The sequence below is a fragment of the Methylobacter sp. sgz302048 genome, from assembly GCF_052162025.1.
GTDB lineage: Bacteria > Pseudomonadota > Gammaproteobacteria > Methylococcales > Methylomonadaceae > Methylobacter.
Genome location: NZ_CP197401.1, coordinates 1,942,182 through 2,057,524, shown reverse-complemented (window position 1 = coordinate 2,057,524; position 115,343 = coordinate 1,942,182). Strand labels below are relative to the sequence as shown.

Genomic DNA, 115,343 nt, shown 5'->3' with positions numbered 1-115,343 from the left:
AGACCAGCAACAGCGGGTGGGCAATGGACGGATCGTAATTGAGCGGCGTGCGGACGTTGTATTTGATCCCATCCTGGGTCGATTCGCCATGGCTGGCGCCGGCTTCGCCGGCCAGCAGATCCGGTTGGCAGCGGCCCTGGACCGATTCGGGCCGGTAAGAGGCCGTGCCCATTTGGGCAAAGTCGCCGCTATTGTCCATAAGCAACAACACGAAAGCCAGCAAAACCGGCAACAGAAATAACATCGCCAGCCATTTGTTACGCGAAGTCAGATAAGGCTTTAAGCGGGAAAAATTGATCATCATGGGTCTCCGGGAAGTTGCATCGTCTATCGGATTCAGGACGGCGCTTTGGCTGTCATGCTCTCGACTTTTCCTTCATCAGGACGAATCCGATCAGCAAACAGATAACCAACAACAGGCCCAGGGTGGTCGCCAGCAGCGGACTGAAGCTTTTCTGGTCGGCGTCTTCGATACCCACCGAGAATGGAATATGGGTGTCGAGGCGTTTGTCCTTATCGACGATGGCGATATGCGCCAGATAATTGCCCGCTCCGTATTGGCGGAAATCGACCACGCCATTTGTGGTGCCGGTTTTTATTTTTTGCGGTTCCTGATAAAAAATCCGAGTGCCTTCCGGTTCCTTGGTAATCTCGAATTCGACGCTGAAATTGCGCAATTGCTTGCCCTCGTAATCGAAAACCAGATGAGTCTCACCGAGTTGCGGAATCGCCTTGCAATACTCCTTGTTGCCTGACAGTGCCGGCGTGTAGGCGGTGAAATGCACGCGTTCGAGGCCCACGCGGATATTGCAGGCATCGATTTCATCGGCGGCGCCGCGATGGGCCTGCGCTGCGAAGGGGACGCCGGCCAGCAGAAAAAAAAGCAACATCAGCCGTATATTATAATTGCGGCGGCAGTGCCGCCGATTGCCTGGGGTATGGTGTTGGTTCATAGAAACTCCTGCCGTGCCTTACTGGAAATCGAAGGTTTCGACTTCGGAAATCAGAAATAAAGGCGCGCCGCCGCTGGAAATTTCCATGGCATGGCTGGCCGTTTCCTGGCCGCCTTCGGAATGCAGGCAGGCCTCAAGCTCGGCCATCGACGGAAAATACACTTCGGCGATACGATGAAAAGGAGCCGGCGCATTACCCGCGGTTGAAGTAATCAGTGAGGCGACAAAACGGGTTTTGCCGGCCAGTTTTTCGACAGCCATCGGCACATGCTCTTCCGTATAGCGCCGTTCGAACAAGGCCCGGTCGGCAGGCACCGGGTACATCACAATCAATTTTGCAGCTTTCATAGCTTTCTCATATAGTTGTTGACAGGTTGGGCTATGTAAAACCTATTGATAGGGTTTGTAAAATACAGGCTTTCTATGGAACAATAGGTTTTTCCTATCTATGAGATGGTCTAATCATGGAAATGCATCAGATTCGCTACTTCCTGGCGGTGTGCGCCCAAGGCACTTTCACTCGCGCCGCGCAATCCGCCTATATTTCCCAGCCCTCCTTGACGCAGGCGATCAAAAAACTGGAAGAGGAACTGGGCGGTGAGTTGTTCAGCCGGGATAGAGCCGGTTGCCGGCTGACTGACCTGGGGCGTTTGGTTGAGCCCAATCTCCGGCAGATTTTTCGTGAAGCCCAGGCGATCAAAGCCGAGGCCATACGCTTTACCCGCTTGAACACTGTTCCTTTGCGGGTTGGCATGATGGCCACCATCAGCTCGCATCGCTTGAGTGCCGTTTTTGCCGACTACCAGCAGGCTTATCCCCGCATCGAGCTGGAATTGATCGTCGACAGCGAAAGCAGCTTGCTGACCCAATTGGATGCCGGCTATCTGGATCTGGTGATTAGCGCGCCGACAGACTTACAGGAAGGCGCCTATCAATTTCTGCCGCTTTACGAGGAACGCTATGTCGTTGCCTTCAGCGCTAGGCATCGCTTCAATCAATCGCAGCGTATCGATTTAAAAGCCATTCAATCAGAACCCTATCTGGACCGGCTCAACTGCGAACTGCGCGACAAGCTCAAAAGCGTTTGTCAGGACAGGCACATCGATCTTTACCCCACCTACCGCAGCAATAGCGAGGAATGGATACTGAACATGGTAAAGGCCGGGATCGGCGTCGCGCTGATGCCGGAATTCACCGTGCCGAAGGATGTGGAGCATGTGAAATTCCGCTACCTGACCGATCCGGAAATCAGCCGCACTATCCAGGCGATTTATCAAACGCAGGTTTCGCCTAAATCCGAGCTTCAGGACTTGCTGGCCAAATTGAAAATGGGGTTGTAGTGGAGAAACCAAGCTATCAGCGACGGTACGGATGGAACTCAAGAAAGTGGAATCCGGATATGAAGGCGCCCTGGACTTTCGCGGCTTTTTAGGCATATCGGAGGAGGTTCCCGTCGGTTGTAAGAATATCCGGGTGTACTTCAAAATCGAGGCCGATGTTTCCGAGGATCAGAAGGAGGAACTCATCAGGATAGCTCAGAAATATTCCCCGGTTTTCAATAGCCTTGCAAAGCCTATACCGGTTTCCGTTCAACTCGATAGCCAATAAATGCACTTAATGACCGAAGTTTGCGCGGGCGGCTTTTATCCCGCTCGCCGCGCCGGGCCACTGCATGCCAATGCGATAACCAGCGGACCGGCGCAGGATATTCACGATTTTTTGCCCTTTGGAATCCAGCCCAGTAATTGCCGGACTTTGCGTTCGGTAATAAACGCCAGCGAAAACAGTTGTATAAAGTTTTCAGCTTCAATCAGATCCAGACCGATATGTTCAGGCACCAGTTCTTTTCGCGTACCAAAAACACGGTCCCATATCGATAGAACAATGCCATAGTTGCTGTCGTGTTCTTTGCGTAATGTCGAATGATGCGCCCGGTGCAGCGATGGCGTAATAATGAATTGCGAGATCAGATTTTCCTTGGGCACGCAGATATTGGCATGATGGAAGAATATAAAGAACAGCTCGATAATCTCGATTGACAGCACCAGATACGCATTGACGCCAATGACGACAACAAATATCGACTTATAGACGATTTCCATCAATAAATCGAACACATGAAAGCGAAAGCCGGTGGACACATTAAAGCTTTTGTCGCTGTGATGCACTTTATGAAACCGCCACAGCCACTCATATTTATGGCTTGCCACATGCCAAAGGTAAATGGCCAGATCGAAAAAAGCGAAAGCCAGCACCCATTTGAGCGGTCCATTTTCCATACCGCCCAATAATCCATAGGACGCAAACTGCTGCGCGATAAGAAACAGCGAGGATGCTCTTAATACCGTCAGAACAATATTGTTAAACAGAAACGCCGTGGTATTGGTGACGATCGATTCCTTATAGGTCTTGGCGGAAAAGTGCCGGTACGGCTTAATTTTCTCGACGATCAATAATAAAACAAAGGCAAGGATGGCAAGACCAAACAAGGCTTCATTAAAAAGCAGATCGCCACCGCCCCCGGTATTTACTGCAGCATTCATAAACTTACCTTCTGAAAAAACTTCATGACTTGTTCGGCATGGCCTTTAATAAACCCGTCAACTCTTTGATTTCCTTGTCTGCGTTCACTTGGTCGGTTATATCGTACTGAACGCCCAGATAATAAATAACCCTTTGTTTTTTATCGAATAACGGGATTATTTTGAGGCGATTATGAAACAGTGAGCCGTCTTTTTTATAATTTCGTATAGTCACTTCAACGGCCTGATGGTTTTTGATTGCGTCGGCAATCTGGTAGCGTGCGGCCTGATTCCTGTCGCCGCCTTGCAGAAAGCGGCAATTGCGACCGACGATTTCTGCCTGGCTGTAACCGGTCAACCGCTCAAACGCTTTATTGGCATAAACGATCGGCGCATCATCCAGATCCGGATCTGCCAGGGTTATGCCGTTAACACACTCGTCCAAAATAGCGGACAGCACCTGCGGAATCAGACCGCTATCTTTTTCAACAATAAAAGCCATGATTAAACTCCAATATGTCTGATAATTGCGAATCGAGTTAGTTGCATTCAACGGCGATCAAATTTTTAATGTTTTCAACCGTGTTTTCCGCGCCATCTTCAATGGCGGCCCGTATCAGTTTTTCAAAAGGACGCATGAAAACTTCCAGTTCCAGCAACTCAAAGCGAAAGGTCAGGTGCGTAGGTTGCGCCTGTTCGCCACTGGCCAGTAAATAACTGTGCCTGTAAGGTGCGGTCAAGCCTTGAAAAGTCAGCTTGATGACTGGTTGATAATCGGTAATTTCAAAAATTGACTCAACCTCCGCTCCGTTGTCCCTGCGTACTTGTTTAGCTTTGGCGCCTACAAACACCTGTTTGCCGTCCAACGGCTCAAATTCGACGACTTCCTGCGCCCATTTCGGATAGTTGTCAAAAAAATGCTCCCCGATAAACGCGAAAACCTCGCGGATCGGCTTGTCGATATCAATGCTGGCCTCGCCGGCAACCGGCCTGGACGAATCAAACGGAAACTTGATCTGCATGGAATCTCCCTTCACAGCTGAGCGAATCGCTCAACTTATGCATTATTTTTTATCTGAAAATGACAGCAGCGCCATCAGACCGACTATCAGTCTTGCCAATCATTACCTGAATATCGAGTGGTACAGCGCATGATCAGTTCCAGAGATCCAACATGAACTGTCATTTTTCCGGCTATCGCTTAAAAACGAACGGACTTAAAGTGATGTAAGTCCTGAGTGATAAACATTGAAACAAAAAAAGGGCGAAGCGCCTGACGCGCTTCGCCCTTTCTCTGAACCGGAATATAAAGCTTTACTCGCCGAATGGCCGCCACCAGCGCTGTTGAGCGCCGGGTACATCGCCTCTGGCTTTATCTTCGGTTCGTTGACGGATATTTTCCATTTGCTGCTGCCGCTGCTCCATTCCCGGCGGTTCAGTTCTTTCCCTGATTTGTTGTTCGTTGCGCTCACGGATCTGCTGGCCGCTGCCCTGATCCTGATGGATTCTTTCCCGGATTTGCTGCTCCCGTCTTTCCTGGAATTGCCCCGGCGGGTTGCCGCCCTGCCCGCCCCGCCGCCGGGACCGGCATGGCCGGATGCTGCGAACGCTAAGGTAGAGGCGATTATTAATACTTTAACCATTTGCTTGCTGGACATAACTTCCTTCACAAACCGGGTTGATCGACCCGACATAAGCGCAATAAAGATCGGTTGAACCGAACCGACGGCAGACCGATGCCGGCACCGATCCGCCGCCACTTGGCAAAGTTTCAGTTATTCTCCGAATGCTTTACCAAAACCACCTTCGTTCAGGGATTTCCCGGCGTTCCGGCACTTTGACCAAACACCCACCAGCGGAATGTAGTCGTCGATCCATCAGATTCTGCGGCCATGGCGTCGGATTCGGCAGCTGCATCGTCGCCGGGCGGAATTTACGCCTGATCACTCTGTCAAAAAACATGCCTCGTCCGATCAGTTTGAGCGCTTCTAAAAAACTTCGGTTTGCCGTTCCTGATGCAGCGGATTCTTTTCCACTTGATGGCTGGGGCAAGCGCCCTCCTGTCGTGCCGGCACGAAGGCCGGCCCAAGCTGAAAATCAAGACTTATGAAATTGCAGTTGCTGAAAATCCGTGATGCCCTGACTGACTCATTCTGGTTTCTGCCGGCGCTGATGGCCCTGCTCGCGACTGGTGCCGCGCTCGGGAGTGTCGCCATTGACCACGCCGTCGGCAGCGCCTGGGTGCATGGCATGGATTGGGTCTGGTCAGGCGGCGCCGAAGGCGCTCGCGGCGTATTGTCGGTCGTCGCCGGCTCCATCATGACCGTGATTTCGATTGTGTTCTCGCTGACCGTAACGGCGCTGGCACAGACTTCATCGCATTTCGGGCCGCGCGTGCTGAGAAACTTCACTTCCGACCGCGGCGTTCAATTTACGCTCGGCACGTTCATCGCCACCTTTGTCTACTGTCTGCTTGTCTTGCGGACGGTGCGGTCGGAACACTCTGTCGAGGCATCCAGCTTCGTACCGTATCTGTCGGTGAACATCGGCATGCTGCTGGGGCTTGCGTCGCTTGCGGTCCTGATCTATTTCATTCATCATGTTTCGCAAAGCATTCAGGCCGAAAATCTCATCGCGGATGTGGGCGCGGAATTTCAAAAATCGCTGCCTGTTCTATTTCCCGAACGCATCGGGCTGCCGCAAGGCAACGATATGAAACCATGCCGTTTACCCGATGAAAGCCAATGGCAGGCAGCGCATGTCGTGACATCGGCCGCCAACGGCTATCTTCAGGGCATGGACAATGAACGATTGATGCGGCTGGCGATCCGGCACGATCTGATGCTGAAACTGGAAAAACGCCCCGGCGCTTTTGTGACGCACGCCGAGCCTTTGCTGCGCGTGCTGCCGCGTTCGAACGTCAATCATGATTTAGAGCTCGATTTGCGCGCCTGCTTCAGCCAAGGCCCGCACCGCACGCCCCACCAGGACGCGCTGTACATAGTGCAGCAACTGGTCGAAATCGCGGTCCATGCACTTTCGCCGGGCATCAACGAACCCTTCACCGCTCTGACCTGCATCGACTGGCTGGGCGCATCGCTGCGCGGCGTGGCAAGACGTGAACTGCCGACAACGTTGCGTCAGGACGAAGACGGACAGTTACGCGTAATTGCCTGCACGCTCGATTTCGAGGAACTGGCGCACGCCGCCTTCGACCAGATCCGTCATTACAGCGCCGACAATGCTGATGTGATGCGGCATCTTCTCGAAATCATCGCCAAAATTGCGCCTGATCTGCATCGCGATCAGGATCGCGCCGTGCTGGTACGGCATGCCCGGCTCATCGGCGAAGACGCCGCGCAAATCGCCAACGAAACCGACCGGCGGCGCGTGACCGACTGCCTGCAGAAAACGTTGCGCGCTCTGAGCCGGAACGATACCTGAAGTTGTGATTTTCCTTATAAGTATGCCACGTAATCTATGATTATCTGCGGATGAAAGAGCCGCTTTAAGACTAGACGGTCTATAGGCCTATAAACTATTAGCTAAGTCAGACAGTAATAGCACGAATAGCAATCCGATCCGAAATATGAACAATAGTGCCTTGGCAGCTGAAATCTGGCCTGGCTCATCAAGATCAATAACCGGCCCCTTTACCAGGACAGCACGCTACATCCATTTGCTATATAGGATGTGTCTGGCCCCATGTGATTTCGCTAGTTGGTGAACTCCATAAAATGGAGAATAAGCGCCAACTGAGCACAGAAGAAAAGGCCATGCATGGGGCGGTATTTATTTCCCTCGAAGAAGAGGCTCAGCGCAAGCCAGGCGCGCCCTATCATGACGCTCAACTTGGTTTGGCAAGAACAAACACCATTTATTAAAAATGGAGGTCAATGCAATGATGAGGCCTATGGTAATACTGAGAGGGATTCTCGGATACAATCTTTGGATCAAGAAGCTATCTTTCCTGGCAGTAATGGCATTAATTGTATCGGCCAATGTTGCTGACGCTCGTCCTTTCCGAGGGCAGATCGGGCTGAGTGCTATACTCTGCACATTCAGCGATAGTCCACAACCTCCGTATGACGTTAATTTTTATCGCCGTATGATTCTAGGGCGAGGTAATGGTTCATTTGCGGATTACTGGCGCGCTGTTTCATATAACGGGGTTGATTTCGCCAATGCCGTTGTCACCGGCTGGCATCAGGAATCTCTCACTCTTGCACAGGCGCAGGCAAAAGCAGGCGGCCCTAATCCGAAACGAGGAGAACTGGTCACTGATTGTGTGGCAGCGGCACGTAACGATCCTGTATCACCGTATACCGTCCCGCAAGGTCATCTTATTGCCGCCATTACCTCCCCGGGTGTGGACTTGTATGGCGGTGTCGGACGTGCATTTTTCCCGGATAATGTGGATATTGGTGGATTAGGGCATGAAAATGGACATGGACTCGGCCTTCACCACTCGTTCTCCGATGCCGCGACAAATGCCGAGTATGACGATCCTTGGGATGTTATGAGCTACGCTAACGTGTTTGCGCGCCCCAATCCTGAATTCGGTAACGGCGGCCCTGGCCTCAATGGCTATCACGTTGATCGCATGGGGTGGTTTCCGAGGCATCGAATCCGGACATTCAGTGCTGACGGCATTTCGCGCGCCACATTAACCCTTGCCGCACTGAACCATCCTGAAGTCCCCGGTGACCTGCATGTTCGGGTGCCGTTCGATCCTGCCGATCCATTCCACTATTTCACTATTGAGTTTCGAAAACGTGATGGCTGGGATTCGGGAATTCCTGCCGACATCGTATTGATCCATGAAGTGAAGCGTCATTCAGATGGCCGGTATCTTTCTTTCTTGCTGAGGGAACGCAGCGGCAACCGGGCGCCTGTGCAAAGTTTAAACCGCGATGGGGTCGTCATCCAGGTCAATCCGAGATCAGCTGCAATTGGACCCAATCAGGCGCAGGTGACTGTTCAAAGCGAATATGCATCCCGTTGTCTCATAGGCTATGTTTGGCGTGAAGCCTTCTCTGGCGACAAGGTATGCGTTGCTGTCGCAACACGGGCTCAGGCTCGTACGGACAACGCAGCAGCCGCCTCCCGCCGTAATCCGGGCGGCGGACCGTATGGTCCGGACACATGCCGGCAAGGCTACGTCTGGCGTGAAGTAATCCCCAGCGATCATGTTTGCGTGACGCCCGCTGTTCGGACACAAGCCCAGCAAGACAATTCCCAAGCCACCAATCGGCGCAATCCGGCTCGTTTCGTCTATGGGCCTAATACCTGCAAACAGGGCTATGTCTGGAGGGAAGCCGATGCGAGCGATTGGGTTTGCGTGACCAGCCAGATTCGTACACAAACCCGGCAGGACAATGCAGCCGCCGCCTCCCGCCGCAATCCGGGCGGCGGACCGTATGGTCCGGACACATGCCGGCAAGGCTATGTCTGGCGCGAAGCATTCCCAGGCGATCATGTTTGCGTAACTGTAGCGGCGCGTACCCAAGCCGCGACTGATAACCGTGAGGCCCCCAATCGGTTAATGATTCCATAGTTTTTCCATGTCAGGGTTATGAACCCGCTATCTCACAAGGATAGGAAAAGAGAGGAGAACCGGTGATGAAACACTCACTAAAAAGGCAACTTATCCTTATCTTGATGTTGATCTCGATACCCATAGTCAATACTCATGCCGATGAATATGAATCGCCAGTACCGGAATCGGAATCCGGAGTAGGCGTCATGTCGGAAGAAGTAGCCCGCGTACGTGTATCTTCTGCCGGCTACGGCGAAATTCAGAGTATCGAACGAATAGACCGGTACTATGTGGTCAGGACTGTCCGCGATGGCCATCCCGTCGTTGTCAAGATTGACATTATGACAGGAGAAATGATCGAAGTCCGTTAATTGGTTTTATAGATTGGCCGCATACTGGAAAGACTAAATGATCACAGTTATTTGGGACACTTGGCTGAAACCCGGTGCGGAAGAAGAAGGGCTACGCCTCACGCGTCAGGTGTGGTCGGATATGAAAAGTTTCGACGGCTATATTTCGCATCAGATCTTCATTGATCAGGATGCGCCAGGGCATATCATCGCTCTGGCTAAATGGCAGAGTCGTGCGAATGCGGACGCTGTCAGGGAAAAATACCAGAACGCCGAAACGATCCGCCAACTCACTCCGCTTCTCGCCCGCCCGAGGGATCGCTGGATGACCTATGAAGATCAGGTTTCTTAAATCCGATCGACCCGCACCTTGCCGGTCAGTCGTCGTCAGATGGTTGCAGATTTCAAGCCCTCAGTCCGGGCATTTCATGAAATCGCAGAAATCAAGAAGAAAATTCTTAACGGAGACCGCAGCGCCTGCCATAAGGCATAATTTGATCCTGCAGCGCATTGGCGAATATGGCATTTGACTGCTTAACTTCAGTTTCCGATGCTTTGGTTGATTGATTCTATGTGAGCTCCGATAACGCGGATTTCACATAGCCGAAGCTGATAGTTTCCTGCTCAAGGCGCAGATTCTTGCGTATCCGGTTGTCGCGCAAATCATCATAGAGCGCCGCTTCTTCGGGATTCAACCTGGGCAGGTCGCGCAACGTCTGTTTACCTTCCTCTCCCCATAACGGTTCAAATGTCTGCAAAGTGTCGCGGTCCATCAAGAACGATTCCACGTGCCCGAATTGGCCGCGCAGCTGATCGAGGATGGCAAAGCCGTGGGTATCGATATCCCCCCAGTAATGAATACGGCAACGCGAAAGCCATTCGGCCCTGGCCAACATTTCGAAACCGTATCCCGCGCCGAAAATGACCAGGCTGTTCTTAACTAGAGGGAAAGCCAGGAAGTTGATCTCATTCTCGGTAATGAAAACACGGGCGGCAGGCGGATCGAATCGGGCAAAGCTCTCGGCATCAAGGGTAATATCCTGCGCAAGGCCGAAAAGACTATGCTCAGGATCGAGAACACGGAAGCGGATGCGAACCGGTTTATCGCGAAATCCGTAACGCTTGGCAAATTGGCTCACGCCACACGCTGCCCGATCAATGGCCTCGGAGGGCAGCACGCGGTCCAGCAACTCCATGAGCACCCCACGATGGGCTTCGATAAACTTACTGTGCACGCCCGGGATGTCCACCTGTCTGAGGTACATGCCAGGGCGCGCAGTGGCGGCCTGGCCAGCCAGTCCAGCAACTTTGGCTCGCGTTTGCGCGTCACGTCAACCAACGCTGTGAAACGGGCCGCGTCCTTCCGTTTGCCGATCAGCCCCGCGGCATCTTCGAGGGTATCGATCCACGCCTCACAGGGTACTGCGTTAGCGCCGAAAATGCGATGCCTGAATTCCCGCATCTCCACCCTGCAGTAAGGCATCGCCCGAAGCTCGACAATCCAGGCGCGAACATCGTCAAAGCGGTCAGTCATTTCGGCCGATGTCGGGCTCTTTAATACCAAGCGTTTCGGGAACAGCGATCCGCCAGTGACGAGATCGCCCAGCAGTTCGCCCCGATCCCAGAGCTTGCGCACCTGAGTGCGCAAATCAGCCGGCCTGGTCCAGGTCATCCCGACATCCTTGCTTTCTCTGTGCGATACTCTTCAATCGAGAGATTGCGCAGCTTGGAAGCTTTGCCTTCCTCGTTGTGAACAAACCCCACGCTGGAAACAAAAGGCTCGATGATGTGGATTTTCTGCAACGGCGTCACGATCAGAAGCTGCAGATTGAGCTGGGAGAACAGCCGCAGACCGTATTGCGCGGATTCGTCCGAGCCGCGCCCGAAGGCCTCGTCGATCACCACGAAACGGAAAGATCGGGAACGGGCATTGTTAATTTGGTATGGTTTGAGCTAAGCTAATCCATTTTTACCGAGTCAGTGATCATGGTTAGATGCCCCAAATGTAGCTCAGAAGGCTGTACTAAAGATGGGATGGCGAAAGGCAGGCAGCGTTACCGCTGTAAGGTTTGCGGTTATAGACATACAGTCAGTTACCGAGGCCTCCATCCAGCCATTAAGCGGCAAGCGCTCCAGCTTTACCTTGAAGGCTTGGGTTTTCGTTCCATTGGTCGAATCCTGAACTGCAGTCATGTGGCGGTCTATAACTGGATCAAGGCCTACGGCAAGTCCATTGAATCCATTCGCTCTACCGCCGGCGTTGAGGTCGTCGAACTCGATGAGATGCAGACCTATATTGGCTCCAAAAAAACTATGGCTGGATCTGGATGGCTGTTGATCGAAATAGCAAACGATTCCTCCACTGCGAAGTGGGTTCCCGCGGCACAGAAACAGGCCGAAAGCTATGGGCGGCCATTGAAGATCAGCCAATAACCCAGGTCATGACTGATTATTGGCGTCCTTATGAACAATTGGTCCCGAAGGAACTGCATACGCAATCAAAAGCTGAAACCTATACCGTGGAAGGTTATAACAGTTTATTCAGGCATTTTCTTGCCCGGCTGCGCCGAAAATCAAAATGCTATAGCAAAAGCAAGGATATGCTGAAATATTCCGTCATGCTTTTGATGCTTAAATGGAACGGTGAATTAGATACTATACTTAATTAACAATACCGGATAAAAAAATGCAGAGCTATAAGTCCAGGTTAAAGTAATGTTTACAGTAACTTGTGAACTCACGCCCTGCGATCTTTAATCCTCTTACCTATACGGTTTTATCTAGGATAACCGTATTGCTGAGGATAGGTGTTTTGCTGCGGGTAGCCTTGTTGTTGAGGATAGCCGTAGCTGCCGCCTTGCGGGTAATTTTGCTGCGGATAATTTTGTTGTTGTGGGTAACCACCCTGCTGAGGGTAATTCTGCTGCTGATAGCCGCCTTGGGGATAACCTTGCTGCTGGTAACCGCCTTGAGGATAGCCGCCTTGCTGCTGAGGGTAGCCCTGTTGCTGTTGAGGATAACCTTGTTGCTGCTGATACCCGCCTTGCGGCTGTTGAGCGCCTGGCTGGCTGCCGGCAGTCGGATTGGCGACGATCGCCAATTCCACGCGACGGTTTTCAGCACGGTTGGCATCACTGGTATTAGGCAATTTCGGCATGCGCTCGCCCATGCCCTGTTGAGTGATGCGCGAATAATTCACACCATGCTGAGTCAGATAACTGGAAACACTGGTAGCGCGCTGCTCGGATAATTTCTGATTATAATTATCAGCCCCGACATCATCGGTATGGCCGGTGATACTGATCTTGGAATCCTGATACTGGTTTAACACATTAGCCACCGAATCCAGAGCGGATTGGGCCTGCGGCGTCAAGTTGGAGGAATCGAATCCAAATGTAACGTTGTTCGGCATGGTCAGGGTCAGCGTATTCTCGGCTGTCCTCTGAACCTCGATACCGGTTCCTTGCAGCGATTCATTCATCTGCTGTTCCTGACTGTCCATATAGGCGCCCACCGCCGCCCCTAGCGCACCACCGGCCAAAGCGCCCCAACCGGCATTCTTAAGATCGTTGCCGCCAAACAACGTACCGGCACCAGCGCCTACCGCAGCGCCCAAGCCTCCTCCTTTGGCCATATTGCTTAAACCTGATTGACCGGTATAAGGGTCAGTCACGCAAGCTGTCAATAAAGCGGAACTGATACCGATAACTAATAAACTTTTTTTCATAATTGCACAGCCTTTGGCTAATTTTTACAAAAATACTAATGGTTCTATCTGAGATCTTTCAGTTAGAAACGAAGTGATAATTATAGAACAACACAATCCTCGGTCCACAAGGTAATCGTTCTTTCCATTTTAAGCATTTGAACTAATGATTGATGAAGTTTTATGAATTCCGGCTGAACGTTACTATAAATTCCTTTATAGCTCGCGTAGGCTGGGTTGGAGCTTTAGCGGAAACCCGGCATGGGCGGCCGAAATGCTGGGTTTAGCAACCCAGCCTACCGCGATTAAAAGCTCTGATGTCCGACGCGGCAAACGGGATAAAACGTCTATGCATAACATCAGTTCCTTTATAGAAACTTAGTTCAACGCGTGTAAATTATCTCAACATCGGGAAGATTATGATAAACATCAAGATAGCTGTGATTTTCCGTTAAGGCTTTGATGACTGCCGGCAGCGGCTCGGGCCAGATTTCCGGAAAGTCCCGCTCCCGTTTTTCTGTGGTTGCAAATGCCAGTTGTTCCTGCGGAGGGTGAAACTCGGCATTGATGCCGTCTTTATTGCCTCTGGCATCAATGCGATACCAGCCGTAGTCCTGCAGATAAACTGCATTAAGCCCATGCAGGCAGTAAGGCGCGCCGTTTCCTTCCAGGCTTAAACGCTGATAGCACAATCCGGCCGGTATGCTATTGGCACGCAATAAGGCAGCCAACAAGTGACTTTTTGCGTAGCAGTAGCCTGTTTTATGCTGAAGCACTTCGGATGCCCTGCAGGTTACCGCGTTTAACCTATAGTCCCAGCTATGACGGATATTATCCCTTACCCACTCAAAGCATTTTTTGGCCGTGTCATGGTCGGCATCTGTGTTATCCGCCAGTTGTGCAGCCAAGTTGACGATGGCCGGATGTTTCCAGTCAATGTATTCGGTCGATTGTAGATATTTTTCCATAGCGAAGCTGTGCTAAACCTCTCTTCACGCCAATTCGTCATCGCGTTGGAAGTTCAAGCGCGCGGCAATGGCGTCCAGCATCGCCGGTTCTATCCCAATGCCGAACTCGTCAACAATGATCCTGCCCAATTCTGCCGGCGTCTCGATGATGCGCGTCTCTGATAGGCCGGATTGCATTTCGGTGAAATTCGTATCGAAAATGCTGATGCGTCCACCTGGCGTACACCGGTTCATCATCAGATGAAACGGGAACGGCGATTGGCTCCAGCTTGAACAAACCACATTGCCTGCTTCCAGATCGCAAAATCGAACGGAAGCCCGGTCAAAGCCGTACAATGCGAACCAACCATCCGCAGTGTGTTTTTCAACCACCCGTTCATCGAACAAGCTATCCTGCCTGATGCGGAAAATCTCTCCGTCCACCGTTTGCTCCAGTCCGATCTCCAACTGCAGGGGCACCGAAAAGCCGGGGCCGCCGAAACCGGCATCGGCCAGCCAAACGCCGGTTTCGGTCTCGACCAGAAAACACAGATGCGTGCGGGGTCCTCCTTCCGGCTGCCCCATGCGGACACGCGCCAGAACAGGCGTATAGTGAAAACCCAAAGCGCCCAGAGCCTGCCCGAATAGACCGTTCAACTCGAAGCAATAACCGCCTCGCCGTCCAAAAATCAGTTTGCGGACAACCGAAGCCTTATCCAGGCTCGGAGTGACTCCCAACAGCGGATCGATATTTTCAAACGCGATAGCCCGAAGCTGCGCCGACTGCAAACAGGCGAGCCCTTCTGTCGAGGCCTCGGGCTGGCTGATGCCTATGCGGCTCAGGTATTGTTCTTTGTCAAATGGCATCGTCAGTCCTCATAGGCAGGGATCACTTCCAGCTCCTGCATGCCGGCTTCAACCCATTCCTTGAGCGCCGGATGCTCAAGCACTGCATTGACATAACCGCGCGCTTCCGCGTTGGTATCCAATTGATATAAATGAAAGCGCAAAGCCACCGGCGCAAACATGGCATCGGCAATCGTGAACTGGCCAAACAGCCAGGGACCTCTGTCCCAATACTGTTTCCGGCATTGCTGCCAGATTTGTCCGATGCGCTCGATATCATTGCGCACTTCCTCGAGCAGCTTCTTGGCGGCCGGCGGACGCCGGCAATTCATGCCGCAATGCGTGCGCAGGGCTGGAAAACCGGCATGCATCTCCGCCGAAATCGAACGCGCGAATGCCCTTTCCGCTTGTTCTTGAGGCCAAGCCTGAGTTTCCGGGAACCGTTCGGCCAAATATTCCATAATAGCCAGCGAATCCCAGACCTTGAGTCCGCCATCGATCAGAACCGGCACCTTGCCAGACGGGGAAAAGCCAAGTATCCGGCTTTTGGAATCCGCCTGAGCCAATGATATTTTGACTTCATCAAAGATGATGCCGTGGTGTTTCAGAAACAGCCACGGACGCAAGGACCAGGAAGAATAATTTTTGTTGCCGATAACTAAAGTCATGCTCATGATGCTTTAACTCCTTTTTGAGGCTATGAATTAGGCTTTATTATCTTATAAACGATCAATTTATCGCCGTATTAAACATACATGATAAGTCGACGGCTACCAAGCGTCGATGAAAATCATGTTTTTTCACCAACAGGATGCTTCGCGATCATACGCTGCGACCGCGCGCGCAAATTGCCGAAACCGTGTCTTCATCCTTATGTAAACGCAACAGAGCCTGTCAATTAATGCCCATGTTTAGATTTGCGCTGTTTACAATCTTTCTGTAAAAAGCGCGTCGCCTCCTGTGGCATTTTTTGATTGGTCGCGAGCAGATATGCCTGTATCCGGAAAATCCGTGAACAGACCATCGACGCCCAAATCAAAATAGTAAGTCATTTCTTCTTCGGGATCGGTAAAGCCGTAGCCACCGGCGTCATTGCGGAAAGTCCAGGTATGAACCTGCAGGCCTTTTTCATGAGCCATTTCCAGCACGCCTGTGCTGCCTTCAACGCGCCGGTCATTGATGGTTAGCTTGCCGTCGCCATCGCGGTCAATACCGTCATCCACAGTCTTTACCAAGTATGGTTTCCATGGACCGATACCATCGGCGTAAGTTCTGACGAAATCCAGCCCCTCTTCAGTCAATAAATCGGCAAATGTGCGCAGATCGCCCAAGACAACGAAGTCATAAGGTTGCCGGTAAGGTGCTGCCAGCGATATTGAACCATCGGCATTCACATCATCCGCGTCGATCAACTGCACCAGTTTGATATTTGTTTTAAAGTTCAAGTATATAAGATTGCTCACTTCGAAAGACTGGATGAAAATCGGCGCGCATGCGCTGTTGCCGTAGGCGGCATGGAGTTTATTCAGCAGCCTCTTTTCGAAAAAATGCGGACCGAACAGTTTGCGATTGTGCTCATCCTTTAGCTCCGCGTGATAAGTCGAGTGCTTGATTTCAGGGTAAATACCGATGGTGCGCCCTGTCTCACTACTTTTTTGTTTGGTCAGGGCAATCACTTCATCGAGAGTTGGAATCGGGTAAAGGCCATTGTATTGCTGATCCCTACCGGCACGGGACTGAATGGCGCGCAGGGTTTTGATCTCGGCCAGAGTAAAATCGCTGGCAAACCAGTCATTGTATTCAACGCCATCGACCATGCGCCTGGTCTTGCGGCTGGCGAATTCCGGATGAGAGGCCACATCGGTAGTAGCGCCTATCATCGGTTCGTGACGCGCGATCATCTGGCCGTCTTTGGTCAGGACCAGATCGGGTTCGATGTAATCGGCGCCCATCTCAATCGCCAGGGCGTAACCTTCCAGCGTGTGTTCGGGGAGATAGCCGGATGCGCCCCGGTGACCGATGACAATGGGCGCTTTATTCTCAAGAGGCGTAGCTTCAGCAGTGTTTTGCAAGCTCATGACGGCAAGTACTGTAAGCGTTAGTAGGATTAGGCTGTGAAATTGATTTAGCATGAATCAAATCCTTTTTTATCAAAAGAGATAAGGTGGTTGAGATTACTGATACAGATTGATAAAAAACTGCCGATGCCTAACATGACCTCGGCAGCCAAGGATCAATCCTTATCCGATGCTGCAGCGATCAGCGTTTTACTGAATACGGTCGTGCCCTCGATATCTTTCAGATCGACGGTCAAAGCTCGGCTCTTTCGGCCAATGTTGACCTCACCGAAGAATTGCAGTCCGGCAAAGGGCGACAGATTGACTTGGCCGGCCGACGGTGCTTTAGTGAATACCACTTGCGGGCCGAAGGTGGCGTCTGTGCTTTTGGGGCCAAAGGAGCCGGCATTAAGCGGTCCGGCCACAAACTCCCAGAACGGTGCAAAATCCTTGGTTTGAGCTTTGCCGGGATCATAGAAGTGGGCAGCCGCGTAATGAACGTCGGCGGTCAGCCAGATGATATTGTTGATGTGTTCATGTTTGACGAAGCTCAGCAGGCTGGCAATTTCCAGTTCGCGGCCAGCCGCCGGCCCGTTGTCGCCATTGGCAACAGCTTCCCAGAGCGCATTGCCCTGAGTATCGACGCCGTCACCGATGTTGAGGCCGATGGGCATATCGGCGGAGATAACTTTCCATACTGCGCGGGAATTCTTCAGTTCTTCCTTCAGCCAGGCAAGTTGCGTTTCGCCCAGGAAAGCCGTTTCGGCGCTTTCCTGCGTTTGCAGGTTAGTGGAGTTAGGACCGCGATAAGTGCGCATATCCAGCACAAAAACATCCAGCAGCTTGCCGTAGGAAATTTTTCTATAGATACGGCTGGCTTCTTCGGCATCGTGAGGACGCAGGGGCGCATATTCATGAAAAGCCTTGGTGGCGCGGGCAAGCAGCAAAGGCACATCCTTGACGTTATAGCTGCCGTCATTGTTCAGATCTTTTGAGTCGGACCAGTTGTTGACGACTTCGTGATCATCCCACTGCCAGACTTGCGGAACTTCGGCATTGAAGCGCCGCAGATTTTCATCCAGCAGATTGTACTTATAGCGGCCGCGGAACTCATCCAGCGTTTCGGCGACTTTGCTGACTTCAGGGGTAACAAGATTGGTCCAGATTTTGCCGTCTTCGGCGGGTCTGCTTGGCGGAATGGGTCCATCGGAATAAATATTGTCGCCGCTTTGAATGAAGAACTGAGGCTCGACCTGACGCATGGCTTCATAGATTTTCATGCCGCCGAAGGATTCATTAATACCCCAACCTTGACCTGATGTATCTCCTCCCCAAACAAAACGGATATTGTCGCGTTCGCCGATCATATGGAAATGGCCTGCAACCGGCTCGCTTTTGGCATGGGCATTGGTCAGATCCTCGAACCAGACCTTGACGAAAACATCGCTGCCTTGAGGAAGGCCAACCAAATCCTGACGGGCGGTAAAATCGGTACTTTCGAATGCATAAGGTCCTCGGATAATCCGGGAATCGTCGAATTGCTCATTGAGCGCGTACTCCACCATCATTCGGGCCGGGCGATCGGTCCGGCTCCATACAATGGCTCGTCCCGGCGCCAGATCACCGAACTGGATGCCCTGCTCCATCAATGGAACACCGTCATCCGCTGCCGCCATGTTTGAAGCAGCCAATGCCAGAAATAGCGGCAAAGCAGTCATGCTTAATCTTTCCTGATTCTTAAAGGAATTTTTGTCGACCCTCTTCATAGAAATTGCTCCATTATTACTATTGATGAGGCTCGGATTATAGGTAGCGCTAATGACAGAATGATTAAAAGGGCACAGCTGATTGCATAACGCTAACCCAATATAAGGACTCAGGCATTCCATGTCCTTCACCCATCAAGAGAAAATAGAAGAGGAAATCCAAGAGGAAAAAGCTGTTTTTAAATCCTATAGGGGCGGCTGCAGTCGCCTCTACAAGTTTGAGTTGCCCTTATGTAAAAATCATTTTGGTTGCTTGATTATTAAAGGCGGCCACTTTGGTAAGCAAAACGCGCAATTTTACCGCCGAGGCAATAAATCATGCCCAGGCGGTTGAGGAATAACGGCAGGGAGCCGCTTGGGCGCTGTAATGCGCAGTTGCTTATTGACGTTATAGACACCGAACACGACCACGATAGCACTGATATTGACTTGGAACTCCTCAGCCAGAAACTGTACCAGATGCGCCGTAGCCCTGCCTCGCACCGGCATTTCGGCAACATGAATTTCCAATTGCTTGCCAATGACCTTGCCGATTGCCGTACGTTTGGCGCGCGGCCGGCCCAGGATATTCAGTACCAATGTATCGTCCTCCCAATGGCAAAATGATGACATTTATGCTCCTGATAAATTTATAAAAATGCGGCCAATTGCAGCTCCAGCAAGAGGTTAAAACACTATTCTCCGGCGGATATTGAACAATTAGCGCATATTAGAATCATATGGATTAATTATTGATCAAATTTTTTATTTTGAAAAATTGATCAGTTCGAGCCTGACTCGCAGGTTTTTTACTGATTAATGCTACATACGGACAGTTTTTTACCCTCGTTTGCTGCCCCGAGCAGCCTGTTCCACAAGTAAAGTACTGGGCTAAAAATCATCCGTTTTATGGAGGTAATTCCAAAAAAACTTGAAACATGAGGCCCTTGTCCTCAGACTAACTAATGTTATGCAGACCCGGCCTTCACCGTTTGCAACACCAACCCGTTTTTAAATGCAGTGTCTTTAAAAACTGCTGCCTAAAGAAAGCCGACCTGTCTATTCATTGCTGGACCCAAACAATTTTTATTATATATCAAGAGGTTATACAGATGAAAATTGCCCAAGTCGCACCCTTGCATGAAAGCGTTCCACCGAAAACCTATGGGGGAACGGAACGAGTAGTTCACTATCTGACCGAAGCCCTGGTACAACAGGGTCATGAAGTCACGCTCTTCGCCAGCGCCGACTCCTGCACCAGCGCCAAGTTACATGCTATTGTCCCCAAAGCCTTGCGTCTTGCGCCTGAAAAACGCGATCCCGTGGCCTGGCATATGTTGCAGTTAGCTCAAGTAAGCAGTGTTGCCGAAAGCTTCGACTTTATTCACTTTCATACCGACTATTTCCATTTTCCTTTGTGGCGGAAGATGCGAACGCCGCAAGTGACAACCCTGCATGGCCGTCTCGATTTACCCGACCTTAAATCATTATTCAATGAATTCCTGGATATGCCGGTAATTTCGATAGCTAATCATCAGCGCGACCCTTTACCCATGGCACGTTGGACCGACACGGTGTACAACGGTATTCCGGTCGAATTATACGACTTCCAGGCCAATGCCGGCGATTATCTGGCCTTCCTTGGCCGCATGTCGCCTGAAAAAGGCGCTGAAGAGGCTATCGAAATTGCCCTGAATGCAGGTATGCCGCTAAAAATGGCTGCAAAAATCGATGACGTGGATCGCGAGTATTTTGAAACCCGCATTCGCCCTCGCCTTGATCATCCATTGATTGAATTTATCGGTGAAGTGGACGAACGGGGCAAAAATGAATTGCTGGGCGGCGCGAAGGCGCTCATATTTCCGATAGCCTGGCCGGAACCTTTTGGCCTGGTAATGATTGAAGCTATGGCTTGCGGCACACCTGTTATCGCTTATCGGCGTGGTTCCGTACCTGAAGTAATGATAAACGGTGTGACCGGTTATGTCGTGGAATCCAAAGAAGAAGCCGTCTCAGCTATAGCCCGTATCGACCAGATCGATCGCGGCGTCTGCCGGAGCTATTTCGAAGAACGCTTCTCGGCAGAGCGGATGGCCAAAAATTATGTCAATGCTTATCAAAAACTGATGGTGCAGCAGGAAAATACCCGTTCGGATTCCGGCGCGTACCTCATCAATATGAGGAAAAATCGAAAAATATCGCCAAGCGATGCCTGGAAGCAACGGCTAGCCACTGCATCGACCGGCACTTCCGACAAACTTTAACGATAGCTATCGGAGGATGCAATGGAAGGTTCTGTACAAATAGATAACAGCTGGTATATTCCGGCCACTTCTTCACGCGCCGACGATCGGACCAAGGTTCTTAAATCCGGCGATAGCTTTGGCGTTTTCAGCCGTCACGGCGAAATAAGCTGGGTTGGTTTCGGCGAACAAGGATTTTATTTTCTCGGCACCCGTCACCTGTCATTCTGGCATATCAAACTGGCCGAACGAGAACCGATGCTGCTCAATTCCATGGTTCGGCTCGACAACAGTCGCTTGGTAGTCGACCAGACTACGCCGGATATGTTTCGTGATGAAGCGCTCTGGCTCCCTAAAGGCAGTCTACATCTACATCGCGAATTGATCGCCCATGAGAGTTCGCTCAGCGAGCACCTGAAAATAGTTAACTACCATGATCAACGGCATCGCTTCTATCTGGAGTATCAATTTGATGCCGATTTTAGCGATATTTTCGAAGTGCGCGGTGTGGAACGGGCGCGTCGCGGCAAGCAAAAAGACCCGATCCTGGAACAGAACGCAGTCATTTTGACTTATGAAGGCTTGGACGGCGTTATCCGCCGCACCCGTATCGGTTTTAACAGGCGTCCCGATCAATTGGTCAACGACAAAGCGAAATTCTGGATCGATCTGGCGCCGGGAGACAGTTATGAACTGGAATCTCTGATCACATGCGTTAATGGTGACGCCCATTTTCATTTGCTCGATCATTCGAAGGCCATTGAAGCCAAGAACCGTGAAATTGAAGCCGACCGGGCGTCCCGCGCATCGGTCTGGTCCGACAACGTGCAATTCAATGAATGGCTCAACCGTTCAGCGGCCGACTTGCAGATCCTGACCACGGAAACCACTTACGGTCCTTATCCCTATGCAGGAATCCCTTGGTTTTCCACTCCTTTCGGACGCGACGGGCTGATCACCGCACTGCAAACTTTATGGGTGCAGCCGGAATTAGCTCGCGGAGTTTTGGCTTTTTTGGCTGCGACACAGACCGAATTGGACGATCCGAAGATAGAAGCCGAACCGGGAAAAATTCTGCATGAAATGCGTGAAGGCGAAATGCCTGCGCTGGATGAAGTCCCTTTTCGACGATACTACGGAACCGTGGATGCAACGCCTTTGTTCGTTGTGCTTGCCGGCCGTTACTTCCAGCGTACTGGTGATATAGCGTTTATCAGGGAACTTTGGCCTAATATCGAAAAAGCCTTGAAGTGGGTCACTACAAAACTGGAACAAGATGGTTTTCTCAGCTATCGCCAGCATGTAGCCGGCGGTTTGGTCCAGCAAGGCTGGAAAGATTCAAACGATTCAGTATTTCATCGTGACGGCAGCGATGCCATACCGCCAATAGCCCTGTGCGAGGTTCAGGGTTATGCCTGGGAAGCGTTAAAGTGCGGTGCGGAACTTGCCGACCGCCTGGAGCTTGATGCGAATCTTCCCGGGCGCTTTGAGTTTGAAAACAAGGCGCACTACTGGCGAACCGTAGCCGATCGCCTGCAGGAGGATTTTGAAGCGGCTTTCTGGCTCGATGATCTCGACATCTATGCCATAGCACTGGATGGTACGGGCAAACCCTGCGCAGTCCGCAGTTCCAATCCCGGGCATTTGCTCTATAACGGGATAATTAAACCGGAACGGGCCGAGCGCCTGGTCCGGCAATTGACCGGGGAAGATGCCTTTAACGGCTGGGGGTTAAGAACAATTTTCGCTGGCGAAGCACGCTATAATCCCATGTCCTATCATAACGGCTCGGTCTGGCCGCATGACACCGCGCTGGCCGCCGCCGGCATGGTCCGCTATGGTTTTGTCGATGAAGCCTTAAAATATGTCGAAGGCTTGTTTAATGCCTCCATTTTTTTCGATCAACACAGGCTTCCGGAACTGTTTTGCGGCTTTAACCGCATGCAGGGACAGGGCCCGATACTTTATCCGGTCGCCTGTGCGCCTCAGGCCTGGGCCAGCGGTGCTATATTCATGCTGATCGAAGCCATGCTGGGCATTAGTTTCGAGGGAGCTCGCCCACGGCTTCGATTGCATCACCCGCGTCTTCCAAGTTATCTTGATTGGCTGCGCATCCGGGATTTGCGCTACGGCACCGCCACCATTGACTTGACTGTTCGCCGGCATGGCAATGATATAGCGGTGAGCGTAGAACGGCGCAACGGCGATATTGGACTGGTTGCCGTGCTTTGATCGACGGCTGGCCAATTCCGGCTGATCATGGCTCAGTTTTCCGGGTATTTCGCATGGCCAGCATTTCATGGCAGGCAGGAAGCGGTAGAAATTGAACAACTCTTAAAAAATTCAATCATAGAGACTGAATCTATCGCTCCCGCGCTCTGCATGAAAATGCATCTTGAAATACCCACTTGGAGCATGGAAACCATGAATCGGATGGATTATGCATTCATGCCCTGCAATCGATTGCGTGCCATTTTCGTCAGCCTGCCATAAACCCTGGCGGGCTTCCCGGGTCGAGTGAATTCGATCCTACAGTCACTATTGACTGTGCAATGTCAGTTGCATAAATACTCAAAGCACCACCTGCAAAGGAGGATGAAATGAAAGTATTTTTATTACTGCTCGCCTTGCTATCAACTTCCGCTTACGCCCAGGTTTACAAGTGCGCCCCTGGCAAATACCAGCAAGATCCCTGCCCTCATAAACCCTCCGTTCGGCCGATGGTGATCTACGACATTCCCAAACAAAGACAGCTTGCCGCACAGCACCGCTGGGCCATAAAAAAAGAGGAAATCCGGATGGAGGATGAGACCATGACCGAAGCCTGGGACAGGGAGCGCGCCTTCCGGATTGAAGAGGCCAAAGTGGTCGCCGCCTTGCGGCAAGCCAACGCCGCCCAACGGACGGCACAAGCGCTGGAAGTTCAGAACGACATTGAAATCTTCAAACTCCAGCCGTGGATTCCTCGCTTTTATCCTGATTTATCTATTTATGATTATCCTTATTAAAAGCTGGGCTTAGGCATTCTGCTCTTCTGCTGCCGGTAGAAAGTTGGATGATCTAAAAATGAAAAAAGCCGTTTTAAAAATGTGGGGGGCGACTTCGCCTAGAGCGCCTACTGTTGGCAGTCGCCTCCCACACAGGCTTGCGTAAGTCCTAAAAGGATAATCCGCGCTCGCTCAGTGCCTGCGCCAGTTTGAGGTCATGCCGGAAGCATGGAAATCGCCATTGAGTTGGGCACATCAGGCAATATTACCTATAACTATATGAATTTTTTATATATTTTAGCACCAGCCTGATGAAGCAGGATCAAGCAATTGCTCTGCATAGGTATTTGTACGAATAAACATCTGATGGGCCGTTTGTTAGTATGAATCCCGTCGATTAGCAATAGCTCCCATGCTTCTCGACAATTTTGTCTCTACTTTAAAAAGACCACCTCCCACCAACCCCCCACAATTTCTGGTGGTCTTTCTTTTTCTTAACTTCCAGTTTCTTCTTCAATCTCCCGCGCAGGGTTACGCTTAATCCTGTTCAACAATAAAAGCACTGCCGCCCCGGCAAAAAATGAAACCAATAAAACTCCCCAAGCGCTTTTGTCCCAGTCTACCCAATAAGAATCCGCATTTACGGCCGCCGATATGCCCGGAATGCTGGGCAGATCGCCGTCGCCGCCGTCCACTTTCAGCTGGGCCTTCATGCCTTTTTCCATGTGCTGAGGCACTTCGCAGTGCACCAGATAGGTTTTACGCTGGCTGGGCACGATAATAGAGGCTGTCTTTTGGCCCGGCCCGTAGATTTCCATCGTGAACATGCCTTGCGGGTAAATATAGCCCGGCAGGTCGTGGATCATGAACTGATGCCGGATCTTGTCCTCGTTGATAAACGTGACGTTAATACGCGAACAGGGCGGAACCTCCCATTGCTGCTGGTCAAACGCGTACATGATGCCATTGAATTTTTTGGCCTGTTTATGGCCGGCACGAACCGTAATGTTGACGTCGCCGGCGATTTTTTTACAGTCGCGCGGCACATTGTCGGTATTGCTGTTCATGATCATGCCGGTTTCGTCCATCATCATGCCGTTATGGTTCATGGCCGCCACAGCAGACTGAACGCCGGCCGTGGCCATTAACAAAATAAGATGCTTAACGAAATTCATTTTACCGCTCCATTTTAAAGCTGCGCACGAGATAGAACACCAGTGCGAACAGCAGTCCGACCGTCAAACCGAAGGCTATGATTTTCAGGTAATTCGGGGCCAGAGGCCCTGCTTCGCCCAGCAACTGCGCAAATTCGTCTGTAGCCCACATGGGTTTTTCGCGCGCGTAATAAGCGCTAGTAAAGAACTCATCAAACGCACCCTCGTGCAGTTTCGGCATGCCGTGCTCATCGATAAAATCGCGGTACACGACCAGAGAGATATTGCCCCCCGGCTCCACGCCGTCATTAGTCGCGCCGGTCTCGACATGATCGTGGAACATCCAGACGCCCTCGCCATCGTTATGGAGACCGTCATTGGTCGTGTCCAGCTTGATGTCCACGCGCTGCGCCGAAGCAAGATCGACCACATCGCGAATGACTTGCGCGGCTTCAGGCTGCTTGATGCCATCATAATGCGTGACCGTGGCCTTATGGCCGTGGAAATGCAGCGCCATGGCCGAATTTTGGGCGTTGGCGACGCGCAATTTGATCTTTTCATTGGGTCCTGTGACGATCAGGTCGTCGCGCAACGTATACGGGAAGGCATGACCGTTTAGCAAGAAATAGTTTTCATGCGATTCGGTCATGTTGTATTCGCGGTTCATTTTTTTCTCGATCAGACGCGGATCGTTGGCTTCCTGAATGATTTTCGCCAGCCGCTTGTCGACAGACTGATAATGCAGATCATATTCCTGGCTGTATTCCTCTTTGACACCGACTGACGGATGCCGCACATGCCCTCCGCCGATATTGAAGGTCTGCACCCAGTTGTTCGGGCGGTTTTCCTCTACGATAAACATGCCGGCCATGCCCATCATGACGTGTTTGTCGGTCTGTACATGACAGTGATAAAGCATGGTGCCGGTCGTCCGCGGCTTCATTTCGTAAGTATGGCTGTCGCCCGGAAAAACGGCCATAGCGCCGCCGTGCGCATCGCCGTCATTTTCACCGCCGTCCGCTGTTTTCCAGGGGTGATCGACGCCGTGAAAATGAATCGTGTGTGGAAAATAATGCGTGTTTTCCAATGTGATGTAGACCTGATCGCCCTGCTCGACGCGGATCACCGGCGACGGCGCGCGCAGGAAATAATTGGCCTGGTTGGAGCCGTAATTCTTCACGGCCATATCGCTGGTCTTGGGTGCGAACACCCACAGCCCCGGCTGCACGCCCGGCAACACATCATAGCTGGGGATCAGGAAATCGCCGTCGGGCGATCTGCCGTTAAGCTCGATGACTTCCAGCTTGATGCGGATCACATCGGGGTCGCCGTCGCCGTCCAGGTCGTCTGTTTTGGTCAGCGCATCTTCGGACAGATGCGTGCTCATCAGGGTAGGCATCGAAACGTTATTGACGCCTTTGACGAAAGCGGCAATATCATAGGGATTATCGGGATTGCACGCTAGCGATTCGGCAATCTCGACGCCGTCGATAGTCTGGGCCTGGCGCCATTCGGGATGCTCATCCTTGCAGGGCTTTTCAAAGCCGAGCGACTTAGAGGTCATTTTGGGCCGCGTGGGCGGCGGATTGAGATCGGCTTCTTCGAACTTGCCGGGTCTTAACCAATATGCCAGGGGAATCAGGAGAACTATCAGGAGAAGACTTAATAAACGTAAGTATTTATTCTGCATTTTTAGACAACTGTACAGCAAGATTCATAACTAAACGCGCCACTATACCGAAAATTTCCCGACTAGGAAGCATTAGTTCATCATAATATTAAGGCAAACGCCTCATCCGGGGCAGCCTCAGCCGTGACTTTCATGAAACCGCAACGTCCATGAAAAAAACCGGCATTATCACTTATTTTGCAAAATCATGAATTTAAAAGGTTTCATATACTCCATGTTTTTCTTGATGAAATAGCCAAGTTGAGGAATAGCAATAACTGTTTCGAGGGTTTCTGCCTGCGTGGCTTCGTCCCGATTCTCAGCCATGAGGCCAGGTTTACCTAAAATCGAACGGCATCATGCCGCCAAAAAATAAATCATCAAAATCATCCGGAACTGATTTTTTGGGAATTTTATAGCTTTTTAGCCATGCTTTAAGTTCAGCAGGATTTTGAAAAGTCTCAAGCTCTTTCTGAATGGAGTCTATATCTGTCTGAACTGACTTCAGATCATGTTTCAGCGATGTAATCAATTGCCTGGGAGTTAGATACGCATAGAAAGGCAGATTTGATTGCAACCTAAATATCTCTTCAATTTGATGAATTTCCTGATCCAGCTCAGACAGCTGCTCTTTCAATATCTTATTGAAATGTTTCAGACGGCTGTCAGCCATTTGGCTCAAATGCGCGGGATCGATCTGCTCAATTTCCAATTGCAATTCCAGTAGTTGCAATAAGTCTTTTTTGCCGTAAGCGGTATTGACGCGTTGCATTAATTCGGTTTTGCGAGCACGTTCCTGTTCATCCGGCTCGCGGTCGGGATGCAGTGTGGCGACTAATTTACGGTAAACCTCCTGGACCGACTTACTTGCCAGTGCCTCTTCCTCTCGCTGGCGTGCTTCTTTTTCCAATTGTTTTTTGGTTTTTTTACGCTGTTTAACGGGAGCGTCCGATTGTTCTTTTATTTGATCTTCTGCCTGCGCTTGCAGCTTTTCCTGCAAGTGGGCGTGCAACTTTTCCGGCGAACTTACATCGACGTCATCACCCAAATCCACATTAAACATGCCTTCCGCGATGCTTTTCATGAGTTCGCCGACAGCGGCTTCAGCCTCCTGGTTGATAGTATCGTAATCTTCATCGCTATATTTGTTGAACAAGGCTTTCACTTCATCGCTGTTCAACTCGGGAATTAATTGCTCGCATGCCTCGCAAATAAGATGCCTAATTTTCAATTTGTCGGTTTTTTTGAATAGTGGCTTGTCGTAAGACTGATCCAATAACTTGGCCCACTCAAATTTCTGGTTGTACAAGATCTCTACAGCGGGGTCGTATTCCTGCTCAACTATTTGATGATACAAAGGGATGGCTTCTTTCCACTCGAGCAACAGCTTTTTTTGACGGTCAATTTTTTTAGTCAGGCTATTGAATTGTTTTTGGGCCGCGGATAAGGTTGTTTTTCCGTCGGCTTTTGAGGCAATTCGGACGATTTTGCGTTTGGATTGAGTCATGGTTTAAATTTCGTGATTGAGCGGATAAGAGGCTGGCGGCGTTTATGAATATTATTTTACCAAAATAACTCGACTGATCCTTCTGAATCTCCAGCCTGCAAGTGGATTTTTCGAACGCTGTTGATGGATTGCTGACAAATTGTTCAAAAACCCACCAGGCCCTGCACATCACAGCCATAAATTCATAATAAAAATCAGTATTAACGATAAAAACAGCATGGCATTTTAATTGCTAAATAGAGAATTGCCGGGTTGCCGATCTCCATCTGATATGTGTACCCGAGCCTTTTTCAACAGTAGCGAGGTATTGATATGTTCGAAGTCATTCTGCTTGTTATCGTCATGTTTGTAATGGCGACATGCGCTTTTTTCCCATTAGGCTACAGCATGGCGTATTTTTCAAAATCCCCCCAACAATCCACAGCCGCCAATCAAGTGGAATGGACGGCCGATTATGAGTTGAGAATCCTCGAGGAATCAAATCGTCTTCTGACTCATCTGATAAGTGAAATCGAGGCTTCCTTCGGGCCGCGCCCTAGCGATTCCGTCTTGCGGCGCCATTACGATACCCTGGTTGCTGCCGAACTGGAGAATCGTCTGGCAGCAACAATGGCCGAGTAAATTAAAAGCATCTTTGTCGGGTTATACCACACTTTTATGCACTAACCCGACCTGCAGCTTTGCGCGCTTTACGTCATCCTGATCCATTCCTCTACCGCTGATTCAAATTGCATGGAATCCGGACTTATATACGCTCTCTTCTTCCGGTTTGTGTCCCATTTCCTGCAATTGTCCGGTTCCTATGTCGCATTTGTCGCATAACCGACACTGATTAATTTTTTTCCAAAGCATCTTGACATTATTTACCTTAATATTTATAAGGTTTTATCAGGCTGGCATTAATCCGGTACGGATGTTGCAAAGGCCATGCGGAGCAGTGTCGCCGATCACTGCGTTGATAAAAAAGGCACTGAAGAACGTTCGGGAGCATCTGGGTCTTGCGTTCATCAAGTAGCCAGATAATAATGCCAGGAGTTCCTGAATGAATGAAACCTTTTACGATGTCATGCGCAGGCAAGGCATCACGCGACGCAGTTTTCTCAAGTTCTGCAGTTTAACCGCTGCATCATTAGGTCTTTCCCCCGCTTTCGCCCCCAAAATCGCGCATGCGATGGAGACCAAGCCGCGCATTCCGGTGCTGTGGCTGCATGGTCTGGAATGTACCTGTTGCTCGGAATCCTTCATCCGTTCCGGGCATCCTTTGGCCAAGGATGTCATTTTGTCGATGCTGTCGCTGGATTACGACGACACCATTATGGCCGCGGCCGGACATAACGCCGAAGCCATCATTGACGAGATCGTCGAAAAATACAAAGGCAACTACATCCTGGCAGTGGAAGGCAATCCGCCGCTGGCCGAGGACGGCATGTACTGCATCATCGGCGGCAAGCCCTTCGTCGAACAGCTCAAATACGCGGCTGAAAGCTGCAAGGCCATCATCTCCTGGGGCTCCTGCGCATCATGGGGCTGCGTCCAGGCCGCCAAGCCTAATCCGACCCGGGCGACGCCGGTGCACAAGGTACCGGGCTTGGCCGACAAGCCGATCATCAAAGTCCCCGGCTGCCCGCCGATTGCCGAAGTCATGACTGCCGTGGTCGCCTATCTGCTGACCTTCGACAAACTGCCGACCCTGGATAAGCAAGGCCGTCCGCAGATGTTCTACAGCCAGCGTATTCACGACAAATGCTACAGAAGACCACATTTCGACGCCGGCCAGTTCGTCGAACATTGGGACGACGAAGCCGCCCGCCAGGGCCACTGCCTGTACAAAATGGGCTGCAAGGGGCCGACCACCTATAACGCCTGCTCGACGGTACGTTGGAATGAAGGCGTATCGTTTCCGATTCAGGCCGGCCACGGCTGTATCGGCTGTTCCGAGGACGGTTTCTGGGACAAAGGCAGTTTCTACGAGCGCCTCACCGATATTAATCAATTCGGCATCGAAGCCAACGCCGACGCAGTCGGCGGCACCGCGGCGGCCTTAGTCGGCGCCGGCATTGCCGCGCATGCCGGCCTAACGGCACTGAAACGCGCCAAACAATCAGGAGCTGAACAACAATGACAGTCAGAAACACACCCAACGGCTTCAATCTGAATGATGCCGGCCGCCGCGTCGTGGTCGATCCGGTCACGCGCATCGAAGGCCACATGCGTTGCGAAGTCAATATCGACGACGACAACATCATCCGCAACGCCGTCTCCAGCGGCACCATGTGGCGCGGCCTGGAAGTGATCCTGAAAGGCCGCGACCCGCGCGATGCCTGGGCCTTCGTGCAGCGCATCTGCGGCGTCTGCACCGGCACCCACGCCCTGACTTCGGTGCGAGCGGTCGAAGATGCTCTGAAGATCAAAATTCCGGAAAACGCCAATTCGATACGCAACCTGATGCAATTAAGCCTGCAGACGCAGGATCACCTGGTACATTTCTACCATCTGCATGCGCTGGACTGGGTCAATCCGGTCAATGCGCTGAAAGCCGATCCGGCCGCGACCTCGGCGCTGCAACAATCGATTTCGCCGCACAATCCCAAATCCTCGCCCGGCTACTTCCGCGACACACAAAACCGCTTGAAGAAGTTCGTCGAATCCGGCCAGCTGGGTCCGTTCAAAAACGGCTATTGGACCAATCCCGCCTATCTGTTGCCGCCGGAAGCCGACCTGATGGCGGTAACGCATTATCTGGAAGCCCTGGACTTTCAGAAAGACATCATGAAAATCCGCACCATCTTCGGAGGCAAAGACCCGCACCCGAACTGGCTGGTAGGCGGCGTACCGTGCGCAATCAATATCGACGGCGTCGGCGCCAACGGGGCGATCAACATGGAGCGGCTGAATCTGGTGTCGTCGATTATCGACCGCACCATCGATTTTATCGATCAGGTTTATATCCCTGATTTGCTGGCCATCGCCCAGTTCTACAAGGGCTGGCTGTACGGCGGCGGCATTTCCGGACAAAGCCTGCTTTCCTACGGCGATATCCCCGACAACGCCAACGACTACTCGGCGGCCAACCTGCTGATGCCGCGCGGCGCCATCATCAACGGTGACTTGTCGAAAGTCCATGAAGTGGATCTGACCGATCCCGAGCAAATCAAGGAATTCGTGCCGCACTCCTGGTACAAATATCCGGACGAATCGCTGGGCCTGCACCCGTGGGACGGCGTTACCGAGCCCAATTACCACATAGGCCCGAAAACCAAAGGCAGCCGCACCCACATCGAGGAACTGGACGAGTCCGCCAAATACTCATGGATCAAGGCCCCGCGCTGGCGCGGCCATGCGATGGAAGTCGGCCCCCTGGCCCGCTATGTGGTCGGCTATGCACAAGGCAACAAGGAAATCACCGAGCAGATCAATTTCGTCCTAAAAACGCTGGACGTACCGGTCACGGCCCTGTTCTCAACCCTGGGCAGAACCGCAGCCCGCAGCCTGGAAGCGCAATGGGCTGCTGGCAAGATGCGCTATTTCATGGACAAGATGATCGCCAACATCAAGGCCGGCGATCTGGCTACTGCCAACGTTGAGCGCTGGGACCCGGAAACCTGGCCGAACAGTGTCAAAGGCGTCGGCTTTACCGAAGCGCCGCGTGGCGCGCTGGGGCATTGGCTGCATATCGAAAATACTAAAATCGCCAACTACCAATGCGTGGTACCGACCACCTGGAACGGTTCGCCGCGCGATGAACAAGGCAATATCGGTGCTTTCGAGGCGGCCTTGCTGAACACCAAAGTCGAGCGTCCCGAGGAACCGGTGGAAATCCTGCGTACCCTGCACAGCTTCGATCCCTGCCTGGCCTGTTCCACGCATATCATCAGCCCGGACGGTGCCGAATTAACCCAAGTCAAAGTTCGCTGAGGAAAATGTATGAACAGTTTGAACAGAATTAAATTGCAATGCCTATCGTTAGCAGGCTTAGTCGCGTTTTCGCATGCTGTATCGGCGCATACCGGCTTGTTGCCAACCGACGGTTTCAGCCATGGCTTCCAGCATCCGTTTTTGGGCCTTGACCACTTTCTGGTCATGCTGGGCCTGGGGCTATGGGCGAGCAGCCAGCGCCGCCAGCTTGCCAAACAGGCAATAGCGCTGTTTTTGTCATTCATGCCGGCAGGCGCCCTGCTCGGCTTGGCCGGGTTTGATTTCGCCCATGTCGAGACGGCCATTCTGGTTTCATTGTTGTCGCTCGGCATCGCGCTCGGCTATGGCACGGATAAAGTGCCCAGGGCGATCATTCTGATCTCGATCGCCGTCTTCGCCGCCATGCACGGGCTGGCGCACGGCAGCGAAATGCCGGCAGCCGCCTCGGCCTATGCTTATATCGCCGGGATTGTGTCCGGCACGGCGGTTCTGCATGTGTCCGGTCTGATAGCGGGCTTTTCCGCCCGGTACGTCAATGCCGCCGGCCTGATCCGCGTTTACGGAACGCTGACCGGCCTGACCGGCGCCTGGCTGTTGTTCGCATAAGGAAGCCGCCATGAATCAGCCTGCATCTTCCACTCAAGCCGTTTACGTCTACGAAAAACCGGTACGGCTATGGCACGGCCTGAACGCCTTAGGTATCGTCGCCCTGACCGTCACCGGCTACCTGATCGCCGATCCGCTCGCATCGGCGGGCGGCGAAGCGTCCGATCAATTCCTGATGGGCTATGTCAGGTTCGTGCATTTCGCCGCCGGCTACCTGCTGGCGATCGGTCTGCTGTTCCGGTTGTACTGGGCCTATGCCGGCAACGAGCATGCCCGGCAAATCTTCCTGCCGCCGCTCTTGTCACGCGATTTTTGGCAAGGCGTCGGCCATGAAATCTTGTGGTACGCCTTCCTGGTCAAGGAGCCTCGCAAGTATGTCGGCCATAATCCCCTGGCTGTGCTGGCCATGCATTTCATCTTTGTTTGGGGCACGCTGTTCATGATCGTGACCGGCTTTGCACTGTACGGCGAAAGCATCGGGCAAGGCAGCTGGCAATACGTGCTGTTCAGCAGTTGGGTGCTGCCGGTTTTCGGCGACAGCCAAAGCCTGCACAGCTGGCATCATCTGGTCATGTGGCTGATCATATGCTTCGTGCTGATCCATATTTACGTCGCCGTGCGCGAGGATAAACTGTCCCGGCAGAGCATTTTGTCGACGATGGCGACCGGTTGGCGCACTTTCAGGGACGATAAACCGCTGGACGGCAGCCATTGACCATGAACATTCTGCTATTAGGCATAGGCAATGTGCTGTGGGCCGACGAAGGATTCGGCGTTCGCGTGATCGAGCACCTGCAAAAACGCTACCGCTTTCCCGACCAGGTCAAAGTCATGGACGGGGGTACGCAAGGCGTTTATCTGGTCGAACATGTGCAGGCCGCCGATGTCCTGGTCGTATTCGATGCGATCGATTACGGTTTGCCGCCGGGCACGCTGAAACGGATCGAAAATGATGACGTGCCGCAGTTCCTCGGCGCCAAGAAAATGAGTCTGCATCAAACCGGCTTTCAAGAAGTGCTGGCGATGGCGCAAATGCTGGGCAGTTATCCCCGGCACTTGCTGCTGGTCGGCGTACAGCCGGAAGAACTTGACGACTACGGCGGCAGCTTGCGGCCATCGGTCAAGGCGCAAATCCAGCCGGCCATCGACATGGCGCTTGGCTTCCTGAAGGCGTTCGGCATTACGGCTGAAGCCACCAGCACGGACGACGATCTGGCCGACCCGGTGCTGAACATGCAGCGCTATGAACGGGAACGCCCTACGGCTGACCAGGCCTGCCGTATCGGCGACGAGCGCATCCTACTGTCCGATGCGTTTGAGGTGCGCTCGCCGCAACCTGCGGACGAAAATGCGTTGCAGGTCGATATCGATTACCGGGGCAAATACTGATGTGCATCGGCATTCCCATGCAAATTATCGAGCCGCGCGGCGAATCGGCGCTCTGCATCTACCGCGGCCAGGAAAGCCTGATCGACATGATGCTGGTCGGCCCGCAACCTGTCGGCGCCTGGCTGCTGGTTTTTCTCGGCACCGCCCGGGAAGTGCTCAGCGAACAAAAAGCCCAGCAGATCGCCGATGCGCTGGAAGCCCTGCATCTGGCGATGCAGGGCGACAACCAAATAGATCATTTATTTGCCGACCTGGTCGACAGAGAACCCCAATTGCCGGAGTTTTTAAAACCATGACATCGCCGCTGATTGCCCAATTGCAAACCCGACATGGCTATCCTTTTCTGGATGCGGACAGTTACGACCATTTTGTTTACGGTAATGAAACTGTCGTGCTGTTTTTCTGTAACGACCCGCTGCATTTTCCGGAAAGCAATGATGTCGCGGTGATCCTGCCGGAATTGATCAAAGCCTTTAGCGGCCGGCTGCAGGCTGCGGTCATCGCCAGATCCATCGAGCGGGAGTTGCAGGCACGTTTTCGATTTACCGGTTGGCCATCGCTGGTGTTTTTGCGCAATGGCGAATATTTAGGCGCCATCAGCGGCATCAAGGACTGGCAGGAATACAGGCAGGAAATCGAGCGGATTCTGGCCGCCACACCCGGCGAACCGCCCAGCTTCGATCTGGACAAAGTCTGCGGAGCGGCACGTTGAATTTTGGAACCCGTAGGGTACGCATCGCGTACTTTTGTTTAGACTTTGGATGCCTGGAAAATTTGGAAAAGGTCGCAGTGCGTACCCTACATTAATAACCAGCCAGCGAAATCAATAAACCTGAAAAACTATGACATCAATCTCCCTTCCAATTTTCGGCCCAGGCAGCCAGCCTTCGGAAGAAGACGGCATCGAGCTGGACTACCTGCAGATGCCGCAGGAAATGGCGACCTACAGCATGCCGCGGATCTCAACGGATTTAAACCCGACGGATCTGGCGCAGGCAAAAAGTGTATTGAGGCAACTGGAACAGGATTTGACTGCGTTCCCTTTGCTAGCCGAGCCTATTGACCTAATAACACTGGACAAGCCCAACCGGCAATTCATCAACGAACTGCTTGGCGAAGGCGAAGTCAGCCTGATTTGCACCGGCGAACGAAACAGCCGCATTCAGGAGTCGGCGCTGGCAGGCGTCTGGCGCTTGCAGCAACTGGATACCCGGCAGCAGATCATCGCCGATACGGTGGAAGTCGGCATTATTCCGCGCCAAATAATTCAATCGGCTTTCAATGGCGCGGCCAGCCGAATCGACACCGGCTGGACAGCGTTGCCGCCGGGCGTGATGAACGCGCCGCCGCTGCTGGCCGAACTCAACGCCAAAATCGCCGAATACCGGCCGGGCGACGAGGCGCATATCATCAATTTGAGCCTGCTGCCGCAAACCGAGCAGGATTTGGCGTTTCTGGAACAGCGCCTGGGCCGGGGCTCAGTGACGATACTGTCCCGAGGCTACGGCAATTGCCGGATTACCGCAACCGGCACCCGCTTCGTCTGGTGGGTGCAATATTTCAATTCACAGGACACCCTGATCCTCAATACCCTGGAAGTCAGCGACGTGCCCAGCGTCGCCTGCGCCTCGCCGGAAGACATAGAAGACAGCCGTGAGCGGCTGCAGGAGATACTGAAGGTGTATTTATGAGCACCGCCTTTTTCGCCGGCCCCTTTGGCGGCGATGCCTTGGGATTGCCGACAGAAACGCGGTTGGAATGCAAAATCTGCTGGCATGTCTACGATCCGGCAGACGGCGATGAGGTCTGGCAAATACAGCCCGGCACGGCTTTTTCACAGTTGCCCGTACACTGGAGCTGCCCGCAATGCGGCGCTCCGAAGCAGGATTTTCTGGTGCTGGACGATTGAGCATGCTGTGGCAGGATAGCGAACAAATCAGCCGCACGCTGGAAACGGTATTCAACGGTATTCTGGCAACGCGCCTGTGCGAGGTGCCTATTGTTAACCCCGCGCTCTCTGTGCAGGCTGTCGGCTTCATCCGCTTTAACGAAGACTGGCTGGGCGTGTTGATCACGCCCTGGTTCATGAATCTGCTGTTGTTGCCGGGGCCGGATAGCGACTGGCGCAAGCAGCTTCCCGGCAGCAAACTTGTGCGGCGCTATCCCTACGGCGCCTTCGAATTCACTTTGGCCAGCGAAGCGCAGCTGGGCCCATACGCACAGTGTTCCTTGTTCTCGCCAATGTTTCAATTCGAGGATCAGGGTATGGCGCTCACGGCGGCACAAGCCGCCTTGCAGGGCTTGCTGACTACTCCTAGTCCGCGCACTGTCAGCCGCCGGGATCTGCTGCGCGGCGCTCTCGGAGGCCATAAATGACGCCGGACGGAACTGTCCACATCGAATTGTATCACCGCGCCGGCCAGGCTAGCGGAGCGCGAATCACATCCACCCGGCCTGACATAGCGCCCCTGGTCTTGCTCGGCAAAACGCCAGAACAGATCCTCGACATCGTACCGCTGCTGTTTACGCTGTGCGGCAATGCCCAAGCCTGTACCGCCCTGCTGGCCTGTCGCGCCGCGCTGGGCATGACAGCCGAGCCTGAGTCCGATGCGGCCCGCGACCTGCTGGTGCAACTGGAGACTCTGCGCGAACACGCCTGGCGGATTTTGCTGGATTGGCCGGGCCTGATCGGACTGCCCCCGGATAAAAAAGCCCTGGCGGCATTACTTAAATTCGATGCGCTTTTCAAGCGGCATTTGTTCCGGCACGGAGAGGCATACAAGCTCGACAGTTGCCTCGACATCGATGCCGTGCAATTGACGCAACTGACAGCCGAATTGGAAGCGCTCATTGATGCCGCGATTTTTAACGGCCAGCTTGCCGATTTTCGGACGCTGGCCTGCGAAACGCAGCTGCGCGACTGGTTGCACCAAAACGAGGCGCTGCCGGCCAATCTGCTGAACGATTTGTATAACCGGAACTGGACGGCAGTCGGGCAAAACAATGTCGACTGTCTGCCCGAGCTCGAGGCGGATGCCTTGAACCGGCAGATGCAGCAGGAAGATTTGGCGGCGTTCTGCCGGGCGCCGCACTGGCAAGGCCGCTGCTTTGAAACGACGCCATTGACGCGGCAACGGTCGCATCCGCTCATCGCCGGCTTGCAGCGCCGTTACGGCAACGGCCTGATGGTGCGCTTCGTGGCCCGTTTGCTGGAAGTGGCGGCGATACCGCTGCGGTTAAGCCGTGGGATAGAGCAAAAGCCTGACCCTGCAATCGTCTCGAGCACCGGCGGCATTGGTCTGGCCCAGCTTCAGGCGGCGCGCGGCCTATTGATTCATCGTCTGGAACTGCGGCATGGGCGGGTGTATGATTACCGGATCGCCGCGCCTACCGAATGGAATTTCCATCCCGAAGGCGTCGTCGCCCAAGGCTTGAAACACTTGAAGGCCGAAGGCCCGAACGACCTGCGGCGGCAGGCGGAACTTCTGATCAACTCAGTAGACCCCTGCGTACTTTACAATTTAAAGCTGACGGACAGCGATAATAAGGCAGAAGCCCATGCATAACAAATCTGTTTGGAACAAGTTTGCACCAGCCCAAAGTGACATAGCAGGGATTGTCATGCATGACAAATCCGCCGGGAGCGGATTTACATTTACCCGAAGGGTGCATGGCAGGGATTGCCATGCATGAATTGTCGCTTTGCGAAAGCGTTTTACAAATACTGGAGCAACAGGCGGAAGCCCAGCAATACCGGAAAGTCAAGACGGTCTGGCTGGAAATTGGAGCGCTTGCCGGCGTCGAGATCGAGGCGTTGCGTTTCAGTTTCGATATTGTCGTACAAGGTTCGCTGGCCGACCAGGCCCGCCTTGAAATTATCGAAGTGCCGGGCCAGGCCTGGTGTTTGCCGTGCGGGCGCAATGTGGCCGTGCAGCAGTTATACGATCAATGCCCGCACTGCGGCAGTCATCAATTGCAGGTCAATGGCGGCGATCAAATGCGAATCAAAGAACTGGAGGTAGAATAATGTGCGGCGTATGCGGCTGCGGCGAGGGCCATTCCCACTCGCACGATCATGGCCATTCCCATGATCACCATCATCACGACCATGACCACGAACACGGTGCGGCACATGCCCATGCGCCGGGTTTGAGCCGGCTGCGCATGGTGCAGATCGAACAGGATATTCTGGCCAAGAATAACCGTTATGCCGCCGAAAACCGCCGCTACTTCAATGAACGCGGCATGCTGGCGTTGAATCTGGTCTCCAGCCCCGGCTCCGGCAAGACCACGCTGTTGACCGAAACCATTGCCCGGCTGCAGGGCGACGCCGACATCGCCGTGATCGAAGGCGACCAACAAACCGCCCGCGACGCCGAGCGCATCCGCGCCACCGGCGTGCAGGCGGTGCAAATCAATACCGGCAAAGGCTGCCATCTCGATGCGCACCGCGTCGGGCATGCGCTAGCAAGCCTGCAGCCGAGCGACCATAGCCTGCTGTTCATCGAAAACGTCGGCAATCTGGTCTGCCCTTCGTCGTTCGATCTGGGCGAAGCGCACAAAGTGGTGATTCTGTCGGTCACCGAGGGCGAGGACAAGCCGATCAAATACCCCGACATGTTCCATGCCGCCGACCTGATGATCTTGAACAAGACCGACCTGCTGCCGTACCTGGATTTCGACAGCGAGCAATGCATACAGTATGCGAAACAGGTCAACCCTCGCATCAAGGTCCTGTCATTGTCGGCCAAGACCGGAGAAGGCATAGACAACTGGCTGCGCTGGCTCAAGGCCGAATTGGAATTGCAGCGCATCGCCTATGCTTAATGCTCGCTACCGTAGGGTACGCACTGCGTACCAAGCCGGACAGGGCATGCTGCCCCGTCCGAACCGTTCAGCGTTGGTTCAATGCATATCCGTAGGGTACGCATCGCGTACCTTTTGGCTTTACCTTGGCATCGCGGAAACTTTTAATGGGCAATTTGAAAATGGTACGCAATGCGTACCCTTATATCTCGATTTTACCCAATTAGGGATAAAATCCCCGGCTGATCACCGGGCGGGAAGCGGAGAAGCCGGGCGTACCCTGAGGCTTCGAGCCTGCTGCGTAGATTTCGCTCTCCGTTTCCCTCATCCGCCTCATAAGTTCGTACGGTATGCGTAGGCCCCCGTTTCGCCGGGAGAGCCTGTATGATCCAAGGCTGAACCAGGCGTATGCCTTAAAATTGATCTTATTGATTTTATATAGTTTTTTGGAGTGTTTAAAGATGTCCCAAGTGACGGTTGGTGTGGATATTGCCAAGCATAAATTCGATGTTGCCCGCCTGGAGAACGGCAAATACAAGCATAAAAAATTCGACAACACGCCGGAAGGTTTTGCCGCTTTGATCGTCTGGCTGACGACGTTCGGCGGCGTCAAGCCCTCGGTTTGCATGGAAGCGACTGGCGCCTACAGCATCCCTCTGGCCGAATGCCTGGCCCAATCAGGCTATCCGGTGGCTGTCGTCAATCCTGCCAGAATCAAGGGATTCGCCAAGAGCGAATTGAGCCGAATCAAGACCGACAAGGCTGACGCCAAGCTGATCGCCCGGTATGCCCAGGAAAAGAAACCGCCTTTGTGGACGCCGCCACCTGCCAATATCCGCGAACTGCAAGCCTTATTACGCCGGATCGAAGACCTGCTGGAAATGCAGCAAATGGAGAAAAACAGACTGGATACGGCTGACCCCACGATTGCCGAATCCATCAGAGCCGTCTTGGCACATCTGGAGCAGGCGCTTAAAACCACACGCGAACGCGTTCAACGTCTTATCGATCAAGACCCTGATCTCAGGCACCGGCGCGCTTTGCTGGAAACGATTCCTGGCATCGGCGAAGCCTCCTCTGCCCACCTCATGGTCGCTTTGAGCGATCACTACGGCTTCACCACCGCCAAGCAAGCTGTCGCCTTTGCTGGACTCAATCCCGCCTTGAACGAATCCGGCAAGTGGAAAGGCAAAACCCGCATTTCCAAGATGGGTGATCCGATGTTGCGCGCGAAGCTATACATGCCCGCCGTGGTCGCGGGAAGACACAATCCCGTCATCCGCCTTTTCCGCGAACGCTTGGCTGCACGCGGCAAGAATGGCATGGCCATCGCCTGTGCTTCAATGCGCAAACTCGTCCATATCGCCTTTGCCATCCTGAAATCGAATAAACCTTTCGACCCCAATTTTGCGCTTGCATAATGGGCAACAAGACGGTATCTACATTTTAGGAAACCGAAATTCATGTGTCTGGCTTTACCCGCCCAAATCGTCGCCCTCGACCCCGTCACCAACATGGCGACCGCATCGGTCGACAACGTCAAGGTGGAAGTGTCGCTGACCCTTGTCGATGATGTCGCTATCGGCGACTACGTACTGGTGCACGTCGGTTACGCGCTGAATAAAATCGACGAGGACGAAGCCCTAAAAACCCTGGCCTTGTTCGCCGAAGCCGGATTGACGCTCAACCCATGAAATACATCAGCGAGTTCCGCCAGCAAGATCTGGCCCGACAACTGGCCCAAGCCATCGCGCAAACTGTCGATCCCGACCGGCACTACCGGCTGATGGAATTCTGCGGCGGCCATACCCATGCCATTTTCCGTTACGGCGTGCAGGATCTGATGCCTGCCAATGTCGAATTCATCCACGGCCCCGGCTGCCCGGTCTGCGTATTGCCGACCGGACGCATCGACAACGCGATCCAGCTGGCCGAGCGACATGACGTGATACTCTGCACCTATGCCGACCTGATGCGGGTGCCGGCCACCGGCCGCAACAGCCTGCTGAAAGCCAAGGCCGGCGGCTGCGACATCCGCATGGTTTATTCCACGCAGGACGTCCTGAAAATCGCCCGCGAAAATCCGGATCGGCCCGTGGTGTTTTTCGCCATCGGCTTCGAAACCACGACGCCACCGACCGCCGTCGCGATACAGCAGGCACAGGCCGAACGGCTGACTAATTTCTCGGTGTTCTGCAACCACGTACTGACGCCCGCCGCCATGCAGGCTATCCTGGATGCGCCGCAGCCGGTCTCGATTGATGCCTTTCTCGGACCTTCCCACGTCAGCACGGTCATCGGCAGCCAGGCCTATGAGCCGTTTGCCGAACGCTATGCCAAACCGGTCGTTATTGCCGGTTTCGAACCCCTGGATGTCATGCAGTCGGCGCTGATGCTGATACGCCAGCTCAACGAAGGCCGGCATGAGGTCGAAAACGAGTACAGCCGCGCCGTCACCCGGCAAGGCAACCTGAAAGCGCAAGCGCTGATGCGGGAAATATTCGAGTTGCGTCCGCAATTCGAATGGCGCGGCCTGGGCCTGATCCCTGACAGCGCATTGAAACTGAAAGCCGACTACGCAGACTTCGACGCCGAGCAACGCTTTAATTTGCCTGCGATCCAGGCCGCCGATGTCAAAGGCTGCGAATGCCCGGCCATCCTGCGCGGCGCGAAAAAGCCGCAGGATTGCAAGTTGCTGGGCACGGTTTGCACGCCGGAAAATCCGATGGGTTCTTGTATGGTGTCGTCTGAGGGAGCTTGTGCTGCGTATTGGTCTTATGGGCGGGTTAGGAATTGAGTCCCTGTCGCGACGAGTAGTTTTGATGCCGATTTCATATGAGGTGGTTTACCTAAGGCTAAACACGATAATATGCACATTATAAATAGCAACTAATTTTTATATCAACACAAAAAAGATAGTTAACATGTGATATTATTTTGTTTTATAAAAAATAACAAATCCACAAAATATCTATTAATTTTTTATAATTTTATTTATTTTATTTACCTTATAATAAATTATTATTGTTTTTAATTAATTACAAGATATTATAAAAAACAATTAATATTTTTGTCTCCATTAAAATATCGAATATTATTAACAATAAACAACTTTATTTTAATTTAAACTTTATTTTAATTTAATTTAAAATTTATATTAATTTGACAAATCAATTAATCACAAACATTCAAGACGCACAGACATACGATGCTAACTAAATTAGAATTTTCAAATTTTAAAGCTTGGCAAGATCTGGAGATTCAACTAGGGCGTGTTACAGGCTTATTTGGCACCAATAGCTCTGGTAAAAGTAGCATCCTCCAATTCTTGTTGATGTTAAAACAAACTAAAAATGCAACTGATAGGGGCTTGGTTTTAGATTTAGGTGGGCCTGATCAACTTATTAATTTAGGTACATTTAAAGATATGGTGCATAAGCATCAGGAAACTTCATCTTTAAAATGGAAGATAAGATGGAAACTCAACAAGCCGTTGAAAATACCTAATCCATCAGGAAAACGTACTGATGTTTTATTTCAAGATAATTATTTAGGTACAAAAGCGGAAGTTTCATTTAAAAATCAAGAGATGAAAGTGCAATTTTTGGCGTATTGTTTTGACAAATACTCTTTTGAAATGAAACCTAAACATGAGACCAGTAAAGAATATGTGTTACAAGCTAGATCTCAAAACAGTGCAGATTTTCAATTTGTTCGTCAAAAAGGTAGGGTCTGGGCTATACCGAGTCCTATTAAAACGCACTTATTTCCAGATCAAGCCAAAACGTATCATCAAAATGCTGATTTTTTAAGTTTTTTTGAGTCCGAATACGAAAGTATGATGGATCAAATTTATTATCTTGGACCTTTGCGTGAATATCCAAAGAGAGAATATCAGTGGTCAGGAGCAAGACCACTTGATGTCGGCTATCGAGGTGAGCGCACAGTCGATGCTATCTTATCAGCCACCATCCGAGGAGAAAAAAGAAGTTTGGGCAAAAGAAAGGCAACTAAAACCTTTCAAGAGATTATTGCTTATTGGCTTAAAGAATTAGGATTAATTCAAGAGTTTTCGATTGAAGAAATTGCCGAAGGGTCAAACTTATATCGAGCCATTGTTAGAAGAGATAAAGAAAGTCCAGAAGCTTTTTTGACTGATGTGGGGTTTGGTGTCTCCCAAGTTTTACCAGCACTAGTATTACTTTATTATGTGCCCGAAAGCAGTACCATTTTAATGGAGCAACCCGAAATTCATTTGCATCCTTCAGTACAAAGCGGCTTAGCAGATGTCATTTTGCAAGTAGCAAAACATCGAAACATACAAGTTATTGTAGAAAGCCATAGTGAGCATTTGTTAAGGCGTTTTCAAAGACGAATTGCCGAAGATAAATATCCTGGTGATGAGTTAAAGCTTTATTTTTGTGACAGTATACAAGGCGTATCGAAATTATCCGATTTAGACATTGATACATTCGGTGAAATTAGAAATTGGCCAGAAAATTTTTTTGGTGATGAAATGGCAGAAATTGCTGCCACTCGTACCGCTACACTGAGGCGAAAAATGCAGGAAGCATCAATAAATAATGGATAAATTTGTCATTGATACTAATGTAGCTATTAGCGCAAACGGTAAAAACACACATGCCTCTCCATCTTGTCAATTGGCTTGCATTGAACTATTAGAAAATTGTAAGAAATTCTATGTGGCTATTGATAAGACAGGACTGATTATGTCTGAATATGCCAAACATTTGAGTCATGCTGGGCAACCTGGTGTTGGTGATATGTTTTTTAAGTATCTGCACGATAATCAACATGCAGCAAATAAAATTCTTACTACAGACATCACACTATCGAATGACACTTGTCGAGGGTTCAATGAACTACCGATAAATTCGCTTGATCCATCAGATCGTAAATTTTTAGCTACTGCGGTAGCTGCTAGTGCAACAATTGCTAATGCTACAGATAGCGATTGGGCGGAGCAGAGCGAATTACTTAAAATACTAAATATTGAGTTAAAACAGTTATGTCCCGAACATAGCTGTAAATAATTTTGTAATGAAATAAATCTTCCATCGGACTTTATTAATTCATGAGTTCGTACCCTACACTTAAAAACAAATGTATCTGATTTTTCTCTAAATTCCGAGATGGTTTTAATCCGTCGCGATAGCGACTTTTGTAATATAGGAATTTTTCAGTGCCTAAACCCTACACCTCCCCCCTAAACCTAAAAACCGGCAAAGTCGACCTAAGCCACGGCGGTGGCGGGCGTGCTATGGCTCAGCTGATCGACGAGCTGTTCGTCAGACATTTCGACAACGACTTGCTGCGGCAGCGCAACGACCAGGCGCTGTTTAACGTGCCGGCAGGACGGCTGGTGATCAGCACCGACGGCCATGTGATATCGCCGCTGTTTTTTCCGGGCGGCGACATCGGCTCGCTGGCGGTGCACGGTACTATCAATGATGTGGCGATGTCCGGCGCACGGCCGTTGTATCTGGCGGCCGGGTTCATCCTGGAAGAAGGCCTGCCGCTGGCCGATCTGGAAAAAATAGTCGTCAGCATGGCCGCCGCGGCGCAACGGGCCGGCACGCCTATCGTCACCGGCGATACCAAAGTCGTGGAGCGCGGCAAGGGCGACGGCGTGTTCATTACCACGACCGGCGTCGGCATCGTGCCGGAAGGCGTCACTATTTCCGGTGACCACGCACGACCGGGCTGCGCGATTCTGATCAGCGGCTCGATCGGCGATCACGGCGTTGCCATCATGGCCGGGCGGGAGAATCTACAATTCGGCACCAGCATCGTCTCCGACTCCGCCGCGCTGAACGGTCTGGTCGCCGATATGGTCGCCGCCGCGCCGGACGCTATTCATTGCCTGCGCGACCCGACCCGCGGCGGTTTGGCGGCGGCCTTGAACGAGCTGGCCCAACAATCCGGGGTCGGCATGGCCATCGACGAGGCGCGGATTCCCATAAAAGCTGAAGTCAAAGCCGCCTGCGAAATCCTCGGCCTGGACCCGCTGTATGTCGCCAACGAAGGCAAGCTGGTCTGCATCTGTGCCCCCGATGCCGCCGAACGCCTGCTGGCGGTAATGCAACGGCACCCGCTGGGCCGCGATGCCGCGATCATCGGCGAAGTCATCGCCGACGAGCACGGCTTCGTGCAAATGACCACAGCCTTCGGCGGGCGACGCATCGTCGACTGGCCAGTCGGCGAGCAGTTGCCGCGCATCTGCTGATGCCCGGCAAGGCTATCCGGGCGCGCGGCGTGGTGCAGGGCGTAGGCTTTCGGCCGGCGATCTGGCATCTGGCCCGGCTATGCGGGTTGACCGGCTCGGTGTGGAACGACGCCGAGGGCGTGATGATCCACGCCTTCGGCAGCGAGGCGGATCTGGATGCCTTCATCCGCCGGATTCCGCTGCAACTGCCGCCGCTGGCCCGGCTCGACAGCCTGGAGGTGCAGGATTTAAATGGCATGCCGGATGGCGAGTTCCGTATCGTTGCCAGCCGCAAAGACCGCAGCGCCCAGACCCCGATCGCCGCCGATGCCGCCACCTGTCCCGACTGCCTGGCCGAAATCGCCGACCCCGCCAATCGCCGCTACCGCTATCCGTTCACCAATTGCACGCATTGCGGCCCGCGGCTGTCCATCATCCGGGGTGTGCCTTATGACCGCTGCCGCACCAGCATGGCGGAGTTCATGATGTGCCCGCGCTGCCGGCAGGAATATGAAGACCCAAACGACCGCCGCTTCCACGCCCAGGCTAACTGCTGCCCTGACTGCGGCCCCAGACTGTGGCTGGAGGATCGCAGCCGGCAAGCGCTGGCTGGCACCGACCCGCTGACGCGCACGGCCGAGCTGATCCGCCAGGGTTTTATCGTCGCGATCAAGGGCCTGGGCGGTTTTCATCTGGCCTGCAATGCCGCCGATCCCGATGCGGTTGCCCGACTGCGGCAACGCAAGCGGCGCCATGCCAAACCGTTTGCATTAATGGCCCGCGATGCGGAAACGATAGCCCGCCATGCCCGGCTGAACGAGCAGGCAATGCGGGCTCTGCCTGACAAGGCCGCACCGATCGTATTGCTGGCCGCGCATGGCATGGCGCTGGCGCCCGGCATCGCGCCGGATGACGATAAGCGGGGCTTCATGCTGCCGTACACGCCTTTGCACAGTCTGCTGATGCAAGAACTTGACGCGCCCATCGTACTGACCTCCGGCAATATCAGCGACGAACCGCAATGCACGGACAACGACGAAGCGCGGGAAAAGCTGGCCGGAATCGCCGATTATTGGCTGCTGCATGACCGGGCCATCGTCAACCGGCTGGATGATTCGGTAGTTCGAGTCATGGACGGCGGCATCCGGCTGTTGCGGCGGGCGCGCGGTTACAGCCCGGAAGCGCTGGTTTTGCCGGCCGGTTTTGAAGCGGCCGATAACGTTCTTGCCATGGGCGCGGAGTTGAAAAACAGTTTCTGTCTGCTGAAGAACGGCCAGGCGGTTGTTTCCCAACATATTGGCGATCTGGAAAGCGCCGCCGTGCAGCGCGATTACCGTCATGCCGTCGCGCTGTACCGGCAGTTATTCGGTTTCAGCCCCAAGCGCATCGCTGTCGATCTGCATCCGGATTATCTATCCACGCAATACGGGCAAGCCTTGGCGGCAACCGAGCAGGCGCAGTTATTCGCCGTGCAGCATCATCATGCCCATCTGGCCGCCTGTCTGGCCGAGCATGGCGTGCCCCTGGATGCGCCCCCGGTGTTGGGCGCGATCTTCGATGGCTTAGGTCTGGGCGATGACGATACGTTATGGGGCGGCGAATTTTTGCTGGCCGATTACCGAAGCTGCACCCGGCTCGGCCATTTCCAGCCTATTGCCCTGCCCGGCGGCGCACAGGCCATGCGCGAACCCTGGCGCAACGCTTATGCGCAACTGCGGCATTATTTCGACTGGCCGATGCTGCGCCAGGAATTCGCCGAGCTGAACATCATCAAATTGCTGGCCGGCAAACCGTTGGACACGCTGTCGGCGATGATTGCCAGAAATCTCAACTCGCCGCCCAGCAGTTCCTGCGGCCGCTGGTTCGACGCCTTTGCCGCCGCGCTGGATCTGCACGGCCAACAGGTTCATTACGAAGGCCAGGCCGCGATTGCGCTGGAGTCGCTGGCAGCGCCGCTGTTTGCCGATGAACAGCCCTACCCGCAAGCCTGGTCTATCGATAAAGACGGCGGCCTGTTGGTGTTAAACTGGCAAGGCTTATGGCAAGCCGTTCTGGTCGATCTCAACGGCGGCGCGGATAAAGCCCGCATCGCCGCCCGCATTCATCATAGCCTGATCGCCGCGACCGTCGAACTGCTGAACCGGCTCTGCCGCCAGGCTGGCACAGACCGTATTGTGCTCAGCGGCGGCGTATTTCAGAACCGGCTGCTGCTGGAAGCGGTCTCTCAGCAATTGCGGCAGGCTGGCAAAACTGTCCTGTCGCCGCAACGCTATCCGCTGAACGACGGCGGTTTGGCATTGGGACAAGCGGTGATTGCCGCTGCGCAAAGCATTAAAGGAAAGTGACGGATTGCGGTTCAGCAATCAGCCCGCATTCAAAGCGGACGACCGTTGGGCATAATATTCGCGGCATTCGCGCTCCCGGCCCCGGACTACGCGCTTACCTTGCAGCGGGCCTTTGGTTTCGGTAACGACGGTATATTGCCCTTCATGATGCTGGTCGTCATAAAAGTAAATGACGACCCAATCCTTGATCTGGTTGAGCTGATGGGCGCGCGGGGTATTCGAATACAAGGCCGTAAAATGCCAGCCGTTGCGGGTTTTGTGCATGATCGGCAGCCAGGCTTCGCCGGACGGATTGAAGCGCTTGGGCGCGATTTTCGGCAATTCTTCCTCGTCGGCTTTGGTCAGGTAGAGAAAATCGATTTCCAGCAGCAATTCGATCGGCACCTCGACGGCAGGCGCTTGCAGTCTTTTGCGTGGACGGCGATAGCCCAGGATGCGATCCAGCCAAGCCTGGATCATTTCGGTTTTGTTCCTGCTAAAGCCCGGCACGGTCGCCAGCCGCCCGTCATGCGCGGCCATTTCCAGTTCCTCCAGCGTATCGACATGCAGCGTTTCTATCAACCGATGCGCCAGGGTCGGGCCGATGCCCGGAATCTGTTCAAACAGCTCGATAGGATCATGGCCGGTTCTCAGGCTGTCCAGCCGGCTCATGCGGCCTGTGGTCACATATTCGCAGATTGAACGGGCAATGCCAGCGCCGATGCCGGGCAATGCATCCAGGCCGTCAATGCCTTCCTTTTCGACGATCTCGGATACCGGCCGGTCGAGTTCGTCAATCGTGATCGCGGCCCGCAGGTAGGCGGTCGAACGAAACGGGTTGGCGCCCTGTTCTTCAAGCAACCTGGCAATCTCCCTCAATCTATCGGAAACTTCTTTATTTATCATAAAGCTACCCTCCGGCCATTATGGTCTGTGACTTTGAATGGCTCCTTTAAGTTCTGATCGTGGCAAGAACGGCATTAATTTTTACGGACTGCAAAACGAACCGGGGCCTTACAGTGTCAGATTGAAGCTTTGATGAGCAAATTTACCGCATAGCACCAGAAATAATAAAATACGATCAAATTCATCATTTCATAGCGAGGCACAGATAATGACCAACAAGTCCCCCACGATATCCAATCCTTCCGTTATCGTCCCGGTCAATCCGGCCATCGAGAACTATATGCGCAGCCTGACCGGCCCTACCGATCATCCTGTGTTGATTGAAATGGAGGAGTACGCGAGGCAGAATAATTTCCCTATCGTCGATCGTCTGGTGGGTATTTTTCTGGAAACGCTGGCGAAAAGCATCGGCGCCCGGCGCATTTTCGAATTCGGCAGCGGTTACGGCTATTCGGCTTACTGGTTTGCGCGCGCGACAGGCCTTGAAGGCAGGGTGATCTGCAGTGACGGCGATGCCGTCAACCGGCAGAAAGCGCAAGGTTATCTCAGTGCCGCCGGTTTATGGGACAGGGTCGATTTCCATACCGGGCTTGCGCAGGATATCTTCGCGCAAACCGAAGGGTTGTTCGATATCTGCTATAACGACGTTGACAAGGGCGATTATCCGGAAGTATGGAGAATGGCCAGAGACCGCATCCGCCCCGGCGGCCTGTATATCGCCGATAATGTGCTCTGGCATGGCCGCGTGGCCGCGGAAAATTTTGTCGACATCGTGCCGGGCTGGACCGAGGCCATACAGGAGCACAATCTGTTAATCTTCAACGATCCTGATTTTGACAGTTTTATCAACCCGACACGGGACGGCGTGCTCGTCGCGCGTAAAAAGACGGCTTGAAGACAAGACACAGATGGCTGACTGTTCAATCATGGTTCTGCATGGCCTTGGACAGTTGCCGCATCTGTCCGGAATCAAGCCATTTTTTGCACCAGACATTAAGTGCGCGCGGGTCGCCTTGCATCAGTTTGAACTCTTGCCGGGCCAGCCCCGGCTGTTCTGTGGGCCACCAGGAATGTATTTCCAGTTGTCGTTGCAAATACTCGCGAGCGGCTTCATAACTGGATTCGGTTATTTTCGTGTTGCGTGTCGCCATCTTGATCACCTATTTATGCAGATTGTGGTCTGGATAAATTTTATGATTATTGGAATCTCAAAAAAACATCAAGTTCCTGATTAAAGAGAGTTTATTTAAACCCTTCCTATCAATCTTTTCCACCTTGAATAGAATGTCTGACAATCTGTTTACCATCAACAATTTAATCTGATGCGCATCCTTCTAGCCTACATCAGTATCATTTTAATCTGGGCCACTACGCCGCTGGCTATCAAATGGAGCGCTGAAGGTCCGGGCTTTTTGCTCGGTGCGACGGGCCGCATGAGCATCGGCATCGTCTGCGTGGCCATGCTGCTGTTGCTCAGGCGGCAGCGCCTGGCCTGGCATAGCAAGGCCAGGCGGACTTATCTGGCTGTGGCCCTGCAAATCTATTGCTCCATGCTGGCGGTTTACTGGGCCGCGCAGTTCATTCCTTCCGGCTGGGTTTCGGTGATATTCGGCTTGTCGCCGTTGATCACGGCGTTGCTGTCGGCGATATGGCTAAAAGAACGCAGTCTGACGCCGGGCAAATTGCTGTCTTACGGCTTCGGTGTCGGTGGCCTGGCTGTCATGTTCGGTTCGGCCTTGCAACTCGGACAGGAGGCAGCGCTGGGCATTGCCGGCGTGCTGGTTGCCGCCCTCCTGCAATCGGCCAGCGCCGTCTGGGTGCAGCGCATTCAAGCGAAACTGCCGGCATTGTCGCAGGTGGCCGGCGGCCTGCTGCTGGCCGTACCGGCTTATTGGCTGACCTGGCGGCTGGCTGACGGGCAATGGCCGGCGTCATTGCCGCTTGCCAGTCTGGCTTCAATCATCTATCTGGGCGTCATCGCGACGACCATCGGCTTTGTGCTTTATTACTATGTGCTGGCTCACTTGGCCGCAACGCGCGTCGCCTTAATTACGCTGCTCTCGCCGGTGCTCGCGCTCATGCTGGGCCATACGGTCAACCATGAGCCGCTGACCATGAAAATCGCAGCCGGCACGGTGCTGATCTTATCGGCGCTGTTCATGCATGAATATTTCGACAGAATAGTGGGTTATCTGGTCAGAAAAACGACGGCAAGGCGCCTGCGTTCGTCGGCGTGACAGCTTGCCCGTCCGAAACTAATCCGGTCGGCTATCTGTCTTTAATAATTGAAGCTCAATTCATGAACTTAACAGGAGAAGCTGAAATGAAAATGTCAAAAATAGACAAAGTACTGGTAAGTGAAGCTCTTGTAGGTGAAGGTAATGAAGTGGCGCATGTCGATTTGGTCATGGGGCCGCGGGGCAGTGCTGCGGAAACGGCGTTCTGTATCGCGCTGACCAATCAAAAACGCGGGGATAACGCTTTATTGGCGCTGGTAGCTCCCAATCTCATGGCCAAGCCCAATACCATCTTGTTTAATAAAGTGGAAATCAAAGACGCGAAACAGGCCACGCAAATGTTCGGCCCGGCCCAGCGCGGCGTCGCCAAGGCCGTTACCGACAGTGTTAAAGCCGGCATCATACCGTTGGAAGAAGCCGGCGATATCTTTATTAGTGTCGGTGTTTTTATTCACTGGGACGCCAAGGACGACGATAAAATTCAGGACTGGAATTACGAAGCCACAATGCTGGCAATCAAGCGCGCGGTTGAATGCCAGCCGTCGCCGGAAGAAGTGATCGCTCAGGAAAATGTCGTGCACCATCCGCTGGCGGCTCATGACTGATCGGCCTTGCGGTAACGCTTCCAGGCGCTGTATGAGCCATATCTATTAGTGTCATAACCACGAAGAACACAGAGAGCGAAGCTCAACCTTGTTTTTCTTCGTGGTTCGCTATTCAATTTATTGGCTACAGACTATCGTATTCATCATTGACTTCATCGTGCTTGATATGATGCTTTTCATCAACGGCCCTGATAGCCAAGTTGCACAAAAAGCCCACCACCAATATCCCGGCCATAATATGCATGGTCATATTGTAGGCATCGGCCTTGGCAACGCCCTGCGCAATCTGGCTTTCGCGCAGATAATTGACCAGCACGGGACCTGCGACGCCGGCCGTCGACCAGGCTGTCAGCAATCTGCCGTGAATCGCGCCGACGTACTTGGTGCCGAAAATATCGGCCAGATAAGCCGGTATGGTTGAGAATCCGCCGCCGTACATGCTCATAATGACCGCATAGCAGGCGACGAACAGTGCGACATTGTGCATCTGACCGGTGTAAGGCACACTGGAATACAGCGCGCAGCCCAGAACGAAGAATATGAAATAGGTATTTTTCCTACCCAGATAATCGGACAGCGTGGACCAGACAAAGCGCCCGCCCATATTGAACAAACTCAGGAGGCTGACAAACGCCGCGGCCCTTTCGGGCGTGAACTGGTCTTTGAACATCTCCTGACTCATGGCCGAAGCCTGGCCCAGCACGCCGATGCCTGCCGTCACGTTCAGACACAATACCAGCCATAGCAGGTAAAACTGCGGTGTTTTCAGTGCCTGATCAACATGCACGTGATTGTTCGTGATCAGCTTGCTTTTTTTGATTGATGGTTGAAAACCTTTCGGCATCCAGCCTTCAGTCGGCAGCCGGATCGAAAACGCGCCCAGCATCATGATAACCAGATAAAGCGCGCCCATCGTCATGAAGGTTTCCGCAACGCCGACCGATGTTTCTGAAGCGAAATGTTTCATCAGAAACACCCCCAGAGGCGCACCGATCATTGCGCCGCCGCCGAATCCCATGATCGCCAGCCCGGTCGCCATGCCGCGGCGATCGGGAAACCATTTGATCAGCGTCGAGACCGGAGAGACATACCCCAGGCCCAATCCGATGCCGCCCAGAACGCCATAGCCCACATACAGCATCCAGATCGCATGCAGCCAGACGCCGGCCGCGGAAATAAAGAAGCCGCAGCTAAAGCACAAGGCGGCGCAGAACATCGTGACACGCGGCCCGACTTTCTCCAGCCATTTTCCCGCAAAAGCCGCCGACAGCCCCAGAAACACGATGGCGAGGCTGAAGATCCAGCCCAGTTCAGTCAATTTCCAGTCCTCAGGCAAAGACTCGGTTATGCCCAGTACTTTGGTCAATGGCAAATTGAATACGCTGAACGCATAAACCTGCCCTATGCAGAGATGTACAGCCAGGGCCGCAGGGGCAACCAGCCAACGATTAAAATCCGATTTTGCAATCGTCCTGTCTCTTGACAAAAAAGACGTCGCCCCCGTTGTGTTCATAAATTTTTCTTCCTGTTTTTTATTTGCTTTTATATGAAGGCCGGCATGAATCCAGCAGACAATAGACCTCCGACGCTAACGCGATGGAGAATTTGGGACGGCTATTTTACTGCACGCGGCTATATTTTTAAATTTATGCCGAAAGGAGGCGGTTACATTTTGAAGGGATTCGGAAATATTGGCGGCAAGGTACGGCTTGAAAAGCTTTGTAGGGTACGCACCGCGTACCTTTCCGCTTGTGGTGTGCCGAAAAACCCTGAACAGGTACGCGATGCGTACCCTACAGTGGATTTCGCTTTGATTTTGGCAGGGCAGCGGGACAGTCCGGGCTGCTACTAAACCCAGCATTTCGAATGCCGCCCATGCTACGTATACTTTGGTTATTGAGCGGCATCAGCAAAAGATGTTTTGTTGACTATATTGAGCTTGTCGGATTCGATTCCGATCAAGAGATCGCCCTTCAGCAATCCGACCAATTCCCTGCCGGCCATGCTAAAGCGCCAGCCATGCAGCAACGGACAGTCGTCATCCTCATTGAACAGCAGCACTTCCAGATCTTTGCGTGTGGCAAGGATGGTCGGATTCAACGAATTTTCCTCGGCCCGTATTCTGACCAATGCCGTTAAAATGTCCAGTATGGCTTCCTGCTGTTGTGTTTTTCTGGCAGGCCTGCCTTTCTCGTTCAGAGGGATAGGCGGACGCTGCCTGGCTTCATTGATCAACTGGCACAGCACTTTTCCGTAACGGTTGACAGTGCGCTCATTGATACCCCGCACCTTGGCCAGAGCGTTGACGCTGTCGGGCTGAAGCTTGGCCAGCTCAAGCAAAAGATCATCGCGCATGAGCCAACTTCTGGGCCTGTCTTCAGTCTGCGCAGTACGTTCGCGCCACTCGCATAATGTCTGAACGATCGACAGCTGTCTGCCTGTCAGTTTGTTTTTACCTTTGACTTTCAGCCAGGCCTTTTCCGGCGAGACCAGGTAAAGTTCGGAATCTTTCAATAACTCAAAATCGCTTTTCAGCCAGTCCAGACGTCCAAGTTCCTGAAGCTTTTCGCACATGATCATGTAAACCTGACATAGATAAATCACGTCATCGGCGGCATAGCGCAACTGTTCTTCGCTTAAAGGGCGCACGGTCCAGTCGGTGCGCGTATGGGCTTTACTGAGATTGATATTCAGGAAGCTCGAAACCAGCATGGCATAACCGGGATTATCCTGAAACCCAAGCAAGGGCGCGGCTATTTGCGTATCGAAAATCGGCTCGGGAATACAGCCTCTTAACTGATAGAAAATCTCCAGGTCCTGCCGGCTGGAATGGAAAACTTTGACGATGGAAGGATTGTACAAGACATCGAACAGCTCGCTCAAATCAGGCAATGCGATAGGATCGACGCAAGCCACCCACTCGGGCGTAGCGATTTGCAGCAGGCAGAACTTTGGAAAATAGGTTTTTTCTCTTAAAAACTCGGTATCCAGTGCCAGCCAGGGCTCTTTTAAAATTTGCTGACACAGGGCGCTCAGCTTTTCTGGGGTATCAATATATTGAATAGTAGTCATAGTAATTACAATAACAGCTTTTTGTTCTTTAACCTACTCTTGGCGCCGAATTTGATCTAATACGCTGCATATTTGCAGGTTGATGGTAAAATTTTTTTATTTAATAGTCTGCCGATATGAAATACCGCATTATTCCCGTCACGGCCTTTCAGCAAAACTGTTCTTTACTGATTTGCGAGCGAACCGGCAAGGCCGCTGTCGTCGACCCGGGCGGCGATGTCGATTTGATTCTGGACGCCGTCAAGCAAGAAAAAGCGGTGCTGGAATCTGTCTTGCTGACCCATGGTCATCTCGATCACATCGGAGGCACTTATGAACTGGCCTCTTTATTCGATATTCCTATTATCGGTCCTCACTGCGATGACCAGTTCTGGATTGATGCAATTGCGGCTCAATGTCAGACTTTCGGTTTTCCTGTCTGTCATGAATTTACGCCGACACGCTGGCTGGCGCATGGCGATAAGGTCTCATTCGGCGAAGAAATGCTGGAGGTCCTGCATTGTCCGGGACATACGCCCGGCCATGTGGTTTTTTACCACCGTCAATCCCAACTGGCGATTGTGGGCGACGTGTTGTTTAGAGGATCAATCGGCCGAACCGATTTTCCTAAAGGCGATTTTCATACATTGATCAGTTCCATAAAAAACAATTTGTGGCCTTTGGGTGAACAGGTCGCATTTATTCCCGGCCATGGCCCGATGTCTACATTTGGCGAGGAAATGCGCCATAACCCTTATGTCGGTATTTAGCAGCCTACGCCGGATAGATCCGAACTTTGGCTATCCGGCTGAGGATTACGCTGGCGCCCCCCCCGCCGAAAATTGCTTTTTCCGCGCTTTTTACCGCTGCGCGCTTTTATCCGCGCTATGTTCAATTTTTGTTGATTGATTTCCACCGTTTTCAGGTGCTGAAATATATCCGGCGGCATACCGGCCGGTAATTCAATAATAGTATATAAACCGTGTATATCCACCCTGTTGATATTATTTTTATCAACACCGGATTCTTCAACCAGCACCTTTTTGATTTCTTCCGCTGTAACCTGATGGATTCGCCCTACATCCAGACGATAACGCACCATCTTGATGGGCGGCAGATTAAGCGGCGGCAATATCCTTATCGCTGCCTTTTGCTCTTCCCGTGAAGCGGCTGGAAGTCTGGCTGCCTCCGGCTGATTTAAATACACCAGCGCCGCAGCGCAATCCAAGATATCCGCATCCAGTTCAGCGGCTATAACGCTGAGTAATGCGCGATAGGGCTCCAGATTCTCGCTGTTTAGAATCTGCTGCAAGCGATTTTTCAACGGTTCGGTTTGGCTGATCGGCTCCGCCGTTATACTATTCCTGTCATTCATCCTGTTTTACAATCGATCACTGTTAATCGCGATACTTTAGAGCCTATCCTGATAAATTTCCACAAATGCTTCATCACGCAGCCTGCGCACCCAAAGCTCGGTTTCTTCTTCAATTTTCCGTTTGCGTATGGCGTCCCTGACCAGATTCTTTTTGAACTCGGCACTATTGTCCTTGTTTTCCCGATCCAGCACTTGAATCAAATGCCAGCCGAACTGTGTTTGCACAGGCTCGCTGACTTCATTGACGGACAGTTTTGTCATGGCTTCCTCGAACGGCTTCACCAGATCGCCTGGCCCCACCCAATCGAGGCCGCCGCCTTTTATTGCCGAGCCTTTATCATCAGAATGAGCACGCGCCAGCGCTGCGAAATCCTCGCCGTTGGCCAGCCGCTCTTTTAGTGCGAGCAGGCGTTTTCTTGCTTCCGCATCGTCAATTAATTCATTGGTTTTTATCAAAATATGACGGACCTTGGTTTTGGTTACCATATGGTGATCCAAGGAACCTTTCTGCTCCAATAACTTGACGATATGAAAACCGCTGGGGCTGCGGATAGGATCGGCTATATCGCCCGGCTTCATTTTACCGACCTCCTCGGCAAACATGGTCGGTATATCGCCCATGGACCGCCAACCTAAATCACCGCCTTTCAGGGCATTGTCGCCATCTGAATGAGTCATTGCGGCTTCGGTGAAGTCCTCGCCCGCGCGCAGTTTTTCAACCAGACCATCGGCCTTAGCCTTGGCCTTTTGTATTTCCTTCGCGGATGCGGCTTCCTGAACGGCGATCAGTATATGGCCGAGATGATATTGGGTAGACTCTTCGCCAATCTTGTCCTGCGTTTCCATGTAGTGCTCGACCTCTTTGTCGGTCACTTTAATGCGTCCGCCTATTTCCCTGCCGCGCAATTGGCTGATAATAATTTCATTGCGTATATTGTCCAGAAAGCTTTGATAGCTGATGCCCTGCCTTTCCAGTTCGGACCGAAACTCAGGCAGGTCCATATTATTTCTTTGGGCGATCTCGGCTGCCTGGCTGTTCAGCATTTCCTCACCGACCGTAATGCCGGCTCTCTCGGCCAATTGACGTTGCAGCTTATCGACAATCATTCTTTCCAGCACTTGCTTGCGCAGGATAAAACTCGGCGGCATAGCTGCGTTGGATGCCTCGATCCGCTGCCTTACAGCTGCCGCCTCCCGCTCCAGTTCACGGTCAAGAATGACATCATCCTCAACGACGGCGATAATTTTGTCCAGCACTTCAGCGTGCGCGGCATAACTGCTGAAAAATAAACTACACAACAGTACAGGTACAATCAATCTTTTCATATTTTCTGAAAATTATTTTTCCGGTTTCCGATAACCATAAATATTCTGTTGGAAGAACTCATCCAGTTTTTCTCCAACGCCGGTCAAGCCTTTAAGCTCTACTTGGAAGAACACGCCAGTCTGGCTTTCGCCTTCTACATCGAGCGCGCTTAACTCAAGATCACTGACAGCCGTATCGCCAAATGCATTAACGATGGCACTGTTAACCCAGCGACGACCGATCAAGCGGAAACGCCAGCAACAGTTTTCTTTTTCGATGCCAATAAAGCTCTCCCGCGTGGCATTATTAAGCAAAGAGTATTGCCAGCGACCCACCGCATACCAGTCATTGTATACAGGCCAATGGAATGAAATGTCGCTCTGGATAATATCATTCCGCCGGTCAGGAAAAGTCACTACCGTATTTTTTCTATACCGATAACCTAAATTGATAATCTCATCAGGCTGATTGATATAGTGAAGCATGACGTCGCCTCTGACGACGTCGTTTATATCGGGATTCCATTGAAGACCGCTGTCAACCGATAAATGATCCGTAAACTGGACATTTAGTTCACTCACTAGGTTCGAAAAGTTGCCGGTTTCAATCGGTCTGTCAACCCTGCATAATGGCGAGTAATAATTACCGCCGCACAAACCGACTTCTCTATCCCGGAAATAGAAAATCTCGCCGATATCGAATCTTAGCCTTTGTTTGCCGGTTTCAGGGTCAATCAGACGTGAAGTAATGGCGGCCGTAACCTGGTTGGCATCCTGTACCCTGTCGTTACCGCTGAAGCGGTTCTCTCTGAACAAGCTGCTGAAATTGAAATCGTAGAGTGAAGTATCGAACAATGGAATATTGTCCTGATTTTCCTTAGGAATATACAGATAGAATAACCTTGGCTCTAACGTATGTGTAAAAGCGCTGCCGCCGAAATCGAAATCGCGCTCAAAGAACAGGCCGCTGTCGACAGAAGCTATAGGCAGCGCTCTGGAAATGGAATCCGACTGGCCTATATTGGCAGGTTGCTGCTCGCTTAACTCATATTGCGTGTACTGAAAGGAAAGCTTGGGCTTTAAAAAAGCGCCGGCGGTTTCCATCGGAAAGCTGACTGACGGTTTAACGTTAAATCGCTGACCATTGACCAGTTTTTCATGCTGAAAATAAACAAATTCGGCGTTCATACCCGTATCGAGCGGCATGAAATCGAAGCTTCGATTCAGGTTCAATATACTCTGAGGCAATCGCCGATAAGGACGATTCTGCGGCGCTATGACTTTATCAATATTTTGATAATTATCCACGCGATTGATGAAAGAAACGCCTTCATTAATATATTTGATATCTGCCTGACTATATAAATAACTTAAGTTGGTCAAGCTTACCGCATTGCCTAATTCATTGAAGTAGTCCTTATCAGATACATAATTGAGATCAATATGTGAACTGATATGCTTCGTAAAGCGAGCATCGTTCAAAAGTCTTGCAAAGTACCGGGATTCATCGCGCAGGGAATCGTCAGGCATAAATTCGAGACTTGCCTTACCCCTTGTCATATGGGTCAGATAACGGAAATCGCCTGCCAGTAAAACGCCTCTTTTTGTCAGATAACGAGGCCTTAAAGTCGCATCATAATTAGGTGCGATATTCCAGTAATAAGGCACTGAAATATTGAATCCGGCGTCCTGCGTACTACCAAAAGAAGGCGCCAGAAAGCCCGATATCCTTCTGTCATCGATAGGAAACGAAAGATAAGGCGAATAAAATACCGGCACGCCTTTAAATTCCAGCCAGGCATCGTTGGCCGAGCCTTTACCGGTTACATCGCTCATTTTAAGTTCGGACGCATGGACCACCCAATCCTGATTGCCGGGGCGACAACTGGTGTAGGCAACATCTTTATAGCGCGACAACTCCTTGCTGTCGCGGTAAACGGCTTTCGCCCGCCCTCTGATCGGTGCGGCCGGCGATATAAACACCGTATCCCTTAATTTGGCCTGATCGGTAGCTAAATTGAGCATGGCCGTATCGCTGTATAAAGCCAATTCATCTTCGCTGTAATACACATCGCCTTGCAGGTCAACTGTTTCCGAAACCGTATCATAAGTCGCCGTATCCGCCAGGATATGCTGATCGGCTCGGTGGATCTGGACATTGCCCCAATAACTGCTGATTTCAGTATCGAAAAGCTCCGAATAGTCCGACCGGACCTCCAACGATGACGTTTCGCGCAAGTGTTTTTCCGGCACAAACTGCGGCGATACCGGCGTATCGACCGAACAGTTTGCCCACGGATCATATTTCAACTGCGTCTGCAAAGTGTTAAAGACCCGCTCCTGTTCTGAATCGAAAGCCGGATCCAGCAGACGGAATTGATGTTCATCCGCAGCAACAACCTGCGCCTGGCCTTTTGGATCAGTGCCGACCAGGTTACAGCTCCAGTTCTGATTCTCCTCGCCGGGCGCACAACTCCATCCCGGTTGCAGCTGCTTTTCAGTAACTCTGGCGGTTTTGTTTTCAGTACCTTTTATCTCAACCGGAACAGGCTCGTTGGCATCAGTGATGACCGGGCGCTTGACTACAACCTGCCGCTTATCCTGTTCGTGTATCACCGGCTGTTCATTTTCCACGGATTCGGTCTCAGCCGGCTTGACATCTTCATCGGGCTTCGCCAAGGCCGGTTCAGCATCTTGGACGGGCTCAGGCGTAACGGGTCGGGTTGCTTGAGCGGGCTCGGGGGCAGCCGGCTGCTGCACACTCTGAATAGGCTCGGGAATTGCCGAAGGCTGCGCTTCCTTAACTGGCGCAGTCTGAGCCGGCGCCTCGCTTGCTTTCTCGGCGGGTTTTGCTTCACCCACGCAAACCCACCCCTTGCCGTCTTTGCTTTGTTCGCAATTCCAGGCTGCTTCGTTGGCAGAACCGGCAGATGTGTAGAGAGAGGGTAAAAAGACCAGGAATAGGCGGCGACGCATAGAGGATATAAGTTTAGTAGCTTAATGAATCACAAATCGAATAAAATGCTGAATTAGACATTTTACCTTAATTTGCCGCAGCATTATAACTAAACTCCACTATTCTACATGATGCCTGAAGACTTAAGAGCACTATCCATGCTCGACTGGCTCGAAAATGATCTGCTATTGGATATCCATTCTTGTGAACCCGCCTCCAGTGACGCCAGCTTCCGACGCTACTTCAGAATTAAAGCGCCGCAAGGACAATTCATTGTCATGGATGCCCCGCCGCCCCAGGAAAAGGTCGAGCCCTTCGTCAGAATTGCTGACCTGCTGGCGCGTTCCCAGGTCAATGTGCCTACGATATTTCGGCAAAACCTCAGTAACGGATTTCTACTGCTTGAAGATTTCGGTTCGCAGTGCTTTCTCGATCAATTGAATGAAAATACTGCTGCCGGTTTATATCAAAGCGCTTTCGACAGCCTTTTCAAACTGCAAGCCAATACGCCGCAGCTCGACAGCGGACTGCCGGCCTATGACGAGCCGTTGCTGAAAAGAGAGCTGGCCATTTTCGACGACTGGTTCTTGGAACAGTCACTGGACATCGCCATGCCTGAGCCGCTACGAAGCAGCCTGCATGACATACTGATCGCATCGGCACTGGAACAACCGACAACGTGCGTCCATCGCGATTATCACTCGCGCAATTTGATGGTGCTGGACGCCGATTCGCCCGGCGTGATCGATTTTCAGGATGCCGTTATCGGGCCAGTTACCTATGACCTGGTGTCGTTGCTGCGCGACTGTTATATAGCCTGGCCCACATCACAGGTTGAGCAATGGATGACGCACTATTACCAGCGACTCCTGCAGGCAGGCCTTATCGATTGCGATCTGCTTCGCTTTAAACGCTGGTTCGACCTGATGGGCATGCAGCGGCACCTGAAAGCCATCGGCATCTTTTCGCGCCTGCACATCCGGGATAACAAATCCGGTTATCTGAAAGACATACCGCGCACGCTGAATTACGTCACCGCCGTTTGCGCAGCTTATCCTGAGCTGGCCGATTTTGGACGGTTTCTTCACGAACAGGTCTTGCCCAAACTATGAAAGCCATGATTTTAGCGGCCGGGCGCGGCGAAAGAATGCGCCCTTTGACCGACCATACCCCCAAACCCCTGCTGACCGCGGCCGGCAAGCCGCTTATCGAACATACGATCGCGCAGCTCGTAGCGGCGGGCTTCCATGAAATCATCATCAACCACGCCCACCTGGGCCGGCAAATTGAAGAGCGTCTCGGCAACGGCGATCAGCTCGGCGCCGTCATCAGCTATTCGCCCGAAGGCGAAGAAGGCCTGGAAACAGCCGGAGGCATCATCAACGCCCTGCCCTTATTGGGCGATGATGCCTTTTTAGTTGTCAACGGCGATATCGCCACAGACTTCCCGTTTGCTGAACTGAAAAGCCTGAATATTGATCTGGCTCATCTGATTTTAGTCGACAATCCTGAGCACAACAGGCAGGGAGACTTTGGCCTTGACAGTGCCGGCAATGTCATTGAAAGCGGCGCCGAGAAATTCACCTTTAGCGGCATTGGTCTCTATCGGCCTGAACTATTCAGCAATATGCCGGTCGGAAAAATAAAACTGGCGCCATTACTGCGAGCAGCCTTATCGGAACGCAGAGTATCGGGGCAAAAATTTGGCGGCTTCTGGATGGATATAGGCACGCCGCAGCGCCTTAAAGAACTGGACCTTTACTACACGCAAAGAGAGAGCAATCATGCCTGATCATATTTATAAAAAAATAGAACTGACTGGCTCCTCAACCGTCAGCATGCAGGAAGCCATCGAAAACGCTATCAGCAAAGCTTCCCAAACCCTTCATGACATGCGCTGGTTTGAAGTCGTCGAGACGCGCGGCAATATACAGGGCGGCAAGGTTGCCCACTGGCAGGTTACAATAAAAATCGGATTTGCACTGACCGAATAACGATATTAACTGTCGCGCTTTCGTGCTAATTTGGGAAAGACAGTAAACTGTTCGCTTATTGTGATTGATAGGCTTATGCCATAAGCCTATCCAATCGCATTGCAGCGCAAGAACTGGCTTCGCTGTTCGATGCCGAACAGAAACTGGCTAATCCCCACAGCGTCAGGCCGGGCATTTGCCGAAACGTTTAGTCATACGAAATAAGGCAAACTTTCCGACGGCACCACGTTGCTCACATAGAGATAGGGGCTCCGCAGATTTGAGTGATCGCGACATTTGCCGCCAGCCTGGACTAGGGACACATAAATGAAACAAGCTTTAGAAAAATAACGTCTCCTGACTCAAGCCAGTCTATACCTTTAAGCAGCGCGCGGACCAGCTTCAATCACTTTTTATGCCTTGTTGGCGACCGAAGTCGCCTTTACAGGCATTAAATAGTTTCTCTCCTTTTTAGATTTCCTGCCCCGCCTTCTCGCCAATCTCTCCAGCGATGCTCTAATTCCTTCATACCTGCACTGTATCGCCTAAAGTACCTACTCTTAGTGCTTTATTGCCTACATCCTTATAGGCATCCTGGTTGTAAAATGGATATTTACGACAGAACCTCAGATAATCCCAATCCTATCGAATATCATTACTTACTCTTAAATTTATTCAGCAATTACAATTAATTAAATATTGCCAGTTTTCAGAAATTGAAAATAATTGACTCTTATCAATTTTAAGAGTAAAAAAATAGCGACAAAAAAATTTATTAAGTATTGGTATTTTATATCCCAGTTTTCTTGATTCAACCCGCTCTTGCGGACATGGCATATACAGCAATTCGAGAATGTCAACAACAATGACATAGTATTTTAATAATAAATAAAAAACATATTTATCATTATTTTCAAAATAGTGGGGCTATTTGTAACGTAAGTGTGAATCCGGCTGCTGGCGGGATTAAATTTAAAATTAATAAAACAAAAACTTACGATCAATTTAAATCTCTGATATTCATTAGCTTAGCAGGCAGGATATCGGTAATTATGTAATGCGGAATATAATTGCCGTGTTCTTAGTATGGATTTTAATTGAGTTTTAGTATTTTTTATTAATACATATACTGTTTATATATCCAAAAATAAGGTTTTATAAGACGGATTTTTTAGATGATTTCGCACGCATTAACTATTGTAATCAACGAGATGAACCGGCACCTTGATGATGTTTTTCAAATGGCTATGCCCGCTGTCGGCGTAGGTAATTTAGCGGAAGGGTTTGTCAGCGGTTCCGGAAATAACGGGGTTGCGAGAGACATGCTCATCTTATCCATAATTAATATCAGGGAAGAAAAAGCACTAAAAAATCTGCCCAATTATGTGAGCGATAAGGATTTACTAAAAGTCAGATATGAAAACGCTCCTGTTTTTCTCAATCTCCAGATACTGGTTTCAGCCACTCACACCAATTACAGTGATGCGTTATTGGCATTGTCCAGAGCCATTTGTTTTTTTCAATATAAGAACGTATTCACGCAAGACAACGTATCCCCCAACTCAATAACAGCCAATGCGCCCAATAACCCTCTCGATCAATTGCAATCGTTTAAATTGATCTTTGATTTATATTCCCCTTCAATGGAGGAGGTAAATCATTTATGGGGAACGCTGGGGGGAAAACAGTACCCGTTTGTTATATATATGCTGCGCATGCTGGATATGAAGTTCGCTGCGGTGCAAAGCGAAGCCAAACTTGTCACTGAAGTGGCCAGGAAACTCTCCCACAAAGAACCGGCAGCAGAATCATGAACGCACGTTTAAGCCGCTGCCAGCCATTATTTCAGGCGCATATTCTCCTTGATACCATTGAGCCCGTGCCACTGCCGCTGACTTTTTTGACCATGCCGGCTCAAATCAGCGCAAAAATAAGGCCGTCTCAAGGCTTAGGAATATCCCAACCCGATGTAATTGGTCCCCCCAAAGCGTCAGGACTTAGCTCCGCAATCTTTGAATAATTTAAAACTAAACGGTGAAAAAACATGGCAACAGCTTATAAAACCCCCGGAGTCTATATCGAAGAAATTTCCAAGTTTCCTCCTTCAATCGCGGGGGTGGAAACGGCGATCCCTGCCTTTATCGGTTATACCCAAAAAGCGGACAAGCTGACGCCAGGCGATTTGCTCAATAAGCCGACCAAGATCAGTTCGATTGCCGAATACGAGACCTATTTCGGCGCCGGTGCCACCCCGAGCGTTGCCGATGTCCGCCTCGACGACAACAGGAATTTCAAATCGGCTAGCCTCCAGTCGGTGTTTTATCTCTACGACAGTCTGAGGCTGTTTTATGCCAACGGCGGCGGCGATTGCTACATCGTGTCCGTGGCCACCTATGATTCGGCCGCCAAAACCGCCGGCGAATTCACCGCCGCCGGCAAAGGGATCGCCGCGCTGGAAGCGGTCGACGAACCGACCATTCTGGTTTTGCCCGACAATTCACTGCTCACCACTGGCACCGACTTCTACACGGTTTATAGCGCCGTGCTTGCGCAATGCAACAGTTTAATGGACCGCATAGGCCTGTTTCACCTCAAGGAAAATGACCCCAAGGGCAGCGAATTCCGCTCGAATCTCAGCAATGAAAACCTGAAATACGGCGCGTCCTACTCGCCTTGGCTCACGGTCAATTTTCCTAAAAATCTGCAATACCGTCACTTCAAGGATGTCTTGTATGTCGGTTCGACAAAATTCAAGCTGGCCGACCTGATCAGCGATAATGCCACCAAAACTCTGATCGGCGAGTACGATCAGATCATCGCCGACGGCAACACCATTGCCACTGCCAGCCAAGTCCTGGCAACGCCCTCCAAAACGTTGCGCGATCAGTTCACGGCCCTGGAAGGCGCTTATCAGGCCAACAAAACCCCGCCAAACCTGGGGGCGCTGGTCAACTTCATCTTTGAAGTGGCGCGGAAACTGGATGTCCTGGTTGGCGCGGCGGCCGGCTCGGCAAGCAACACCAGCTTTAAGAACGATCTCAAGACTTTGATCAGCTCAACGCTGAAAGCCACTTACAGCAGTCTGATCGGTTACGACAAGGAATTGGCGACGAAAATCAGCAGCAATGGCTACACTGTCCGTTTCAGTACCGGCACCGTGCCCACAGCGGCGGAATGGGGGGGCATTTTTGCGGATAATCCGGCAGTGCCCGCCAGCAACATCATCCCGGCTTCAGCCGGCAACAACGCCGAGCGCATGGAAGCTGTGATTCCGGCACTGCGCAGCGTTTTCGAGCAGGTCAATAATGCCTGGCTCGTTAACGTGGTCGCCGGCGCGCAGGTGCTGGAAAAGCAAAAACATGACGCCTTGCAGTCGGTATCACCGTTGTACAAGTCGATCCTGGCCGGACTGCAAAACAGTAACACCAACATTCCGCCTTCAGGAGCCGTAGCGGGCATTTACGCCTATGTCGACCGTACCCGCGGGGTCTGGAAGGCGCCGGCCAATGTCGGCATCTCAGCTATCATCGGCCCCAAGGATACGTTTACCGCATCGGAACTGGACGCCCTCAATGTCGACGTCAATAGCGGCAAGTCGATCAATGCCATCCGCAGCTTCACCGGCAAGGGCACCTTGGTTTACGGCGCGCGCACTCTGGCCGGCAATGACAATGAATGGCGGTACGTCAATGTCCGGCGCTTTTTCAACTTTGCCGAGGAATCGATCAAAAAAGCGACCGAGCAATTTGTATTTGAACCCAACAATGCCAACACATGGGTACGCTTGCAGGCCATGATCGAGAACTTCCTGACAGTACTCTGGCGCCAGGGTGCATTGCAGGGCATCAAGCCGGAGCACGCATTTTATGTTGCCGTGGGACTGGGTAAAACCATGACGCCGCTGGACATTCTTGAAGGGCGCATGATCATCGAAATCGGCATGGCCGTCGTTCGCCCCGCTGAATTCATCATTCTCCAGTTTTCGCACAAAATGGCTGAATCTTAAGCAACCGTACTAGAACGATTTATTATTTATCAAGCGCATAAGGATAAACATCATGGCACAAGAATATCCAATTCCCCGATTTCATTTCCAGGTCGACTGGGGCGGTGCAAAAATGAGCTTCACTGAAGTGACCGGCCTTGTCATGGAAAGGGAAAAAATCGAATACCGGCACAGCGACAGTAAAGACTTCAACAAAATCAGCATGCCGGGCATGGTCAAGAACAACAATATCACCTTGAAGCGCGGTAAATTCGAAGGCGATTTTGACTACAACACCTGGCTGGAAGAGATCGCCAACGAGCGCGTCAACGGCCGGCGCGATCTGGTGATCCGGCTGCTGAACGAGAAGCACGAGCCCGTCGCAGCCTGGGCCGCCGCCCGCTGTTTTCCGGTCAAGGTCACGGCGCCCGATCTGAAATCCGATGCCAACGAAATCGCGGTGGAAACCCTGGAAGTCGCCCATGAAGGACTGAAACTGATGAAGGTGTAACCGGTAGACGCCATGGTCGATTACTACCCTCCGCTGGGCTTTTATTACAAAGTCGAATTCGGCATCAGCCAGGACAAGAACGACGCCCGCTTTCAGTCGGTGTCGGGCTTGTCGGTCGAATACGATTACGAGACGTATAAGGAAGGCGGCGAAAACCGTTTCGAGCACAAATTGCCGGTACGCAGCAAATATACCGATCTGGTGCTGAAGCGCGGCATGTTGACCGACTCCAGCGTATTGCAGTGGTTTCTCGACGCCTTCAATCAGCGCAGCTTCAAGGCCTCTGACGTCAACGTCATCTTGATGAACGAAAAAAGCGAACCGCTGCGCACCTGGAAAATCGCGCATGCCATCCCTAAGAAATGGCTGGTCAGCGACTTGAACGCCAACGAAAGCGCGGTGGTAATCGAAACCCTGGAACTGACCTACCGCTATTTCACCATTCAATAGTAAACAGGCTGCGCTAAGTTATGCCCATCGAGATCAAAGAGCTGCATATCAACGTCACGATAGACGCTACGCCCCAAACTCCGAATGCCGTTGGCCCGGCCGGCGGCGGTGCGGCCGTAGGCAATAACGAGATCGATAAGGACGCCATCATCGCCGAGTGCGTCGACCAGGTTCTGCAGATCCTGCAAAACAAAAAGGAACGCTGATGGCCCTGGAAAAGATGCTGATTCTGGCTTTCGAAACCGCGCAGGACGCCGAAAGCGGCGGCCGCGCCGAAGCCAAGGCCGAATTCGAAGCCCTGATCAACCCGGAAAGCTACACCCTGGACTACAAGGTCAAGACGGCCGACAGCCAGGGCCAGGGCACCAGCGCCGCGCAATCGCGTTTCGAATACACGCTGCCGGAAGAGCTCAGCTTCGAATTCCTGTTCGACAACACCGGCATCATCGACGATAAACCAAAGCCCGACGGCATCTTCGACGACGTCAACCGCTTCCGGCAAATGCTGACCGCTTATCAGGGCGATTCGCACGAGCCTTACCACCTGAAACTGGTATGGGGCAACCTGTTGTTCAAAGGCCGGGCGGTGGAACTGGGCATCAGCTACAAGCTCTTCAATCCCGACGGCCAGCCGATCCGCGCCATCGCCAAAGCCAAATTCAAGGGCAGCATCGAAGAAAAAAAGCGGGCTTTGAAAGAAAACAAAAGCTCGCCCGATCTTAGCCATATCCGCAAGGTCAAGGCCGGCGACAACCTGCCGCTGATGTGCCAGCGCATCTACGGCGATCCCAAGTATTATCTGCAGATCGCCCAGATCAACGGCCTGCATAACTTTCGCCACCTCGTGCCCGGCACAGACCTGATCTTTCCGCCGCTGGCCAAAACCGATAAAGCCTCGTGACTAACCAATCGACCATTCCAACCCCGGCCTCGCCCGATGTCTGCACGGCGGCGATTCTGATCGACGGCGCGGAAATTTCCGGCGAATTCCATGTGCTGTCGATCTATGTCAGCCGAGAGCTCAACCGCATCCCTTCCGCCACGGTACTGCTGCAGGACGGCGAGGCGGCAAAAAGCACTTTTGCCGCCAGCAACACCGAGCATTTCATCCCCGGCAAGGCCATAGAGATCCAGCTCGGTTACCGCGCGCAGAACGAGACCGTGTTCAAGGGCATTATCGTCAAACACAGCATCAAAATCCGCAAAAACGGCAGCCAGTTGAGCATCGACTGCCGCGATGAGGCGGTGAAAATGACCATAGGCGCAAAAAGCCGCTATTACCTGGACAAAAAGGACAGCGACATCATGGAGGAAGTCATCGATGCCTACGGCCTGCAAAAAGATGTCAGCGCCACCCAGGCCGAGCTGAAGCAAGTCGTGCAATACGATGCCAGCGATTGGGATTTTCTGCTCTGCCGCGCCGAAGCCAACGGCATGGTCATCAAAGTCGAGGACGGCAAAATCGGCATCGCGCCGCCCGCCGCCAGCGCCGCCTCGGTACTGAGCGTGCAATACGGCGCCAGCCTGCTGGAGCTGGATGCCGAAATCGACGCCCGCTGGCAAAGCCCCGGCATCAGCGCGCAAAGCTGGAACGCCGCCGACCAGGAAGTCCTCAGCACCGACGCCAGCGAACCGGCCACCACCGACAACGGCAATCTCAGCCCTGACGCCCTTGCCGAAGTCATCGGCGGCGACCCCCATGCCTTGATACACGGCGGAAAACTCAGCCAGCCGGAATTACAGGCCTGGGCCGATGGCCGCCTGCTCAAGGAACGGCTGGCCAAAGTGCGCGGCCGGGCGAGATTTACAGGCTTTGCCGGCGTCATGCCGGACAAGGTGATCGAAATCACCGGCATCGGCGAGCGCTTTGAAGGCAAATTGTACGTTTCCGGAGTACGCCACAGCTTTGCCAAAGGCAGTTGGGAAACCGATGTGCAACTGGGCCTGAATCCGGAGATCTGCGCCGAAACCTTCAATCTGCGTCCGCTGCCGGCCGCCGGTTTACTGCCCGCCATCAGCGGTCTGCAAATCGGCATTGTCACGGTGCTGGAAAATGATCCGGACGGCGAAGACCGCATCAAACTGCGCGTGCCGACGATCAGCATGTCGGAAGAAGGCATCTGGGCCCGTATCGCCACCCTGGACGCGGGCAAGGAGCGCGGCACCTTTTTCCGCCCCGAAATCGGCGATGAAGTCGTCGTGGGTTTTCTTGACGACGATCCGCGCCACCCGGTAGTGCTGGGCATGTGCCATAGCAGCGCCAAGCCCGCTCCGGAGCCGGCCAAGGACGACAACCACCGCAAGGGTTATGTCAGCCGCGAAAAAATGAAGCTCACGTTCGACGACGAGAAAAAGGTTATTACCCTGGAAACCCCGGGCGGCAACAAGATCCTGCTCTCGGAGGAAGACAAAGGCATACGTTTCGAAGACCAGAACGGCAACAAAATCACGCTGGACGATAACGGCATCGTCATTGAAAGCAGCAAAGACCTGATCCTGAAAGCCAGCCAGGACATCAAGCAAGAAGGCATGAACATGGAATTGAAAGCGCAAACCGCACTTAAAGCCACCGGCACCAGCAGCGCCGAAGTCTCCGGCGCCAGCACCAGCATCAAAGGCAGCGCCACCACGGTGATTCAGGGCGGCCTGGTCCAGATCAATTAGGAGACAGCCATGCTTCCCGCCGCACGCGTCAGCGACATGATCGTCAGCCCGGCTACCCAGGGCGCCCCTACCCCGATTATTCCGCCCGGTGCGGCCACGGTGATGATCGCCGGTCTGCCGGCGGCGCGCGTGGGCGACAGCTGCGGCGCCGATGCCATTATCAAGGGTTCGGCAACCGTAATGATCGCCGGCCTGCCGGCTGCAAGAATCGGCGACTCAACAGCCGCCGGCGGCGCCATTCTGCCGCCTGGGGCCACGACTGTATTAATCGGCGGCTGACATCATGGCAAACTCTTTTCTCGGCCGCGGCTGGTCTTTTCCGCCCACCTTTAATCGCAGCAATGCCGGCGTCGAGATGCTGGCCGAGGAAGCCGATATTGCGTCCAGCCTGGAAATCCTGCTCAGCACCCGCCCAGGCGAACGGCTGATGCTGCCGCAGTACGGCTGTAATCTGGATGAGCTGTTGTTCGAAAACCTGGACACGCGCATGAAGACATTGATGGCCGACAAAATCGAATCCGCCATTCTCTATTTCGAGCCGCGCATTCTGCTCGACGGCGTAAGATTGCGCGAAGATCAACAGTTGGAGGGCGTGGTGTTGATCGAGATCGATTACCGGGTCAAAACCACCAACTCCCGGTTCAACTTCGTCTATCCCTATTACAAAACAGAGGGCACCGACATTAATCTCACGACAACCGTCAATTTGCTACCGGATGGGGCCTGATGATGGCGAACGATTGCAATCAGAACACCAACCCCTTGAAGCTGATCCATGAAGGCACACGCCAGGATCAACGCTTCCTCGCCGAACTGAACCCGGCTTACGCGCCTGTCGATGCTCACAAACTGCAACATGCGCTGGTGTTTGCCAAAGCCTATGCCCGGCATCTGCAATTTTACGATGCCGGCCATAACGCCAGCGGCACCTGGGAGGATTTTTTCGGCGGCAATGACGCGGTGTTGCTGGCGATTGCCGCAACCCAGGATATCGGCTATTACCAGAACACCCTCAAAACCAGTTTCGATTTTTTGAATAACCGGAGCAACGCCGTTTCCGGCGCAGACGGCAGCGCCGAGAAAAGCCGTAAAGACAACGCCCTGAAGCAGCACTTAGGCTGCCTGTTCAGCGCCATCGCCAGCCTGGCTGCGCAGTTGGATCAGCTGAAATCGCAGTTAAGCGAGCAAACCCTGCTCAAACCGGTGCTGGGCAATCTGATCCGCAGCCAATTGGCAACGAGTTTCCGGAACCTGATCGCTTATCACAAAGCCTTTCCCGGAACCGATCCGGTGTTTGCCGATGCGCGTCCGGAACTGGTGATTTTAGGCGCCAGCGCCGGTGTTTTCAGATCCATCGAGCAGGCCAGTTTCTCCAGCGACTGGATCACCGGCGGCCACGCCAACTGGAGCGATTATGTCGCCGCCATTGCGCCCGATGCTTCGTTATACGGGAGCAGCGGCGATGTGTTCGAGCGCCTCAACCACATCGCCACCCACAATCTGTTTACCTCCATTTTCGATCAGTTTCTGAAAGCCTACGCCCGCAGCGTCGGCGATGCGCAGCAGGCGTTGCAAGACAGCCTGAGCCGGCGCAGCGATCATGAACCTCACTACGCGCTGTTTCTGGCATTTCTGCAACTGTTCGAATACGCGCGGGCCGAAGTCAACACGCTGACCGGACGCCATCTGGATTTTTATTATCGGGAAGTTCTTAAACTCAAGGAAAAACCCGCCGAGCCGGGCCGGGTTCATCTGCTGGTGGAACTGGCCAGACAGGCCGACACCCATCTGATTAACCGCGATACGCTGTTCAAAGCCGGCAAAGATGCGTCAGGGAAGGAAGTGGTTTATGCCGCTGACCGCGATTTTGTCGCCAACCGGGCTAAAGTCACGGCCCTGAAAACCGTTTATCACCATAGCGACGCCGGCGAAACCGGCCTGAAAAACCAGCATAACGGCCGCTTGTTCGCCTCGCCTGTCGCCGATTCTGACGACGGACTGGGCGCCAAGCTGACTTCGGCGGATCACTCCTGGCATCCGTTCTTTAACAAAGTTTACAGCCTGGGAACGCTGAGCGAGATCAGAATGCCCAAGGCCGAAATCGGCTTTGCGCTGGCCTCGCATTATTTGTTGCTGTCGGAAGGCCGCCGCACGATCACGCTGATCTTTCCGGCCCCGTTGCCCGACCGCATCGGCAGTACGGATCTGCTCTGCTTTGTCAGCGGCAAAAAGGACTGGATTCCGGTAACGGCAAGCCTGCCCAATAAACAGCAAATCGTGTTGACGCTGGATGGCTCGGCCCCTGCCATCACCCCTTATCTGGCTAAAGTCCATGGTTACAGTCTGGATACCGATTTGCCGGTGTTACTGGTAAAGCTGGCCCACAACCCCGGCCGCAATTTTGCCTATGACAAACTGAAAACGTTGCGCCTGAACCAGATCCTCCTGACCGTTACGGTAAATGATCTGAAAACGCTGACGGTCAGCAACGATTTCGGCCCGGTCGACACCAGCAAGCCGTTTCAACCTTTTGGCGCTTTGCCTGTGTCCAACAGCAGCCTGATTATCGGTTGCAAGGAAGCCTTCCAGAAGCGGCTTGTCGAATGCACGCTCAAGCTGAAATGGCAGAATCTTCCTGCACCCTACCCCGACGCCAAAGACGTAGAAATAGGGGCGGAGTTTCTGAAAGCCGGCACCTGGGAGGAGATCAAGGGCCTGCAATTCCCTGTCACCGGCAGCCAGTTGAAGCTGACGGCTGATCTGAGCCGCGCGTTTGCCGATATCCCCGGCTTTTCAACATCGACTGCCATTGACGATGCCTGTTCAAGCCGCCCGTCTGCCAATGCCCCGAGTTCTCAGGCCCCGGCAATCACTCACACAGCCGATCTGAGCCGGCTGTTTGTCGATGCCCCCGATCTTTCAGCGCCGACGCCTTTCGACACGGCATCCCGGCATGGCTATTTACGGTTAAGACTACTGCAGGACTTTGGGCAGCGCCAATACGAACAGGACTTGATCGATTACATCACTGGCTCTTCCACCGGGACTGCCAACGCTACCGGAAGCGCTGCCGCCAAGGCTGCCGGCGTTACCGGAAGCCCTGCCAAGTCAAAGCCAGTCCCGCCCGTAGGCCCTTTCATCAGTGAGCTGACGCTGGACTATACCGCTGCGCAACTTCTGACGTTTAAAAGCGTAGATCAAGCCGGCTTCGAAAACCGCCAGGCGCGTTTTTTCCATCTGGCGCCGTTCGGACAGGCCGAACAGCATCCGTTTCTGAAAATCGCCGCGCCCGATCCGGCTATTTATTTGCTGCCGCAGTTCAAGCACTTTACTGATACCGCCGGTCAGGCGGCCGAATTCTACATCGGCGTCAGCGATCTCAATCCGGGGCAGAACCTGGCGCTATTATTTCAGGTAGCTGAGGGTACCGCCGATCCGTTATCCGTCAAGCCGAAACCGCAGCATATCCACTGGAGTTATCTGCGCGACAACGAATGGATAGACTTTGCCGCCAACGCTATCCAGGACGGCAGCCATGAACTGCTGCATTCCGGAATCATTACCTTGCAGATACCCGCCGATGCTTCCGCGGCCAATAGCCTGTTGCCTGCCGGACAGTACTGGATCAAGGCCGCCGTCGCCAGCGAGAGCGATGCCGTCTGCCGCTTGCAGCGGGTTGCCGCCCAGGGCTTAACCGCCACCTTCAGCAACCGGGATAACGATCCGGCGTTTCCGGCCACTGCCCTGGCAGCCGGCTCCATCCGCAAACTTGCCATCCCGGACGCCGCTGTCAAAAGCATACATCAGCCGTTCCCCGGTTTCGGCGGCAAGGGCGCCGAGCAGGCCGATGCCTTTTATACCCGCGTCAGCGAACGCCTGCGGCATAAAGACCGGGCCATCGCGCTCTGGGACTATGAGCACCTGATTCTGGAAGCGTTTCCGCAAATTTATCAGGCAAAATGCCTGAATCATACCTGTTATGACCAGGACAACGGCAGGAACATCTATCGCGAACTAGCCCCCGGCCATGTCACGGTCATTACCGTTCCGAACCAGCAATTTCACAACGAGCGCGATCCGTTGCGCCCTTACACCAGCCTGGGGCTTCTGGAGGAGATCAAAACGTTTTTGCAAAAACGGCTGCCGGGAACGGTCCAGCTGCATGTCAAGAACCCCCAGTTCGAAGAAGTCGAGGCGCGTTTTAAAGTCTGTTTCAACTCAGGCCTGGACAAAGGCTTTTACACCAGCCGGTTAAATCAGGCCATCACCCGTTTTCTCTCGCCCTGGGCATTCACTGAAGACGGCAGCCCCAACATTGGCGGCAAGATTTATCGTTCGGTATTGCTCAATTTCGTTGAGGAACTGCCTTACGTCGATTATGTGACCGATTTTCAATTGGCCCACCGCTATCCGGCCCAGAGCGGCGACGGCACTGAAACCAGCATTGCCGACAATGCCGTGATTACCGGCTCCAAAGCGATTTCCATACTGGTTTCCGCCCGGCAGCACAGCATCAACCCTATTGATCCGGTTCAGCAATCAAGCACCGGCGCCGCCTGTCCGTGTGAATCTGTATGAGCAAGATACCTGACACCCTAGAAAAACATGCCGAGCTTTCGCCCGCTGCCGACTACTACCGTCTGCGCCGGGAGGGCATCGGCTTTATCGCACAATTGGCCAGCGACACGTGGACCGATTACAACGCCCACGATCCAGGCATCACTCTTCTGGAAAGCCTGTGTTATGCCATTACAGATGTCGCTTACCGCAGCCAGTGGCCGATAGCCGATCTGCTGACATCTGCCGCGCCGCCGGCAAACGCAGCTCAGCCTTACCCCGACCAGGCTTTTTTTACTGCCCGTGAGATCCTGACCGTCAACCCGGTAACCCCTGACGACTTTCGCAGGCTCCTGATCGATCTGGACGCGGTGCGCAATGCCTGGGTATTCAGCCAATCTTGCAGCTGCGATTTCGATTATTACGCCTGGTGCGACAAAAAACACCAGCTGCGGCTTGGCTATAAAGCGCCGCAAACCGGGCAACAGGCGCCGGTAAAAGTGGCCGGTCTGTACGACGTTCTGCTGGAACTCGAAGCCGATCCGGAACTCGGCGATCTCAACGATCACAAGATTACCGCCAGCTATCAGGTCTTCGACAGCGAAGGCCGCCCCCATGCCACGCTCGTAGAACTGCGCTTTCCAGATTGGCAGACGCTGCAGCCCGAACAGCAAGCGCCGTTTTTCAGCGATGCGCCGCTCTCCGCGCTGACCGTCACCCGGCTGGGAGCCAACAAAAGTTACGATGTTCTCAGCGATAACACTAAAGAAGCGGATTCAGAAAAGGACAACTACCTGCGCGATCATTGGCGCCAGGTCTTCTATGTCAGTTTCACGATCGCTTTCAGCGGCAATCAGCAATCAGTCATCGTACATGCCGCGTTGCGCATGTTCGGCGATGCTGCCAGCCGAAACCTGACCACGCTGGCGCAGCTGACAGACATACTGGAGGATGCCGGCGCCTCGGGCCTGCTGCAGCGCTACCGCCAAAAACTCAAAGCCGCCCGCCAGGCGGTAAATGACGCCAAACAGGCATTGCAGCAGCATCGCAATCTGGATGAAGACTACTGTCATGTCAAGGTGGTGGATATCGAAGACGTGGCAGTCTGTGCGGACGTAGACGTCAGGCCGGATGCCGACATCGAACGGGTGCAGGCCCGGATCTGGCTTGCCATCGAGCAGTATTGCAATCCGCCGCTGGAATTCTACAGTCTGCAGGAACGGCTGGCCGGCAATGCGCCGGTGGAAGACATATTCAACGGCCCCGCCTTAAGTAACGGCTTTATCGGCAATGAGACGCTGGCCGCCTCCCAGTTAAGAACGGTGCTGCGCACCTCGGATATCATGAACCGCTTAATGGATATGGACGGCATCGTCTCGGTCAACAACCTGCTGCTGACCAAATACGACGCGGAAGGCAATCCGGTTACCGGCGCCTCCGATCCCGGTTACGGCACGGACAACAGCAACAGAGTCAGCGCCAGCTGGCAACTGTTGATCACGCCGCAGCACCAGCCTCGCTTCCATCGGCACTTGTCGAGCTTTGTGTTCTTCAAAGACGGCCTTCCGCTTCGGCCCAGGGCCGACGAAGCCTTGTCAACCCTGATACAGTTGCGCGGCGAACAGAACCGTCCCAAAGTGCGCCCCCAAACGGCAGATGGTGAAGATCTGGCCGCGCCTGCCGGCGTATTTCGCGACCCGCTCGACTACTATCCGCTGCAATACGGCCTGCCCCCGGCTTACGGAGTGGGCGCTGAAGGTTTGCCCACCCACGCCTCCGGGCAGCGCCAGGCCCAGGCCAAACAGCTTAAGGCCTATCTGCTGGTATTCGAACAAATCATTGCCAATGCGCTGGCGCAAATCGGCCAGTGTGCGGAATTGTTCTCGCTCGACCCGGCGGCACAGCGCAGTTACTTCGTCAAGTGCCTGAACGAAGAGATCATCAAAGGCTATAACGAGGTGACCGATGGCCTGAACCTCGACGCCCTGGAACAAATGACCGAAACCGAAGAGGAATTTCAGCAGCGCCGAAACCGCTTTCTCGACCATTTAATGGCCCGCTTCGGTGAACAATTCAGCGAATATGCGTTGCTTTTAACCCGCAGGCAGGGATTGCCCTTCGCGCAACGTCGTCTGATCGAAGACAAACTGACATTTCTGAAAGCCTATCCTGCCGTCAGTTCTAACCGCTACCGGGCCTTCGACTATAAAACGCCCGGTATGCAAGGCAATGCGGCGGGGCTAAAAAAACGCGTCGCGCTGCTGCTGGGCTTTCCTGACCTGGACTTTGCCTGGACCCAAACCGAGCCTGACGCGGCAGGCTACGCAATCGCCTATCAACTGAAAGATACGTACCGCATCTGGTTTGAAGGCGACGTTAAACTCGAGGCCGATACGCCAGAGGCAGCGCAGCAGCTTGCCTACGCCAGCCTGATTACCGCATTCAGCAAAGCGGACGCGTACCTGATCGAACCGGCAGGCGCTGACAGCCTTGAATACCATCTCTTGCTGCAGGATGCGGACGGCCAGCCGCTCGGGCAAGCTGCCGACCTATTCGCCAGCAAAAGTCAGGCCGAGGCATTTAAAGACGAATTGTTAAGCTGGAGCGCCGATCAACGCGCCGTCATCGTCGAGCATCTATTGCTGCGCCCCAAATTTCCAGGCGATGCGCTCTACCCTGCCTGCCCCAGCGGCGACTGCGCGGCCTGCGGCGACGAAGATCCCTATTCATTCCGTTTAACCTGGGTGATGCCCGGCTGGACAGCGCCTTACAATAATGATCTGGAAATGCGCGACTTTGCCGAACGCACTATCCGCAAAGAAATGCCGGCGCATCTTCTGGCCAAAATCTGCTGGGTGGCGAACGACGGTTTCAGCCGGGACGAGGCGCTGATCCAGAGCCTGTCTGCGTGGTTAATCGCCAAAACCGTCGGTCCCGATGATAAAGCTTTGACGAGGCAACAGACCGACAACTGCGCCCTGGCCATCTATGCCTTGTTCGACCAAACATTTACCGACTGGCATCGAGACCACGCCGCCACGTTTTTCCAGCCGGATGTGCTGAACAACAAATTGCAGACCTTATTTTCACCGCTGACAACCGACGGGCTTGGCTGCGCCGCCCAACTGGACAGTGCAAAGTGGGACGAGATTAAAGTGTCGATGGCCAAGTATTTTCAGCAACGGGTTATCGGCGGCCGGCAATTCGAGCGTTTCCAACAGGCCTGGCAGCAATGGCTGGTTGTCAATCGGCGCTTCGACTGGAGCGAGGAACGGCTTTCCGAGCAGGTGCGCGCCATCCTTAAAGCCGGCCGGCTTGACGGTCCGGTGGCCGATTTATGCTCATGCAGCGCCAGCATTCTCGGCAGCTACGGTGAACATTTCCATCAATGGCTGACCGGCAAAATGCTCAACCGCGTTATTCCTCAGCCCTGGAATGAGCAGGATTTCGCCGATTTCACGCCTTTGACCCTCTATTTGCCGGCGCTTTGCAGCGGGCTGACCTTTAAGCCGGACACCGCGGAAAAGCTCCAGCAGTTGCTTGACAACCGCTACGCCGGTTACCGGGAAGTATCTTACGCCTTGCACCAAGTCGTCACCTTATTGGCCGCATTGGACAATACCTATCCGCAAGCTACTTTACATGATTATGATGACGGTAGTGATCAGAACCCGGTACGGCTAGGCAGTACCGCTCTTGGTTCGCAGCACACCTGAACTCGGCCCTATTCAACCATCTGATAACGGTAACATCGCCATGCAACCACAACACACCAGCTATCCGGTCTTCGAAGCCAATCAGGTATTGACTAACGCGCATCTCAACCGGCTGTTCGGCTATCTGGACGAACAGCAGCGGCTGACGCGGGCCGATCTGACCGGCATAGGCATCGTTTGCGGCCTGGATATCACGCTGGACACCCCTGCCACACCTACCCGAATTTTTCTGTCCAAGGGCTTCGGGATTACCTCGGAAGGCTATTTGCTGGCAGAGCCGCAGGAAAAACTGGAGCTGGTCGCCTATCGCCAGTTAGATGCTGACGAAGACCTGCATTATCTGCCGTTCAAAGACAACGATACCCAGTTCGCACTCTGGGAATTGTTGACTGCCGAATCGTTGGGGGATGACAATGTCAACCAGTTGACTGAAGCACCGGCTGGTTTTCTGGATGATAAAGCGCTGGTGCTGATGCTGGAACTCAAACAAGCTTCATTGCGTAATTGCAGCCCCAATAACTGCGATGACAAGGGCTCCGAGGTTGAAGTCAAGGCCCGGCGCCTGCTGGTAGAGCTGAACAAGCTGACTGCCTATACTCCGCTGCAACTGCCGGAAATCCCGCTGGCGCGCGTTCATTTTACTGCGCCGACAGACTTACAGAACTACCAGCAGGTTTATAAGAATTTTTTTGCCGAACAGATGGATGCAAAAACCGCCGTCAACCGCCTGCTGGATGCCATCAACCAAAGCTACGGCCATCTAAAACTCCTGATCCCGGACCTGGACAATACAGCGCTGGCCCAGCTGGATCAGCAGTTCGATTTTCCGGCCGACAAGCCGGCGATCCAGTATTACTACGATTGGCTGCGCGACTTGACCGCCGCCTATCATGAGCTTCGGGCTGCGCTAATGCAGGCCGTGCCGGAATGCCTGCCGGATGCAAGCCTGTTTCCGCGCCATCTGGTATTAGGCGCCCTAAAAAATTCCGGCAACCCGCAATACCGCAGCCGGTTTTTGCCTTCGCCGGCGCTGGTCCTTGCCGAAAACAGACGCGGCGAGCTGCGCTTTTTGTTCGAGCGGGTCCTGCGGATGGTGCAAAACTTCAATATTTTACCGGCCGGCGCACACCCGCTGAAAATCACCCCCAGCCGGTTCGGTTATCGCCATCTGTCCGACAAGGCGCTGCCGTTCTATTACCGGCCGGAGCTGCGCCCTTACTGGGACGCCAGCCGCAAAGACTGGCAGGCCCGGAACATTCTCTCCTGGCATGAAGATGCCGATAGCCCTGCCCATGTTCGCCAGCCGTTGGATTATGATCTGGAAGCGTACAACTTTTTAAGGATAGAAGGCCATGTCGGCAAAAATCTGCTGACTGTCACCACCACTCTCGGCGAGCTGATCAAAAGCCACCGTTTGCCGCTTTCCATCCTCTATCTCAGCGCTGATGCCGTAGGAAATTTTCTGGAAAGACATCCTGGCCTGGAGCATCAGGCAGGTGCCCTGCGCGATGGTACTTTTGTGGTGTTATATGGCGGAAGCGGAATCAACGCCAATATCGTACTCGCCGATTTCGCGCTGCCTTACCGCATAGAACATATGGAAGCTTCGAGTAGTCTGTGTAGGGTGGAGGTAAATGAGTGCTCATACCCATGGTTCGATAGCAAGCGGCATTTAAGCAACTTGGCCCGCCGTGATTATTCAGGGTCCAAGGAAGCCGATAAAGACCTTCTGGCCGATAACTATGTCATCGTCATTTACCGCTACGAACTCCAAGGCAAGCTGCTTACTCCTAAGCAAGTCAGCGTACCTATCCAGGAACTCATTAACGGACAGCTTTCCGCTATAGCCCATAGGTTGAATCAGGCTTACCCCAACGGAGTGGTTTTCGATTACGACCGCGATAATGATAGATTTCTCATTCGCTATTTTGCCGACCATATGTTCCGTATCGAATGGGGCGGCCTGCAAGGCAACCAGATTCGCTACGCCTACACGCCTGACGGTATTTATCGCTGGCAAAAAGGCGCATGGGAGCCCCTCAATTGGCCTGTCCTATGCCAATTGCACGATGAATACCACGCCGGTGAATACCAATGGCTGCAGGAAAACGCTCACCATCAGGCTAAGTATCCATCTCCGAGCGCCACCATGCCAACGGAACAGGATCTGATTGACTGGGAAGTCATGATCAAACTCAGAGCATCCAAGCCTTTGCCGGCATCGGTGCAGAATCTGCTGGAAAACATCAGTAAGGTTATAGACGAAACTTATAATGTAGGAGGTCTGACTGTCGAAGCCGTGTTAATAGGCCCGTGGGCCAACGGCAGCTGGGTATCCCGGACAGCATCGGAAAACAATTTTCCTGCAGGCTTTTCCGGCTTGCGCGAGAAAATCACCGGCAAAAAAATCACTCAGCATAGTGATATAGATTTACTGATTCACACGGAAGATAAATCGATTAATCGAGAAGACATTATGGCTATCCTAAGCGATTACTCGGTAAGCGGCTATGCCATCAATGTTATTTTCGGCAAGAAGGATGCCCAGAAATGGAAATAGCTACTGTGATTGATTAGAGAGAAGGGAAGTAGGCGCTTTCGGGTGTTACCTTATGCGCCCTTGAGGATATGCCTATCCGACTTCCAGTGTCTGAACGATAGCATGATAACGGGAATCAGTACAAGAATTTTATGAGCGGCAACCGTCACCTCATTGAGCGACAAAGTCTCCACGTCACCCTGAAAGGGGACGAGAGCAAAGCCTGGGAATTGCATAACCGGCTGCTGAATCTTTGTAACACATGGTTGACGCCCAAATTGGCTGACCTGCTGGACACTCATGCTCCGCAAGACGCTCACTTGGTTATTGAACGCATGGAAATTGATATCGGCACCCTGGCTGCTGACCGGCTGGAAGATAATTTACCCGCCGCGATAATCCAAGCTATCGAACGCTGGCTGCAGGATTCCCGACACCGGATTCACCTGCTGCCACAGAACGATCCCGCTCAGGAACAGACAGGAGCAATCCAATATAAAACTGAGCCGCAGGTGGCCCTGGAAGCATTGCTTTACTTCGCCAGAACCGGAAGGCTCCCCTGGTCTTTTCGTCTGCCGGAAGGACAAAATCTGGAGCAATTTCTGCTCAACAGCTGGAAGCAAGCAACACCGTTGATTGATGCCGATCTGCTTGCCGCTTTGACCACGGCAGATGCGGCCAAACGTTTTTCGCTACAGTTCTCAACAACGTTTTTAGACACCTTGCTAACATACTTGGCGCCTGCTGTTAACGAAATCGTCCATAAGCTTTTACAGACTCTGGTCAGCCAGCCATTGCCAGCGGAAATCGCCAAAACGCTGCAGTCTCAAATCTGGCAGACGGCGTTTATGCATGCAAAGCAACCTTCAGCCCTCGCTGACATACAGATGATCCGCGACATCTGGCAAGCGCTGCCGGCAGATTTCAAACATCAGCCAGCGTTGCTCGACTGGCTGAGACGACACTGGCCTGAAGCATCAAGCGATGACCGGCAGCAACCGGGCAAATCCGGGCAAAGTCCATTAACTATTACAGTCGCGTCAGAATTTGACATTGCGCATTCGATAGAAACCGGCAACGCCCCAAAGTCAGTGGTGACATCGGCAGCAACTGATGCGCCGCATAAGACTGCAGGTTCCTTTGCTCAAACCCAGTTCACTGGCCCATTCGGTAATGCCGAGACAGAACAGTCGGCCTCTGTCCCGCAAATAAAGCCAGGCGCATCGGTTGAGGTTTCAACGTCAGCTATAACACCGACAGCAGCCGACGCAGCGCCTGACGAGATTGCCGGCTCCCTTGCCCAAGCCCAATTTTCCGACCTCTTGAGTAACGCCGATGCAAAACGATCAGCCTCTGCCCTACCAATAAAGCCAGACGCATCGGTTGAGATTTCAACGCCAGCCGCGACATCGACAGCAGCCGCTGCGACACCTGACGAAACCCGCCTCCTTGTCCAAGCCCCATTTTCCAATCTATCTGGCAATGGTGCAGAACAGCCCGCCTCTGCCCCGCAAATAAAACCAGGTGCACCGGCTGAGACTTCAACGTCAGCTATGGCATCGATAGCCGCTGGCGCAACACCTGATGAGGCTGCCGGCTCCCTCGCCAAAGCCCCATTTCCCGACCTGTTCGGTAATGCCTATGCAGAACAACCAACCTCTGCCCCGCCAATAAAGCCAGGCGCACCGACAGGGACTTCAAATATTATGACTAGCGAAAATATTTACATCAACAACGCAGGTTTGGTTCTGTTGCACCCGTTTCTCCCGCAATTTTTCAGAGCATTAAACATTGTTGTTGGCGACCAGCTCATTGCTCCGGATCGGGCATTGTCTCTGCTGCATTTTTTAGGCACCGGTCAGCTGGTCGCGCCCGAATATGAGCTGGTCTTACCTAAAGTGCTATTAAATTTGGCATTGGAAACGCCTGTGGATACCAATACTCCTTTAACGGCTGAAGAAACCGGGGAAGCTACTGCGCTGCTTGAGGCTGTAATCCGTCATTGGGCTGCCTTGAAAGGCACCAGCGACGACGGTTTGCGGGGAACGTTTCTGATCCGTCCCGGCAAAATCAGCTTGCGTGATGACGGCGACTGGCGCTTACAGGTGGAAAACAAAGCCTACGATATTTTGCTGGACCAGCTGCCCTGGGGTATCGGCATGATAAAACTGCCCTGGATGCACCGGATGCTCTGGGTGGAGTGGCGCTATTGACCTCATGTTAACGGGTAGAAGAAGATGAAATCGAGCTCAGAAAAATCGACCAGCACTGCCTCAAAAACGGCAACCCAAACGCCGAGTCAGCCCTTTTTCGCCAAAGCAGGGGGCGGTGATTTTTTCGCGCCGGCCAGCCAGGCTTTCACCGCCTCCGTGCAGATGAAAATGGCGGTGAACAAACCCGGCGACAAGCTCGAGCAGGAAGCCGATAAGATGGCCGACAAAGTCATGCGCATGCCTGCCCCTGCCCCGGCGCCGATAAAAGAAGAAAAACTTCAGCGCCAACCGGAAGAAAAATTACAGAAAAAGGAAGAAGAAAAAATACAGAAAGCAGTCATGCCTGAAGAAAAAATTCAGAAGGCGGCCATGCCTGAGGAGAAGCTTCAGAAAAAAGAGGACGAAAAGATACAAAAAGCCCCGGCTGCCGAAGAAAAACTCCAACGTAAAGATAGCGCCGGCGCTCCTACTGTAAATTCAGGCATACAATCGGCGATTCAAAACAAAACCGCAGGCGGGCAACCGCTCCCCAGCGATATCCGCGACTACATGGAGCCAAGATTCAATGCCGATTTCAGCAACGTGCGCGTCCACAGCGACCCCGAATCCGCAAGCCTTAGCAACCGATTGAGCGCGCGGGCATTTACCTATAAAAACCACATCTTTTTCTCCCGGGACCAGTACCAGCCCGGCGGCAGCGAAGGCAAACAGCTCCTGGCCCACGAACTGACCCATACCATCCAGCAAGGCCATGCCATACAACGCAGCCCGCAGGTCAGCACTACGGCTACACCTCCACCCGTGCAGCGAGGCCTCCTGGATAGTCTGAATCCGATCGAATACCTGATCGATAAGGCTCTCGGCTTTATCGCTGATAACGCCGCTGCGATTCCCGGTTTCACGATGCTCACTGTGGTCATCGGCTACAACCCGATCACCCGGGCCGCTGTCGACCGCAGCGCCGGCAACATTCTCAAAGGCGCCATCGAAATGATACCGGGCGGAGCCTATATCACCCAGGCGCTGGCCAACCACGGTGTATTTGATAAGGTCAGCGTGTTCGCTGCGCAGCAGTTCGCTGCACTGAGCGACATCGGCAGCACTATTTGGCAGGACATCAAACAGTTCGTCAAAAAATTCTCAGTCACTGACCTCGCCGACCCCGGAGCAGTATGGGAACGCGGCAAAAGAATCGTCACTGCGCCCATTGGACAGATCAAGGCATTCGCCGTTGGACTTAAAGATGGCATGATCACTTTGGTCAAGGATGCCATCCTAAAACCCATCGCCGCATTCGCCAAGGCCAATGCCCCCAATGGTTACGATCTGTTGTGCGCCGTCCTGGGCAAGGACCCGATAAGTGGCGAGCCGGTACCGCAGACTGCCGAAAACCTGATCGGTCCGTTCATGAAATTGATCGGCCAGGAAGAAGTCTGGCAAAACATGCAGAAAGCCAATGCCATTGCGCGCGCATGGGCCTGGTTCCAGAATGCCTTGGGTACGGTAAAAGGCTTTGTACAACAGGTTCCGGCGCTGTTCATCGCCGCCTTCCAGGCATTGGAGTTTATCGACATTGTGCTGTTGCCGAACGCCTTTAACAAGCTCAAATCGGTATTCGGCGGTTTCGCCGGCAAGTTCATCAGTTGGGCGGGCAACGCCGTCTGGAATCTGCTGGAAATTATCTTCGATTCCGTCAAGCCGGGTGCGATGGCCTATGTCAAACGCGCAGGCGCCGCTCTCAAGAGCATACTGAAAAATCCATTGCCTTTTGTCGGCAATCTGGCAAAAGCTGGCAAAGCCGGCTTTGAAACGTTTGCCGACAATATCGGCACTCACCTTAAAGCCGGACTGATCGATTGGCTGACCGGTTCTCTCAATGGCGTATATATTCCCAAAGCGCTTTCACTGCCGGAATTGGGCAAGTTTGTGCTCAGCGTGCTGGGCATTACCTGGCCCAAGATCCGCGCAAAAATTGTCAAGGCAATGGGGCCTAAGGGCGAAGCGATTATGTCAGGGATCGAAAACGGGGTTGAAAAAGGCTATGAAATTATTGTCAAACTGAAAAATGGCGGGCCGGTTGCGATCTGGGAGATGATCCAGGAGAAACTTGCCGACCTCAAGGATACGGTCGTGAGTGGGATCATCGGTTTTGTAACCGATGCCATCATTACAAAAGCCGTTCCCAAGCTCGTCGCCATGTTTATTCCCGGCGCCGGTTTTATCTCGGCAATTGTCTCGATTTATGACATCGTCATGGTAATAGTGGCAAAGATGTCAAAAATTGCGGCGGTGGTGGCGGGATTTGTCAACTCCATCATGCAAATCGCCGCCGGCAATATCCGATCAGCCGCCATTATGGTATCCAACGCGCTGGCAGGGATGTTGTCTCTCGCCATCAGCCTGCTCGCCGGGCTTGTCGGTCTGGGAAAAGTCACCGATAAGATCAATGGAGTCGTCTCAAAAGCCCGCGGCGGCGTCAATAAGGCCATCGATGCGGCTCTCGCCTGGGTTGTGAAGAAGGCGAAGGACTTGTTCGGGAAGTTGTTTGGGAAGAAGGATAAGAAGGATGAGCGGACAGAGGAGCAAAAACAAAAAGCGGTAGATGATGCTTCTAAAGAAGTTGTAGCTTATACCAAAAGCACCAAAGTTAATTTTATTAAACTGCGCTTGAAGTTAAGTTCAGTGAAATCAAAATATCAACTTACTGCTATCAAGGCAGAAAAAGTCTCAAAAGGAAAATACCAAGTAGAAGCTGTAATCAACCCTAAGAAAGGAACAGAAGTTGAAATCGATGACGATCCGAACGGATTACCTCCTGGTGCAAAAGAACCAGTAGTTAAATATACTGCAGAATCGCATAGTGGAAACAAGAGAACCTATTGTAAAGATGCCGACGTGAAAGTTTGGTTCTGGAATGAGGGAAAAGGCTCCTGGCAGGTAACAAGTGATGACAAAAAGTTAATGGAGGCAGAGAAAGCTGCAACTAAATGGCTTGCAGATAATAACAGTACATTTATTTCTCTAGTTAAAGATGACAAGCTTTTAAGTAACAGTGGTTTTGACCAGCTAGGAATTCAGGTAAATCCAACGAACAATCAAGATGAAGTGGTTATAGGCGACACAAAAGGTGCATTTGGTAAGTCACCTATTTATTTTACATATAAAGGAATTAAAGCGGGTCGGGACAATCCTTTTTCTGCGACCACGACCAACCTTCCTGCGAATATCCTGGCGCAACGGAAAGACAATCCAGCGGCTCTTGTCAAACGCCTTGATGCCGCATTGAAAGCTGGCAATGTAACGGTTATATATTTTGTCGCTGGAAAAGCAAAAATTAGTGAAGCCACTCTCACAAAAGTGAAAGGAATGATTACCAAGAACCTGATCAAGTTGCTCACAGGATTACCATATAGTTTAACCCTGGAAGACGCCCGAAATATTGTGAAAGACATTCCCAAACCCATAGTGCAAAATATTTGACATGACTTATTCTGAACTAAAAAGTAAAGCAGATTATTACCTGAAAGAATGGGGAGATGAGAAAGAAACTTGCCCAGCTTCAGAGATTCCTTTATTGATTGCTCTGACATTTGATCCTCTTTATGTTGACAATGCAATACAAATGTCTGCTTATTGGCTTCAAAAATGCCTCAAAGCGAAAACAATTGATTACAAAAATTATGGAACATTTAGTTTTATTATGAACTTTGCCAGTACATTGCATCTGTTTGGCAATAGTCAATACGACCTGTTCAAAACTATTTCAAAATCGTCTCCCCCACCTGACATCGCTTCTAAAGCGCATCACAAGCTATTGAATTACTATTTAAATGGAAATTACCCATCCAATTCAGCAAAAAAGAAAAAAAAAGAAGATATTTCATTTGAAAACTTGCCCAACAGAATTAGTCAAGTTCCCATTGATTCCTTGTATCGTTTTATACTAAACACAAACACTCCGGGATGGCACGATCGTATTCAACCCTATTTCCAACTTATTTCGCTACTGCATTTCCAAAGCAACGGCATATCAGAACAAAATCTAATTCTTAAAAAACTTAAAGAAGATTTTTTAAAGCAATTTTCTTAGGCTGATAAAAAATTAAAAATATTTCCAATACCCCGCCAATATATAACAATGATGTTACTGGCCTGCTTGAAATGGCGATTTGCTGACGCGAAATCGCCCTACATTATCTTCGGATTGATTTGATGACAGGGAGTTTTTACGCCGGATTATCGGCGTATTTTTATGCCGGGCGATTGTTATTTTTTACAGTCAATTTGCTGAAACGCAAACGTATCCTGTTGATTGGACGACAATTTGGTATTTTTAAACGGTTATTTTTTATCATCCTCCGAAAATGGAAAATCGACTTGTAACTATGGCCAAGCAATAGCGTCAGCATATTACGCCACATAATTCACCTAATCATCACTATGTAAAAAGACAACACAATGGACTTAAACGCTTCCAACCTGCAACTTGCCTTTAAGTGGCTCAAAAATATCCTGGAAGGACGCTTGCGTGTACATTTCGGACAAGCAGAAAACTTAGAACTGCAACCATTGAATTTCTATGCCGGAAACTCATGGCTGACCCCATTCATAGCCAGCCACAATCCCGGTCTTGAAGAGTTTGCGGTGCTGATGCTGGCTATCGTGCCACAACTGCAGCCCGGATTTTTCAGTAAAATTATCGCTGAACACTTCCCTGAAGGCGGTGATTTCCCCGAATTCGGTGGTGTCAAGGCTGCCAACCACCGTGGCATTCTTCCTACCGGTGAAACTGCGCAGTTTATTCTCGCAGGCGACAATCTTATACAACGCCTGGAGGTTCAGCGAATCCTGAGCAGCGAACATTGGTTTGCGCAAAAACGCATTCTCTGGCTTGAACCGGTGCGCGAAGGAGAACCGATGATGAGCGGCCGCTTGATCCTCGAGCCTGAAATTGTTGAACAGCTTACCGCCGGCGCCATCAGCAAGCCTCGTTTCAGTCTGGATTTTCCAGCAGAATACATCGATACCGAAATGGACTGGGATGATCTGGTGCTGCATCCCAATACTTTGCGGCAAATCCATGAAGTCGAAAATTGGATCAATCATAACGACACGCTACTGCATGACTGGGGCATGAAGAAAAAAATTAAACCCGGTTACCGTGCGCTGTTTTACGGACCGCCTGGCACGGGCAAAACCCTGACCGCCACGCTGCTGGGGAAGCATACCGGCAGAGATGTATTCCGTATCGACCTGTCGCGCGTGGTATCCAAATATATCGGCGAAACCGAGAAAAACCTGTCGCGACTGTTTGATAAAGCCGAAAACAAAAACTGGATTTTGTTCTTCGACGAAGCGGATGCGCTATTCGGCAAAAGAACCGACATCCGCGATGCGCACGACAAATATGCCAATCAAGAAGTAGCCTACCTGTTGCAACGAATCGAAAACCACAACGGTTTGGTCATTTTAGCGTCGAATAAACGCGCCAATATCGACGATGCATTTATTCGACGTTTTCAATCCATTATTCATTTCCCGATGCCTCGCCTTGAAGAGCGCCATAAAATTTGGGCCCAGACTTTTCCATCCCAAATCAAGATTGCGGATGATATCGACTGGCAACATGTTGCGGCCCGCTATGAACTGACGGGCGCAGGAATATTGAATATTGCTCATTATTGTTCTGTCGAGCTATTGGCATCCCAGTCAAGCACGCTAGATTTAAAGCAATTAGAATTCGCCATTCAGCGAGAGTTTGTTAAAGAAGGAAAAATCATATAGCCACTATGTTATATGCTGACATACCGTTATTAGCCCGGCATGGCATGAACCGTAAAGGCAACCGCTGGAATAACAGTGTTTTAAAAAACTTCTTCCATACCTTGAAAACCGAGCTGGGGCTAGACAGGCGATATTTGAATATATTAAGGTCTTTTACAACCGCGAGCGACTAATTCAGCCAATGGCTATAGGTCGTCGCTCACAGATTACAAATTGCTGCATAAAGCGGCTTAACCGTATGCCCGGAAAAGTGTTGACGCATCGATACCGCGATTGTTTTTCCATAAATAGGCGGGTTGATTCACGTTTAACTTGCCGGACTATGTGATCCCGTTTGTAGCCTTATTGGTGGATAAATGAACCCAGCAAGAAAATTACTGTTTTAAAGGCATAAAAAAACCGGCCACCCTTTCAGGCTCAGCCGGTTTTCTTGGAATTGGTGGAGGCGGCGGGAATTGAACCCGCGTCCGCAAGCACTCCGCCGTAAGGTCTACATGCTTATCCCGCGCTTTTAATTTAACTGTTGACTACCCGTCGGGCCAAGAGGATCAACAGCGATTTCGATTGGATTTAGCGCTTCAGGCTCCGAACTAAGCCCTGACGCGATCTTATGTAATATGATCCCTGAATGTTCCGAAGAACTCTGCTCGCATAAGCACAAACAGTCAGAGAAGTGGTGCAGGTTTTAAGCTGCTAAAGCCACTGAGTAGTTTTCGTCGTTTGCGAATACTTTTTTTCTGTAGGATTTACGAGGTGTACAGTCCTCGGCATGCACTTAAGGTTTCGCTACCCACGTCGAAGCCAGGTCGCCCCCTTAACTTGCGTATTGTAATTGATAAGAGTCAATTTTGCTAAAAAGATTCCATTCATTTTAAAAAATTTTCAGCTCTCTGAAAATCCTTTATCTAACTCTTATTCAATTAGCATTCGTGTCAAAAGACCCCTGTCATCCCTGGACAGTTCCCGATGCTTATCATCAATCTTACAATGTTCAATAATGTCGGTGACCTGATTTACCTGCTCGGCATGTTGATGACTGAAAGTCTCTACAATTTCCGATACTTCGTATTCAATCATGCTGAGCCCGTTAATAAGTCCTTTGTGAAGGCCCTTTAAAGCAGTTTTTTCCAGCGAAGGTTTCATTTTCTTCAAAATAAAAAACGGCGTCAGCCAGGTAATGGCGATCAGCAAGGTACTGTGAATGGCGAAATTGACGCCCAGATATTCCTCATTGCCCGCGTTGCTGGTGTAATACACAGTGAACAGCTTGTAACCGACCCAGATGATGGCCGCGAGCGGTAGCACAATCTCGCATAAGCGCATGAATTTTAAAAAAGCGCGGTGCATGACATTGCCGGGATTGGCCAGCGCCTGCCGCACAGCCAACTCGCTCTCGCCTTGAATGATTTTCGATGCCTTCTCGCGGACCGGAGCCAACTGCTTTTTAAGCGGCGCAACCGGAATGCCTTGCTGATCAACATTCAGCACGAATTCGTCCAGGCCGTCATCGAATCGCGCACTTGCCCATTCATCCCACAACCGTATGTCCGAGCGGGTTGGCGAGTATTTGCCTGCGGCCGGATTGGTAATTAAATCGGCTGCGTGTTCGGCATAATAATTGGCCAGTTGCTGTATCGGCCAGACCATGCCTTGCTGCAGGATATCGGCGGTGCGTTGCCACTGTTCCTGCCACAGTTTCGGCGCCTGCTGCACAGCTTGGCTGGAGCCAAGCAATGGCATCTGGCTTTGCAGTCGTTGCCTTAAGTCGTCCTTGCGGACCTGCAAGCCTCTTTGTTCAAGTTGCTCGATGACATGTTCGGTCGCCAACGATTCAATCGTGGCTTTTAACGATTCAAATTCATCGGCTTGCAGTTCTTCCGCGCAAACCGTCTTGAATATGATCGGTTCGTCAAACCCGGCCTTGTGCAATTGCTGCTTGAAATCTTCGAATTGGGCGGTCTGTCCCCTGTCCCACTGATTCAAAACAAACAGCCAGGCATGGCGGCCGCCTTCGGCGAGCAGCAGACGCCAAGCCTTTTCATCCCTGTAGCGTTCGGGGCTGACCACATAGACGAGCACGTCGATATGCGGCAACCATTCCAGAACCAGCTGTTTGTTGCTCTGCTCAGTGCTGTCAAAATCCGGCATATCGATCCAGATGATATTTTTTTTCGATTCCTCATCATGCTGGGCTATTTTAATACGGTCAATCGGCAGTTTTTCGGGCAGATGCTGTATGGCGACGCTGCGGTGATGGTACAGCGTGACTTCGCGCGATGTCGGACGCTCTACGCCGGTCCTGGCAATCGCCTGGCCGGCCAGGCGATTCAGCAGAGAGCTCTTGCCTACCCCGGTGCCCCCCATGAAGGCTACGATCAGAGGCCGGGAGCCGCTATGCGCGAACAAAGCGTCGGGCGTTCTTGCGTCGAACTCGCATAACTGCCTGGCAGACTCCTGGTTGATCCAGCCCGAAGCGGCGGCCTGCCCGGCCCAGCGTTTTGTTTGTTCTACTAAATCAGAGTAATCGTAAGCCATGTCGCTTTTCTTTCAGTTGGTGTTCGGCCGCCTGCAACTGCTCGGGTGCAATATTAAACTGTGTAAGATGGGTTAACTGTTTGGGCAGCGCGGAAAGTTTCCTGCCCATGCCATCGATGAATAAGGACTGTTTGACGGTATTGAGCTGATGCTGTTTCAATTCCGCCTCGGCCCTGTGCACATAGCTGCCGATAGCGCTTTCGGCTAGCAAGGACGTTACGGTCAGCATCGCCGGCGCAATAATCAGATCATGCATGCCTATGCCGCCGGTATTTAATGCCAGCGCAATAGCGGCCGCATCGGTGGTGACGCGTGTGGCCCGCAGGCTGTTCAGAAGCACCGGTTTTTCCTGCAATTTGTGATACAGCTGTTGCGCTGTGTTTTCCACTTCCTGTTGAAAAGCGATATGGTAGCGTCTCGCAGCCTCGCTGAAATCCTGCAAAATATCCGAACGCTGGCTGCGCAGCAGGCTGCTGGCTTCTTTCCACCATGGGTTTTGTCTGTTCTGTTCCGCTCTATCCAGGAGCCTATCCGCCATCTGAATCAACATATGCTCGGCGATTTGCTTTAACAGCGCGACTTCGTGGCTGCTGTCGGCGATGTGCTGCCGTTTGCGTCCCAGCTTCATGATTTGCCTGATCGGCCAGGTCAAAACTCTGCGCGTGCCGGACAAGACACCGGCCAGGCCCGGTATCTCCAGTAAATTCAGCAGTTGCGCCAGGGCATATTTAAAAGTCTCGTAATGATGCGGGTGATTCAGATAATCGCGCTGATAACTCTCCAACGCCTGCTTGATCAGTTGATCGATCAGCTCCTGCCAGTCTTTTAAGGCCTGGTGCTCGGCGACGACCGGCTCGACCCAGTATTGCCAGTTCTTCTGAAGCAATTCCTGCTCATAGCGTGCCTGCTTCTTATGATTGACCTTGTGGGCCATTTGAATAAGCAAGTTCTGCCGGGATTCCGGCCAGACCGGCATGCCCGTCTGTTTTTGATAATACAAGGGCACGACTTCGGGAAATTCATCATTTCTGGCGTGGCGCCATTTTTCTTTCAGTGAATGGATCAGCAATGATTCCGAGCCTTCAACAAGCTTATTAAGACAGATAACCGTCGGCTGATGCAGGTCTTCGAGTACAGCCATGATATCCCAGACCGACTGATCGGCATATTTTTCCTTGCTGACGGCCAGAATAATCATGTCGGCCAGTGCGATCGTCCTGATCAGGCCCTCGCGGTAATTCGCGGCATCTATCGAATCAAAATCAGGCGTATCCCAAAGGACGCTGGGCGGCAAATATTTTGAAACCGTGGTATTTTCGGTCAATAAATAACAATCATAACGGTCTGTCCGGGCATGCGCCTGCTGCAGTTGCTGGAATCGTCCGAAATAACGCTGCAAGTCGCTGCAATCCTTCGGACTGATGTCGTTGCAAAAGCCTTCGGGATGCACAGTATAGCCTGCCAAGGGGCTTACGCCGGCCACATTGCTGTTTAATAACAGGTTAACCAGTGAACTCTTTCCTGCCTGGGTCGGACCAATAACAGTAATCTGCAAAGGGTATTCAGGGGTAGATGCAATAAGCTGGCCTTTACGCATAAAGGCTTCCGCCAGAATAAGCTGATCTATCCGCTGTTGATAACTTGTTTTGGCAGATTCATTGCCGGGTTGACTCAAAACGGCCTGGTAACGCTGTTTTAATAATTGGATAAATTCCAGCATAGAAAGTTAGCTTGGGTTTATAATAACCCACCATTTTACTTTGTTTGGTGACAGGGTGTAATGCAATAATTATAACTAACGCAACTTGGACCTGAACTTAACTTCGAGGTTATCTTATGAAGAAACTATATGCTCTGCTGATTATTCTTTCCTGCACAACCTTAATTGCCTGCAGCAACGGCATGAAAATAAACGGCCACAATGCCCGTACGGCTTATAAATCCGTCAAAGTAATCAAAAATCGCTTGCCTGCCGAGCAACGCATTGAATTTGAAGTCTCTTTCTGGACTATCCGCGATTCTTTCAAAGATGACGATGAATTCCTTGCAAAGGTTGACGGCAAAGAACCTCAGGAAGTCATCAATTTAGGCAAGGAACTTTATCAGGAACGTAAAAATGCCGGCGCTGAAGCCTATAAGCAATATTCAAGCTGGGACGAAATGATTGCCAAATTCGGCCAGGAACGAATAGACCAGGAAAAGAGCCGAAAGGAAGATCCTCGTGACAAAGCAAACAATGTCCTCTATAAGTTGAAATAAGACTATCAATATCCTTTATAAATCATAATCTCATCGGCTAGGCAGCGCTTTTTGTTCAACCAGCGTTGAAACAAACTGATTCGCCTCGGCAATGGTTTGCTCCATGGCATAAATCAGCTGCGATATGTCTATGCCGATTTCAATAAACTCATGCCTCAATGCCGCAATTGCCTGGGCATTGAGGTTATGTTTCAAGTACAGCACCTGATCCTTGAATGCCAGCAGCACCGGCTGGATTTTGGCTTCGGCCCTGCGCATGGACTTGATCAACCGGGCATAATTTTGTCTGGCCACCTTCAGCTGTTGCCTGCTCAGATTGCGCAAGGAGCGGTTCGTATATTCATCCAGCTCCCTTTCCCACTCGATAAACAGCGCTTCACTGACATCTTCTATTGCTCTGATTCTGTCGCTGACGGCCTCGGATTTGGCGCGGCAGAACTGATATTGCCTGTTCAGCAGATTGTATTTATGGTCCAGCGAAGTCTCGCTGACGCTGACCAGCGACTTAAAACGCTCCAGCGCATCCTGAAACTCATCCCGGGTATCCTGCAAACTGACGCAGGCCTGCTCAACCTGGGAAACAACGATGGTACGCTTGTGATCGCCTATCGATTCCCTGGCGTTGTAATAAACGTTGCGGAATTTTTTTGAAAAAAAACGGCTGAGCGAATCGAATGATTTTTTTACCAGAAAGCTCGTGAACGATTTGTTGTATTCAGACATTGGAAACTTCGATGATTAATGATTTTTACTGTAAACGGCGCCTGCGCTATAAAACCGCAAAACGCCTTATCGACAATGCCTTGCTCGGCAAGTTTATCAATGTCGAGATCGGCGTCAATTACCGCTGACTTTACCAGAATCAGCTCGTCCGCCGAAAGCATCGCGGCCAGCCAAGCGGCCAGACTATCCGATGTAATGTCCCAACTGGCTTGGATTCCCGCCTTATCAAGCTCGGCAATATCGGGCGACCAGATCATCGTCTTCTGCCGCGCCGACTGCGCCTGGATGCCGGCAATTGAACCTGCGATTGAAAAAGCAGGCTTGAGCCCTTTAAACAGCAAAGCCATCTGCTGCATGGCCAGCAGCGCCATCGCATGCGCCACGCCATCATCAAACCGCCAGTGCTGCTGAGCCAGTCTGACCTGGTCGGCAAAAGCGCCGCCGCCGGGCACAATCACCACACCATCGGCATATTTCCGCTCGATCGCGTTCAGGCACGCAACCAGCACGCCCGATTCGGCCAGACTGCCGCCCAGCTTGATAACGATCATTCCTGTCTGAACCGCCGCAGCAGTTTGATCATGGCCGCCGCCTTGTCAAAGCATTCCTGATATTCATCTTCCATGACCGAATCATTGACGATGCCGCCGCCCGCCCAAAAGCGGATCGTGTTTTCCGAATGCACCAGCGTTCTGATCGCGATATTGGTATCCATATTGCCGTCAAAGCCCAGGTAACCGATGGATCCGCAATAAACGCCGCGCCGGTTGGGCTCGAGCTCTTCAATGATTTCCATGGCGCGAATCTTGGGCGCGCCGGTAATCGAACCGCCCGGGAAACAGCTTCTCAGCAAATCCAACGCATGCTGATCGTCAGCCAGCTCGCCCGTAACGGTACTGACCAAATGATGCACGGTGGCGTAACTTTCCACATCGAACAGAACCGGCACCTTGACCGAACCCTTTTTACAGGTCTTGCTGAGATCATTGCGCAGCAGATCGACAATCATGACATTTTCAGCCCGGTCTTTCTTGCTGTTTTTAAGCTGCTGTATCTGCTGCAGATTTTCCACGGCATCCTGTTTGCGCGGACGCGTGCCCTTGATCGGCTTAGTCTCCACGACACCGTTCATCACCTTCAAAAAACGCTCCGGCGATGAACTGAGAATTTGCGCTTCGGGCAGGTTCAGATAGCCGCTGAACGGCGCGGCATTCAATTCGCGCAATGCCAGATAGGCTGTCCAGGGATCGCCTTTGCAGTCGGCAGCGAAGCGTTGGGTCAGATTGACCTGATAGCAATCGCCTTCTTTCAGATAATGCTTGATACGGTAAAAAGCCTTGGCATAGGCCTCCTTGTCCATATTGGCTTTAATATCGCTGAGCACATTGAACGGCTGATCACGACGCTCTGTCGGCAACGCGCTGAACTGCTCGATTAAAGCCTGCCATTTTCGAGCGCCATCGACATGCCCGACCAGTGCGCTTTTTTGCTGTTCATGATCGACAATTACTGCCCATTCATAAATGCCGACCGCCATTTCGGCGATATGCTCGGCATCTTCAGCGATCACAGGCAATTTCTCCAGGCGTCGGGCCAGATCATAAGAGAAATAACCGATAGCGCCGCCGTTGAAAGGCAAGCCTTCAATGACCGGAAAATCCGCGCTTAACTGCTGCTTGACCAATACAAACGGATCCTCAGAAGACTGCACGGATACGCCATTGCGCGTAATCTCGGTCGTATCGCCATGCGTGACCAGCGTGCATACGGGATCGGCCGCAATAATATCGTAACGGCCCTGCTGGCTGTAAGGATAACCGCTATCGAGAAAAACCGACCAGGGACGGCCGGCAAGCGGCGCAAAAAGCTCTGCACTGTTTTTGAAATAAGGAAGCGGGAAATGAAGTTGTTTCGATGACGACATTTAGGTTGTGTCTTATTGGCTAAACGGATCAGCAAGCGGCGCACTCGCAGCGCAACCGGTTGAATGGATTTTTGAAGGGCATCGACAAATGGATATTCTGATTGGATGAAATTTTATAACAGTCGTTCTATTTAACAAAGCTCTCCGGCCAGACGGGCAACGGCAACAGCCGGCGCGCAGTCAGCTGGGGACAAGCCTGTCCTGGCAGTCGATATCTGAAACAAATCGCTGAAATCAACGTAAGAGCAGCCCAGATTCAGTGCGATCTGCCTGACCAGAAAACGCCCTACTCCGGCGCCTATAAACGGGCTGCTTTGAGCAAGATCATGACGGGATAATTGTCTTTCGCAGCTCCGCTGGATTTTTTGCAGCTGCTGCGAGCGGATATGGCGGGCGAATTGCTGCCAGCGCGGCAGTTCGTCAGCATTAAAATCACAGCCTATCATGCGCGACAGCCGCCTGGCGCTAGCCATAACAGTCTTTTCTCCGCCGTCGGCCGTTTCGGTTTGGTCATGCAATTCATTAAGCTCGCCTGTGACGCGATAGACATCGGCCATTGTAGCGAAATATTCAGCCATCAAGCCGACTTCGTGCCCCTTATCGAACGCCGTTTGCGCGACTGCCATCACAGCCGTTCTGACGATGCCGGTATAAACAAGCTCCCCGGAGATCAGGCGCTGGTAGTCGGTGTAGCCTGCCGCTTGCACCTGCCTGTCCTGGAGCGGCAGAATATCGGTCGTGGTGCTGCCTATGTCGACAAACAGGCCGCTTTCAAGTGTTCGAGCAGCAAATGCAGCACTGGCCAGCCAGTTGGCGGATGCAATCGCTTCATAGTGTCTGTCATCAGCAGTTTGAAGACTAAGCATACCCTCTTTACCGGCGAAAATCCGGATTTTGCCTTCAGGGAGCAGTTCTTTCATAGCCTTGATGATTTGCCTGACGCCATCATCCCTGCTCGCGAATAAATCGACCAATTCGCCGGTCATAGTAACGGCGTGCAGATACTGAGCCACAGGTAATTGCGACAAGATCGCGCCGACAGCCTGATGCAATTGTTCCATCCCCTTCCATAACGGACAGGCTTGCTGAAACACATCGATAATGTCGCCACCCTCATTGACGACGGCCGCCTTGACATGAGCCCCGCCGATATCCCAGCCGATTATATTAAACTGCATCTGACTCCCTTATTTTTACCGCAATTGATTGATTGCGCACCGGATGTATCCGAGGCTCGCCGTTCAACAGCTGCAAAACCTGCTCTGCGACATTAACGCCCAGGCCATCGTAAATGCCTGTGAAAGACGTAGTCAGGCGCGGGTTTATTTCCAGCACGTAGGTTTGCTCTGCGGTTTCTATCAGATCGATTCCCGCATATCCCCACAATTCAGGAAAAGCTTGGGCTATAGCCTGTACTAACTCCCGGTATGGAGTAAAGTCAGCCTTATAATTAACTACGCATTCGGTTAACTGATATTGCTTATTGATGATCTCGAAGCGCTGCAGATTAACGCATAACAGCCAGCCTTGGCCCTGGTTGAACAGACAGGACAAGCTGGTCTTTTCGCCCTGAATATGAGGCTGGAAAATAAACCGGGCTTTATCCGGCAGCTGTGACGAAATCGCCGCGAAATCCTGCCGGTCTTCAATCAGATAACTTTCCGCACAGCCTACGCCGTCAATGGATTTGACGATCCATTCTCCGGGATGGTATTCGGCGGTATCGAACAAGCGCGTCGCAACGGTCGCGATATTGTGCTGCAGGAGCCGTTCATAAGTCCTGAGTTTATTGCCGGTCAAGGCCACGGCATTGGCTGGCGATGTCAATAAAATCCTGCCCGCCTGCTCAACCCTTTGGCACAATGCCTGTAAAATCCCGTCGAATTCCGGCGCAACCGGCCATACCGCATCGCACTGTCCAACCAGGCGCGAAAATTCTTCCGTAACATCGTTCTCCGGCTTGATGACAACCGTAGCGCCGCCGGTATTGACTGATCCAAGCAACCGTTCATCGAGCATCACAACCAGCTCGATGCCGTCTATTGCCGCCAGATTATCGAGCAGAGCCTGCAGCATCAGGCCGCCTTCGCGCGCCAGCGAACCAAGCAAGGCCTGCTTATTAAAGCCGCCGCCCGTGATATACTCAAATACCAGAATTTTCACAATTTAAACGATCAACAAGAGATTAGCCGTTCAAGGCCATGAATTAATTTGCCTATTGTACCATTTACCGCACCCTCCTGTTTTACGGCATAACAGTTATCCATGAAAATTATCCCGGTCATCGATTTGAAAGACGGCGTTGTCGTGCATGCCAAACAAGGCAGACGCGACCAATATCAGCCCATTAACACCCGTTTATGCAACTCATCGGGTATTGATAGTGTTATCGAAGCATTTTTAAATCTTTATGATTTCTCTACTTTTTACATTGCCGACCTTAATGCGATTACGCATCAAGGCAATCATGAACAATTAATTGATGAAGTGCTGGCTCGTTTCCCGGAACTGACTTTCTGGGTGGATAGCGGCTATCAGAACCATAGCCAACGCAGAGGCCGACCCGACAATTATATGCCGGTGCTGGGCAGCGAATCTTTTCAAGATGAAACAATCGGAGAAATCAAGGCTTTCGGCAACAACTTTATTCTGTCTCTGGATTATTCGTCATCCAGTGCGCTGGGAGCAAGATCCTTGTTCAGCAGCCCGAGCCTGTGGCCCGATCACATTATCATCATGACGCTGGCGCGCGTGGGCAGTCATAGCGGCCCTGATCTGGACAAATTGGCTCAGTTTTGCAGGCAATACCCGGACAAAAACTTTATTGCCGCAGGCGGCGTCAGGAATAAGCAGGATTTAATGGATTTAAATGAAATAGGCGTGAAACAGGCGCTGGTAGCAAGCGCGCTGCATTCAGGGCACCTGAGCGCCGACGACATCAAAAACCTTCAGGCAAAAAAATACCCCGACGAGTCGGGGTATTTTTAACATTCTCAGTAACTAAGTAAATCTTAGTTAGCAGCGAATGGATGAACAGCAGTAGCTTTGCCTTCAACAACTTCTTTAGCTGTAGGCAGGCCAGCGACAGCGCGAGCGATAGCTTCTTTAGTAGCTTCGTAGTTGTACTGTTGGATTTTAGCGTCGTCTTCAGCAGCCCAGTGGATGAATACGCCAACAGAGATAAACAGATCGTCAGCTTCGTTAGCTGGGATTGTGCCGTTTTCTACACTGTCAGCAACAGCCATAGCAACACCACGTTGCGCTGGACCAAACATTTGAACTGCTTGCTTAGAACCTTTGATTGTTACTTTGTTGAACATAACAGTAGAAGGTTTAACCATCAGGTTAGGAGCAACAACAGCCAGCAAGCTAGAGAAGCCGTCTTTGTTGTTTGTTAAAGTGTTAGCAAACGCAGTTTCAGCAGCTGAACCTCTTGGGCCGATGATCAGGTCGATGTGAGCAACTTCGTTGCCTTCGCCAACTAATGATTCACCAACGCGTAAGTTATTAATTTTAGCCATGCTTGATTTTCCCCTGTGTAGAAAAAATGATAAAGATTAGATTAAATCTAAGGACATCAAATGTCGGATTATTTGTTTTTAAACAAATTCGTTGTTGAAGATTGATCAAAAGCGATTAAAGCTTTCCAATCAAATCCTCTAAAAATATTGTCAGTACTGTCGCCACAGTCAAATCGGCCGTTGTACCCGGGTTAATCCCATTGAGTTTGAACTCCTGATCGATACGATAAAGCAACGGTTTAAGCTGCTCCGGATCATCAGTTTTGGATAACTCCTCACTAACCAGAGCCATCCTGGTCGCAACCATTTCAGAGTATCGATTTCCGTATTTTCTTTCGATGTGGCTGTCAGGGAATCGACTGAGCAAATCGGCATATACTGCTACCGCGGCCCAATTTCGGTCTCCCCACCGATCAAAAACGACATTATACCTCAAAACTGAAAAATCGAAAATATCTTTATAATCCGTCACGTATTGCAGCGCGATGCGATCTTTAGCGCTGGCTATTTTCATGGCCTCCGTCAAAGTCACGGAGGGTTTCTCATGAACATCCTGCTCCTCGGACTCGCCCAATCCGCCCGGCGATGCCAACGCGATGGCCTTGAACACCCAATCGGCATCCTCCACCGTTGTATTGGCAACGATACGGTGCACGGCCTGCCTGAGCGTCACGCCCGGACCGCAATAATTGACTGCCTGAACCAGCGGCGCGCAAAGCAGAAGAATACCCAGATTGGTATTGCAGCCCACCGCCGTCCGCGTCGCCTTGACGGCATAATAGATTTTCTCGCCCAACGAATAATCGGGATCGCAGAGAGGGCCAGCACTGACCTCCGCGCTGGCAATGAAGTCTGCCACGGTCATGTCATGACCATCGGCATAAATACTGACATTGCCGGGCTTGAAGGCCTCCAGCTCCACTTCGCAGGCCAATCGGTACAGATCACTGAGTTGCTTTGCAGAAATCATGAAACAGCCGCAATAACTTCAGGCTTGTTTTTATTGATGCGCCGGGTTATCAAATCGTCTGCCAGCAATTCGGCGATATTGACATCGCAAACGCTTTGCAGCCCTTTCCAGGCCGGAATGCTGTTCATTTCGATCACGGTGTAATTGCCTTCCCTGTCGCGGATAATATCCACGCCGGCATAATCCATAGCCAATGCATGGGTCGCCTTGACGGCCAAATCGGCCATTTTGGGGTCCAGATCGATCACTTCGCATTCGGCGCCGCGCGCGACGTTGTTCAGCCAGGACTTGCCGCGTCTGCGCATGGCTGCAACCGCGCGGCCGTTAATGACAAAAACGCGATGATCCGAATAGCCTACACCATCGCAATGCACAAAACGCTGCAAATAATAAACGCCGTGACTGCTTGTCAACCAGAACAGGTCTGTCGTTTTTTCTATGCGCCGGATGCCTTCGCCTTGCGAGCCGAACAGCGGCTTGCTGATCAGCAAATTGCCTTTTTTCAATTCGTCTCCGGCAATGTTTAAGGCTTGCTCTCTGTCGCGCAGTATCCAGGTCATCGGCGTAGGCAGCCCCGCATTGTGCAGCAAGAAACTGGTCATGCCCTTGTCGACGCTGCGCTCAACAGCCTTTCCGTCGTTGTAGACAGGGATATTCATTTCCTTCAAGGCATGCAGAACGTCCAGATACATCACGACCTCTTCCAGCGAGCCGCCCGGCACGCCGCGGACAAAAACCGCATCGGGCAGCGCCTGCTCGAAACCGGGAATTAAAACGGGAATCCGACCGGGCTCGATAGCGAACTTGCATTCGGTTAACGAAGCATATTCGCAACTGTAACCCCGGCTGGTGAAAGCAAGACGCAACTGCTTGCCGTGCCAACCCGGATCATCGGTAAAAATTGCTATGCGACCCACACACATACTCTCAAAAAAGGAAAGTCGGATTAAACAACCCGATAGAGGCCGCGAAGCGCCTTGACGCTTCGCGGCAAGATGATCTGGCGTTAGGCGCCGAATGACTGATCCAGCAAGGCATTGTCGAGCTTGCCGGCGCGGAAGCTTTTGCCGGACTCGACCGCCGTCACGATCACGCTGGCTGGGCTGAACAGCATGGCGTCGATTTTAAAGAAATCGTATTCATACTGCTTGAAGATATCGGCGAAAGGTTTGCCGTAATCCTTGGATGTCGAACTGGGCAATTCTTTCGCCAGTTTTTCGGCGGCCTCGTCGCTGCCTTTGACGAAAATATGCACCTGGCCCGCGAACAGAATGGCGTCGTTCGTACGGCCCATGGCTTTGACGAAGTTCGGATGCGGAGGGCAAATCGGCGCGCTGCCGCTGCCGTCAACGATGTCTTCCAATGGAAAGTGCAAAGCGTGGGCCTTGTGCATGGCCACTTCCAGCACACGCGCCACGACCTGAACGCCGCCGGCCAGACTGCTGGTGGGCGTCACGATAATCGTCAGCTTGGACGGATCGACCTTACAGGCGGCCGCGACTTTTTCAATCAGTTCGACGGGTGGAATCGCATCGTTCTCGATGACCAGAACCGTCGAATCGGCTTCATCACGATAATCCAGCTCCTTGTAAAGCTCTTCAACCGATTCCTCTTTGCCGTCTTTGACTTTGGTCGCCATGGCGCGGGCAGGACCTGAACCCAGCGCGTAATATTTTTCATGCGACAGGCTCCAGCCCGCGTACTGGCTGCCCAGACAGCCCAGCACCGGATTGCCGGTATGCACGTTGACGGTCAATGGCCAGTTAGTTGTGTAAGGGCTGTGGCTGATGGTGACGGTACCCATGCCGCCGAGGCAGATTTCAGCAATCAGGCGGCCGGCTTCGATGCCGCCCGGCACTTTGATTCCGGCATCAACGATAGTGCAGCCATTTGCCAGTTTTTCCACATGCACTCTTAATTTGTCGGCGTTATCAATCAGTTGTTTGACTAATGGCTGGGTCAATTTATTAACGCTTGCTGTATATTCCATATCGGTCGATACCTTAATGTAATTTATTAACTATAATCTGATGTCTAATCGACAGCGCTTCCAAAACCTGCTGCGATTTTTCTGCGTGCGCAATAATACTGCAAATCGGCTGTTTTGCGCCAATTAATGCGCCTGATTCCGGTAGATCCATGCACCAGGACGGCCATTCGAATACTTTAGGAATGCGCAAATCCGCTAACGCATAAACAATCTGATAACCCGCACAGCCGGTTTGTACAGCGGGATAATCGATCAATTCACCCTGACTGGCTCTGACATGCCTTGCCAATAAGTCCTGATCGTACAATTGCATGCTAGCCGGCGGCCGCGCATTGATTTCCAGCACATGGCATAGCCCTTCGGCCTGTATGAAATCAAGAGAATTCAAACCCTTCAGCGCAAAAGCCGGCACGAGCTTTTCCAGCCAGTCCGCCACGAGAACTTTATGCTCATCCGGCAATCGGCTATCGCTGATGATCCCCGAGAAAACGAAAGCCTGCCCGTCATCCAAGGCCACGGTCCATTGCCTGTTAAAACCGATAATTTGCATATTGCGGCCATCCGCCAAAAACAACACGGAGCTTGACTCGCCTTCAATATAGCGCTGCCAGTAAACCGCCGCTGAAAGTTCACCTTCAGCATGCCAGCGGTGAATGCCTATGCCGCCCGCCCCCTGCAGCGGCTTTATCAGCCAACCTTTTTCCGATGCCGGGGCGGTAAAGGAAACGCTCGGACAGGAAATATTCAGCTCATTCAGGCATGAAAAAAACGTTTGTTTATGCTGAATTTTTGTAAAGGCATCGGCTCCATTACCGAGAATTTCCAACCGATCCTCCAGATAGCCCAGACTGTCCGGGCAATATTCAAAGCCGCTGCCATAAACAACGTGAGCAACACCATAGCGCTCGATAAAATACTCCACAGCGGCCGTTATATCGGCTCTGGACAATGAATCGACCCGCCGATAAGCTTCGGCGCAGGCTTGCGTATCCTGATCGGCAAAACGGTCAATGACCAGGGGCTTCAGGCCCTCCGCTCTGGCGGCCTGCGTCAACATGCGCGCCGAACTGGCGATAATGAGGATATATTCAAGGATAACTGGATCGACCGCCACCGGAGCGAAGACGGCTTCTACATGACGAAAATATCGCCGCCGCTATTGCGGGCGCTGGCGACAATGAAGCTCAAATTTTCAAAATGCGCAAATTCCTGTCTGGCATGTCTGACCAGAGACTCTGCAAAGTGCCCGCCATCCACGGCGCAAAATCCGGTAGGGCCCCAGGAGGTCTGGCCGATAGCGACAGCGCCCTGCCGGTCAAGCCATTCCATCGCTTCAGCCACTTCCGGGCTGGTGAAGATGCCGCCCTGCGCCGGAGCAAAATACTCGCCGACCGATTTTTGCAGCTGCGTGATGACATCGCCGAACTTGACTATGTCCTTCTCGGCTACAGCCGGCAAACCCTGCATCAGCAGCAGGTAGCACAAACGCGCGGCTTCCTGCACAGGAAACGAAGGCAACGACTCAAAAGCCTGGATTTCCTGCTGGCCGTGCAGTCCCTGCCCGCGCTGATCGAAAACCAGAATGAAACGCCAGTCGTCCGGCACATCCATATGCGCCAGAACCGGCGGCGTGATCGTTTTTTCACCCCTGCCGCCGTCGACGACCAGCCCGCCCTGCTCGAAGACGCCGATGCCGATGCCGGAGCGCATGCCTCTGTCGGTCAGTTGCGCAATTTCCCTGACAGTCAGCCCCAAGCCGTAAAATTCATTCAGCGCGGCGCCTATCGCCAAAGACATCTGCGTACCCGAGCCCAGCCCGACATGCTCGGGAATAGCCGCTTCAATCGTGATATTGAGCCTGTCGGATACCTGCAGCATACGGCACAGCATGGCCGCGCATTTGGCGGCGCGCTGTGCGGCCGGGCCCGTAACGGTGAATTGCTCGGCGGAAGCCATTGACAAGCGCGTGCTGATTTCATTAAGCGCAATGCCGATGCTGCCGAAATGGCGGCCCAATGATCCGCTTAAATCGATAAACCCCATATGCAATCTCGCAGGGGCAATCACTGATACTTTAGAATGTTGTACTTTCAAAAGTTAAAATCGCTTGTGGCTTGATAAGTGGCGAAAATTATACATGATCAACCCATCCCCATGTGAATTCAAAAGCGGTTTTAATTCGGGCCGGCCAAAGCCGTCTCCAAGGCCCATTTTCCGGCGCCGATCAGATCGGCCAATTGTGCCAGGTCCTCCATCATGACATCGCACAACCCGGCCGTGAGCGGGTCGACAGGCAAGACCGACGGAATCAACACCGAAAACGCGCCGGCCCTGGATGCGGCCTCGATGCCGGCATGAGAATCCTCGACGACCAGGCAGCGGCGAATATCCACATCCAGCAACTCCGCCGCTTTCAGGAAAATCTCGGGGTCAGGCTTGCCCTGCCGAACATGGTCGCGCGTGACGACCGTCGAAAAAACATCCCTGACGCCGGCAAACTCAAGGCATTGGTAAGCATTGACCTTCGGGCTGTTGGTAGCCAGACAGTAAGGTATTTCAAGTTCGGCAATCAAGGCGATCAGCTGATCAAAGCCTTTTTTGGTATTGATGCCATGAGTATTGATATGTCGGCGCCAAAAATCGGCGCTTAAACGAAAAAATGTGTCCAGATTGAAACCGGCCCCGCAAAAATCCAGCAACCTTTGCTCGACAACATTGGAATGCAGTCCCGACATGGACAGGCAAAACGCTTCCGGAAACTCGTACCCCATGACGCGAGCCGCCTGCTGCCATGCAGCCACATAAGTAGTCTCGGTATCCAGCACCAAGCCGTCCATATCGAAAATGATCGCGCTGAAATCGGGTAACTTATGCATTCTGGTTCTGAATGACCTTAATATATTCGCCATGCGCTTCGCGGCTGGAACCGACGACTATTCGTTTTGAGCCCTGCTCGACCTGCTCCAGCAAACCGGACACCTCCACCGTTTCCCCGCCTAAAGCCTGGCCCGTATATGTAGCGGTAAAGCTGACGATCGTATCGACATGCTCATGGTCAACCTTGAACTCGGCCGGATAATCAAAAGCGCGCGTCGCGTCGGTTACCTTGCATTGCAGTGTGGCTGTTCCGCATTTCTGATAATTGATAGATTCCAGCCTCGTTTCATTGTCGATAAAATTCAAATCAAATTTCCGCCCGTTAATAATGGCTTTATTGTATTTTCGCCGCTCATGCCAGACATATTCGCCATAACTCAGCGCGCATGAACGGCGCTGGTAGGACTGATCCCAATCGCTGTCATCGAGTTCCTGCAGATGCCCTTGACGGATCAGCTCACAGGTAATCGCCCTGGCTTCATGAAAAGCATCCCTTCCGTAAAAGACCAGGTCAATATCGGAATTTTGATTTTGCACGCCGATCAGCAGCGAGCCGGTCACGCCGACCTTTATTAAATCCAGACCCTGTTGCTGAAACAAATGGCACAACTGAAGCAAATCCTGCTCAACTGTATCCAATTCTTTTGACAGCATGACATGCTGCAATCTCTGCCGGGGCTGATGGTGCCTGGTTATGCGCGTTACCGCCACCGCATGCAAATGCGCATCCAGGACACTGGAATAGTGCAGATAATTGGGATGCTGCCGCTTCAACAAGTCATTCGCTTCGGCAGTATCATATTTTTTCCAGCCCGTAGCTTCCTTTACATAACGCAAAAAGCACAGCACCTTACCCTGCTCCAGTTCTTGCGCCACTACGGCAAAAATCAGCCCTTCGGCCGTTTCAATAAAATCTTTGGGATAAATCATCGGTTACAATTCTGCGAACTTACACACATTGTCGCTTTATGCTTAATAAAATTTTAAGTATTGTACAGGAGGTAATGTAATGATTCAGCAACTCTTGAAAAGTTCGAATATCTTAGCCTGAATATTTCGCCACGAAATACACCGAATATATGAAAGGTTGTAAATTCAATTGCTTGAACACACTTCTTCATGAATTTCGGGATTTCATGGCTATCCAGACTAAGCTTCAGAGAACAGCTTATTGCTACAAGTGAGGAAAATGCATTTCCAAGCCTGCAGCCAAGCCTTTTTATTCGATTTATCCCCACGGGCGTGGGGAACAGATTCCGCTCACCTGGCGTTTCAGGTGTTTCTACGGTTCATCCCCAAGTGGTGGGGAACGATGTCCACGGGAAATCAAACCATCAAAATGCACCGATTCAATCTCATGGACTAGCTGAGCATTTTAATCAAGTGTGATTAAAGAGCAATTAAACCGGCGGTCTATCTTTATTGATGCAAGAAGGCGCAGGATAATGGCCAGTTTATTTACCTCGCCAACACATCCCCATCTCGTGGGGAACAGCATCGGGTCGAAAAACGCGGTTTTTAGGTGGTCGGTTCATCCCCACGCTCGTGGGGAACAGAAGCCGGCCAGCGCCGCCAAAGGGCTGATCACCGGTTCATCCCCACGCTCGTGGGGAACAGGGCATGAATAAATCTAATTGCTGAGTCTGTTTCGGTTCATCCCCACGCTCGTGGGGAACAGATCGCTGTTGAATATCAAAAACGCCATACCGCCGGTTCATCCCCACGCTCGTGGGGAACAGTCCGCATTCAAATCCGCTATCACTGGTGGAGACGGTTCATCCCCACGCTCGTGGGGAACAGAATATCTCGCGCGTGGTGAGCGCGATGTCTGGCGGTTCATCCCCACGCTCGTGGGGAACAGACGCATTGAACATTTCCCTGAATGTAGTCATTCGGTTCATCCCCACGCTCGTGGGGAACAGCGTCTAAAGGCTGAGTCTTGGAATCAAAAACACGGTTCATCCCCACGCTCGTGGGGAACAGGTGAACGCTTGCGCCGCGCCCGTCTCCCAGGACGGTTCATCCCCACGCTCGTGGGGAACAGTTCAAAGGGAATCAAAAAGTGATCATCAAGGACGGTTCATCCCCACGCTCGTGGGGAACAGTGAATTCTGTTTTGTCTGGCCGCTTTGAAGGGCGGTTCATCCCCACGCTCGTGGGGAACAGTTATGCGTTCATGGCCTATTGCACTTTCCTGGCGGTTCATCCCCACGCTCGTGGGGAACAGACTTATCTTAACATATTGTTAATAAAGAGAAATAATCCCTTCCAATTTTCCACCAATGAAAAGATGATATTTTATCGTTAAATTGTTAAAGAGCATTTTCATCCTCTTGACCTTCAACAGGATAAAAAGAGACCAGTTTGAGGCCATCGAGCTCAACCGGCAGACGGCGGCTTTTGCCCAGGGTCATGAAGTCGAAGCCGGATTCGGTATTGGTGCTCCAGACCATGACGGCATTGCCTTCTTCAATGCCTTCCTCAATCTGCGACCAGATCATCTCCCTGACCTTGACCGATAAATCGCCGACATAAACGCCGGCGCGGATTTCGATCAGCCAGACGGCCAGCCGCCCCCGCAGCCGCGGCGGCACGTTTTCAACTACGATGACCAACATCGCCTATACTCTCAGGATTGGGAATGGCAGGCGCAATCGATTCCTCGGCCGGTTTCGGCAGTTCCAATTCGCCGGCCGCGAGCACCTCTTCGATGGTGGGAATGATTTTCCGCAGGATTTTGGTTTGCCGGAAAATATCGCGGCACATCAAACGAACCTCGCGTTCGGGATCGCGATAATTCTTGGCGGCGATTTTGAAGGCATGCGGAATGATGTCGTCGAACTTGAACAGATCGGCTATGTCGTAAACGAACGACAAAGGCTTGCCGGTATGAATGAAGCCGATGGCGGGCGCATAACCGGCAGCCAGCACCGCCGCTTCGCAGATGCCGTACAGGCAGGCCGTCGCCGAACTGACGCAGCGATTGGGCATATCGCTACAATCCCATTGAGACGGATCGTAATTGCGCCCTTTCCATTCCACGCCGGCCTGCTTGGCCAGCATTTGATAAATCTTCTTGACGCGGGCGCCTTCTATGCCGCGCAACTGTTCGACGCTGCGCCGTTCCGGCGGCTTTTCGCCGAAACGGATCTCGTACATTTTGCGCACGACTTTCAGACGCGCCGCATCGTCCAGCGCCAGTTTAGCCTGGTAAAGCAGGCGGTCGGAGCGCGCCCCGCCCGGCTGTCCCGCCGCGTAAAGCCGCACACCGGCTTCGCCCACCCACACCAGCAGCGTCCCTGCCCTGGCGGCCAGAGCGGCGGCATGATGGGAAACCCGCGTGCCGGGCTCCAGCATGATGCAGACGATGCTGCCAACCGGAATGTGCGTGCGGATGCCGGTCTCGTCGATCACGACGAAGGCGCCGTCCTTGACGTCGATCTGGCCTTTTTCGATGAAGACCATGGAGACGCGTTCTTTCATGGCGATGGGTTTGAGGGGTGGGAGCATGTTGAAACCTCGTCAGGCTCTAGCTATGGACAGCAAACCGCATCCGAAGGCTTTGGCCGGCCCAATGCCTTGTCTAATTTCCTGGCTTAGGGCTTCAGCATCGATAACCGTCAGTATGCCGTCGAACATCACCGTTTGAATTTTGCCGCTACGGCCGTCCTTGGCTTTGCGAAAATAAAGTACCGGTTCAGGCTGCACGATCAGCGATTCCAGTTGCGCGAAAGATTGCAGCTTGCGCTCCAGCCAAGCTTGTTGCTGCTCTTCATGAATTAACGGCACGCGCACGGTTCTGGTGAAGGTTTTGCCTTTCCTTTCGACCGTGCCCTTGCTGCTGTCCTTGATGGTTTTGATCGGATTGGCCCGCAGCCGGAAACGCAGCCTCTGGCTATTCTGAATATTTACAGCGTACTCGCGCCAATTGAGTAATGACGGGCTCTGCTCTACGCTTTGAGGCCGTGTGGCCGACTGCATCAAAACATGAGCGCCGACGCCTCTTTGCAACTGTTCCACACGAAACAGGAACTCGCGATCGGCATCTTCATGCCCTGGAAACAAGCGCCATAATGCCTGATGGAACTGGTAAGGATTTTGCGCCTGTGCCCAGGGAATGTGAATTTTACTCAGATACATGGGGCGCTCCTTTGGTTGCCGCCATAAATACAGTTCGGGTGGAGAATTGCCGAGGCTGGTGAATGATGGGCACGTCGCGCTTCCTCAGCGGAATGGCGCCGGCGGATTCCTCTTCGTTGTAAATAACTCCTTGGTTAATGCCAATCTGGGCCAAAGCTGACAGCGCCGATTCAGCCGATAAAATCGCTTCAAACAGAGGCCTGCCAAGGGGACAGCTTCGCCGGCCCAATACCGGCGTGTAAACAGGCTGTTTGACGGCCTGCTCAATCGTTTCCAAGGAAATAGCCGGCTCTTCATTATTCCATACGGCAACGGTATAACTGGCATCCTGCCAGTACTCGCGCCAGGTCTGAATGGTGTCGTGGCTTTTCAGGCCGCGATAATCCTCCCGCGCATCCTTGATAGTGTGATAATCGGTCATTTTTTGGCCTTGCCGATCGACGCGCACCGCAAACGCCACACTGCCAGCCAAGTCTTGCTGTTGCTCACGATCGGTCCGCTCTATACCCAGGCAAGCTCCCAATAAGCCAAGCAAAGCGCTGCGGCCGGGAAAGAGTTCGGAAGGACGCAGGCCTTCAAAGCTTTCCCTGCCCCAGGCCTGCATCGGGCCTTGCAGTTTCAAGATTAAATGTTTACGCATAACATAGTCCGGTTAACCTTCAGCGTTGTTTCTTACCCAGCTCTCAAGCTCAGGCAGGGAGTGTTTGGTAGCGATGCCGGCCGGCAGTTCTACGTTATCCAACGTGAATTCAGCGCATCGCTCGTCCAAGCCATAGCCCCGGTGAACTTTATCCCAATAGCTGTTCAATTCAGCAATTGAGGGCACTCTAAAGCCGCCTTTGAAATCAGCCTGCACAGGCTTTTCAAAGGCATTGGCCAGGGAGACCGGCTGATCGGAAAAGCTGACCAATGCAGCGTCCGCCAGATTGTGCGCGGCAAAAGTTTGCTGCTTGGCGCCAGGCACTTCGGTTGCCAGCATGTGCAATACGTGCGCCGCAACCTCCAGAGCCTTCCATCTGCTCTCTACTGTTTCGACGGCTTTCATGTCGGGCAACAGGCCCATATTCACCTGCAACTGTTTAAGGTTAAGGCTGGCGTAGCGGTAGAATACGCCGGAAGAAAATTCCTGAGTGTCCAGATGACCGGAACCCAGCTCCTGCAAATCGTCCACGGCAGTAAACCAGTCGATGTCGGCATCGACGGCGTGGGTAGAGATGGCATGGGCAACAGCCAAAGCGCCGGTAATATTGCTCATGAGTCCGGAAGTCGCCATTCGCCCGGATAAGGCTATGTCCAATCCTTTTGCCAAGGCTAGACGATAAGCCTGGCTGTCTTTCTCAATCAACTTCTGTAATTTTTTTTGATCGACGCCTTCCGCTTCCAGCGCTTTGATCTGATCACAAAAATAAGCGATTTCTTCCAATACCCAGGGCGCAACCGCGTCACTTTTGGCATCGTCGCCACTGCTGTCTTTGCCTGAAATATACTCGATCGCCTGTTTAACCAGTGTCTCGTCATAGCGACCGGATAACGCGTCAACTGCTGTTTTCTGGAAATCCGCCAAATGCTTGGTGCGCACGCTGGGTTGTCCTAAATGCTCCTGGTAATAGTCACTGGTCCGCATAGTCCTTTTTAAACTCTGACTGGAAATCCGTACTCGCCTTTTGCCCCCGAAAATGGCGGATTTCTGCATATTCATGTCATCCCGGTTCAGGCAGGATGGGCTGTGTGAAATCAAAATGTGAAAATTGATAAAATTCTTATTCATTTTTTTGCATTCCTTTAGTTACGCCGAATAATTCGGATTTAATTATTTTTGTAGTAGAAGAAGTCTTCCAGTATTTTTCGTTTTGAACGCTGATTCGGATGATCCCACCACCAGAGCGCATTGGCCATTTGCGGCCAATCGACGGCGGGCTGTTCGGCCAATTTCAGCAGGCGGCGCAATTGAATCAAGTCATTGGGTTCCTGGGAACGGATCACCATGAACAGGCGTTTTTCACTGATGTTGGCTTTGGCTAGCGCCTGTCCCAGCGAATTACCGTTTTCCTGATGCTTAATCAGCGGCAGGCAATACACGAGGCGCTGCATGCCTTTATGAGGCCTGTTGTCCTGCAATACCTGGTAAAAGGCCGGTATTTCAATCAGGTCATCGGGATTCATGGCCCTTTTCAATTCCGCTTTCGGGCCGGGCTTTAACGCTTGGTAGCGTTCATATAACGCCAAAAAATCGGGCGCTTTGTTTCCTCCTTCACTCATGGGCTTCTCCTTGGGGTTCCAGTTCTTTCAGGGATTTGTATAACGACCGCCTTGCCAGTGCCAAGGCTTTCAGCATTTTGGGTTCGTGCGAATAAGGTTTGGTTTGTTGATCAAAAATTCTTAAAACTATCGCTTTCAAATCGCTTGATAAGTTTTCATTTTCGATTCCCGAACTTAACAAAGCTAAAGAATCCATAATGACGCCTTCTGTTTCAGAGTAGTAAATAGCATCAATTTCTGAACAAATTCTATTAATCTTTTCTTTATTATTTTTTGATGGGCTAATTATGGAGTTGCAAATAAAACAATAAATAGCCATACGTAAGGCATTTTTATAATTCAACCCGATAGATATAACACTTAGATAACGTGATCTATTTTCAATCCAGTTATTAGAAAGGAATAAAGAATCATGATGTCGCTTAACGATAGTTGCTTTGCTGCATTCATAGCCACCAACAATTAAACTCAGCTTGCCACTGACGTACAAAGATTGAAGTTGCTCAATAACTGGAGCGACCTCGGAGCCACCCTTTTCATCATTATTATCAAAAATAATTTGTGGCAATTGTGTCCATAAAGGAGTCTTGTCTCTATAAGAAATGAACCTAAATTCTTTCTCACCCTTATTAATCTCAAATACTCTTGGGCTATATGGATGTTTCCAATTACCTTGATATTCGTAGGAAAATTTTTCAAAAATAAAATTTTTATACCCTTTTTCTGCGACAGAACCACAACAAGAACATTTCTCAATTGGCTCTAAAATAAGTTCTATATGAGCGGGTTGCCAAAATAATCCCCTTTTCAACCCTAATGTAATTAAATTGACATCTTTTCCTTTTTTAATTTTGTTAATCACACCTACTTGTGGCACAGCATCTATCCAACAAAAATTATCATTATCATGATAGCCATACTTATCGATATATTCCGACGTCAACACATTTACCCAGATTGTTTTTCTCAGAGTATCAGTAAGCAATAGCGTTGTTGCCGGTGTTGCACCTCTTATTCCCGCCTTAACTCCACCACACCAACTAGGACAATTCGATGAGTGATTAAAAAGAAAGATTGAAGCACAAGGCTGACATAGGACGGTCGATATACTTTCGTCATTGAGAAAAGTTTTATTAGTTCCATCGTTTATTCCCGCCATAATTTTATTTATAGGATTAAATTTTCCAGTCAGCCCTCTTGTTTGCATAAACGGCGTTTCCGGATGATCCAGATCGAACCAGTCCATTTTTCCCCGACAGGCATCGGCGTAAGCTTCAGGCGTAATCGGCTCTCTGATATATTGCCCCAATGCTTTTTTATCCCTGGGGATAAACAGCACTTGCGTCATGGCGCACAAAAGCTGTAAACAAGCCAGTTCCATGTCGTCGCGCGGAAGGCAGAGTTCTCCGCTCTGTTCGCCGCAAAGCAGTTGCTGCAGGCTTATTTTTTGATAACTGCCTTGATGCTGAACCGGTATCCAGGCGTCCGTCAGTAAATTCATGGGTTCTCCTCGGGTTGTTCCATACGGTTTAATCCTGTGCTGGCGTGGTAAAGGTAGATGCAATCGCCTTGTTGCGCGATGAACCGGCCTTTTTCAGCTGCCTGCATGGGCAGCCAGATAAGGCCTTCTTTATCGGCTTCCGGCAGTCTGCCATGACGGCTCCAGTTTTTCGGCACGGCAACACTGTTCAGGTTTATAGCTTCCAGCCGGTCGCTATCGTCCTGCTTGTCTATAAGCTCTCCATCCAACAAGCATCGTTCGCCCTGAATATTATTAAAGAAAAGAATCAGGTTCAGGCTCATTTCCCCGTCGCGCGTCAAGGCGGCCACATTGCCGTCATTGTCGGAAAGCTCGTTCATGCTGCTGTTAATGAGCTGCCTGGCCGTCATCTGGCTGGCATACCGGTCTTTTTCATACGCTTCATAGCTTTTCAGCACCCATTCCGGCTCATCGGACCATGGATCTTCGCAATAAACCGCTTCAATCCAGTCTCGATAAGCTGCAGGAAAGCTGACCCTGGCTTCGGTCTCCAACTCCGCCCGCTGCAGGCACTGCTGGGTGCGCCATAGTACCCGGCTGTTGCCGTAGATCAGTTCATGCAATTCATAATCGTCTTCGGTGGGCAACAAGACGGTACAAACCGGGTCTGCAAACCCTTCCGGCCTGCCGCAGCGGTGGCGGTGCAGGCGGCCCATGCGCTGAAACAGCAAATCGACCGGACAAAGCTGGGTAATCAGCCAATCAAAGTCCAGATCCAGCGACTGCTCGACCACCTGGGTCGCTATCAATAAATGGCCTTTGGTTCTGGCGTTTTCCGGTTTAGGGTCTACGCCGAACAGATCGAGAACGGTCTGCTCTTTCTGCTGGCGGTCGGCAAAGATAAACCGGGAGTGAAAAAGCAGCAACTGGTCTTCGGCGAGTGCTTCTATCTGGGCAATTCTCGCCTGCAGCTGGTGGTAAAGCTGTTGCGCGACTGCAACCAGATTGCAGACCATGCAGACTTGCGCGCCTTTCTCCACGGCATCGAGCAAACGCTGGATAAAACTATCATCGGGCAACAGATGCGGCGATTTGACCAGTTCAAGGTGCACCGATGTCGTTTTAGGCTGTTGGTCGGGCTGTGCCGTCAAATCATAAACGCGACTTTTCCCATCGTTGTAATGACTGATCAAAGGATATGCCGCATCGGCAGCTGACAAATTGCAGCCCCACGCTTTCGCCAGCTGTTCTTTTTGCCGGGACGGCAGTGTGGCTGACAACAAAACAGCGCTGCCTCCGACAAGGCGCTGTTGCTCCAGAACGGCGTCCAATAGACCGTACATATAGCTGTCGTAGGCATGGACTTCGTCGATGATCAAAATGCTGCGGCCGATCCCGAAGCCGCGCACAAACTTGTGCTTGACAGGCAATACCGAAACCAGCACCTGATCGACTGTACAGACGCCGATTTGCCCGAGAAAAACCCGTTTGCGGCTTTGCGCCAGCCAGTTGCCGCACTGAACCCAGGCTTCTTCATGGCCTTGAGCCGTCTGCGGATTGCAGGCCTGTTTTAAATTGATGAAATTCTGCTCGTATTGCGCCCGGCCATGCGCCAGAATCACGTTGGTTTTATTCGCGAAAAGCAAAGGCGCCGCTTTTTCTAACCGTCTTAACATGGCATTGGCAGTCGCCTGAGTCGGCAATGCGAATACAATGCTGTCCGCCAATCCCAGCGCCATTAATTGCCATGCGTGAGCTAATGCAGTTTCGGTTTTTCCCGATCCTGTTGAGGCTTCTATCAGCGTTAAGCCTTGTGTTTTTGGCAGTTGTTCAACCAGACACTGCACCTGCCGTGGCGAATACCCATTCAGTAAAACATCAATATTTTGATAAGGCTTGATTTGACTTATGACGCCGGCTTCCTGCAACGCTTGCCCGGCTACCGCCAGCCGTGCGTCATACCACCGCCGCAAATCATCGGATGGCTGATCGTCATACTTAAAATAGTCGGATGACCCCACCCAGTCGCTCACCGAGCAGAAACCGGCCAGCATCGTTGCCGCCGTCTGACCGTTTCCGTTTTTTTCCACGACAGGCGGCAAATCATCCAGCGATAGTCCGGCCGGATTCAGAAACAAATGCTCCAGGGCTTCAAGCCATTGCAGTCTGGCTTGTTTAAACGCAGACAGCAAGTCCGCTTCCGCAATCGTCAGGTTATAGTCTCGATTTTCTTTTTGGTAATCTTCCGGCACGATGCCGTGATGTCCAGTGACAGCCGCCAGCCAGCCATACCAGGCCAGCCAGTCTTCATTGTCGTCAAAGTAAAAATCATCGTCTCCTGCCAAAA

110 protein-coding genes, 1 other RNA gene, 2 pseudogenes and 1 CRISPR repeat array (2 of these 114 cut by a window edge) are annotated in these 115,343 nt (G+C 52.1%); of the genes and pseudogenes, 62 read left to right on the top strand and 51 right to left on the bottom strand.

The genetic code is table 11. The annotated features are described in order from the left end of the window. The 3 genes in view from ACTNE6_RS09435 to ACTNE6_RS09425 are tightly spaced (at most 52 nt apart) and all read right to left on the bottom strand, a layout consistent with a single transcriptional unit that may run on beyond the window. A protein-coding gene (locus tag ACTNE6_RS09435; RefSeq protein ID WP_442499486.1) for an alpha/beta hydrolase family esterase crosses the window boundary here: on the bottom strand, window positions 1-304 show its beginning. The gene continues 587 nt to the left of window position 1, outside the view; 304 of the gene's 891 nt are visible here — the first part of the coding sequence; its start codon is at window positions 302-304; the stop codon falls past the left edge of the window. Between the two features lie 52 nt (window positions 305-356). Then, a complete protein-coding gene (locus ACTNE6_RS09430; RefSeq protein WP_442499485.1) occupies window positions 357-953 on the bottom strand; it encodes a hypothetical protein in 597 nt (198 codons plus the stop codon). Between the two features lie 18 nt (window positions 954-971). Then, entirely contained in the window at window positions 972-1,301 is a 330-nt protein-coding gene (locus ACTNE6_RS09425) for an EthD family reductase (RefSeq protein ID WP_434485617.1), read from the bottom strand. 116 nt (window positions 1,302-1,417) lie between these two features. Between ACTNE6_RS09425 and ACTNE6_RS09420 the strand changes: the two genes are divergently transcribed. Together ACTNE6_RS09420 and ACTNE6_RS09415 are read left to right on the top strand one after the other, a co-directional pair. After that, on the top strand, window positions 1,418-2,293 hold the full coding sequence (locus ACTNE6_RS09420) for a LysR family transcriptional regulator (protein ID WP_442499484.1): 876 nt from the start codon (window positions 1,418-1,420) through the stop codon (window positions 2,291-2,293). Between the two features lie 31 nt (window positions 2,294-2,324). Next, window positions 2,325-2,561 (top strand): OsmC family protein, encoded by a 237-nt coding sequence (locus ACTNE6_RS09415; protein ID WP_442499483.1) that lies wholly within the window; start codon window positions 2,325-2,327, stop codon window positions 2,559-2,561. A gap of 101 nt (window positions 2,562-2,662) precedes the next feature. Here the strand turns inward: ACTNE6_RS09415 and ACTNE6_RS09410 are convergent, their stop codons facing one another. Genes ACTNE6_RS09410 through ACTNE6_RS09400 form a run of 3 tightly spaced genes read right to left on the bottom strand, consistent with a single transcriptional unit; the run spans window position 2,663 to window position 4,497 of the window. Further along, a complete protein-coding gene (locus ACTNE6_RS09410) occupies window positions 2,663-3,496 on the bottom strand; it encodes a sterol desaturase family protein (protein ID WP_442499482.1) in 834 nt (277 codons plus the stop codon). Between the two features lie 22 nt (window positions 3,497-3,518). Further along, entirely contained in the window at window positions 3,519-3,977 is a 459-nt protein-coding gene (locus ACTNE6_RS09405; RefSeq protein ID WP_442499481.1) for a PAS domain-containing protein, read from the bottom strand. 37 nt (window positions 3,978-4,014) lie between these two features. Next, on the bottom strand, window positions 4,015-4,497 hold the full coding sequence (locus ACTNE6_RS09400) for an SRPBCC family protein (protein ID WP_442499480.1): 483 nt from the start codon (window positions 4,495-4,497) through the stop codon (window positions 4,015-4,017). 226 nt (window positions 4,498-4,723) lie between these two features. On the opposite strand from ACTNE6_RS09400, the gene ACTNE6_RS09395 reads away from it, so the two are divergent. The 6 genes from ACTNE6_RS09395 to ACTNE6_RS09370 all read left to right on the top strand — a co-directional run bounded on the left by ACTNE6_RS09395 (window position 4,724) and on the right by ACTNE6_RS09370 (window position 9,716). Further along, a complete protein-coding gene (locus ACTNE6_RS09395; RefSeq protein ID WP_442499479.1) occupies window positions 4,724-5,191 on the top strand; it encodes a hypothetical protein in 468 nt (155 codons plus the stop codon). Between the two features lie 390 nt (window positions 5,192-5,581). Further along, window positions 5,582-6,919, top strand: coding sequence for a DUF2254 domain-containing protein (locus ACTNE6_RS09390; RefSeq protein WP_442499478.1), 1,338 nt, complete (start codon window positions 5,582-5,584; stop codon window positions 6,917-6,919). Between the two features lie 293 nt (window positions 6,920-7,212). After that, a complete protein-coding gene (locus ACTNE6_RS09385; protein ID WP_442499477.1) occupies window positions 7,213-7,359 on the top strand; it encodes a hypothetical protein in 147 nt (48 codons plus the stop codon). A gap of 95 nt (window positions 7,360-7,454) precedes the next feature. Further along, a complete protein-coding gene (locus ACTNE6_RS09380) occupies window positions 7,455-9,032 on the top strand; it encodes a hypothetical protein (RefSeq protein WP_442499476.1) in 1,578 nt (525 codons plus the stop codon). A gap of 65 nt (window positions 9,033-9,097) precedes the next feature. After that, window positions 9,098-9,385, top strand: a complete 288-nt coding sequence (locus tag ACTNE6_RS09375) for a hypothetical protein (protein ID WP_194971266.1) — start codon at window positions 9,098-9,100, stop codon at window positions 9,383-9,385. Window positions 9,386-9,422: 37 nt separating this feature from the next. Continuing rightward, entirely contained in the window at window positions 9,423-9,716 is a 294-nt protein-coding gene (locus ACTNE6_RS09370; protein WP_331820358.1) for an antibiotic biosynthesis monooxygenase family protein, read from the top strand. A gap of 217 nt (window positions 9,717-9,933) precedes the next feature. On the opposite strand, the gene ACTNE6_RS09365 is transcribed toward ACTNE6_RS09370, so the two are convergent. The 3 genes and pseudogenes from ACTNE6_RS09365 to ACTNE6_RS09355 all read right to left on the bottom strand — a co-directional run bounded on the left by ACTNE6_RS09365 (window position 9,934) and on the right by ACTNE6_RS09355 (window position 11,269). Further along, window positions 9,934-10,560, bottom strand: a complete 627-nt coding sequence (locus ACTNE6_RS09365; RefSeq protein ID WP_442499686.1) for a Wadjet anti-phage system protein JetD domain-containing protein — start codon at window positions 10,558-10,560, stop codon at window positions 9,934-9,936. 45 nt (window positions 10,561-10,605) lie between these two features. Further along, window positions 10,606-11,036: pseudogene (locus ACTNE6_RS09360) on the bottom strand (DUF3322 domain-containing protein); the annotation flags it as partial. Continuing rightward, window positions 11,033-11,269: a hypothetical protein gene (locus ACTNE6_RS09355; RefSeq protein WP_442499475.1), complete on the bottom strand. Its 237-nt coding sequence runs from the start codon at window positions 11,267-11,269 to the stop codon at window positions 11,033-11,035. The pseudogene ACTNE6_RS09360 and the gene ACTNE6_RS09355, both read right to left, overlap by 4 nt. Window positions 11,270-11,350: 81 nt before the next feature. Here ACTNE6_RS09355 and ACTNE6_RS09350 point away from each other — a divergent pair. Beyond that, a protein-coding gene (locus ACTNE6_RS09350; protein ID WP_442499474.1) for an IS1 family transposase occupies window positions 11,351-12,033 on the top strand; the annotation gives its coding sequence in 2 pieces (ribosomal slippage) (window positions 11,351-11,675 and window positions 11,675-12,033; 684 coding nt in all). Between the two features lie 107 nt (window positions 12,034-12,140). Here the strand turns inward: ACTNE6_RS09350 and ACTNE6_RS09345 are convergent. The 7 genes from ACTNE6_RS09345 to ACTNE6_RS09315 form a co-directional block, all read right to left on the bottom strand. Further along, window positions 12,141-13,091 carry an OmpA family protein gene (locus ACTNE6_RS09345; RefSeq protein ID WP_442499473.1) on the bottom strand — a complete coding sequence of 317 codons (951 nt, stop codon included), beginning with the start codon at window positions 13,089-13,091 and terminating at the stop codon, window positions 12,141-12,143. Between the two features lie 362 nt (window positions 13,092-13,453). Continuing rightward, a complete protein-coding gene (locus tag ACTNE6_RS09340; protein WP_442499472.1) occupies window positions 13,454-14,038 on the bottom strand; it encodes a transglutaminase-like domain-containing protein in 585 nt (194 codons plus the stop codon). Between the two features lie 24 nt (window positions 14,039-14,062). After that, on the bottom strand, window positions 14,063-14,884 hold the full coding sequence (locus ACTNE6_RS09335) for an arylamine N-acetyltransferase family protein (RefSeq protein WP_442499471.1): 822 nt from the start codon (window positions 14,882-14,884) through the stop codon (window positions 14,063-14,065). Between the two features lie 2 nt (window positions 14,885-14,886). Beyond that, window positions 14,887-15,537: a glutathione S-transferase family protein gene (locus tag ACTNE6_RS09330; protein ID WP_442499470.1), complete on the bottom strand. Its 651-nt coding sequence runs from the start codon at window positions 15,535-15,537 to the stop codon at window positions 14,887-14,889. A 252-nt stretch (window positions 15,538-15,789) separates the two neighbouring features. Next, window positions 15,790-16,941 carry a glycerophosphodiester phosphodiesterase gene (locus ACTNE6_RS09325; protein WP_442499469.1) on the bottom strand — a complete coding sequence of 384 codons (1,152 nt, stop codon included), beginning with the start codon at window positions 16,939-16,941 and terminating at the stop codon, window positions 15,790-15,792. Between the two features lie 155 nt (window positions 16,942-17,096). Next, complete coding sequence (locus ACTNE6_RS09320) at window positions 17,097-18,638, bottom strand: alkaline phosphatase D family protein (RefSeq protein WP_442499468.1); 1,542 nt, start codon at window positions 18,636-18,638, stop codon at window positions 17,097-17,099. A gap of 345 nt (window positions 18,639-18,983) precedes the next feature. Continuing rightward, the gene (locus tag ACTNE6_RS09315; RefSeq protein WP_194970002.1) at window positions 18,984-19,298 is read right to left on the bottom strand and encodes a DUF167 domain-containing protein; all 315 of its coding nucleotides are present in this window, start codon (window positions 19,296-19,298) and stop codon (window positions 18,984-18,986) included. Between the two features lie 479 nt (window positions 19,299-19,777). Between ACTNE6_RS09315 and ACTNE6_RS09310 the strand changes: the two genes are divergently transcribed. The 4 genes from ACTNE6_RS09310 (at window position 19,778) to ACTNE6_RS09295 (ending at window position 23,916) form a co-directional block, all read left to right on the top strand. Further along, window positions 19,778-20,929 carry a glycosyltransferase family 4 protein gene (locus ACTNE6_RS09310; protein WP_442499467.1) on the top strand — a complete coding sequence of 384 codons (1,152 nt, stop codon included), beginning with the start codon at window positions 19,778-19,780 and terminating at the stop codon, window positions 20,927-20,929. A gap of 21 nt (window positions 20,930-20,950) precedes the next feature. Next, window positions 20,951-23,140, top strand: coding sequence for an amylo-alpha-1,6-glucosidase (locus tag ACTNE6_RS09305; RefSeq protein ID WP_442499466.1), 2,190 nt, complete (start codon window positions 20,951-20,953; stop codon window positions 23,138-23,140). Between the two features lie 27 nt (window positions 23,141-23,167). Beyond that, window positions 23,168-23,401, top strand: coding sequence for a hypothetical protein (locus ACTNE6_RS09300; protein ID WP_442499465.1), 234 nt, complete (start codon window positions 23,168-23,170; stop codon window positions 23,399-23,401). A gap of 107 nt (window positions 23,402-23,508) precedes the next feature. Next, window positions 23,509-23,916 carry a hypothetical protein gene (locus ACTNE6_RS09295; RefSeq protein ID WP_194970010.1) on the top strand — a complete coding sequence of 136 codons (408 nt, stop codon included), beginning with the start codon at window positions 23,509-23,511 and terminating at the stop codon, window positions 23,914-23,916. A 473-nt stretch (window positions 23,917-24,389) separates the two neighbouring features. On the opposite strand, the gene ACTNE6_RS09290 is transcribed toward ACTNE6_RS09295, so the two are convergent. The 4 genes from ACTNE6_RS09290 to ACTNE6_RS09275 all read right to left on the bottom strand — a co-directional run bounded on the left by ACTNE6_RS09290 (window position 24,390) and on the right by ACTNE6_RS09275 (window position 27,883). Next, on the bottom strand, window positions 24,390-25,070 hold the full coding sequence (locus ACTNE6_RS09290) for a multicopper oxidase domain-containing protein (RefSeq protein WP_442499464.1): 681 nt from the start codon (window positions 25,068-25,070) through the stop codon (window positions 24,390-24,392). A gap of 1 nt (window position 25,071) precedes the next feature. Then, window positions 25,072-26,613 carry a multicopper oxidase domain-containing protein gene (locus ACTNE6_RS09285; RefSeq protein WP_442499463.1) on the bottom strand — a complete coding sequence of 514 codons (1,542 nt, stop codon included), beginning with the start codon at window positions 26,611-26,613 and terminating at the stop codon, window positions 25,072-25,074. Between the two features lie 294 nt (window positions 26,614-26,907). Continuing rightward, window positions 26,908-27,045 (bottom strand): hypothetical protein, encoded by a 138-nt coding sequence (locus ACTNE6_RS09280; RefSeq protein ID WP_194969997.1) that lies wholly within the window; start codon window positions 27,043-27,045, stop codon window positions 26,908-26,910. A 10-nt stretch (window positions 27,046-27,055) separates the two neighbouring features. After that, window positions 27,056-27,883 carry a J domain-containing protein gene (locus ACTNE6_RS09275; protein ID WP_442499462.1) on the bottom strand — a complete coding sequence of 276 codons (828 nt, stop codon included), beginning with the start codon at window positions 27,881-27,883 and terminating at the stop codon, window positions 27,056-27,058. A 654-nt stretch (window positions 27,884-28,537) separates the two neighbouring features. Between ACTNE6_RS09275 and ACTNE6_RS09270 the strand changes: the two genes are divergently transcribed. The 21 genes from ACTNE6_RS09270 to hypF all read left to right on the top strand — a co-directional run bounded on the left by ACTNE6_RS09270 (window position 28,538) and on the right by hypF (window position 47,512). Continuing rightward, window positions 28,538-28,846 (top strand): hypothetical protein, encoded by a 309-nt coding sequence (locus ACTNE6_RS09270; protein WP_442499461.1) that lies wholly within the window; start codon window positions 28,538-28,540, stop codon window positions 28,844-28,846. Window positions 28,847-29,267: 421 nt separating this feature from the next. Beyond that, window positions 29,268-30,347, top strand: a complete 1,080-nt coding sequence (locus tag ACTNE6_RS09265) for a hydrogenase small subunit (protein ID WP_442499460.1) — start codon at window positions 29,268-29,270, stop codon at window positions 30,345-30,347. Then, window positions 30,344-32,140, top strand: coding sequence for a nickel-dependent hydrogenase large subunit (locus ACTNE6_RS09260; RefSeq protein WP_442499459.1), 1,797 nt, complete (start codon window positions 30,344-30,346; stop codon window positions 32,138-32,140). The genes ACTNE6_RS09265 and ACTNE6_RS09260 overlap by 4 nt, the downstream gene beginning before the upstream one ends. A gap of 9 nt (window positions 32,141-32,149) precedes the next feature. After that, window positions 32,150-32,746: a HupE/UreJ family protein gene (locus ACTNE6_RS09255; protein WP_442499458.1), complete on the top strand. Its 597-nt coding sequence runs from the start codon at window positions 32,150-32,152 to the stop codon at window positions 32,744-32,746. A gap of 10 nt (window positions 32,747-32,756) precedes the next feature. Then, entirely contained in the window at window positions 32,757-33,461 is a 705-nt protein-coding gene (gene cybH, locus ACTNE6_RS09250; protein ID WP_442499457.1) for a Ni/Fe-hydrogenase, b-type cytochrome subunit, read from the top strand. A gap of 2 nt (window positions 33,462-33,463) precedes the next feature. Beyond that, window positions 33,464-34,135 (top strand): HyaD/HybD family hydrogenase maturation endopeptidase, encoded by a 672-nt coding sequence (locus ACTNE6_RS09245; RefSeq protein WP_442499456.1) that lies wholly within the window; start codon window positions 33,464-33,466, stop codon window positions 34,133-34,135. Next, window positions 34,135-34,431, top strand: a complete 297-nt coding sequence (locus tag ACTNE6_RS09240; RefSeq protein WP_442499455.1) for a HypC/HybG/HupF family hydrogenase formation chaperone — start codon at window positions 34,135-34,137, stop codon at window positions 34,429-34,431. Before ACTNE6_RS09245 ends, ACTNE6_RS09240 begins: the two co-directional genes overlap by 1 nt. After that, on the top strand, window positions 34,428-34,847 hold the full coding sequence (locus ACTNE6_RS09235) for a hydrogenase (protein ID WP_442499454.1): 420 nt from the start codon (window positions 34,428-34,430) through the stop codon (window positions 34,845-34,847). Before ACTNE6_RS09240 ends, ACTNE6_RS09235 begins: the two co-directional genes overlap by 4 nt. A gap of 130 nt (window positions 34,848-34,977) precedes the next feature. Next, a complete protein-coding gene (locus tag ACTNE6_RS09230; protein WP_442499453.1) occupies window positions 34,978-35,826 on the top strand; it encodes a hydrogenase expression/formation protein in 849 nt (282 codons plus the stop codon). Then, entirely contained in the window at window positions 35,823-36,044 is a 222-nt protein-coding gene (locus ACTNE6_RS09225) for a rubredoxin (RefSeq protein ID WP_442499452.1), read from the top strand. The genes ACTNE6_RS09230 and ACTNE6_RS09225 overlap by 4 nt, the downstream gene beginning before the upstream one ends. 2 nt (window positions 36,045-36,046) lie before the next feature. Continuing rightward, window positions 36,047-36,511 carry a [NiFe]-hydrogenase assembly chaperone HybE gene (hybE, locus tag ACTNE6_RS09220; RefSeq protein WP_442499451.1) on the top strand — a complete coding sequence of 155 codons (465 nt, stop codon included), beginning with the start codon at window positions 36,047-36,049 and terminating at the stop codon, window positions 36,509-36,511. After that, window positions 36,508-37,701 (top strand): Ni,Fe-hydrogenase I large subunit, encoded by a 1,194-nt coding sequence (locus ACTNE6_RS09215; RefSeq protein WP_442499450.1) that lies wholly within the window; start codon window positions 36,508-36,510, stop codon window positions 37,699-37,701. Before hybE ends, ACTNE6_RS09215 begins: the two co-directional genes overlap by 4 nt. A 59-nt stretch (window positions 37,702-37,760) precedes the next feature. Next, window positions 37,761-38,162, top strand: a complete 402-nt coding sequence (gene hypA / locus ACTNE6_RS09210; RefSeq protein WP_434485590.1) for a hydrogenase maturation nickel metallochaperone HypA — start codon at window positions 37,761-37,763, stop codon at window positions 38,160-38,162. Next, entirely contained in the window at window positions 38,162-38,962 is an 801-nt protein-coding gene (gene hypB, locus ACTNE6_RS09205) for a hydrogenase nickel incorporation protein HypB (RefSeq protein ID WP_442499449.1), read from the top strand. The genes hypA and hypB overlap by 1 nt, the downstream gene beginning before the upstream one ends. A 440-nt stretch (window positions 38,963-39,402) precedes the next feature. Then, window positions 39,403-40,362, top strand: a complete 960-nt coding sequence (locus ACTNE6_RS09200; RefSeq protein ID WP_194971213.1) for an IS110 family transposase — start codon at window positions 39,403-39,405, stop codon at window positions 40,360-40,362. Window positions 40,363-40,455: 93 nt separating this feature from the next. Further along, the gene (locus tag ACTNE6_RS09195) at window positions 40,456-40,635 is read left to right on the top strand and encodes a HypC/HybG/HupF family hydrogenase formation chaperone (protein WP_442499448.1); all 180 of its coding nucleotides are present in this window, start codon (window positions 40,456-40,458) and stop codon (window positions 40,633-40,635) included. After that, window positions 40,632-41,738 (top strand): hydrogenase formation protein HypD, encoded by a 1,107-nt coding sequence (gene hypD, locus ACTNE6_RS09190; protein WP_442499447.1) that lies wholly within the window; start codon window positions 40,632-40,634, stop codon window positions 41,736-41,738. Before ACTNE6_RS09195 ends, hypD begins: the two co-directional genes overlap by 4 nt. A 411-nt stretch (window positions 41,739-42,149) precedes the next feature. Next, complete coding sequence (locus tag ACTNE6_RS09185; RefSeq protein WP_442499446.1) at window positions 42,150-43,532, top strand: DUF3696 domain-containing protein; 1,383 nt, start codon at window positions 42,150-42,152, stop codon at window positions 43,530-43,532. Beyond that, window positions 43,525-43,995 carry a hypothetical protein gene (locus tag ACTNE6_RS09180; protein WP_442499445.1) on the top strand — a complete coding sequence of 157 codons (471 nt, stop codon included), beginning with the start codon at window positions 43,525-43,527 and terminating at the stop codon, window positions 43,993-43,995. Before ACTNE6_RS09185 ends, ACTNE6_RS09180 begins: the two co-directional genes overlap by 8 nt. Before the next feature lie 227 nt (window positions 43,996-44,222). Further along, window positions 44,223-45,188 carry a hydrogenase expression/formation protein HypE gene (gene hypE, locus ACTNE6_RS09175; protein WP_442499444.1) on the top strand — a complete coding sequence of 322 codons (966 nt, stop codon included), beginning with the start codon at window positions 44,223-44,225 and terminating at the stop codon, window positions 45,186-45,188. After that, window positions 45,188-47,512, top strand: a complete 2,325-nt coding sequence (gene hypF / locus ACTNE6_RS09170; RefSeq protein ID WP_442499443.1) for a carbamoyltransferase HypF — start codon at window positions 45,188-45,190, stop codon at window positions 47,510-47,512. The genes hypE and hypF overlap by 1 nt, the downstream gene beginning before the upstream one ends. Before the next feature lie 18 nt (window positions 47,513-47,530). Here hypF and ACTNE6_RS09165 read toward each other — a convergent pair whose 3' ends face one another. Beyond that, window positions 47,531-48,397: a helix-hairpin-helix domain-containing protein gene (locus ACTNE6_RS09165; protein ID WP_442499442.1), complete on the bottom strand. Its 867-nt coding sequence runs from the start codon at window positions 48,395-48,397 to the stop codon at window positions 47,531-47,533. 208 nt (window positions 48,398-48,605) lie between these two features. Between ACTNE6_RS09165 and ACTNE6_RS09160 the strand changes: the two genes are divergently transcribed. Further along, a complete protein-coding gene (locus ACTNE6_RS09160; RefSeq protein ID WP_442499441.1) occupies window positions 48,606-49,292 on the top strand; it encodes an O-methyltransferase in 687 nt (228 codons plus the stop codon). A 25-nt stretch (window positions 49,293-49,317) separates the two neighbouring features. Here the strand turns inward: ACTNE6_RS09160 and ACTNE6_RS09155 are convergent, their stop codons facing one another. Continuing rightward, window positions 49,318-49,548: a hypothetical protein gene (locus ACTNE6_RS09155; protein ID WP_228779050.1), complete on the bottom strand. Its 231-nt coding sequence runs from the start codon at window positions 49,546-49,548 to the stop codon at window positions 49,318-49,320. Window positions 49,549-49,719: 171 nt separating this feature from the next. On the opposite strand from ACTNE6_RS09155, the gene ACTNE6_RS09150 reads away from it, so the two are divergent. Beyond that, window positions 49,720-50,634, top strand: coding sequence for a DMT family transporter (locus ACTNE6_RS09150; RefSeq protein WP_442499440.1), 915 nt, complete (start codon window positions 49,720-49,722; stop codon window positions 50,632-50,634). A gap of 92 nt (window positions 50,635-50,726) precedes the next feature. Beyond that, entirely contained in the window at window positions 50,727-51,239 is a 513-nt protein-coding gene (gene fae / locus ACTNE6_RS09145) for a formaldehyde-activating enzyme (RefSeq protein WP_442499685.1), read from the top strand. Window positions 51,240-51,363: 124 nt separating this feature from the next. Here fae (ACTNE6_RS09145) and ACTNE6_RS09140 read toward each other — a convergent pair whose 3' ends face one another. After that, window positions 51,364-52,752: an L-lactate MFS transporter gene (locus ACTNE6_RS09140; RefSeq protein ID WP_442499439.1), complete on the bottom strand. Its 1,389-nt coding sequence runs from the start codon at window positions 52,750-52,752 to the stop codon at window positions 51,364-51,366. Between the two features lie 45 nt (window positions 52,753-52,797). On the opposite strand from ACTNE6_RS09140, the gene ACTNE6_RS09135 reads away from it, so the two are divergent. Next, window positions 52,798-53,091 carry a hypothetical protein gene (locus ACTNE6_RS09135; protein ID WP_442499438.1) on the top strand — a complete coding sequence of 98 codons (294 nt, stop codon included), beginning with the start codon at window positions 52,798-52,800 and terminating at the stop codon, window positions 53,089-53,091. A gap of 41 nt (window positions 53,092-53,132) precedes the next feature. Here ACTNE6_RS09135 and rnd read toward each other — a convergent pair whose 3' ends face one another. Next, window positions 53,133-54,311, bottom strand: a complete 1,179-nt coding sequence (gene rnd, locus ACTNE6_RS09130; RefSeq protein WP_442499437.1) for a ribonuclease D — start codon at window positions 54,309-54,311, stop codon at window positions 53,133-53,135. A 116-nt stretch (window positions 54,312-54,427) separates the two neighbouring features. On the opposite strand from rnd, the gene ACTNE6_RS09125 reads away from it, so the two are divergent. Beyond that, window positions 54,428-55,060, top strand: coding sequence for an MBL fold metallo-hydrolase (locus tag ACTNE6_RS09125; RefSeq protein ID WP_442499436.1), 633 nt, complete (start codon window positions 54,428-54,430; stop codon window positions 55,058-55,060). On the opposite strand, the gene ACTNE6_RS09120 is transcribed toward ACTNE6_RS09125, so the two are convergent. The 3 genes from ACTNE6_RS09120 to lptD are packed head-to-tail and all read right to left on the bottom strand — an operon-like array spanning window position 55,057 to window position 59,832. After that, window positions 55,057-55,665, bottom strand: a complete 609-nt coding sequence (locus ACTNE6_RS09120) for a DbpA RNA binding domain-containing protein (RefSeq protein WP_442499435.1) — start codon at window positions 55,663-55,665, stop codon at window positions 55,057-55,059. The two genes, ACTNE6_RS09125 and ACTNE6_RS09120, sit on opposite strands and share 4 nt — an antisense overlap. A 36-nt stretch (window positions 55,666-55,701) precedes the next feature. Next, window positions 55,702-56,991: a peptidylprolyl isomerase gene (locus tag ACTNE6_RS09115; protein ID WP_194969970.1), complete on the bottom strand. Its 1,290-nt coding sequence runs from the start codon at window positions 56,989-56,991 to the stop codon at window positions 55,702-55,704. Between the two features lie 12 nt (window positions 56,992-57,003). Beyond that, a complete protein-coding gene (lptD, locus tag ACTNE6_RS09110; protein WP_442499434.1) occupies window positions 57,004-59,832 on the bottom strand; it encodes an LPS assembly protein LptD in 2,829 nt (942 codons plus the stop codon). Between the two features lie 252 nt (window positions 59,833-60,084). On the opposite strand from lptD, the gene ACTNE6_RS09105 reads away from it, so the two are divergent. From ACTNE6_RS09105 to ACTNE6_RS09005, 21 genes and pseudogenes are all read left to right on the top strand, one after another. Continuing rightward, complete coding sequence (locus tag ACTNE6_RS09105) at window positions 60,085-61,038, top strand: aminoglycoside phosphotransferase family protein (protein ID WP_442499433.1); 954 nt, start codon at window positions 60,085-60,087, stop codon at window positions 61,036-61,038. Continuing rightward, complete coding sequence (gene murU / locus ACTNE6_RS09100) at window positions 61,035-61,718, top strand: N-acetylmuramate alpha-1-phosphate uridylyltransferase MurU (RefSeq protein WP_442499432.1); 684 nt, start codon at window positions 61,035-61,037, stop codon at window positions 61,716-61,718. Before ACTNE6_RS09105 ends, murU begins: the two co-directional genes overlap by 4 nt. Further along, window positions 61,711-61,920, top strand: coding sequence for a dodecin (locus ACTNE6_RS09095; RefSeq protein ID WP_434483375.1), 210 nt, complete (start codon window positions 61,711-61,713; stop codon window positions 61,918-61,920). The genes murU and ACTNE6_RS09095 overlap by 8 nt, the downstream gene beginning before the upstream one ends. A 1,154-nt stretch (window positions 61,921-63,074) precedes the next feature. Further along, a complete protein-coding gene (locus ACTNE6_RS09090; protein WP_194969965.1) occupies window positions 63,075-63,713 on the top strand; it encodes a DUF4255 domain-containing protein in 639 nt (212 codons plus the stop codon). Next, window positions 63,710-63,919 (top strand): hypothetical protein, encoded by a 210-nt coding sequence (locus ACTNE6_RS09085; protein ID WP_442499431.1) that lies wholly within the window; start codon window positions 63,710-63,712, stop codon window positions 63,917-63,919. The genes ACTNE6_RS09090 and ACTNE6_RS09085 overlap by 4 nt, the downstream gene beginning before the upstream one ends. Window positions 63,920-63,943: 24 nt before the next feature. Further along, a complete protein-coding gene (locus tag ACTNE6_RS09080; protein ID WP_442499430.1) occupies window positions 63,944-65,905 on the top strand; it encodes a phage tail sheath family protein in 1,962 nt (653 codons plus the stop codon). A 52-nt stretch (window positions 65,906-65,957) separates the two neighbouring features. Then, window positions 65,958-66,395: a phage tail protein gene (locus ACTNE6_RS09075; protein ID WP_442499429.1), complete on the top strand. Its 438-nt coding sequence runs from the start codon at window positions 65,958-65,960 to the stop codon at window positions 66,393-66,395. A 12-nt stretch (window positions 66,396-66,407) separates the two neighbouring features. Continuing rightward, window positions 66,408-66,845, top strand: coding sequence for a phage tail protein (locus tag ACTNE6_RS09070; protein ID WP_442499428.1), 438 nt, complete (start codon window positions 66,408-66,410; stop codon window positions 66,843-66,845). A gap of 20 nt (window positions 66,846-66,865) precedes the next feature. Next, window positions 66,866-67,051 carry a DUF5908 family protein gene (locus ACTNE6_RS09065; protein WP_442499427.1) on the top strand — a complete coding sequence of 62 codons (186 nt, stop codon included), beginning with the start codon at window positions 66,866-66,868 and terminating at the stop codon, window positions 67,049-67,051. Beyond that, window positions 67,051-67,746: a CIS tube protein gene (locus tag ACTNE6_RS09060; RefSeq protein WP_442499426.1), complete on the top strand. Its 696-nt coding sequence runs from the start codon at window positions 67,051-67,053 to the stop codon at window positions 67,744-67,746. Before ACTNE6_RS09065 ends, ACTNE6_RS09060 begins: the two co-directional genes overlap by 1 nt. Then, entirely contained in the window at window positions 67,743-69,509 is a 1,767-nt protein-coding gene (gene vgrG, locus ACTNE6_RS09055) for a type VI secretion system tip protein VgrG (RefSeq protein ID WP_442499425.1), read from the top strand. Before ACTNE6_RS09060 ends, vgrG begins: the two co-directional genes overlap by 4 nt. Before the next feature lie 9 nt (window positions 69,510-69,518). Next, window positions 69,519-69,788 carry a PAAR domain-containing protein gene (locus ACTNE6_RS09050; protein WP_442499424.1) on the top strand — a complete coding sequence of 90 codons (270 nt, stop codon included), beginning with the start codon at window positions 69,519-69,521 and terminating at the stop codon, window positions 69,786-69,788. 4 nt (window positions 69,789-69,792) lie between these two features. Next, on the top strand, window positions 69,793-70,236 hold the full coding sequence (locus ACTNE6_RS09045) for a GPW/gp25 family protein (RefSeq protein WP_331821503.1): 444 nt from the start codon (window positions 69,793-69,795) through the stop codon (window positions 70,234-70,236). Continuing rightward, window positions 70,236-74,087 carry a baseplate J/gp47 family protein gene (locus ACTNE6_RS09040; RefSeq protein ID WP_442499423.1) on the top strand — a complete coding sequence of 1,284 codons (3,852 nt, stop codon included), beginning with the start codon at window positions 70,236-70,238 and terminating at the stop codon, window positions 74,085-74,087. Before ACTNE6_RS09045 ends, ACTNE6_RS09040 begins: the two co-directional genes overlap by 1 nt. Then, window positions 74,084-77,782: a hypothetical protein gene (locus ACTNE6_RS09035; RefSeq protein WP_442499422.1), complete on the top strand. Its 3,699-nt coding sequence runs from the start codon at window positions 74,084-74,086 to the stop codon at window positions 77,780-77,782. Before ACTNE6_RS09040 ends, ACTNE6_RS09035 begins: the two co-directional genes overlap by 4 nt. Before the next feature lie 40 nt (window positions 77,783-77,822). Beyond that, entirely contained in the window at window positions 77,823-80,342 is a 2,520-nt protein-coding gene (locus ACTNE6_RS09030) for a hypothetical protein (protein ID WP_442499421.1), read from the top strand. Between the two features lie 131 nt (window positions 80,343-80,473). After that, window positions 80,474-82,534, top strand: a complete 2,061-nt coding sequence (locus ACTNE6_RS09025; RefSeq protein WP_442499420.1) for a contractile injection system tape measure protein — start codon at window positions 80,474-80,476, stop codon at window positions 82,532-82,534. Window positions 82,535-82,702: 168 nt separating this feature from the next. Next, window positions 82,703-86,014: an eCIS core domain-containing protein gene (locus tag ACTNE6_RS09020; protein ID WP_442499419.1), complete on the top strand. Its 3,312-nt coding sequence runs from the start codon at window positions 82,703-82,705 to the stop codon at window positions 86,012-86,014. Between the two features lies 1 nt (window position 86,015). Next, a complete protein-coding gene (locus ACTNE6_RS09015; RefSeq protein ID WP_442499418.1) occupies window positions 86,016-86,624 on the top strand; it encodes a hypothetical protein in 609 nt (202 codons plus the stop codon). Window positions 86,625-86,992: 368 nt separating this feature from the next. Then, a complete protein-coding gene (locus tag ACTNE6_RS09010; protein ID WP_442499417.1) occupies window positions 86,993-88,318 on the top strand; it encodes an ATP-binding protein in 1,326 nt (441 codons plus the stop codon). 29 nt (window positions 88,319-88,347) lie between these two features. Next, window positions 88,348-88,552 (top strand): annotated as a pseudogene (locus tag ACTNE6_RS09005) (IS3 family transposase); the annotation flags it as partial. Window positions 88,553-88,755: 203 nt separating this feature from the next. On the opposite strand, the gene ssrA reads toward ACTNE6_RS09005, so the two are convergent. From ssrA to ACTNE6_RS08990, 3 genes are all read right to left on the bottom strand, one after another. After that, window positions 88,756-89,132: a transfer-messenger RNA gene (gene ssrA, locus ACTNE6_RS09000) on the bottom strand. Between the two features lie 98 nt (window positions 89,133-89,230). Then, entirely contained in the window at window positions 89,231-90,853 is a 1,623-nt protein-coding gene (locus ACTNE6_RS08995) for a GTPase (RefSeq protein ID WP_442499416.1), read from the bottom strand. After that, the gene (locus ACTNE6_RS08990) at window positions 90,834-92,573 is read right to left on the bottom strand and encodes a GTPase domain-containing protein (RefSeq protein WP_442499415.1); all 1,740 of its coding nucleotides are present in this window, start codon (window positions 92,571-92,573) and stop codon (window positions 90,834-90,836) included. Before ACTNE6_RS08990 ends, ACTNE6_RS08995 begins: the two co-directional genes overlap by 20 nt. Before the next feature lie 116 nt (window positions 92,574-92,689). On the opposite strand from ACTNE6_RS08990, the gene ACTNE6_RS08985 reads away from it, so the two are divergent. Then, on the top strand, window positions 92,690-93,112 hold the full coding sequence (locus tag ACTNE6_RS08985) for a hypothetical protein (RefSeq protein ID WP_194970323.1): 423 nt from the start codon (window positions 92,690-92,692) through the stop codon (window positions 93,110-93,112). Between the two features lie 30 nt (window positions 93,113-93,142). On the opposite strand, the gene ACTNE6_RS08980 is transcribed toward ACTNE6_RS08985, so the two are convergent. The 5 genes from ACTNE6_RS08980 to ACTNE6_RS08960 form a co-directional block, all read right to left on the bottom strand. After that, complete coding sequence (locus ACTNE6_RS08980; RefSeq protein WP_442499414.1) at window positions 93,143-93,835, bottom strand: DUF2959 domain-containing protein; 693 nt, start codon at window positions 93,833-93,835, stop codon at window positions 93,143-93,145. Continuing rightward, window positions 93,796-94,386, bottom strand: coding sequence for an amino acid kinase family protein (locus ACTNE6_RS08975; RefSeq protein ID WP_442499413.1), 591 nt, complete (start codon window positions 94,384-94,386; stop codon window positions 93,796-93,798). Before ACTNE6_RS08975 ends, ACTNE6_RS08980 begins: the two co-directional genes overlap by 40 nt. Then, window positions 94,383-95,759: an aminodeoxychorismate synthase component I gene (gene pabB, locus ACTNE6_RS08970; RefSeq protein WP_442499412.1), complete on the bottom strand. Its 1,377-nt coding sequence runs from the start codon at window positions 95,757-95,759 to the stop codon at window positions 94,383-94,385. The genes ACTNE6_RS08975 and pabB overlap by 4 nt, the downstream gene beginning before the upstream one ends. A gap of 131 nt (window positions 95,760-95,890) precedes the next feature. Next, a complete protein-coding gene (locus ACTNE6_RS08965; protein ID WP_442499411.1) occupies window positions 95,891-96,937 on the bottom strand; it encodes a hydantoinase/oxoprolinase family protein in 1,047 nt (348 codons plus the stop codon). Next, window positions 96,927-97,922 carry an ATP-grasp domain-containing protein gene (locus ACTNE6_RS08960; RefSeq protein ID WP_442499410.1) on the bottom strand — a complete coding sequence of 332 codons (996 nt, stop codon included), beginning with the start codon at window positions 97,920-97,922 and terminating at the stop codon, window positions 96,927-96,929. Before ACTNE6_RS08960 ends, ACTNE6_RS08965 begins: the two co-directional genes overlap by 11 nt. A gap of 102 nt (window positions 97,923-98,024) precedes the next feature. Between ACTNE6_RS08960 and ACTNE6_RS08955 the strand changes: the two genes are divergently transcribed. Next, on the top strand, window positions 98,025-98,747 hold the full coding sequence (locus ACTNE6_RS08955) for a HisA/HisF-related TIM barrel protein (RefSeq protein ID WP_442499409.1): 723 nt from the start codon (window positions 98,025-98,027) through the stop codon (window positions 98,745-98,747). Between the two features lie 23 nt (window positions 98,748-98,770). Here ACTNE6_RS08955 and fae (ACTNE6_RS08950) read toward each other — a convergent pair whose 3' ends face one another. The 16 genes from fae (ACTNE6_RS08950) to cas3 form a co-directional block, all read right to left on the bottom strand. Continuing rightward, window positions 98,771-99,280 (bottom strand): formaldehyde-activating enzyme, encoded by a 510-nt coding sequence (fae, locus tag ACTNE6_RS08950; protein WP_027157908.1) that lies wholly within the window; start codon window positions 99,278-99,280, stop codon window positions 98,771-98,773. Between the two features lie 115 nt (window positions 99,281-99,395). Then, window positions 99,396-100,250 (bottom strand): triphosphoribosyl-dephospho-CoA synthase, encoded by an 855-nt coding sequence (locus ACTNE6_RS08945; protein ID WP_442499408.1) that lies wholly within the window; start codon window positions 100,248-100,250, stop codon window positions 99,396-99,398. Further along, complete coding sequence (locus ACTNE6_RS08940) at window positions 100,247-101,167, bottom strand: ATP-grasp domain-containing protein (protein ID WP_442499407.1); 921 nt, start codon at window positions 101,165-101,167, stop codon at window positions 100,247-100,249. Before ACTNE6_RS08940 ends, ACTNE6_RS08945 begins: the two co-directional genes overlap by 4 nt. A gap of 89 nt (window positions 101,168-101,256) precedes the next feature. Continuing rightward, on the bottom strand, window positions 101,257-102,240 hold the full coding sequence (gene mch, locus ACTNE6_RS08935) for a methenyltetrahydromethanopterin cyclohydrolase (protein WP_434484743.1): 984 nt from the start codon (window positions 102,238-102,240) through the stop codon (window positions 101,257-101,259). A gap of 13 nt (window positions 102,241-102,253) precedes the next feature. Continuing rightward, entirely contained in the window at window positions 102,254-103,354 is a 1,101-nt protein-coding gene (locus ACTNE6_RS08930) for an ATP-grasp domain-containing protein (RefSeq protein ID WP_442499406.1), read from the bottom strand. Between the two features lie 17 nt (window positions 103,355-103,371). Continuing rightward, on the bottom strand, window positions 103,372-104,283 hold the full coding sequence (locus ACTNE6_RS08925; RefSeq protein WP_442499405.1) for a beta-ribofuranosylaminobenzene 5'-phosphate synthase family protein: 912 nt from the start codon (window positions 104,281-104,283) through the stop codon (window positions 103,372-103,374). A gap of 131 nt (window positions 104,284-104,414) precedes the next feature. Further along, window positions 104,415-105,116, bottom strand: a complete 702-nt coding sequence (locus ACTNE6_RS08920; RefSeq protein ID WP_442499404.1) for an HAD family hydrolase — start codon at window positions 105,114-105,116, stop codon at window positions 104,415-104,417. Further along, window positions 105,109-106,047: a nucleotidyltransferase domain-containing protein gene (locus tag ACTNE6_RS08915; RefSeq protein ID WP_442499403.1), complete on the bottom strand. Its 939-nt coding sequence runs from the start codon at window positions 106,045-106,047 to the stop codon at window positions 105,109-105,111. The genes ACTNE6_RS08920 and ACTNE6_RS08915 overlap by 8 nt, the downstream gene beginning before the upstream one ends. A 597-nt stretch (window positions 106,048-106,644) precedes the next feature. After that, window positions 106,645-107,344: a CRISPR direct-repeat array (repeat unit 29 nt; unit sequence CGGTTCATCCCCACGCTCGTGGGGAACAG). Window positions 107,345-107,429: 85 nt separating this feature from the next. Beyond that, window positions 107,430-107,735, bottom strand: a complete 306-nt coding sequence (gene cas2e / locus ACTNE6_RS08910; RefSeq protein WP_442499402.1) for a type I-E CRISPR-associated endoribonuclease Cas2e — start codon at window positions 107,733-107,735, stop codon at window positions 107,430-107,432. After that, window positions 107,716-108,627: a type I-E CRISPR-associated endonuclease Cas1e gene (gene cas1e / locus ACTNE6_RS08905; RefSeq protein ID WP_442499401.1), complete on the bottom strand. Its 912-nt coding sequence runs from the start codon at window positions 108,625-108,627 to the stop codon at window positions 107,716-107,718. The genes cas2e and cas1e overlap by 20 nt, the downstream gene beginning before the upstream one ends. A 12-nt stretch (window positions 108,628-108,639) precedes the next feature. Continuing rightward, the gene (cas6e, locus tag ACTNE6_RS08900; RefSeq protein WP_442499400.1) at window positions 108,640-109,257 is read right to left on the bottom strand and encodes a type I-E CRISPR-associated protein Cas6/Cse3/CasE; all 618 of its coding nucleotides are present in this window, start codon (window positions 109,255-109,257) and stop codon (window positions 108,640-108,642) included. After that, window positions 109,244-109,897, bottom strand: coding sequence for a type I-E CRISPR-associated protein Cas5/CasD (cas5e, locus tag ACTNE6_RS08895; RefSeq protein ID WP_442499399.1), 654 nt, complete (start codon window positions 109,895-109,897; stop codon window positions 109,244-109,246). Before cas5e ends, cas6e begins: the two co-directional genes overlap by 14 nt. A gap of 12 nt (window positions 109,898-109,909) precedes the next feature. Further along, on the bottom strand, window positions 109,910-111,025 hold the full coding sequence (gene cas7e, locus ACTNE6_RS08890) for a type I-E CRISPR-associated protein Cas7/Cse4/CasC (protein WP_442499398.1): 1,116 nt from the start codon (window positions 111,023-111,025) through the stop codon (window positions 109,910-109,912). Between the two features lie 38 nt (window positions 111,026-111,063). Beyond that, the gene (casB, locus tag ACTNE6_RS08885) at window positions 111,064-111,516 is read right to left on the bottom strand and encodes a type I-E CRISPR-associated protein Cse2/CasB (RefSeq protein ID WP_442499397.1); all 453 of its coding nucleotides are present in this window, start codon (window positions 111,514-111,516) and stop codon (window positions 111,064-111,066) included. Further along, a complete protein-coding gene (gene casA / locus ACTNE6_RS08880) occupies window positions 111,509-113,017 on the bottom strand; it encodes a type I-E CRISPR-associated protein Cse1/CasA (RefSeq protein WP_442499396.1) in 1,509 nt (502 codons plus the stop codon). The genes casB and casA overlap by 8 nt, the downstream gene beginning before the upstream one ends. Beyond that, on the bottom strand, window positions 113,014-115,343 hold the 3' portion of the coding sequence (gene cas3 / locus ACTNE6_RS08875; RefSeq protein ID WP_442499395.1) for a CRISPR-associated helicase/endonuclease Cas3. The gene runs 385 nt beyond the window's last position; only the last 2,330 of its 2,715 coding nucleotides appear in the window; the start codon falls outside the window, past its right edge — the gene reads right to left on this strand; it ends in the stop codon at window positions 113,014-113,016. The genes casA and cas3 overlap by 4 nt, the downstream gene beginning before the upstream one ends.

Coding starts and splice junctions, on each gene's coding strand:
- ACTNE6_RS09430 (WP_442499485.1), bottom strand. CDS start 953: ATGAACCAACACCATACCCCAGGCAATCGGCGGCACTGCCGCCGCAAT.
- ACTNE6_RS09425 (WP_434485617.1), bottom strand. CDS start 1,301: ATGAAAGCTGCAAAATTGATTGTGATGTACCCGGTGCCTGCCGACCGG.
- ACTNE6_RS09420 (WP_442499484.1), top strand. CDS start 1,418: ATGGAAATGCATCAGATTCGCTACTTCCTGGCGGTGTGCGCCCAAGGC.
- ACTNE6_RS09415 (WP_442499483.1), top strand. CDS start 2,325: ATGGAACTCAAGAAAGTGGAATCCGGATATGAAGGCGCCCTGGACTTT.
- ACTNE6_RS09410 (WP_442499482.1), bottom strand. CDS start 3,496: ATGAATGCTGCAGTAAATACCGGGGGCGGTGGCGATCTGCTTTTTAAT.
- ACTNE6_RS09405 (WP_442499481.1), bottom strand. CDS start 3,977: ATGGCTTTTATTGTTGAAAAAGATAGCGGTCTGATTCCGCAGGTGCTG.
- ACTNE6_RS09400 (WP_442499480.1), bottom strand. CDS start 4,497: ATGCAGATCAAGTTTCCGTTTGATTCGTCCAGGCCGGTTGCCGGCGAG.
- ACTNE6_RS09390 (WP_442499478.1), top strand. CDS start 5,582: ATGAAATTGCAGTTGCTGAAAATCCGTGATGCCCTGACTGACTCATTC.
- ACTNE6_RS09385 (WP_442499477.1), top strand. CDS start 7,213: ATGGAGAATAAGCGCCAACTGAGCACAGAAGAAAAGGCCATGCATGGG.
- ACTNE6_RS09380 (WP_442499476.1), top strand. CDS start 7,455: ATGGCATTAATTGTATCGGCCAATGTTGCTGACGCTCGTCCTTTCCGA.
- ACTNE6_RS09375 (WP_194971266.1), top strand. CDS start 9,098: ATGAAACACTCACTAAAAAGGCAACTTATCCTTATCTTGATGTTGATC.
- ACTNE6_RS09370 (WP_331820358.1), top strand. CDS start 9,423: ATGATCACAGTTATTTGGGACACTTGGCTGAAACCCGGTGCGGAAGAA.
- ACTNE6_RS09365 (WP_442499686.1), bottom strand. CDS start 10,560: ATGGAGTTGCTGGACCGCGTGCTGCCCTCCGAGGCCATTGATCGGGCA.
- ACTNE6_RS09345 (WP_442499473.1), bottom strand. CDS start 13,091: ATGAAAAAAAGTTTATTAGTTATCGGTATCAGTTCCGCTTTATTGACA.
- ACTNE6_RS09340 (WP_442499472.1), bottom strand. CDS start 14,038: ATGGAAAAATATCTACAATCGACCGAATACATTGACTGGAAACATCCG.
- ACTNE6_RS09335 (WP_442499471.1), bottom strand. CDS start 14,884: ATGCCATTTGACAAAGAACAATACCTGAGCCGCATAGGCATCAGCCAG.
- ACTNE6_RS09330 (WP_442499470.1), bottom strand. CDS start 15,537: ATGAGCATGACTTTAGTTATCGGCAACAAAAATTATTCTTCCTGGTCC.
- ACTNE6_RS09325 (WP_442499469.1), bottom strand. CDS start 16,941: ATGAGCTTGCAAAACACTGCTGAAGCTACGCCTCTTGAGAATAAAGCG.
- ACTNE6_RS09320 (WP_442499468.1), bottom strand. CDS start 18,638: ATGACTGCTTTGCCGCTATTTCTGGCATTGGCTGCTTCAAACATGGCG.
- ACTNE6_RS09315 (WP_194970002.1), bottom strand. CDS start 19,298: ATGTCATCATTTTGCCATTGGGAGGACGATACATTGGTACTGAATATC.
- ACTNE6_RS09310 (WP_442499467.1), top strand. CDS start 19,778: ATGAAAATTGCCCAAGTCGCACCCTTGCATGAAAGCGTTCCACCGAAA.
- ACTNE6_RS09305 (WP_442499466.1), top strand. CDS start 20,951: ATGGAAGGTTCTGTACAAATAGATAACAGCTGGTATATTCCGGCCACT.
- ACTNE6_RS09300 (WP_442499465.1), top strand. CDS start 23,168: ATGGCTCAGTTTTCCGGGTATTTCGCATGGCCAGCATTTCATGGCAGG.
- ACTNE6_RS09295 (WP_194970010.1), top strand. CDS start 23,509: ATGAAAGTATTTTTATTACTGCTCGCCTTGCTATCAACTTCCGCTTAC.
- ACTNE6_RS09290 (WP_442499464.1), bottom strand. CDS start 25,070: ATGAATTTCGTTAAGCATCTTATTTTGTTAATGGCCACGGCCGGCGTT.
- ACTNE6_RS09285 (WP_442499463.1), bottom strand. CDS start 26,613: ATGACCTCTAAGTCGCTCGGCTTTGAAAAGCCCTGCAAGGATGAGCAT.
- ACTNE6_RS09280 (WP_194969997.1), bottom strand. CDS start 27,045: ATGGCTGAGAATCGGGACGAAGCCACGCAGGCAGAAACCCTCGAAACA.
- ACTNE6_RS09270 (WP_442499461.1), top strand. CDS start 28,538: ATGTTCGAAGTCATTCTGCTTGTTATCGTCATGTTTGTAATGGCGACA.
- ACTNE6_RS09265 (WP_442499460.1), top strand. CDS start 29,268: ATGAATGAAACCTTTTACGATGTCATGCGCAGGCAAGGCATCACGCGA.
- ACTNE6_RS09260 (WP_442499459.1), top strand. CDS start 30,344: ATGACAGTCAGAAACACACCCAACGGCTTCAATCTGAATGATGCCGGC.
- ACTNE6_RS09255 (WP_442499458.1), top strand. CDS start 32,150: ATGAACAGTTTGAACAGAATTAAATTGCAATGCCTATCGTTAGCAGGC.
- cybH (WP_442499457.1), top strand. CDS start 32,757: ATGAATCAGCCTGCATCTTCCACTCAAGCCGTTTACGTCTACGAAAAA.
- ACTNE6_RS09245 (WP_442499456.1), top strand. CDS start 33,464: ATGAACATTCTGCTATTAGGCATAGGCAATGTGCTGTGGGCCGACGAA.
- ACTNE6_RS09240 (WP_442499455.1), top strand. CDS start 34,135: ATGTGCATCGGCATTCCCATGCAAATTATCGAGCCGCGCGGCGAATCG.
- ACTNE6_RS09235 (WP_442499454.1), top strand. CDS start 34,428: ATGACATCGCCGCTGATTGCCCAATTGCAAACCCGACATGGCTATCCT.
- ACTNE6_RS09230 (WP_442499453.1), top strand. CDS start 34,978: ATGACATCAATCTCCCTTCCAATTTTCGGCCCAGGCAGCCAGCCTTCG.
- ACTNE6_RS09225 (WP_442499452.1), top strand. CDS start 35,823: ATGAGCACCGCCTTTTTCGCCGGCCCCTTTGGCGGCGATGCCTTGGGA.
- hybE (WP_442499451.1), top strand. CDS start 36,047: ATGCTGTGGCAGGATAGCGAACAAATCAGCCGCACGCTGGAAACGGTA.
- ACTNE6_RS09215 (WP_442499450.1), top strand. CDS start 36,508: ATGACGCCGGACGGAACTGTCCACATCGAATTGTATCACCGCGCCGGC.
- hypA (WP_434485590.1), top strand. CDS start 37,761: ATGACAAATCCGCCGGGAGCGGATTTACATTTACCCGAAGGGTGCATG.
- hypB (WP_442499449.1), top strand. CDS start 38,162: ATGTGCGGCGTATGCGGCTGCGGCGAGGGCCATTCCCACTCGCACGAT.
- ACTNE6_RS09200 (WP_194971213.1), top strand. CDS start 39,403: ATGTCCCAAGTGACGGTTGGTGTGGATATTGCCAAGCATAAATTCGAT.
- ACTNE6_RS09195 (WP_442499448.1), top strand. CDS start 40,456: ATGGCGACCGCATCGGTCGACAACGTCAAGGTGGAAGTGTCGCTGACC.
- hypD (WP_442499447.1), top strand. CDS start 40,632: ATGAAATACATCAGCGAGTTCCGCCAGCAAGATCTGGCCCGACAACTG.
- ACTNE6_RS09185 (WP_442499446.1), top strand. CDS start 42,150: ATGCTAACTAAATTAGAATTTTCAAATTTTAAAGCTTGGCAAGATCTG.
- ACTNE6_RS09180 (WP_442499445.1), top strand. CDS start 43,525: ATGGATAAATTTGTCATTGATACTAATGTAGCTATTAGCGCAAACGGT.
- hypE (WP_442499444.1), top strand. CDS start 44,223: ATGGCTCAGCTGATCGACGAGCTGTTCGTCAGACATTTCGACAACGAC.
- hypF (WP_442499443.1), top strand. CDS start 45,188: ATGCCCGGCAAGGCTATCCGGGCGCGCGGCGTGGTGCAGGGCGTAGGC.
- ACTNE6_RS09165 (WP_442499442.1), bottom strand. CDS start 48,397: ATGATAAATAAAGAAGTTTCCGATAGATTGAGGGAGATTGCCAGGTTG.
- ACTNE6_RS09160 (WP_442499441.1), top strand. CDS start 48,606: ATGACCAACAAGTCCCCCACGATATCCAATCCTTCCGTTATCGTCCCG.
- ACTNE6_RS09155 (WP_228779050.1), bottom strand. CDS start 49,548: ATGGCGACACGCAACACGAAAATAACCGAATCCAGTTATGAAGCCGCT.
- ACTNE6_RS09150 (WP_442499440.1), top strand. CDS start 49,720: ATGCGCATCCTTCTAGCCTACATCAGTATCATTTTAATCTGGGCCACT.
- fae (WP_442499685.1), top strand. CDS start 50,727: ATGTCAAAAATAGACAAAGTACTGGTAAGTGAAGCTCTTGTAGGTGAA.
- ACTNE6_RS09140 (WP_442499439.1), bottom strand. CDS start 52,752: ATGAACACAACGGGGGCGACGTCTTTTTTGTCAAGAGACAGGACGATT.
- ACTNE6_RS09135 (WP_442499438.1), top strand. CDS start 52,798: ATGAATCCAGCAGACAATAGACCTCCGACGCTAACGCGATGGAGAATT.
- rnd (WP_442499437.1), bottom strand. CDS start 54,311: ATGACTACTATTCAATATATTGATACCCCAGAAAAGCTGAGCGCCCTG.
- ACTNE6_RS09125 (WP_442499436.1), top strand. CDS start 54,428: ATGAAATACCGCATTATTCCCGTCACGGCCTTTCAGCAAAACTGTTCT.
- ACTNE6_RS09120 (WP_442499435.1), bottom strand. CDS start 55,665: ATGAATGACAGGAATAGTATAACGGCGGAGCCGATCAGCCAAACCGAA.
- ACTNE6_RS09115 (WP_194969970.1), bottom strand. CDS start 56,991: ATGAAAAGATTGATTGTACCTGTACTGTTGTGTAGTTTATTTTTCAGC.
- ACTNE6_RS09105 (WP_442499433.1), top strand. CDS start 60,085: ATGCTCGACTGGCTCGAAAATGATCTGCTATTGGATATCCATTCTTGT.
- murU (WP_442499432.1), top strand. CDS start 61,035: ATGAAAGCCATGATTTTAGCGGCCGGGCGCGGCGAAAGAATGCGCCCT.
- ACTNE6_RS09095 (WP_434483375.1), top strand. CDS start 61,711: ATGCCTGATCATATTTATAAAAAAATAGAACTGACTGGCTCCTCAACC.
- ACTNE6_RS09090 (WP_194969965.1), top strand. CDS start 63,075: ATGATTTCGCACGCATTAACTATTGTAATCAACGAGATGAACCGGCAC.
- ACTNE6_RS09085 (WP_442499431.1), top strand. CDS start 63,710: ATGAACGCACGTTTAAGCCGCTGCCAGCCATTATTTCAGGCGCATATT.
- ACTNE6_RS09080 (WP_442499430.1), top strand. CDS start 63,944: ATGGCAACAGCTTATAAAACCCCCGGAGTCTATATCGAAGAAATTTCC.
- ACTNE6_RS09075 (WP_442499429.1), top strand. CDS start 65,958: ATGGCACAAGAATATCCAATTCCCCGATTTCATTTCCAGGTCGACTGG.
- ACTNE6_RS09070 (WP_442499428.1), top strand. CDS start 66,408: ATGGTCGATTACTACCCTCCGCTGGGCTTTTATTACAAAGTCGAATTC.
- ACTNE6_RS09065 (WP_442499427.1), top strand. CDS start 66,866: ATGCCCATCGAGATCAAAGAGCTGCATATCAACGTCACGATAGACGCT.
- ACTNE6_RS09060 (WP_442499426.1), top strand. CDS start 67,051: ATGGCCCTGGAAAAGATGCTGATTCTGGCTTTCGAAACCGCGCAGGAC.
- ACTNE6_RS09050 (WP_442499424.1), top strand. CDS start 69,519: ATGCTTCCCGCCGCACGCGTCAGCGACATGATCGTCAGCCCGGCTACC.
- ACTNE6_RS09045 (WP_331821503.1), top strand. CDS start 69,793: ATGGCAAACTCTTTTCTCGGCCGCGGCTGGTCTTTTCCGCCCACCTTT.
- ACTNE6_RS09040 (WP_442499423.1), top strand. CDS start 70,236: ATGATGGCGAACGATTGCAATCAGAACACCAACCCCTTGAAGCTGATC.
- ACTNE6_RS09035 (WP_442499422.1), top strand. CDS start 74,084: ATGAGCAAGATACCTGACACCCTAGAAAAACATGCCGAGCTTTCGCCC.
- ACTNE6_RS09030 (WP_442499421.1), top strand. CDS start 77,823: ATGCAACCACAACACACCAGCTATCCGGTCTTCGAAGCCAATCAGGTA.
- ACTNE6_RS09025 (WP_442499420.1), top strand. CDS start 80,474: ATGAGCGGCAACCGTCACCTCATTGAGCGACAAAGTCTCCACGTCACC.
- ACTNE6_RS09020 (WP_442499419.1), top strand. CDS start 82,703: ATGGCGGTGAACAAACCCGGCGACAAGCTCGAGCAGGAAGCCGATAAG.
- ACTNE6_RS09015 (WP_442499418.1), top strand. CDS start 86,016: ATGACTTATTCTGAACTAAAAAGTAAAGCAGATTATTACCTGAAAGAA.
- ACTNE6_RS09010 (WP_442499417.1), top strand. CDS start 86,993: ATGGACTTAAACGCTTCCAACCTGCAACTTGCCTTTAAGTGGCTCAAA.
- ACTNE6_RS08995 (WP_442499416.1), bottom strand. CDS start 90,853: ATGGCTTACGATTACTCTGATTTAGTAGAACAAACAAAACGCTGGGCC.
- ACTNE6_RS08990 (WP_442499415.1), bottom strand. CDS start 92,573: ATGCTGGAATTTATCCAATTATTAAAACAGCGTTACCAGGCCGTTTTG.
- ACTNE6_RS08985 (WP_194970323.1), top strand. CDS start 92,690: ATGAAGAAACTATATGCTCTGCTGATTATTCTTTCCTGCACAACCTTA.
- ACTNE6_RS08980 (WP_442499414.1), bottom strand. CDS start 93,835: ATGTCTGAATACAACAAATCGTTCACGAGCTTTCTGGTAAAAAAATCA.
- ACTNE6_RS08975 (WP_442499413.1), bottom strand. CDS start 94,386: ATGATCGTTATCAAGCTGGGCGGCAGTCTGGCCGAATCGGGCGTGCTG.
- pabB (WP_442499412.1), bottom strand. CDS start 95,759: ATGTCGTCATCGAAACAACTTCATTTCCCGCTTCCTTATTTCAAAAAC.
- ACTNE6_RS08965 (WP_442499411.1), bottom strand. CDS start 96,937: ATGCAGTTTAATATAATCGGCTGGGATATCGGCGGGGCTCATGTCAAG.
- ACTNE6_RS08955 (WP_442499409.1), top strand. CDS start 98,025: ATGAAAATTATCCCGGTCATCGATTTGAAAGACGGCGTTGTCGTGCAT.
- fae (WP_027157908.1), bottom strand. CDS start 99,280: ATGGCTAAAATTAATAACTTACGCGTTGGTGAATCATTAGTTGGCGAA.
- ACTNE6_RS08945 (WP_442499408.1), bottom strand. CDS start 100,250: ATGATTTCTGCAAAGCAACTCAGTGATCTGTACCGATTGGCCTGCGAA.
- mch (WP_434484743.1), bottom strand. CDS start 102,240: ATGGAATATACAGCAAGCGTTAATAAATTGACCCAGCCATTAGTCAAA.
- ACTNE6_RS08925 (WP_442499405.1), bottom strand. CDS start 104,283: ATGGGGTTTATCGATTTAAGCGGATCATTGGGCCGCCATTTCGGCAGC.
- ACTNE6_RS08920 (WP_442499404.1), bottom strand. CDS start 105,116: ATGCATAAGTTACCCGATTTCAGCGCGATCATTTTCGATATGGACGGC.
- ACTNE6_RS08915 (WP_442499403.1), bottom strand. CDS start 106,047: ATGATTTATCCCAAAGATTTTATTGAAACGGCCGAAGGGCTGATTTTT.
- cas2e (WP_442499402.1), bottom strand. CDS start 107,735: ATGTTGGTCATCGTAGTTGAAAACGTGCCGCCGCGGCTGCGGGGGCGG.
- cas1e (WP_442499401.1), bottom strand. CDS start 108,627: ATGCTCCCACCCCTCAAACCCATCGCCATGAAAGAACGCGTCTCCATG.
- cas6e (WP_442499400.1), bottom strand. CDS start 109,257: ATGTATCTGAGTAAAATTCACATTCCCTGGGCACAGGCGCAAAATCCT.
- cas5e (WP_442499399.1), bottom strand. CDS start 109,897: ATGCGTAAACATTTAATCTTGAAACTGCAAGGCCCGATGCAGGCCTGG.
- cas7e (WP_442499398.1), bottom strand. CDS start 111,025: ATGAATAAGAATTTTATCAATTTTCACATTTTGATTTCACACAGCCCA.
- casB (WP_442499397.1), bottom strand. CDS start 111,516: ATGAGTGAAGGAGGAAACAAAGCGCCCGATTTTTTGGCGTTATATGAA.
- casA (WP_442499396.1), bottom strand. CDS start 113,017: ATGAATTTACTGACGGACGCCTGGATACCGGTTCAGCATCAAGGCAGT.